General features: G+C 33.1%; 113 protein-coding genes and 2 tRNA genes (2 of these 115 only partly in view). 48 read left to right on the forward strand and 67 right to left on the reverse strand.

Translation table 11 applies throughout. From position 1 onward, the window contains the following. From QYS47_RS08695 to QYS47_RS08725, 7 genes are all read right to left on the reverse strand, one after another. Positions 1 to 1473, reverse strand: partial view of a M1 family aminopeptidase gene (locus tag QYS47_RS08695; protein ID WP_322345553.1) — the start only. Its footprint begins 1698 nt before the window's first position; 1473 of the gene's 3171 nt are visible here — the first part of the coding sequence; the start codon lies at positions 1471 to 1473; its stop codon lies beyond the left edge, outside the window. Positions 1474 to 1485: 12 nt separating this feature from the next. Then, a complete protein-coding gene (locus QYS47_RS08700; RefSeq protein ID WP_322345554.1) occupies positions 1486 to 2349 on the reverse strand; it encodes an ABC transporter ATP-binding protein in 864 nt (287 codons plus the stop codon). 4 nt (positions 2350 to 2353) lie between these two features. Next, the gene (locus QYS47_RS08705; RefSeq protein WP_322345556.1) at positions 2354 to 3490 is read right to left on the reverse strand and encodes an alpha/beta hydrolase; all 1137 of its coding nucleotides are present in this window, start codon (positions 3488 to 3490) and stop codon (positions 2354 to 2356) included. Between the two features lie 5 nt (positions 3491 to 3495). Next, positions 3496 to 4677, reverse strand: coding sequence for a serine hydrolase domain-containing protein (locus tag QYS47_RS08710; RefSeq protein WP_322345558.1), 1182 nt, complete (start codon positions 4675 to 4677; stop codon positions 3496 to 3498). A 17-nt stretch (positions 4678 to 4694) separates the two neighbouring features. Then, on the reverse strand, positions 4695 to 5039 hold the full coding sequence (locus QYS47_RS08715) for a 5-carboxymethyl-2-hydroxymuconate Delta-isomerase (RefSeq protein WP_322345560.1): 345 nt from the start codon (positions 5037 to 5039) through the stop codon (positions 4695 to 4697). Between the two features lie 108 nt (positions 5040 to 5147). Beyond that, positions 5148 to 6110 (reverse strand): NAD(P)-dependent alcohol dehydrogenase, encoded by a 963-nt coding sequence (locus QYS47_RS08720; RefSeq protein WP_322345562.1) that lies wholly within the window; start codon positions 6108 to 6110, stop codon positions 5148 to 5150. Positions 6111 to 6157: 47 nt separating this feature from the next. Next, positions 6158 to 6862, reverse strand: coding sequence for a DUF4386 domain-containing protein (locus tag QYS47_RS08725; protein ID WP_322345563.1), 705 nt, complete (start codon positions 6860 to 6862; stop codon positions 6158 to 6160). Between the two features lie 538 nt (positions 6863 to 7400). Between QYS47_RS08725 and QYS47_RS08730 the strand changes: the two genes are divergently transcribed. The 3 genes from QYS47_RS08730 (at position 7401) to QYS47_RS08740 (ending at position 13349) form a co-directional block, all read left to right on the forward strand. Beyond that, on the forward strand, positions 7401 to 9392 hold the full coding sequence (locus QYS47_RS08730) for a DUF3857 domain-containing protein (protein WP_322345565.1): 1992 nt from the start codon (positions 7401 to 7403) through the stop codon (positions 9390 to 9392). A gap of 100 nt (positions 9393 to 9492) precedes the next feature. Then, positions 9493 to 11484, forward strand: a complete 1992-nt coding sequence (locus tag QYS47_RS08735; protein ID WP_322345566.1) for a hypothetical protein — start codon at positions 9493 to 9495, stop codon at positions 11482 to 11484. A gap of 68 nt (positions 11485 to 11552) precedes the next feature. Next, positions 11553 to 13349, forward strand: coding sequence for a DUF3857 domain-containing protein (locus QYS47_RS08740; protein ID WP_322345567.1), 1797 nt, complete (start codon positions 11553 to 11555; stop codon positions 13347 to 13349). Between the two features lie 45 nt (positions 13350 to 13394). Here QYS47_RS08740 and QYS47_RS08745 read toward each other — a convergent pair whose 3' ends face one another. Continuing rightward, entirely contained in the window at positions 13395 to 14180 is a 786-nt protein-coding gene (locus QYS47_RS08745) for a hypothetical protein (protein WP_322345569.1), read from the reverse strand. A gap of 222 nt (positions 14181 to 14402) precedes the next feature. Between QYS47_RS08745 and QYS47_RS08750 the strand changes: the two genes are divergently transcribed. Next, positions 14403 to 16262 carry a tetratricopeptide repeat-containing sensor histidine kinase gene (locus QYS47_RS08750; RefSeq protein ID WP_322345570.1) on the forward strand — a complete coding sequence of 620 codons (1860 nt, stop codon included), beginning with the start codon at positions 14403 to 14405 and terminating at the stop codon, positions 16260 to 16262. A gap of 13 nt (positions 16263 to 16275) precedes the next feature. On the opposite strand, the gene serA is transcribed toward QYS47_RS08750, so the two are convergent. The 3 genes from serA to QYS47_RS08765 form a co-directional block, all read right to left on the reverse strand. Continuing rightward, positions 16276 to 18162, reverse strand: a complete 1887-nt coding sequence (gene serA / locus QYS47_RS08755) for a phosphoglycerate dehydrogenase (protein WP_322345571.1) — start codon at positions 18160 to 18162, stop codon at positions 16276 to 16278. Positions 18163 to 18282: 120 nt separating this feature from the next. Then, positions 18283 to 19173, reverse strand: coding sequence for a mechanosensitive ion channel family protein (locus tag QYS47_RS08760; RefSeq protein ID WP_322345573.1), 891 nt, complete (start codon positions 19171 to 19173; stop codon positions 18283 to 18285). Between the two features lie 120 nt (positions 19174 to 19293). Then, the gene (locus tag QYS47_RS08765; protein ID WP_322345575.1) at positions 19294 to 20514 is read right to left on the reverse strand and encodes an S-adenosylmethionine:tRNA ribosyltransferase-isomerase; all 1221 of its coding nucleotides are present in this window, start codon (positions 20512 to 20514) and stop codon (positions 19294 to 19296) included. Positions 20515 to 20652: 138 nt separating this feature from the next. On the opposite strand from QYS47_RS08765, the gene QYS47_RS08770 reads away from it, so the two are divergent. After that, the gene (locus QYS47_RS08770) at positions 20653 to 21726 is read left to right on the forward strand and encodes an enolase C-terminal domain-like protein (RefSeq protein WP_322345577.1); all 1074 of its coding nucleotides are present in this window, start codon (positions 20653 to 20655) and stop codon (positions 21724 to 21726) included. 18 nt (positions 21727 to 21744) lie between these two features. Here QYS47_RS08770 and QYS47_RS08775 read toward each other — a convergent pair whose 3' ends face one another. Beyond that, positions 21745 to 22209 carry a DinB family protein gene (locus QYS47_RS08775; protein WP_322345578.1) on the reverse strand — a complete coding sequence of 155 codons (465 nt, stop codon included), beginning with the start codon at positions 22207 to 22209 and terminating at the stop codon, positions 21745 to 21747. 108 nt (positions 22210 to 22317) lie between these two features. On the opposite strand from QYS47_RS08775, the gene QYS47_RS08780 reads away from it, so the two are divergent. Then, entirely contained in the window at positions 22318 to 24342 is a 2025-nt protein-coding gene (locus tag QYS47_RS08780) for an NADPH-dependent 2,4-dienoyl-CoA reductase (RefSeq protein WP_322345579.1), read from the forward strand. A gap of 19 nt (positions 24343 to 24361) precedes the next feature. On the opposite strand, the gene QYS47_RS08785 is transcribed toward QYS47_RS08780, so the two are convergent. The 8 genes from QYS47_RS08785 to QYS47_RS08820 form a co-directional block, all read right to left on the reverse strand. Then, positions 24362 to 24829, reverse strand: a complete 468-nt coding sequence (locus QYS47_RS08785) for a thioredoxin family protein (RefSeq protein WP_302125893.1) — start codon at positions 24827 to 24829, stop codon at positions 24362 to 24364. Positions 24830 to 24849: 20 nt separating this feature from the next. After that, complete coding sequence (locus tag QYS47_RS08790; protein ID WP_302125891.1) at positions 24850 to 25731, reverse strand: metal ABC transporter permease; 882 nt, start codon at positions 25729 to 25731, stop codon at positions 24850 to 24852. Between the two features lie 37 nt (positions 25732 to 25768). Next, positions 25769 to 26317, reverse strand: a complete 549-nt coding sequence (gene azu / locus QYS47_RS08795; RefSeq protein WP_322345580.1) for an azurin — start codon at positions 26315 to 26317, stop codon at positions 25769 to 25771. A gap of 67 nt (positions 26318 to 26384) precedes the next feature. Next, on the reverse strand, positions 26385 to 27677 hold the full coding sequence (locus QYS47_RS08800; RefSeq protein WP_322345582.1) for a metal ABC transporter permease: 1293 nt from the start codon (positions 27675 to 27677) through the stop codon (positions 26385 to 26387). A 1-nt stretch (position 27678) separates the two neighbouring features. After that, on the reverse strand, positions 27679 to 28464 hold the full coding sequence (locus QYS47_RS08805; RefSeq protein WP_308356938.1) for a metal ABC transporter ATP-binding protein: 786 nt from the start codon (positions 28462 to 28464) through the stop codon (positions 27679 to 27681). Then, positions 28464 to 29405, reverse strand: a complete 942-nt coding sequence (locus QYS47_RS08810; protein WP_322345585.1) for a metal ABC transporter solute-binding protein, Zn/Mn family — start codon at positions 29403 to 29405, stop codon at positions 28464 to 28466. Before QYS47_RS08810 ends, QYS47_RS08805 begins: the two co-directional genes overlap by 1 nt. Further along, positions 29386 to 30048, reverse strand: a complete 663-nt coding sequence (locus QYS47_RS08815) for a metal-dependent transcriptional regulator (protein WP_322345587.1) — start codon at positions 30046 to 30048, stop codon at positions 29386 to 29388. The genes QYS47_RS08810 and QYS47_RS08815 overlap by 20 nt, the downstream gene beginning before the upstream one ends. A gap of 130 nt (positions 30049 to 30178) precedes the next feature. Next, a complete protein-coding gene (locus QYS47_RS08820; RefSeq protein WP_322345589.1) occupies positions 30179 to 31309 on the reverse strand; it encodes a glycosyltransferase in 1131 nt (376 codons plus the stop codon). Positions 31310 to 31331: 22 nt separating this feature from the next. Here QYS47_RS08820 and QYS47_RS08825 point away from each other — a divergent pair, with 22 nt between their 5' ends. From QYS47_RS08825 to QYS47_RS08835, 3 genes are all read left to right on the forward strand, one after another. Further along, positions 31332 to 32147, forward strand: a complete 816-nt coding sequence (locus QYS47_RS08825; RefSeq protein ID WP_302125874.1) for a 2,3,4,5-tetrahydropyridine-2,6-dicarboxylate N-succinyltransferase — start codon at positions 31332 to 31334, stop codon at positions 32145 to 32147. A gap of 43 nt (positions 32148 to 32190) precedes the next feature. Next, the gene (locus QYS47_RS08830; protein ID WP_308356934.1) at positions 32191 to 33042 is read left to right on the forward strand and encodes a DUF3108 domain-containing protein; all 852 of its coding nucleotides are present in this window, start codon (positions 32191 to 32193) and stop codon (positions 33040 to 33042) included. Positions 33043 to 33121: 79 nt separating this feature from the next. Continuing rightward, positions 33122 to 33715: a tetratricopeptide repeat protein gene (locus QYS47_RS08835; RefSeq protein WP_322345591.1), complete on the forward strand. Its 594-nt coding sequence runs from the start codon at positions 33122 to 33124 to the stop codon at positions 33713 to 33715. Between the two features lie 176 nt (positions 33716 to 33891). Here the strand turns inward: QYS47_RS08835 and QYS47_RS08840 are convergent, their stop codons facing one another. The 3 genes from QYS47_RS08840 to QYS47_RS08850 all read right to left on the reverse strand — a co-directional run bounded on the left by QYS47_RS08840 (position 33892) and on the right by QYS47_RS08850 (position 34647). After that, positions 33892 to 34149 (reverse strand): GIY-YIG nuclease family protein, encoded by a 258-nt coding sequence (locus QYS47_RS08840; RefSeq protein ID WP_302125869.1) that lies wholly within the window; start codon positions 34147 to 34149, stop codon positions 33892 to 33894. A 122-nt stretch (positions 34150 to 34271) separates the two neighbouring features. After that, positions 34272 to 34529 (reverse strand): GIY-YIG nuclease family protein, encoded by a 258-nt coding sequence (locus QYS47_RS08845; RefSeq protein WP_322345594.1) that lies wholly within the window; start codon positions 34527 to 34529, stop codon positions 34272 to 34274. A gap of 44 nt (positions 34530 to 34573) precedes the next feature. Further along, positions 34574 to 34647: transfer RNA gene (locus tag QYS47_RS08850), tRNA-Met, on the reverse strand. A gap of 277 nt (positions 34648 to 34924) precedes the next feature. On the opposite strand from QYS47_RS08850, the gene QYS47_RS08855 reads away from it, so the two are divergent. From QYS47_RS08855 to QYS47_RS08875, 5 genes are all read left to right on the forward strand, one after another. Further along, positions 34925 to 35314, forward strand: coding sequence for an START-like domain-containing protein (locus tag QYS47_RS08855; protein WP_302100269.1), 390 nt, complete (start codon positions 34925 to 34927; stop codon positions 35312 to 35314). Between the two features lie 79 nt (positions 35315 to 35393). Continuing rightward, positions 35394 to 36074: a molecular chaperone DnaJ gene (locus QYS47_RS08860; protein ID WP_322345596.1), complete on the forward strand. Its 681-nt coding sequence runs from the start codon at positions 35394 to 35396 to the stop codon at positions 36072 to 36074. A 193-nt stretch (positions 36075 to 36267) separates the two neighbouring features. Further along, positions 36268 to 36660: a hypothetical protein gene (locus QYS47_RS08865; protein WP_322345598.1), complete on the forward strand. Its 393-nt coding sequence runs from the start codon at positions 36268 to 36270 to the stop codon at positions 36658 to 36660. A 52-nt stretch (positions 36661 to 36712) separates the two neighbouring features. After that, positions 36713 to 37738: a YheT family hydrolase gene (locus tag QYS47_RS08870; RefSeq protein WP_322345600.1), complete on the forward strand. Its 1026-nt coding sequence runs from the start codon at positions 36713 to 36715 to the stop codon at positions 37736 to 37738. Continuing rightward, on the forward strand, positions 37738 to 38376 hold the full coding sequence (locus QYS47_RS08875) for a hypothetical protein (protein WP_308356928.1): 639 nt from the start codon (positions 37738 to 37740) through the stop codon (positions 38374 to 38376). The genes QYS47_RS08870 and QYS47_RS08875 overlap by 1 nt, the downstream gene beginning before the upstream one ends. Here QYS47_RS08875 and QYS47_RS08880 read toward each other — a convergent pair. Then, positions 38369 to 38791, reverse strand: a complete 423-nt coding sequence (locus QYS47_RS08880) for a nucleoside deaminase (protein ID WP_302100276.1) — start codon at positions 38789 to 38791, stop codon at positions 38369 to 38371. The genes QYS47_RS08875 and QYS47_RS08880 overlap by 8 nt on opposite strands. 80 nt (positions 38792 to 38871) lie before the next feature. On the opposite strand from QYS47_RS08880, the gene QYS47_RS08885 reads away from it, so the two are divergent. The 3 genes from QYS47_RS08885 to hflC are packed head-to-tail and all read left to right on the forward strand — an operon-like array spanning position 38872 to position 42334. Beyond that, positions 38872 to 40341: a M20/M25/M40 family metallo-hydrolase gene (locus QYS47_RS08885; RefSeq protein ID WP_322345603.1), complete on the forward strand. Its 1470-nt coding sequence runs from the start codon at positions 38872 to 38874 to the stop codon at positions 40339 to 40341. 34 nt (positions 40342 to 40375) lie between these two features. Then, entirely contained in the window at positions 40376 to 41365 is a 990-nt protein-coding gene (gene hflK, locus QYS47_RS08890; RefSeq protein WP_308356926.1) for an FtsH protease activity modulator HflK, read from the forward strand. A gap of 27 nt (positions 41366 to 41392) precedes the next feature. Beyond that, positions 41393 to 42334, forward strand: a complete 942-nt coding sequence (gene hflC, locus QYS47_RS08895; RefSeq protein WP_308356925.1) for a protease modulator HflC — start codon at positions 41393 to 41395, stop codon at positions 42332 to 42334. Between the two features lie 111 nt (positions 42335 to 42445). Here the strand turns inward: hflC and QYS47_RS08900 are convergent, their stop codons facing one another. The 6 genes from QYS47_RS08900 to QYS47_RS08925 form a co-directional block, all read right to left on the reverse strand. Then, positions 42446 to 42682: a hypothetical protein gene (locus QYS47_RS08900; protein ID WP_322345605.1), complete on the reverse strand. Its 237-nt coding sequence runs from the start codon at positions 42680 to 42682 to the stop codon at positions 42446 to 42448. A gap of 64 nt (positions 42683 to 42746) precedes the next feature. Further along, a complete protein-coding gene (locus QYS47_RS08905) occupies positions 42747 to 42995 on the reverse strand; it encodes a hypothetical protein (protein ID WP_302100281.1) in 249 nt (82 codons plus the stop codon). Positions 42996 to 43003: 8 nt separating this feature from the next. Continuing rightward, on the reverse strand, positions 43004 to 43444 hold the full coding sequence (locus QYS47_RS08910) for a hypothetical protein (protein ID WP_308356923.1): 441 nt from the start codon (positions 43442 to 43444) through the stop codon (positions 43004 to 43006). Positions 43445 to 43513: 69 nt separating this feature from the next. Continuing rightward, a complete protein-coding gene (locus QYS47_RS08915) occupies positions 43514 to 44224 on the reverse strand; it encodes an SDR family NAD(P)-dependent oxidoreductase (protein WP_322345607.1) in 711 nt (236 codons plus the stop codon). A 166-nt stretch (positions 44225 to 44390) separates the two neighbouring features. Further along, the gene (gene folE / locus QYS47_RS08920) at positions 44391 to 45077 is read right to left on the reverse strand and encodes a GTP cyclohydrolase I FolE (protein ID WP_308356921.1); all 687 of its coding nucleotides are present in this window, start codon (positions 45075 to 45077) and stop codon (positions 44391 to 44393) included. Next, entirely contained in the window at positions 45055 to 45465 is a 411-nt protein-coding gene (locus tag QYS47_RS08925; protein WP_302125853.1) for a 6-pyruvoyl trahydropterin synthase family protein, read from the reverse strand. The genes folE and QYS47_RS08925 overlap by 23 nt, the downstream gene beginning before the upstream one ends. A 217-nt stretch (positions 45466 to 45682) precedes the next feature. Between QYS47_RS08925 and QYS47_RS08930 the strand changes: the two genes are divergently transcribed. Further along, positions 45683 to 47710 carry a penicillin acylase family protein gene (locus tag QYS47_RS08930; RefSeq protein ID WP_322345612.1) on the forward strand — a complete coding sequence of 676 codons (2028 nt, stop codon included), beginning with the start codon at positions 45683 to 45685 and terminating at the stop codon, positions 47708 to 47710. On the opposite strand, the gene QYS47_RS08935 is transcribed toward QYS47_RS08930, so the two are convergent. Beyond that, the gene (locus tag QYS47_RS08935; RefSeq protein ID WP_302125849.1) at positions 47682 to 48218 is read right to left on the reverse strand and encodes a DUF1643 domain-containing protein; all 537 of its coding nucleotides are present in this window, start codon (positions 48216 to 48218) and stop codon (positions 47682 to 47684) included. The two genes, QYS47_RS08930 and QYS47_RS08935, sit on opposite strands and share 29 nt — an antisense overlap. 115 nt (positions 48219 to 48333) lie before the next feature. Here QYS47_RS08935 and QYS47_RS08940 point away from each other — a divergent pair, with 115 nt between their 5' ends. From QYS47_RS08940 to QYS47_RS08965, 6 genes are all read left to right on the forward strand, one after another. After that, the gene (locus QYS47_RS08940; protein WP_322345613.1) at positions 48334 to 48762 is read left to right on the forward strand and encodes a hypothetical protein; all 429 of its coding nucleotides are present in this window, start codon (positions 48334 to 48336) and stop codon (positions 48760 to 48762) included. Then, entirely contained in the window at positions 48759 to 48950 is a 192-nt protein-coding gene (locus QYS47_RS08945) for a helix-turn-helix transcriptional regulator (RefSeq protein ID WP_302125846.1), read from the forward strand. The genes QYS47_RS08940 and QYS47_RS08945 overlap by 4 nt, the downstream gene beginning before the upstream one ends. A gap of 64 nt (positions 48951 to 49014) precedes the next feature. Continuing rightward, the gene (locus tag QYS47_RS08950; RefSeq protein ID WP_322345615.1) at positions 49015 to 49866 is read left to right on the forward strand and encodes a LytR/AlgR family response regulator transcription factor; all 852 of its coding nucleotides are present in this window, start codon (positions 49015 to 49017) and stop codon (positions 49864 to 49866) included. A 116-nt stretch (positions 49867 to 49982) separates the two neighbouring features. Continuing rightward, on the forward strand, positions 49983 to 51245 hold the full coding sequence (locus QYS47_RS08955) for a hypothetical protein (protein ID WP_322345617.1): 1263 nt from the start codon (positions 49983 to 49985) through the stop codon (positions 51243 to 51245). 4 nt (positions 51246 to 51249) lie between these two features. Next, entirely contained in the window at positions 51250 to 51921 is a 672-nt protein-coding gene (locus QYS47_RS08960; protein ID WP_302125839.1) for a hypothetical protein, read from the forward strand. After that, positions 51918 to 53081, forward strand: coding sequence for an aspartyl protease family protein (locus QYS47_RS08965; protein ID WP_322345619.1), 1164 nt, complete (start codon positions 51918 to 51920; stop codon positions 53079 to 53081). The genes QYS47_RS08960 and QYS47_RS08965 overlap by 4 nt, the downstream gene beginning before the upstream one ends. A gap of 144 nt (positions 53082 to 53225) precedes the next feature. Here the strand turns inward: QYS47_RS08965 and QYS47_RS08970 are convergent, their stop codons facing one another. Continuing rightward, positions 53226 to 54107 carry an alpha/beta fold hydrolase gene (locus QYS47_RS08970; protein WP_308356905.1) on the reverse strand — a complete coding sequence of 294 codons (882 nt, stop codon included), beginning with the start codon at positions 54105 to 54107 and terminating at the stop codon, positions 53226 to 53228. Positions 54108 to 54319: 212 nt separating this feature from the next. On the opposite strand from QYS47_RS08970, the gene QYS47_RS08975 reads away from it, so the two are divergent. Next, entirely contained in the window at positions 54320 to 55354 is a 1035-nt protein-coding gene (locus QYS47_RS08975; protein ID WP_302125830.1) for a sensor histidine kinase, read from the forward strand. Continuing rightward, positions 55338 to 56057 carry a LytR/AlgR family response regulator transcription factor gene (locus tag QYS47_RS08980; protein WP_322345622.1) on the forward strand — a complete coding sequence of 240 codons (720 nt, stop codon included), beginning with the start codon at positions 55338 to 55340 and terminating at the stop codon, positions 56055 to 56057. Before QYS47_RS08975 ends, QYS47_RS08980 begins: the two co-directional genes overlap by 17 nt. 38 nt (positions 56058 to 56095) lie before the next feature. Here the strand turns inward: QYS47_RS08980 and QYS47_RS08985 are convergent, their stop codons facing one another. Then, positions 56096 to 58213 carry an amino acid carrier protein gene (locus tag QYS47_RS08985; protein WP_322345623.1) on the reverse strand — a complete coding sequence of 706 codons (2118 nt, stop codon included), beginning with the start codon at positions 58211 to 58213 and terminating at the stop codon, positions 56096 to 56098. 271 nt (positions 58214 to 58484) lie between these two features. Between QYS47_RS08985 and QYS47_RS08990 the strand changes: the two genes are divergently transcribed. The 6 genes from QYS47_RS08990 to QYS47_RS09015 all read left to right on the forward strand — a co-directional run bounded on the left by QYS47_RS08990 (position 58485) and on the right by QYS47_RS09015 (position 66275). Beyond that, positions 58485 to 58859 carry a BlaI/MecI/CopY family transcriptional regulator gene (locus QYS47_RS08990; protein WP_302125823.1) on the forward strand — a complete coding sequence of 125 codons (375 nt, stop codon included), beginning with the start codon at positions 58485 to 58487 and terminating at the stop codon, positions 58857 to 58859. After that, positions 58856 to 60808: an N-acetylmuramoyl-L-alanine amidase gene (locus QYS47_RS08995; RefSeq protein ID WP_322345625.1), complete on the forward strand. Its 1953-nt coding sequence runs from the start codon at positions 58856 to 58858 to the stop codon at positions 60806 to 60808. Before QYS47_RS08990 ends, QYS47_RS08995 begins: the two co-directional genes overlap by 4 nt. A 124-nt stretch (positions 60809 to 60932) precedes the next feature. Then, positions 60933 to 62648 (forward strand): sensor histidine kinase, encoded by a 1716-nt coding sequence (locus QYS47_RS09000; protein WP_308356899.1) that lies wholly within the window; start codon positions 60933 to 60935, stop codon positions 62646 to 62648. Positions 62649 to 62772: 124 nt separating this feature from the next. Continuing rightward, positions 62773 to 63678, forward strand: a complete 906-nt coding sequence (locus QYS47_RS09005; protein WP_308356898.1) for an AAA family ATPase — start codon at positions 62773 to 62775, stop codon at positions 63676 to 63678. Positions 63679 to 63982: 304 nt separating this feature from the next. Continuing rightward, positions 63983 to 65308, forward strand: a complete 1326-nt coding sequence (locus QYS47_RS09010; RefSeq protein WP_322345628.1) for a hypothetical protein — start codon at positions 63983 to 63985, stop codon at positions 65306 to 65308. A gap of 67 nt (positions 65309 to 65375) precedes the next feature. Further along, positions 65376 to 66275, forward strand: coding sequence for a DUF2279 domain-containing protein (locus QYS47_RS09015; protein WP_302125804.1), 900 nt, complete (start codon positions 65376 to 65378; stop codon positions 66273 to 66275). Between the two features lie 79 nt (positions 66276 to 66354). Here the strand turns inward: QYS47_RS09015 and QYS47_RS09020 are convergent, their stop codons facing one another. From QYS47_RS09020 to QYS47_RS09030, 3 genes are all read right to left on the reverse strand, one after another. After that, a complete protein-coding gene (locus tag QYS47_RS09020) occupies positions 66355 to 67458 on the reverse strand; it encodes a hypothetical protein (protein WP_322345629.1) in 1104 nt (367 codons plus the stop codon). Positions 67459 to 67526: 68 nt separating this feature from the next. Beyond that, on the reverse strand, positions 67527 to 67949 hold the full coding sequence (locus QYS47_RS09025; protein ID WP_322345630.1) for a hypothetical protein: 423 nt from the start codon (positions 67947 to 67949) through the stop codon (positions 67527 to 67529). A 6-nt stretch (positions 67950 to 67955) separates the two neighbouring features. Then, entirely contained in the window at positions 67956 to 68759 is an 804-nt protein-coding gene (locus QYS47_RS09030; RefSeq protein WP_302125797.1) for a hypothetical protein, read from the reverse strand. 318 nt (positions 68760 to 69077) lie between these two features. Between QYS47_RS09030 and QYS47_RS09035 the strand changes: the two genes are divergently transcribed. Next, entirely contained in the window at positions 69078 to 69782 is a 705-nt protein-coding gene (locus QYS47_RS09035; protein WP_302125795.1) for a hypothetical protein, read from the forward strand. Positions 69783 to 70143: 361 nt separating this feature from the next. Here the strand turns inward: QYS47_RS09035 and QYS47_RS09040 are convergent, their stop codons facing one another. The 8 genes from QYS47_RS09040 to QYS47_RS09075 form a co-directional block, all read right to left on the reverse strand. Continuing rightward, a complete protein-coding gene (locus QYS47_RS09040; RefSeq protein ID WP_322345632.1) occupies positions 70144 to 71286 on the reverse strand; it encodes a hypothetical protein in 1143 nt (380 codons plus the stop codon). Between the two features lie 157 nt (positions 71287 to 71443). Further along, the gene (locus QYS47_RS09045) at positions 71444 to 72310 is read right to left on the reverse strand and encodes a hypothetical protein (RefSeq protein WP_322345633.1); all 867 of its coding nucleotides are present in this window, start codon (positions 72308 to 72310) and stop codon (positions 71444 to 71446) included. Positions 72311 to 72518: 208 nt separating this feature from the next. Beyond that, on the reverse strand, positions 72519 to 72887 hold the full coding sequence (locus tag QYS47_RS09050; protein WP_302129091.1) for a DUF2200 domain-containing protein: 369 nt from the start codon (positions 72885 to 72887) through the stop codon (positions 72519 to 72521). A 6-nt stretch (positions 72888 to 72893) separates the two neighbouring features. Beyond that, a complete protein-coding gene (locus tag QYS47_RS09055; RefSeq protein WP_322345635.1) occupies positions 72894 to 73658 on the reverse strand; it encodes an acetolactate decarboxylase in 765 nt (254 codons plus the stop codon). 60 nt (positions 73659 to 73718) lie between these two features. Beyond that, positions 73719 to 74117 (reverse strand): group III truncated hemoglobin, encoded by a 399-nt coding sequence (locus QYS47_RS09060; protein ID WP_322345637.1) that lies wholly within the window; start codon positions 74115 to 74117, stop codon positions 73719 to 73721. A gap of 682 nt (positions 74118 to 74799) precedes the next feature. Then, positions 74800 to 74873, reverse strand: a tRNA-Arg gene (locus tag QYS47_RS09065). Between the two features lie 264 nt (positions 74874 to 75137). Further along, on the reverse strand, positions 75138 to 77534 hold the full coding sequence (locus QYS47_RS09070) for an endonuclease MutS2 (protein WP_322345639.1): 2397 nt from the start codon (positions 77532 to 77534) through the stop codon (positions 75138 to 75140). A 22-nt stretch (positions 77535 to 77556) separates the two neighbouring features. Next, positions 77557 to 77901 carry a DUF4296 domain-containing protein gene (locus QYS47_RS09075; protein WP_302125777.1) on the reverse strand — a complete coding sequence of 115 codons (345 nt, stop codon included), beginning with the start codon at positions 77899 to 77901 and terminating at the stop codon, positions 77557 to 77559. Positions 77902 to 78035: 134 nt separating this feature from the next. On the opposite strand from QYS47_RS09075, the gene QYS47_RS09080 reads away from it, so the two are divergent. From QYS47_RS09080 to QYS47_RS09090, 3 genes are read left to right on the forward strand one after another with little or no spacing between them, the layout of a single operon-like run. Further along, positions 78036 to 78914: a DUF58 domain-containing protein gene (locus tag QYS47_RS09080; protein WP_322345640.1), complete on the forward strand. Its 879-nt coding sequence runs from the start codon at positions 78036 to 78038 to the stop codon at positions 78912 to 78914. Next, positions 78911 to 79801 carry a hypothetical protein gene (locus QYS47_RS09085; RefSeq protein ID WP_302125775.1) on the forward strand — a complete coding sequence of 297 codons (891 nt, stop codon included), beginning with the start codon at positions 78911 to 78913 and terminating at the stop codon, positions 79799 to 79801. Before QYS47_RS09080 ends, QYS47_RS09085 begins: the two co-directional genes overlap by 4 nt. Next, a complete protein-coding gene (locus tag QYS47_RS09090; protein ID WP_322345643.1) occupies positions 79791 to 80828 on the forward strand; it encodes a vWA domain-containing protein in 1038 nt (345 codons plus the stop codon). The genes QYS47_RS09085 and QYS47_RS09090 overlap by 11 nt, the downstream gene beginning before the upstream one ends. Positions 80829 to 80921: 93 nt before the next feature. Here QYS47_RS09090 and QYS47_RS09095 read toward each other — a convergent pair whose 3' ends face one another. The 5 genes from QYS47_RS09095 to QYS47_RS09115 all read right to left on the reverse strand — a co-directional run bounded on the left by QYS47_RS09095 (position 80922) and on the right by QYS47_RS09115 (position 85481). Then, a complete protein-coding gene (locus QYS47_RS09095; protein WP_322345645.1) occupies positions 80922 to 82277 on the reverse strand; it encodes an NAD-dependent succinate-semialdehyde dehydrogenase in 1356 nt (451 codons plus the stop codon). A gap of 26 nt (positions 82278 to 82303) precedes the next feature. Further along, complete coding sequence (locus QYS47_RS09100) at positions 82304 to 83059, reverse strand: EI24 domain-containing protein (protein WP_302125773.1); 756 nt, start codon at positions 83057 to 83059, stop codon at positions 82304 to 82306. Next, complete coding sequence (locus QYS47_RS09105; protein WP_322345647.1) at positions 83056 to 83445, reverse strand: rhodanese-like domain-containing protein; 390 nt, start codon at positions 83443 to 83445, stop codon at positions 83056 to 83058. Before QYS47_RS09105 ends, QYS47_RS09100 begins: the two co-directional genes overlap by 4 nt. An 86-nt stretch (positions 83446 to 83531) precedes the next feature. Continuing rightward, entirely contained in the window at positions 83532 to 84839 is a 1308-nt protein-coding gene (murA, locus tag QYS47_RS09110; RefSeq protein ID WP_322345649.1) for a UDP-N-acetylglucosamine 1-carboxyvinyltransferase, read from the reverse strand. Positions 84840 to 84842: 3 nt separating this feature from the next. Beyond that, entirely contained in the window at positions 84843 to 85481 is a 639-nt protein-coding gene (locus QYS47_RS09115) for a DUF4290 domain-containing protein (protein ID WP_308356859.1), read from the reverse strand. A gap of 207 nt (positions 85482 to 85688) precedes the next feature. On the opposite strand from QYS47_RS09115, the gene QYS47_RS09120 reads away from it, so the two are divergent. Together QYS47_RS09120 and QYS47_RS09125 are read left to right on the forward strand one after the other, a co-directional pair. After that, the gene (locus QYS47_RS09120) at positions 85689 to 87551 is read left to right on the forward strand and encodes a M1 family metallopeptidase (protein ID WP_308356858.1); all 1863 of its coding nucleotides are present in this window, start codon (positions 85689 to 85691) and stop codon (positions 87549 to 87551) included. Positions 87552 to 87642: 91 nt separating this feature from the next. Next, the gene (locus tag QYS47_RS09125; protein WP_322345652.1) at positions 87643 to 88734 is read left to right on the forward strand and encodes an MFS transporter; all 1092 of its coding nucleotides are present in this window, start codon (positions 87643 to 87645) and stop codon (positions 88732 to 88734) included. A gap of 79 nt (positions 88735 to 88813) precedes the next feature. Here the strand turns inward: QYS47_RS09125 and paaD are convergent, their stop codons facing one another. The 7 genes from paaD to QYS47_RS09160 form a co-directional block, all read right to left on the reverse strand. After that, positions 88814 to 89299 (reverse strand): 1,2-phenylacetyl-CoA epoxidase subunit PaaD, encoded by a 486-nt coding sequence (gene paaD, locus QYS47_RS09130; protein ID WP_322345654.1) that lies wholly within the window; start codon positions 89297 to 89299, stop codon positions 88814 to 88816. A 28-nt stretch (positions 89300 to 89327) separates the two neighbouring features. Then, positions 89328 to 90083 carry a 1,2-phenylacetyl-CoA epoxidase subunit PaaC gene (gene paaC, locus QYS47_RS09135; RefSeq protein ID WP_322345655.1) on the reverse strand — a complete coding sequence of 252 codons (756 nt, stop codon included), beginning with the start codon at positions 90081 to 90083 and terminating at the stop codon, positions 89328 to 89330. A 3-nt stretch (positions 90084 to 90086) separates the two neighbouring features. Then, positions 90087 to 90728, reverse strand: a complete 642-nt coding sequence (locus tag QYS47_RS09140) for a phenylacetic acid degradation b (RefSeq protein ID WP_322345657.1) — start codon at positions 90726 to 90728, stop codon at positions 90087 to 90089. Between the two features lie 17 nt (positions 90729 to 90745). Beyond that, on the reverse strand, positions 90746 to 91744 hold the full coding sequence (paaA, locus tag QYS47_RS09145; RefSeq protein WP_308356854.1) for a 1,2-phenylacetyl-CoA epoxidase subunit PaaA: 999 nt from the start codon (positions 91742 to 91744) through the stop codon (positions 90746 to 90748). 18 nt (positions 91745 to 91762) lie between these two features. Then, a complete protein-coding gene (locus QYS47_RS09150; RefSeq protein ID WP_322345660.1) occupies positions 91763 to 92350 on the reverse strand; it encodes a TetR/AcrR family transcriptional regulator in 588 nt (195 codons plus the stop codon). A 62-nt stretch (positions 92351 to 92412) separates the two neighbouring features. After that, positions 92413 to 92967 carry a DUF4256 domain-containing protein gene (locus tag QYS47_RS09155; RefSeq protein ID WP_322345662.1) on the reverse strand — a complete coding sequence of 185 codons (555 nt, stop codon included), beginning with the start codon at positions 92965 to 92967 and terminating at the stop codon, positions 92413 to 92415. A 35-nt stretch (positions 92968 to 93002) separates the two neighbouring features. Beyond that, entirely contained in the window at positions 93003 to 94355 is a 1353-nt protein-coding gene (locus QYS47_RS09160; RefSeq protein ID WP_322345664.1) for a sensor histidine kinase, read from the reverse strand. 214 nt (positions 94356 to 94569) lie between these two features. On the opposite strand from QYS47_RS09160, the gene QYS47_RS09165 reads away from it, so the two are divergent. After that, complete coding sequence (locus tag QYS47_RS09165; RefSeq protein WP_322345665.1) at positions 94570 to 95523, forward strand: hypothetical protein; 954 nt, start codon at positions 94570 to 94572, stop codon at positions 95521 to 95523. 1 nt (position 95524) lies between these two features. Further along, the gene (locus QYS47_RS09170; RefSeq protein WP_322345667.1) at positions 95525 to 98074 is read left to right on the forward strand and encodes a CHAT domain-containing protein; all 2550 of its coding nucleotides are present in this window, start codon (positions 95525 to 95527) and stop codon (positions 98072 to 98074) included. A gap of 58 nt (positions 98075 to 98132) precedes the next feature. On the opposite strand, the gene rplI is transcribed toward QYS47_RS09170, so the two are convergent. From rplI to rpsF, 3 genes are read right to left on the reverse strand one after another with little or no spacing between them, the layout of a single operon-like run. Beyond that, positions 98133 to 98576, reverse strand: coding sequence for a 50S ribosomal protein L9 (rplI, locus tag QYS47_RS09175; RefSeq protein ID WP_308356848.1), 444 nt, complete (start codon positions 98574 to 98576; stop codon positions 98133 to 98135). A 25-nt stretch (positions 98577 to 98601) separates the two neighbouring features. Then, positions 98602 to 98859 (reverse strand): 30S ribosomal protein S18, encoded by a 258-nt coding sequence (gene rpsR / locus QYS47_RS09180; RefSeq protein WP_013452439.1) that lies wholly within the window; start codon positions 98857 to 98859, stop codon positions 98602 to 98604. Beyond that, positions 98856 to 99227, reverse strand: coding sequence for a 30S ribosomal protein S6 (rpsF, locus tag QYS47_RS09185; protein ID WP_308356847.1), 372 nt, complete (start codon positions 99225 to 99227; stop codon positions 98856 to 98858). The genes rpsR and rpsF overlap by 4 nt, the downstream gene beginning before the upstream one ends. A 187-nt stretch (positions 99228 to 99414) precedes the next feature. Here rpsF and QYS47_RS09190 point away from each other — a divergent pair, with 187 nt between their 5' ends. The 3 genes from QYS47_RS09190 (at position 99415) to QYS47_RS09200 (ending at position 102087) form a co-directional block, all read left to right on the forward strand. Then, positions 99415 to 99807 carry a hypothetical protein gene (locus QYS47_RS09190; protein WP_322345672.1) on the forward strand — a complete coding sequence of 131 codons (393 nt, stop codon included), beginning with the start codon at positions 99415 to 99417 and terminating at the stop codon, positions 99805 to 99807. Between the two features lie 44 nt (positions 99808 to 99851). Beyond that, entirely contained in the window at positions 99852 to 100154 is a 303-nt protein-coding gene (locus QYS47_RS09195; protein WP_322345674.1) for a hypothetical protein, read from the forward strand. Positions 100155 to 100236: 82 nt separating this feature from the next. Then, positions 100237 to 102087 (forward strand): PAS domain-containing protein, encoded by a 1851-nt coding sequence (locus tag QYS47_RS09200; protein WP_322345675.1) that lies wholly within the window; start codon positions 100237 to 100239, stop codon positions 102085 to 102087. A gap of 6 nt (positions 102088 to 102093) precedes the next feature. Here the strand turns inward: QYS47_RS09200 and QYS47_RS09205 are convergent, their stop codons facing one another. Then, on the reverse strand, positions 102094 to 103233 hold the full coding sequence (locus QYS47_RS09205; protein ID WP_322345677.1) for an acyloxyacyl hydrolase: 1140 nt from the start codon (positions 103231 to 103233) through the stop codon (positions 102094 to 102096). 50 nt (positions 103234 to 103283) lie between these two features. Next, entirely contained in the window at positions 103284 to 104216 is a 933-nt protein-coding gene (locus tag QYS47_RS09210; RefSeq protein WP_322345679.1) for a chromosome segregation protein SMC, read from the reverse strand. Positions 104217 to 104332: 116 nt separating this feature from the next. Here QYS47_RS09210 and QYS47_RS09215 point away from each other — a divergent pair, with 116 nt between their 5' ends. Next, the gene (locus QYS47_RS09215) at positions 104333 to 104917 is read left to right on the forward strand and encodes a methyltransferase domain-containing protein (RefSeq protein ID WP_308356840.1); all 585 of its coding nucleotides are present in this window, start codon (positions 104333 to 104335) and stop codon (positions 104915 to 104917) included. Here QYS47_RS09215 and QYS47_RS09220 read toward each other — a convergent pair. Beyond that, positions 104914 to 105690, reverse strand: a complete 777-nt coding sequence (locus QYS47_RS09220; RefSeq protein ID WP_322345681.1) for an O-methyltransferase — start codon at positions 105688 to 105690, stop codon at positions 104914 to 104916. The genes QYS47_RS09215 and QYS47_RS09220 overlap by 4 nt on opposite strands. 1 nt (position 105691) lies before the next feature. Further along, positions 105692 to 106078 carry a Co2+/Mg2+ efflux protein ApaG gene (apaG, locus tag QYS47_RS09225; protein ID WP_302100440.1) on the reverse strand — a complete coding sequence of 129 codons (387 nt, stop codon included), beginning with the start codon at positions 106076 to 106078 and terminating at the stop codon, positions 105692 to 105694. Between the two features lie 117 nt (positions 106079 to 106195). On the opposite strand from apaG, the gene ung reads away from it, so the two are divergent. Next, positions 106196 to 106858, forward strand: a complete 663-nt coding sequence (gene ung / locus QYS47_RS09230) for a uracil-DNA glycosylase (RefSeq protein WP_322345684.1) — start codon at positions 106196 to 106198, stop codon at positions 106856 to 106858. Positions 106859 to 106860: 2 nt separating this feature from the next. On the opposite strand, the gene QYS47_RS09235 is transcribed toward ung, so the two are convergent. Continuing rightward, positions 106861 to 108300, reverse strand: a complete 1440-nt coding sequence (locus QYS47_RS09235; RefSeq protein ID WP_322345686.1) for a leucine-rich repeat domain-containing protein — start codon at positions 108298 to 108300, stop codon at positions 106861 to 106863. Positions 108301 to 108469: 169 nt separating this feature from the next. On the opposite strand from QYS47_RS09235, the gene gyrB reads away from it, so the two are divergent. Further along, positions 108470 to 110431, forward strand: coding sequence for a DNA topoisomerase (ATP-hydrolyzing) subunit B (gene gyrB / locus QYS47_RS09240; protein ID WP_308356836.1), 1962 nt, complete (start codon positions 108470 to 108472; stop codon positions 110429 to 110431). A gap of 40 nt (positions 110432 to 110471) precedes the next feature. Here gyrB and QYS47_RS09245 read toward each other — a convergent pair whose 3' ends face one another. Beyond that, positions 110472 to 111167, reverse strand: a complete 696-nt coding sequence (locus QYS47_RS09245) for an SIR2 family NAD-dependent protein deacylase (RefSeq protein WP_322345688.1) — start codon at positions 111165 to 111167, stop codon at positions 110472 to 110474. A gap of 77 nt (positions 111168 to 111244) precedes the next feature. Here QYS47_RS09245 and QYS47_RS09250 point away from each other — a divergent pair, with 77 nt between their 5' ends. Next, complete coding sequence (locus QYS47_RS09250) at positions 111245 to 112192, forward strand: OmpA family protein (RefSeq protein ID WP_308356834.1); 948 nt, start codon at positions 111245 to 111247, stop codon at positions 112190 to 112192. Positions 112193 to 112229: 37 nt separating this feature from the next. Here QYS47_RS09250 and QYS47_RS09255 read toward each other — a convergent pair whose 3' ends face one another. Next, complete coding sequence (locus QYS47_RS09255; RefSeq protein WP_322345691.1) at positions 112230 to 113003, reverse strand: SOS response-associated peptidase; 774 nt, start codon at positions 113001 to 113003, stop codon at positions 112230 to 112232. Between the two features lie 86 nt (positions 113004 to 113089). On the opposite strand from QYS47_RS09255, the gene QYS47_RS09260 reads away from it, so the two are divergent. Then, complete coding sequence (locus QYS47_RS09260; RefSeq protein WP_322345693.1) at positions 113090 to 114025, forward strand: mechanosensitive ion channel family protein; 936 nt, start codon at positions 113090 to 113092, stop codon at positions 114023 to 114025. A gap of 102 nt (positions 114026 to 114127) precedes the next feature. Here the strand turns inward: QYS47_RS09260 and paaN are convergent, their stop codons facing one another. After that, a protein-coding gene (gene paaN / locus QYS47_RS09265) for a phenylacetic acid degradation protein PaaN (RefSeq protein ID WP_322345694.1) crosses the window boundary here: on the reverse strand, positions 114128 to 115343 show its 3' portion. The gene runs 452 nt beyond the window's last position; only the last 1216 of its 1668 coding nucleotides appear in the window; the start codon falls outside the window, past its right edge; the stop codon is at positions 114128 to 114130.

The raw sequence follows: 115343 nt of genomic DNA on the forward strand, positions 1-115343 counted from the left end.
ACTCGCCAAAGCGAAAACGCTCACAGTAGAAATCCCTAAACTAATATAGCGGTTATTAATAGTATCATTTATCAATAACAAAAAGGCTGAAAAAAGAATTAACGGAAAAGCATTGAAAATAAAGACCCCTAAATAAGCTTTCCAGTCAAAACTAAAATAGCCATAACTTAATTGAAAAATCAGTCCTTCAATGATGAGAACCATTGTAAAAAAACAAACCAGTATTGTTGCTGAGATAAAATGGCCCTTTAATTTGTTTTTTGAAAAATAGATGCTTTTTTCAATTAAATTGAAATTAGAAGCATGACTTCTCCAATATAAATCATTAACAAAATAGGCTAATATCAAGAGGCCTAATAAATGGAAGTTTGTTGAAATTGCAGTAGCTAGAAGACCAGATGTTGCATATTTTTCAGGTAATCGTACACCCTTATCAATGGCGGTATACATTTCCATCCCTATAAAAAAAATAAGTAATAAGGTGACAGCAACAATGATTACACTCTTAAAAAGATAAATTAAATCTAATTTTGTAAAGGATAAAGCCGATTTAAAATCCATAATACTACCAAAATTCAACTCTGGGCTTGGTATCGAATTTAAACTTAAATTACTATTTACTATCCTGATTTTTGTGCTCTTCTTAGCTTTATTACTTTGTTTTCTTGAAAATGAAAAAAAGCTATAACTGCTCCATAAAAGCAATCCGGATATGAATAGAATAATCCCTCGATTAAATAAGAGCATATTTTTTAATGGAACAATAGATTCATTTTTTTGAGATACAGAAAATGATCTTGCCTCAAAAAAGTAGGCGGATAGTCCAAATGGATCCAATATTGCAGATATTTGCTGTGCTTCAAGCGATTGTGGCATACTCCCTGACATAAAAGGAGAGTTAGAAAATACCAATAATACCATATAAAAGACATAAAGTAATAGCCCACCAGTCACTACTAATAATTTTCTTTGTGTAGTGAATGCTGTAAAGAATAGAAAACTGCAAACAAATAGTGAATTGAGTAAGCCAAATACCAGTAATGGATATAGATAATGCCATAGATTTAAGCCTACCTGAATTTCATCACCCGACCGCAAATTTTGGCCTATGACAAAGCCCATAATTAATAAGACGAAACTTAAAAATGTTTTTAGGTAAAAGAACAAAAATTTACCTTCTAAATAGGTCATTTTTGAAAAAGGCAGTGAGAAAATCACCAAATCAAACTTAGTATCCCATTCTTTGAATAATAGTTGATTAGCATATAGAATGGCAAAAAATATAATCGACAGGCTAAGCATTCCCATCATAAAACCAATTGTGTAAGGAGAATTTAGATAAATACCTTCGCCTACAGTCATGTTGAATTTATTCCCGCAGAAAACTCCTAATATCACAATGACTAAAGCCATTGGATATACAGCCCACCGTTTTGCTATCTGATCTAACTCGTATTGAAATATGGTATTCATATTGTAAATGATTTAGGCAAGCGTTTTAAAATAGACATGCTCCAGAAGAGGCGTTACAGGCTCAAAACCTGTAGGTTCCGTTTCCGAAAAGATGGTGATATACAGCTCACGCTCAATTAATTGCTTACTAATGACTTGATATTTTGATTGATACTTATCCAGATGATCGCTTTTGATGGGCTTTGACCAGATCTTGTTTCTCAGTTCATCAATCAGTTCTTTAGGTTTACCTGTTTTTAATACTTGCCCCTTGTTCATAATGGTCATTTCTGAACATAGATTTTTTACATCTTCAACTAAATGCGTAGACAGAATTACGATAACCTCACTACTGATATCGCTTAATAACATATTGAATCGGTTGCGCTCTTCAGGATCCAGACCAGCAGTAGGTTCATCTACAATAACAATTTTAGGTTTTCCAAGTAAGGCTTGAGCCACACCAAAACGCTGTTTCATTCCGCCTGAAAATGTATGTACTTCTTTATTCCTAAAATCCCATAGATTTACTTTTTCTAATAAAAGTCGAATTTGGGCTTCACGTTCATCCTTGTTCTCGATGCCTTTCAAAATAGCGATATGATGTAACAAATCATATGCGCTTACTTTAGGGTACACTCCAAAATCTTGGGGTAGAAATCCTAATTTTTTTTGGATATAGTCAGGTTTACTTACAATATCTACATCATTAAAATCAATACTGCCAGAGGTTGGCTTTTGGAGTCCAACGATGGTTTTCATCAAAGAAGATTTTCCAGCACCATTTGGGCCAAGTAAACCAAACATTCCATTCTTAATTTCCAAGGAAATATTTTGAATTGCTTGATGACCGTTTTTATAAGTGAGTTCTAGGTTATTAATTTTTAATGTATTCATAGTATTATTCCTTAATTTGGTTGATTGCAATTGCTTTCTTTTTCAATAATATTTCTGAATGGGGATACTTTTTTAATAAAAGATCATATAAGGCAATGGCTTCTTTAAAATGCTTGTGTTTTTCATAAAAGTTTGCAAAATTGTAAACGGCATATTCCATATTACCATTCATCAAGTCATTTAAGAATTCTGTTTTATGTAAGTTATTTATCAGTGTTTCAAAGTGATAGAAATCTTCTGCTCTCATCGCACATCTAATGATTGTAAATTTAGACCATAAAGAAAGCTCTGGAGAAAAGCCATGTCTTCTGGCTCTTTCCACTACATAATGATTGGCATAATCCATACCACCTGCATTTACAAAATTTTGAAGTTTGTTAGTTTCAAATTCTGGGTAGAATTGGAAGTGATTTCGAATTCCATGATAAAGGGTAGGGTAGGCAGTTGATTGATGTTGTTCTATTTCAAGATTTAAGAAAGACCAGTGCAATCCTTTAATATGTTTTTGTGACAGTAATGAGTCTAATTTGATGGCACTATGTTTTACATCATATTCATCTGGACTTACAGAAAAATATAGATTAGTATGTAATGTTGAAACATCGTTTAACTTATCTATGGAATCTATTATTGGGTAACCACTTGCCATGATATGTCCATCAAACAAAGTTGGGGTTGATAGCATGGTATTAAACACCATACTTGCACCATATTCCCAGCCAAAAATTAGGTTTTCATCATTAGTTCTAAAATTTAGATCTATATATTCTGTAAGTTCATTTTCAAGAAACTCAATAAACCTTTCTTTGCCATCTCCTAAATCTTGAAACCGTTTTGGATAGTCCGTATTAATTCCAACAACTATAAAATCTGGAGTTAATTGAAACTGATTGAAAGTTTGACTTAAACTCACAGCATACAAAAAAAACCGTTGACCATCTAACACATAAAGCACTGGGTATTTTTCTTCTGAATTTTTATAATGAGGTGGAAGATAAATTTGTATTTGTCGCTCCTCGTTTAATACCTTTGATTTAATATAGTGATTGGTACCTACAATATTATTGGTGTGATTGTTTTGGGCAATGCCAAAAATACCAGATAAATAGCAAATTATGAATACAACTGTTGCTTTTTTCATTTACGCTAATGTTCAAATTGGTTACTGTACTTTAAAAGAGCGCGGTATATTTCTCTAACTGATTGCATATCGTTTTCGGTCTCAGATGAATTGGCGAAAACGATGATTCCACGTTTGTTTTTCTTCATAAAATAGGCATGAGATATAACTCCAGGATCGTTACCACTGTGTCCTATTTTTTCATCATCAATATTCCAAAACATATTCTTTTTAAAATTATCATTACTAGGGTCTTTTACCATGTTTGCGTAGCTAGAAGCTTTTATAACATTTTGTTCTCCACAATAGCCTTTGATTACAGCAGACAAAAACTTACTAAAATCTTCAATATTTGTCATAAAACCGCCATCACCATAGGTGATAAACTCATAATTTGGGATTGGATAACCATACCAATATAATGTTGACCTATTTTTTAATGGATTGCTTTTTGAATGCCAACCTGAGGCATTCATTTGTAATGGGTTTAAAATATGCTTTTGAAGAAAATCTGTGTAACTAGCACCACTTACAAGTTCAATGATATAGGCGGCTATATTGGCTCCCATATTACTGTACTTATAAGAAGTTCCGGGGGCATTATTAGAGAAATTTTCAGGAGTATACCATATTCCTGCAGTATTGTATTGGTTTTTAATAAAGTTTGATGCAGACATCATTTTATTGTTGTTAAAACGCTTGATGTCTTCCTTTACATTTTGTTGTATATTTTCAGGAAGGTGCTTATAAAATTGTGGAATACTATCATTAAATATATAAATCCTATTATAATCATCACTATCTAAAATACTCGATGTATGATTTGCTAATTGCCTAATTGTAATGGGGTTGGTCTTATACCTTGGATTATATATTTTAAAAGGTAAATACGTATTAATTGCCTCATCTAGCTGTAATAAATCAAGTTCCTGAGCTTTCATTAAAGCAATGCCTAATAACGTCTTAGAAATTGATGCAATAGGCTGTACAGTATTAGTTGTATAAGGTTTTTCTAGTTCTTTGTTTGAATACCCAAATCCTTTTGAATAAACAATACTATCCTTGTTTAAAATAGCCACACCAAAACCTACAAGAGTGCTTTTATTGTAAATCTGCTCCAATTCGCTCGTGATTAATCTGCTTTGGTTTTGTGACACGCCCGAAGAAGATATCAAGAGAAAAATTATTAATGTTAAAAGGGTTTTCATAATTACGAATTTTGTTTTTAAACCATTTTTTTGTTACGATAAGTCGCTTTCTCAAAATCCCTTATGTTTATAGAAATAATAGGTACTTCAGGAAACATTGCTTTAAGCTCTAAAACTATTTGTTTTGAGAGGTTCGCTTTCTGTTCTGTATTTCGGCCTTGCATAATATTGGCAAAGACATGGATGAAGTTATCACTTGTATTTCCAGTCGTATAATATTGGAATGGATTGATTCTTACTTTAATGTCTTCAGGAGTAAAAAATCCAGTTGATTCAGCTGTATCATACACTTTTTGCATGATATTGTCTGGTGTCTCTAATTTAATAATCTGCTCAGAGCAGTCTATTACAAAATGTGGCATGATTAATTATTTTAATTAATGACTTAATCTTGATTTTACAGGGGTAAATGTATAATCCGGATTGTAGAAAAAAATTAAGGTATCTTAAGAAAGCATAAATGTCCCAGATTATTTCTCTTTCTTTTCACCATAATTTTCCTCATCAGGGTCAATGTTAATGATGACATTTCCTTTTTTTCGTCCGGATACTATATATTGAAAAGCAGATTCTATTTCGGTCATTTCAAAGGATCTATCAATCACTATAGATAGTTTCCGCTCTGCATTTATAGCAATGATTTCTTTTAATCTTTCTTTAGTAGAACTGGCAATTCCCATAACATAGCGATATGATGAAAATATATTTGTGATTTTTCGAAGGACAGAACTAAGATTTAATTGAGTGGTAACAAAGGCTCCTCTTTTTGCAACTAACTTTGAGAACTTGTGATAGTCGAGCTTTCCTACACAATCAAAAATAATATCAAATTTATGGTCTAGATTTTTAAAGGTATTAGTATTGTAATCTAATACAATATCTGCCCCTAGAGTATCAACCATTGTCATATTTTTTTTGCTACAGACTGCGGTAACATGAAGTCCTAATCTCTTAGCAATTTGAACAGCATATGACCCAACACTCCCTGATGCTCCATAGATCAAGATGTTTTGACCTCTTGAGGCCTTTGCAGCCTTTAAAAAATGGAGTGCTGACATGCTTCCAGTCGGAATAGCTGCCGCATGCTGAAAACTGACATCCTCAGGAATAATGGCCCATACATCTTTAGGACTAAGCTTTATATATTCTGCATGTGCACCAGAATTTTTATATCCAAATATTCTATCTCCCACTTTGAAGTTTGAAACATTTAGACCAAGTTGCTCTATTACACCCGCAAATTCGGACCCAGTTATTGGCATTCCTGATTGCAGCAGCCCCATTTTAATGCTTGCGACATCTCCTGTAGTAAGGGTAGAGGCTTTTACTTTAACCAAAATTTCGTTGTTTTTTAATAAAGGTATTTTGGTTTCTGAGCTTTTAAATGAGCGAATACCCCTAGTTTTTATATAAAATATTGCGTTCATTTTCATGATCTTATCTTTTTAAGTAAATGAAAAGGTATAGTTATTAAGTTATTTTAGAATGTAGTTTTTTTAGTTCCCTTTGTAATTAGGTAAAGACACAAGCCCAACTCAGCAAACACGGCAAAAATCAAGACTAAAATTTGAGAGTATTCTGAATAGAAAGGAATGGTGAAATTGATAATGCAATTAATAAGATATGCAGATCCGGCAACACCTATCGAATAACCCCAGAATTTTGAAATGATCTGAGATTTAATGATTAGATAGCCCATTCCAAAACAATTAATAGCAAAGAAAACGCCACTAATTAGGTATCCGTATTCAAAGGCTAATAAGTCATGTGCTACTGCAGATGCAATTTGTTGCTGCTGATTAAAATTTGCAATTGTAAAACTGTCCAAATACAGTAAAGGAGAAAATAGATTGAGTAGATTGATACCTAATATTGTGGCTTGAACAAGCCTAAATATCGTTGCAGTGATTGCTATTATTTTATTGACTTTGTATAATAAAAAGAAGAATGTTAAAGCGATTAGAACATCACTAATGACCATAATTAAATCAAGCAGGAAACCTACTCTGAATAGCATTTCATTATGAATAATATTCTGAATAGTTTCTAAAGGATTTTGTATATTAATCAATTCAGCTCTTACTGCCATGCCACTTAATAGTCCGCATATTATGATTATCAAGTATAGCACTCCTGTTATTCTAGCTAATGCTGTTTGCGATAGATTTATTTGATATTCACTCATAATTTGGGTTTTATAATTATTTCCAAAATTAGAGCAATGGATTTATACAAAAATTGACTTTGGTTAAGAAGAGAAAATGTAAGAAAAAAATTGTATGGTTTGGTTGGACTAAATCAAATCTACTGAGACCTATGACACAAAGGAACAGAACAAGACAAAAGAGATGAAAAATGAACGGGGGACATTATCCTTATCCCTTTTTGATATTTTCATGATTAATAACTTTTGCAGGATAATCGATTGACTCCGAAAGACCAAAAAGCACTTTTACTAATACTTATACCGATTTTATATATTCACTGTAATAAATTAACAGTCAGTTGTATATGTTGAAATGCATTAACTCCTTCCAAGTGTACTACTCAAGACTTCAAAGGTCGATAAAACCTCTCAGGGATATTTGAGAGGTTTTTTTGTTTTAATTAGAGCCTGATTTACTACATTATTTATCGATATTATTCTTTAAAACTATTTAGTTTAAACTTTTAAATCCTTAGTTATAATCAATATATTCGAGTTTAATTAAATAATGAATTTCATGCTTAAAAGCTTAGTATTACTACTTTCAATCATTTTCCTTACTAGTTCAGTCTACAGTCAAAAATATCCTTTCCAATTAGGTAAAGTTGATAAAAGTCAGTTTGAAATAGATTCTTGTTCATTTTATCCAGAAGCTAAATCTATGATACTTGCTGAATATGGAGATATTGAATTCTTTTACGAGGAAAGAGAGGGATGGAAATACAAATTAAATGTTCGTGTTAGAAAAAAGATCTTTGACAAAAAAGATAACAATAAAATAGAGAAGATTAATATAAAAATTCTAGACTCAGAAAAGGGCAGGCTTGCGGAACATCTATCAAATATCAAAGGCTACATCTATAATATTGTAAATGATAAGATTGAAAGAGAAAAGCTTAATAAAGAGAATATATCTACAAATAGAATAGATGAAAGTCATGTGGAATATAGTTTTAACTTCCCTAATGTTAGAAAAGGAACGGTAATTGAATATTCTTACACTAAGACTTCTCAACTCATTAACAATTTAGAAACTTGGTATTTTCAAAAAGATATTCCTGTAGCTAGCAGTGTATTTATGTATTCACTCCCTGAGTGGTTTAATTATCAGTCTATTCAATTAGGTAATCGCTTTTTAACTGAATTTAAAACTGAAAATTTTCAAAGGGACTACAGAGTTTCATGGTCTAATTTAGGTAAAGATGGTAAACGAAATAGAGGTAGTACTACTATGAGGTCAAATAATCAGGTTACTTATTTAGTAGCTGAAGATGTACCTCCTTTACCAGATGAGCCATTTATGAATAATAAGGATGATTTACTAAGTAGAATAGAGTTTCAGTTAATGTCCATAAACTTTCCTGATGGACCAGTAGATATCATCAATGGGGACTATGCCAAATTTTCAAACGAATTAATGTCAATCAGTTATTTTGGAAAGAGATTATCGCAGGGAAGGTTTATCAAAGATTTAAAATTTGACGCAGATAATGATAAAGAAAAGGCTTTACAAATATATAAACATTTAAACGGTAGACTTTCATGGAATGGAAAATATTCGTTCGCAAGTAATAAATCAAGCAAAACAATATATGATGAAAAAGAAGGAAGCGTTGGGGATTTGAATTTAAGTTTGATAGCTGCGCTAAAAGAAGTTGGTATTGAATCACATCCAGTAATTTTAAGTACGAGAGGAAATGGAATACCACATCCAATATATCCTTCATTCGATCATTTTAATTATGTAATAGCATATCTAAATGTAGATGGAGAAGATATCTTATGTGATTTATCATCAGATTTACCTTTTGGACAATTACCTATGAGGTGCAGAAATGGAAAAGGGTGGTTGGTGAATAATTCTGATAGTAAATGGATTGATTTAAAGCATAATTCTAATTATGCTCAAATGAACGTGATTAAAGCTGAAATAAGGAAAGATTCAATTATAAAATACATTACAAGAAGAAGTGATGGTTATGCTGCAATAAATAGTTTTAAAGATATAAAAGAATACACAAAAGAAGGTTTAATTGAAAAATTAAAATCAAATTATGAGCATGAAGAAGTCAGTAATATAACGGTATCAGATATTGACTATTCGAATTCTTTTGATTTAAAATATGAGGTTAAGTCTCGGTTAAATAATCTTGATATTATAAATTTAGAAATCCCTACAATTGGTACTATAAAGAATAATCCTTTTATTAAAGAAGAACGATTCTCTACTGTTGATTTTGCATATCAACAAAACTACAGAGTATATGCTACATATCTCATTCCAGAAGAGTATGAGGCTGAATTGCCAAAAAGCGTATTAATAAAAATTCCAGATAATGGAGGTCAGTTTATTTTTCAAGTCAGTCAAAGTAAAAACACAATTAGTATAAGAAGTGATATCATGATTATGAAAACAGAATTTTTACCTCAGGAATACCAACAACTCAAACAATTTTATGAGCTTATTGAGGAAAAGCATAATGAGAGGATCGTTCTAAGGAAATTATAGTATTATAGTTAACAATATTTTTAACCGTTAGATATGTATTTACTAATCTTTTAATATTTAATTTTATCAATTATCTTGCTAACATTAAATATTAATTATTATGCTAAAAAACTTATTACTGATTATTTCAACTGTTTTCCTTACTACAGTAGTTTCTGGTCAAAGATATCCATTCAAAGTAGGGAAAATAGATAAAAGTGAATTTGGTCCCGATTCCTGTTCATTTTATCCCGAAGCAAACTCAATGATCATTTCTGAATACGGAGATTTAGATTTCTTTTATACAGAGCAAGACGGATGGAAATATAAACTTAGGGTTGGGGTTAGGAAGAAAGTATTTGATATTACTGACGCTGATGATGTAGCAAATATAAAAATAAGAGCATATGAACCTGAAAAGGGAATGTCAAAAGAAGAGATAGGCTCAATTAAAGCATATTCCTACAATATTGTTGATGGTAAAATTGAAGAAACTAAATTAAGATCAAAAGAGGTATTTAAGAAACGTCTAAGTGATTATTGGGTTGAATATAGTTTTGCAATTCCAAATGTTAAAAAAGGTACTGTAATCGAATATTATTACGAAAAGGACTCTGATTACATCACAAATTTACATACATGGCATTTTCAAAAAGATATTCCGGTAGCCTACAGTGAATTCAGATATTCATTACCTGAGTGGTTTAATTATCAAGCCAATCAATTGGGGAATCTTGTTTTAGCAGAATTTGAAAATGAGGAGAGGAGAAATGATTATAGAATAAGCTGGAATAATATTGGAAGTGATGGTAAAATAAATAGAGGAAGTGGTACAATGACATCTAATGATAGATTCTCTAGAATGATAGCTAAAAATATTTTACCATTAGAAGATGAGCCCTATATGAATAATCGAAGTGATGTGCCAAGTCGCATAGAATTTCAATTAATCTCTACAAATTTCCCAAACAGTGCTATGGAAATGGTAGCAGGCAATTATCCTACTTTTAATAAAGAAATGCTTCAAAGTTCTTCTCTTGGAAGAACCATCGAGAATGGTCGGTTTATTAAAGATTTTGAGCCTTCAAGTTCAGAAGAGCTTGGAAAAGCAGTTGAAATCTATAATCATTTGAATAAACTTTTAAGTTGGAATGAGGTTTATACTTTTTTAAGTAGTGATGCAGGTAGAAAGGTCTATAATGATGAGGTGGGTAATGTTGCAGGTCTTAACCTAACCCTTATTGCAGCATTAAGAGAACATGGAATCAATGCTTTTCCGGTTATTTTAAGTACAAGAGGAAATGGAACTGTTCATCCAGTTTATCCGTCTTACAATGATTTTAATTATTTAATTGCTCTAGTTCAAATTGGAGAAAAGAGCTTCTTTTGTGATTTAACAAGTGGACTTTCATTTGGGTTACTACCAAGAAGATGCAGAAATGGGAATGGTTGGATGGTTAGTGAAAGTGGGGGGGCTTGGATAAACCTTAAACAAAACTCCACTTACTCTAATTACGCAATGATAAAAACTACAGTAGGGTTTGATTCTATAGTAAGCGAAGTCAGCACTAGGGAAAAAGGTTATGCTGCTATTCAAACAATAAATTCTATAAAAAAAGAATCATTAGAAAAATATCAAAATGAATTTTCTTCAGAATTTGAAAACTATGAATTTTCCAAATTTGGGGTATCAGAATTAGATTATTCACAACCCATAGATTTGAAATTTAATTTATCAAAATCAACCGGTGGGAATGAGGTGATTTATCTTGAGACACCCACTTGGAGTACAATTGAAAAAAATCCTTTTAAACAAGAAAATAGGTTTTCATCTATTGACTTTGCCTATTCCCAAAGCTATACTGTATTTAATACATTAACCATACCTGATGGATACAATGCAGAATTGCCAGAAAGCATACTAGTTCGATTACCCGGAGAGGCAGGTTCATTTGTTTTTCAAGTTAGCCAAAATGGAAACATAATAAACTTTAAAAGTGATGTTAAAATAGACAAAACCTTATTTTCAACTTTAGAATATCAGCATCTTAAACAATTCTATGAACTCATTGAGAAGAAGCATTCAGAACTAATTATTTTGAAAAAGATATGAGAACATTTTTTTTTACGATTTTATTCTGTCTAACAAATTTTATTGGATATTCTAGCAGTTCTATAAAAGTGAACTCAACAGTAATAAATAGTAAAAAGACATTTACTATTCATGCAGATAATAAATCGGTAATTAACTATGAATATTCTGCCATTATTCATAATAAATATGCATCTAGAGCAAAACAAGTTATGATTCCATACGATGATTTTACTGAAGTAGAAGATGCAGAGGTATTAATTCTTTCATTAGATGGTAGCAAAATAGATAAGATTAATCTAAAAGATTTTCAAGATTATGCTATGGGCTCAGGAAGTTTGGCTTCAGATGCCAGAGTGAAATATTATGAGCCTTCTTTGAGTTCATATCCTTATATTATTAAGATAAGTTATGAAGTCACAAAAACCGGCTCTCTTCATTTTCCTGTTTGGCAACCTGTTTTTGAAGAAAATATGGAAGTAAAAAGGGCTTCTTTTACAGTGGTGGATAAATCTAATTATGATTTTCATTATAAAGCTTTCAAGCTAAATGAACCCGAGATTACTATAGAAGGAAATACTAAAACATATGCATGGGAAGTTAAAGATTTAGATGCGATTGAGTTTGAATATTTTAATAACTATTTAGCTGACTATGCACCATTATTACAAACTGCACCTAATTTTTTTCAAATGGATGGATTTAAAGGAAGTATGCATTCATGGAAAGATTTTGGAAAATGGATTTCAATATTAAATGCTGAAAGACAAAGCTTAGAAGGAGTAGACCTATCAGATTTAGATCAAAGAGTTTTAAAGGCTTCATCTCAAATGGAGAAAATTGCCATTGTGTATGACTACCTACAAAATAATAATCGATATGTAAGTATTCAATTAGGAATCGGGGGTTGGCAACCCTTTGAAGCGTCTTTTGTACATGAAAAGAAATATGGAGATTGTAAAGCACTATCGAATTATACTCAAGTTTTGCTTGATAGATATGGTATTAGTAGTTATTACACTCTTATTAAGGCTGGTGCTCATCCTACATCAATAAATGAGGATTTTCCTAATGCACATTTCAATCATGCAATAGTTAGTGTTCCTATGGAATCAGATACTATTTTTCTTGAATGCACTTCTCAAACTAACCCATTTGGCTATATAGGTAAATTTACCAGTGATAGAAATGCTCTTATGATTACTCCAGAAGGAGGAAAATTAATACATACTACTAAATATGAACCAGAGGACAATCTTCAAATTACTAAAGTAGAAGTTGATCTTTCTAATGCAATAACTTCTGTAGATTTTTCTAGGAGCTATACTGGAATTGAAATTGATAATTATGGATTTCATAATTTATATGTGAAAGATAGTAAATCAATTGAAGATTGGATGCGGAGAAATCATGAATGGGGCGGAGCTAAATTAGAGAATATAGAGCTCAAGGAAGTACAGGAAGGAAAGGTACCAAAAGCAGGATATAGTCTTATTATAAGTTCTGATAATGAATATGTGAAAATGGGGGATAGAAAATTTTTAAATCCATCTCGATATTTAGATAATTTTTTACCTCATATAAATGATTTGGAAAGGAATACTCCTATAAAAGTGAGATATGGATTTAGTCAGAATGACACTATTGTGTATAAACTAGGAGAGTATCATCAATTGGAGTCTAAATTTGACGAGTTAGAATTTAGGAATAAGTATGGGAGCTATACTCGAAAACTAACAAAAAATGCTGAAGAAGTGATTTATACAAGGCAATTCATTTTTAATGATGGAGAATATCCTAAAGAAGAATATAAGGAATTTCTAGAATTTATAAATAAAGTAAGAAGAGCCGATAACGAAAAGTTTGTATTATTAAGTAAAACTTGATTAGTGAACTTCAAAGCCTCTCAATTCACAATCGAGAGGTTTTTTTTATTTCTTTAAAAAATCAGGGTAAAAGGGATTGCTTTTTCTGTATTTAAATCCTTGAATTATTGATAGTATGGTAATTATAATAGCACAGGAAATAGCAGTATAGGATATAGCTTGAAAAGCTTCCCATTGTTCAACTGCTATGGCGATTAACGCCCAAACTGCTACCGCGTTAAATTCTCTCATAAATCTTGTATAAAGGAAATAAAGAAACAATATCGTAGTGATTAATATCATAATGATAGTCCAAACTTCTTCACTAAATAATGCATTAAAATTTTCAGTTTTTAAATAGGCTGCAATATTGGTAACAGTTGCCACCGTAATCCAACCTGCATATAAACTAATAGGCCACCAAACAAATCCGATGATTGATTTTGGAGCATCCCATTTTTCCATATCTAACTTTACAATGGCTACCATTAATGAGATTAAAATACCTAGCATGCAAAATACAGAAATTAGAAACTGCTCATTTAACCAAAACCATAACCAAGCTCCAGAAGCTACATTTGCCACAATTAACCATATTCCTTGTTGAGCTAATGTATCATTATATTTATTCCGGAACGCTTGAATTAGGTACCAAAAGGCATTAATTAAAAGACCTGTATAAATAATGCCCCAAATAGAAAAAGCATAACCAGCAGGTGTAAACAAGCTATTAATATTATCACTTAATTTTCCCATTTGGTTGCCATTAATAGCACCTGTACTCACAACATAATTCCAATAAATGATAAGAACAACAGATATTAAATTAAGTATTCCAATTAGTTTTTTCATGCTTAAAAAATTTATGGTTCAACAAATAAGAACTTTATATGTTATTATCGTTTAAATTATTTGTATCCAAAGTTAGAAGGTTAAATCTGTGTAAAATTTATTATTATTTTACTATTTTGTTAATTTAAACAAAGAAATTCAACTTTAGAATGATTACCTATAATGAATATTCGATTTAATCATTTCATAGTATTTAGTATATCGATAATAGGTTTAATAATTATGAGTTTGCCTAAATCGTTTTCTCAAAGTATTTCCGAATTAGAAGATTCAATCTATTTAAATCATTTGGATAGGAAAACTAGAATTAGGCTCTATAATTTATTAGCACGAGAGTATTCGTTTGTTAATCAGGTAAAGTCAATTAATAATGCTGAGAAAGCATTAGTTTTATCTAAGGAAATAGATGATTCTGCAGGTATTGCAAGTGCTTACAGAATATTGGGAAGTATTTATTCACAGAATGATAATCACTTCCAAAGTTTGGAGTTCTTTCTACAAGCCTTAGATATATTTAAGAGTAGAAACGACTCTTTAGGAATTGCAAATGTATATGTTTCATTAGGGCATTATTACAAAAGACTTAAAAGAATAGAGGAGCAAATTGACTACCATGAAAAGTCTCTCATTATATTTAGAAGTCTTGGAAATAAGAGCAGAATTGGAGTAGCTACCCATAATTTGGCGGAATCTTATTTATTAGGTGGTGAGTTTGAAAAAAGTCGAGAATTGGTCAAAGAGTCAATTCAAATTAATTCTGATCTTAATAAATTATCAGTTTTATCCTCATGTTACAATATTTTAGGGAAATTAGAATATAAGATCGGAAATAAAGATTCTGCTATTATAAACTTTGAAAAAGTACTAGAGATATCTAAAAAACTAGGTGATAAGTCCCAAAAATTAGCTACAGTAGATGCACTTATAAACCTTTCAGATATCTATTATGAGTTAAATCAAAACCAACTGATGCTTGATTACCTAAAACAAGCAATCGATTATAGTAATTTAACATTATTAGATGATGAGCTTTCAGTTATTTACTTAAAACTCATAAAGTATTATGTAAATTTAGAACAATTCGATTCATTACAATTTTATTTATCTGAATTTCAAAGTATCAATACAAAAAGAAAAGATCTCCAACTGAATAATCAATTTGAATTAATAAAATCTGTTGAGGATTCTTATTATCTGCAAAAAGTGAATGATAAGCTCGAAAAATCAAATTTAATTCAAGCAACTCGGCTCCAGTTAGCCTATTTTGGAATCATTTCTGTACTGATTATTATTATCATATTGGTTTGGTCCCTTTATATTAATATTAAAAAGAATAAAAAGTTGGCGAGACAGCAAATGATAATCCAGACTCAAAAGAATCATTTGGAGAAGCTAAATAACACTAAGAATAAGTTCTTTAGTATTGTAGCTCATGATCTTAAAAGCCCACTCAATTCATTAAAATCATTCACAGATATTTTATCTGATCATTTTGACAGCTTTTCTAAAGAGGATATCAAAAATTTTAGCAATGAGATTAAGACCTCAGTAGGTAATGCCATTAAAATGGCTGATAATCTGATTAATTGGGCAAGAATACAAATGGAGGACGTTAGTGTAGATAAAATTACATTGAATGTAGCTGAAAGTGTTCAACCTATATATGCTCTTTATAGAAACATAGCTTCTAAAAAGGATATTGATTTAAAATTAGAAATAGGAGAAAACTTGAAAATTTGTGTGGATCAAAATCAATTAGAATTTGTGATCCGGAATTTGCTAAATAACGCTATTAAATTTACCAAAAGGGGTGGAGTTATTAAGTTATCTGCTCAGGAATTAAATGATAAAGTAGAAATTATAGTAGAAGATAATGGTGTTGGAATGCCAGATCAAATAAAAGAAAATGTATTCAAATTAGAATCAAAACATAGTATTCGAGGTACCGAAGGTGAAACAGGTACAGGTTTAGGGCTAATGTTATGCCAAGAATTTGTGAATCTAAATGAAGGAGAATTATTAATTGATTCTGAGGAAAATAAAGGAACCACTATAAAGATAAGATTTGATAAAGCTTTATAGTGGTTCTATAATATTAATAAAGTACTCTAAACTTAATGGTGTTATCAATTGCTCTTAGCTCTTTAATTAAATCATCGGAATAAGCCTTTTCAATATCAGTAATAACATAACCAATCTTTTCATTTGTCTTTAAGTATTGCCCAGCAATATTAATCTCATGTTTGGCAAATAATTGATTGATCTTAGCGATGATACCAGGGACATTTTTATGAATATGTATTAATCTGTGCGCATTTTGTAACCTAGGTAAGGTTAAATTCGGAAAATTTACACTATTAGTGGTTGTTCCCGTATTGATATACTCCATGATTCTATTCGGTACAAAGTTGCCTATATTTTCCTGAGCCTCTTCTGTGCTTCCTCCGATATGTGGAGTTAAAATTGTGTTAGGTAGTCCTTTTAGTTCAGATTCAAATGGATCCTTATTACTCTTTGGTTCTTCAGGAAATACATCTACTGCACAACCTTTTATTTTGCCTGATTCTACATTGGTTTTCAATGCTTGAATATCTACTACATGGCCTCTACTTAGATTAATGAATATTACTCCCTCTTTCATTAATTCAAATTCCTTCTCACCAATAATATTTTTGTTTTCAGGCCTGCCATCTACATGTAAACTGATGATATCAGACGTTTCTAGTAATTCTCGAAGACTCCCCATCTTATTTGCATTCCCTAATGCTAGTTTTTCTTCTAAATCATAATAGCAAACATCTAACCCAATGCTTTCAGCAACTACAGAAAGCTGTGCTCCAATATTTCCATATCCAATGATACCCAATTTCTTTCCTCTAATCTCTTTACTACCTATTGCCGATTTATCCCATTTTCCTTGGTGCATTAATACTGACTTATCAAAAATATTACGAGTAAGCATAATAATTTGACCGATGGCAAGCTCAACAACAGATCGTGTATTGCTAAATGGAGCATTAAATACAGCAATACCTTTTTCCTGAGCAGTTTCCAAATCAATTTGATTAGTACCAATGCAGAATGCTCCAATCGCCATTAATCTGTTGGCATTTTCCAACACTTTTGCGGTTACTTGAGTTTTCGATCGGATACCTAAAATAGAAACCCCTTTTATCTTTTCAGCTAATTCATCTTCATCTAATCCCGCAGGATATTCTTCAACAGTGAATCCTTCTTTCTCCAATAACTCAACGCCTTTATGATGAACGTTTTCAAGTAAAAGGACTTTAATTCGATTTTTAGGATATGAGAAAGCAGAATTAATCTTATTTTCAAAAAGTATTTCTTCTAAGGAAGGAGCGATATGATCAGCTTTCTCCATCACTTTTTCACGGCTGACATTTTCAGTAAATGCATAAAATTTATTGGCTAATCCTGCTGCTTTTATTTCGTAATCATTATGACCGTCACCAATTACATAAATATCACCATCAAGGTCTAGTTTTCTGATGATTTCTGCTTTACCGCCATCTCGTGATAAAGGATTTTCTTCATTAAAGCCATTTACCTTTCCCTGATCATCAAAAAGTAAATCGTTCGCAAAAATATGAGATTCTCTGATTCCTAATTCAGTAACAATAGGAGTAATGTATTCTTTAAATCCACTGGATATGACATAAACAGATTTAGCATATTTTTTAAAAAAGTCTTTATTTCTTTCAAATGACTTTGAGACTTGCTTCTTTAATAAATCTATTAAAGGAGATAAATGAGCTTCATGAGCTTCTAATAATAATAATCTTTCTTTCAACGAGTCTCTAAATGAAATTTCACCATTCATTCCTAAATCAGTTAGCTCTTTTATCCTTTTTTCAGCAGCTTCTTTTTGAGGTAAGCCTTGAAGAGAAATAGTAGCCAATAGATCCATTGCTTCTACTCTAGTGAGGGTACTATCAAAATCTATGATGAAATATTTATCCATTGTATTTTAATTTTCTATTTTTCTGAGACTCAAAATTCGCAATATAATGTTGTATTTATATGCATCTATTTTATCTCATAATAATGTTATTTTAACTCAAACCGGTGAGTTTGATTGATATTATTTTATAGGTATTTTTTCTAAACCAGATCGAATATGTAAATCTCTTTGAGGAAAAGGGATTTCGATATTGTGTTCTCCAAATTTCTTGAATATTGCGTAATATAATCTGCTTTTTAATACACTTGGTCTTTGGATGTAATCAGAAGTCCATACTACCAGATTGAAGTCTAAAGAGCTATCCCCATAACCTGTAAACCACAAATCAGGTCCGGGATTATTAAGTACACCTACATCTTCTTTAGCAACTTCTAAAACCAATTTCTTAACAAATTCAGGGTCCTCATTATAAGATACACCGATTGGAAATTTAAAACGAACTCTTCTGTCGTTGTGACTCCAATTTATGACTTGGCTATTAATGAATTCTGAATTCGGAACAATAACCGAAATATTATCATTTGTAATCACTGTGGTGGACCGCATGGATATAGATTGCACATCGCCATTAATATCTCCCACCTCAATTCTGTCTCCAACTTTAATTGGTCTTTCAAATAATATGATGATTCCGGAAATAAAATTGTTGGTCACATTTTGCAAACCAAAACCAATACCAACCCCTAAGGCACCGGCTAGAAGACCTAAGGTACTTAGATCAAAGCCAGCAGATTGGAAAATAGTAATAAATCCAATTACGATGACTAAATATCGAAATATAGTACCTATTGAGTTTGTTACGCCAATATCTTTTATGTAGCGATTTAAAACTTTATTTACCAGTAGTTTACTTAATCTTTTAGAAATAAAAACTAGTAATACACTCGATATTATGATAAAAAGTAAGGTAAGTAAGGTGAAATCTGATCCTTTAATATCAAATATTACGATATTTAATAAGTCTGTAAATTTTCCCCAGAATTCTTTAAAGCCCATTTCAAATGCTTCCATAAATTATAATGATAAAACTATTGATATGAAAGTAATGGAAATGAGATATAATAGGAAAAATATTAAGGCTTTATTTAAATATAAATAAAAGTAAGTTCTATTACGGCTGTTTAATGCTTTCTAGGGTACCAACAATGAAGAGTCACCATAAGAAAGAAAACGATAATCATGATCTAAAGCAGCATCGTATACTTTTTTCCAATCATCCCCAATAAAAGCGGAAATTAATAGGATCAGAGTTGATTCCGGTTGATGAAAATTAGTAATTAATCCGTTTACCACTTGAAATTCGTAGCCAGGGAAGATAAATATTTCAGTATCTCCATGAATACTTTCAATATTTTCCTTTTCCATATGATTTAAGATAGCCCGGAAACTTTCCTTTCTAGATGGAAGATGATCAAAACCAATCTCGTAAGGATAAAGCTTTTTGATATTAAACTCTTTTTTTGATTCTTTTATTAATTGAATACCATACCAATAGGCACTTTCTAATGTTCTAATTGAGGTAGTACCTACTGCAATGATTTGATCTTCAGTACTCGCTAAAAATTCAATGGTTGACTTTTCCATTTGAATTTGCTCACAATGCATATCATGCTCAATCACATTATCTGTTTTAATGGGCTGAAAAGTTCCAGCTCCTACGTGAAGTGTAAGCTCATGAATATTATGTGATTTTTTTATTTGAGAGAGTATCTCATCAGTAAAATGTAAGCCTGCTGTAGGAGCAGCTACAGCACCTTCATTTTTTGAATAAACCGTTTGATATCTGGGCTTATCTTCCTCAGTAGCGGTTCTATTTAAATAGGGTGGAAGAGGGGTACTACCCATCATTTCAACAATTTCAACAAATGGAATATTATCATTATCCCATTCAAATTGTATGTAGTTTTCTTCATGATTATAATAAGAAGCAGAAACCTTAACTTTTCCATATTTTGTTTCGAAAAAGCGCTCTAATTGATCTTTTTCTTTCCATCTTTTTCTGTTTCCAATCATACAATACCATACACACTTTCCCTTTACGAGCATAGCTTGGGCAACTTCAGGAGTGGGCTCCACGGGTGATAACAGAAAGATTTCAACATTTGCCCCGCTTTGCTTTTTAAAATGAATGCGAGCAGGGATTACTTTCGTGTTGTTAAATATCAAACTACTTTTTTTAGGTAGTAATTCTGTAATGTTATAAAAATGTTGATGAGTTATTTTCCCATTTAGATAATGTAGTAGTTGAGAATGATCTCTTTTCTCCAGAGGAAACTTAGCGATTCTATCATCTGGTAAATCATATTTGAACTTTGATAAATCAATTTGTGAAGCCTTCTCTAATAAACTCATTTCTAATTATTATGCTGTATAACTGAATACTATAATGCTTGTCTTAAAACAGGAAGGCAAAGATAATAGTCAATTATTTCAAAATCATTTTATTTAGCAAACAAAAGCTTTATAAATTAGCAGAAATCAATTCTCCAAATGAAAATCACAAGCGCATCTATTCAGCATCATACTTTACAATTTAAGTTTGAGGCAGGTACTTCGAGAGGGAAACTTCAAGAGAAAGATACATGGTATTTAAAATTATATACTTCATCTGGGTTGGTCGGAGTAGGGGAAGCAGGACCACTGAAGGGTTTAAGTATAGAAAAGCTGGATGAAATGGAACCTGAGCTAGAAAGAGTTTCTAATGCTTTAATTGGACAAGATATTCCCACTAGCATAGAAGGAGTATTCGAGCTTGCAAAATCCATGTCTACTGAAAGTTTTCCTTCCATTCAGTTTGCCATAGAATCAGCTTTGTTGGACGCCATGAATGGTGGAAATAAGATGATTTTTAACACTGATTTCTTTAAAGGGACAGAAAGAATTCCCATAAATGGCTTGATCTGGATGGGATCAGAAGATTTCATGCAAAAACAAATTGAAGAAAAATTGAAAGCTGGTTTTAATTGCATTAAAATGAAGATTGGAGCCATTGATTTTGAAACAGAATATTCGTTACTACAATCTATTAGGAACCAATATTCAAAAGATGAAATCACCCTTAGAGTAGATGCTAATGGAGCTTTTAGTGATTCCGAAGCATTAGATAAGTTAAAGGAATTAGCTAAACTGGATTTACATTCTATTGAGCAACCTATAAAAGCAGGTCAACATTTGGAAATGACTAAATTATGCAGAGAAACTCCATTACCAATTGCCTTAGATGAAGAATTAATTGGCATAAATACTATAAAAGATAAAACGAGATTATTAGCCCAAATACAACCACAATACATCATCTTAAAACCTAGCTTGATAGGAGGTATTCAATCCACTTTAGAATGGATTGAAATAGCTGAATCTTTAAATATTGGTTGGTGGATGACCAGCATGCTTGAATCTAATATTGGATTGAATGCAATCTGTCAATTGGCATCTTATTTAAAAGTGAAGATGCCTCAGGGTTTGGGTACAGGTCAGTTGTATCATAATAATATTAACTCACCCATTACTATTGAAAAGGGAGAGACTTTCTATGACCGCTCTAAAGAATGGGGAAAGCTTTAAAACAAACAGTTTTTAGACTTATTTTCTAATAAGACACTGCTTCATGGTTTTAATAATACCTAAATGCATGCTTTCGTGTATATTGTTAAATTGTAAAGCATCATTAAAACTTTCTAATACAACCCCAAAGCTCGTTTCATATGCCTGATAATCATTGAATTTCACTTCTTTAATATCTTCAATTAATTGCTTATTGGCATTTTCTGCTATGATTTTAATAGCTTCTAGTTCAGCTAATGGATTTTCAATGGTTTGAGGAAAGCTGCCTTTTTTATATTGTTTTAGAAAATCTGTGGGTACCGTAAAATCCAAGCCAGACATACCATATATTAATACATTTTGTGTAGCTACTACATGGCCAAAATTCCATAGTATATTATTATTAAATCCTTCTGGAATTTTGACTAAAAGTTCGGCCTCAATATTTGCTAGGGCTTTGTCAAAATTATTTCTAATGGCTTTATGATTATCTATTACTTGCATTTTGTTCAAATTTGGGAGTGAAAATAGGGATAAAATCACGATATTTTGAGTGATTTCAAAAAGAATATATAAATTGCTATTTATTAGGCATGCATACTAAATAGACTTATGGCACACTCAACTTATCCTAACTTATTTGAACCACTAGACTTAGGTTTTACCCAATTGAAAAACAGAGTATTAATGGGATCCATGCATACAGGCTTGGAAGAAGCTAAGGACGGCTTTGATAAAATGGCTGCTTTTTATGCAGAAAGAGCAAAAGGTGGTGCAGGTTTGATAGTTACGGGGGGTGTTGCGCCAAATTGGCAAGGATGGTTAAAACCTTTTTCTATTCGAATGACTAAGAAGAGTCATGCTAAAAAGCATAAGGTCATTACGGATGCGGTTCATGCTGAAGGAGGTAAAATTTGTATGCAAATTCTTCATGCGGGAAGATACGGTTATCATCCCTTTAGTTTAGCACCTTCAAGAATCAAGGCTCCAATCAATCCTTTTAAGCCTTTTAAAATGTCTTCAAGAAGGATTAAAGCTACTATTAAGGATTATGCTAAATCAGCACACTTAGCTAAAGAAGCAGGATATGATGGAGTGGAAATCATGGGCTCAGAAGGCTATTTGATCAATCAATTTATCGTTAAGCATACTAATAAAAGAAATGATGAGTGGGGTGGTAGCTATGAAAATAGAATAAAATTCCCAATTGAGATTGTAAAGGCGGTAAGGGAAGCAGTAGGCTCTGATTTCATCCTTATTTTTAGACTTTCTATGCTGGACTTAATTCCTAATGGTAGCACCTGGGAAGAAATTGTTATGCTAGGAAAAGAATTAGAAAAAGCAGGTGTCAACATCATCAATACAGGTATTGGATGGCATGAAGCCCGAGTTCCAACTATTGTAACCAGTGTCCCTAGAGCAGCTTTTACTTGGGTAACAGAACGAATGAAAAAGGAAGTTGATATTCCTTTAATTACTACCAACAGAATTAATATGCCCCAAACGGCTGAGGAAATATTATCTAATGGACAAGCAGATATGGTTTCTATGGCTAGACCTTTCTTAGCAGACCCTGAAATTATCAATAAATCTGAACAGGGTAGGGAAGATGAGATCAATACTTGTATTGCTTGTAATCAAGCATGTTTGGACCATGTTTTTAAGAATATAACAAGTAGCTGTTTAGTAAACCCAAAGGCTTGTCATGAAACGGAACTTGTGGCTCAACCTTTACAGGAAGTTAAGAATTTAGCCGTAGTGGGAGCGGGACCTGCAGGATTAGCTTTTAGTACTGAAGCTGCAAAAAGAGGGCATAAAGTCACTTTATTTGATGCTTCTTCAGAGATTGGGGGTCAGTTTAATATGGCAAAACAAATTCCAGGAAAAGAAGAATTTTATGAAACACTTAGGTATTTTAAAAAGCAAATAGAGCTTACAAAGGTCGAATTAAAATTAAATACTAAAGTTTCAGCGGCAGATCTAAAGGATTATGATGAAGTAGTGATTGCTACTGGAGTTAGTCCAAGAGATCCGAAAATACCAGGTCAAGAAAATGAAAAAGTACTTTCTTACATTGAAGTATTAAAGGAGCACAAACCAGTAGGTGAAAAAGTCGCTATAATTGGTGCTGGAGGTATTGGTTTTGATGTTGCAGAATACTTAACTCATAATGAAGAAGAAAATAGGGATGATCTCCAAGCCTTCTTCAAGGAATGGGGAGTAGATATGGATTTTGAAACTAGAGGAGGGATAGAAGGGAAACCATTAGAAGTTGAGGCTCCTAGAAAAATTACAATGTTACAACGCTCAGAAGGTAAGATGGGTGCGAAATTGGGGAAAACTACTGGATGGGTTCACAGAAATTCTTTAAGAAACAGACAGGTTCAAATGATTACCAATGTGCAGTATGATAAGATCGATGATAAAGGCTTGTATATTACAAAGGATGGAAAACAAGAACTTATTGAAGTAGATAATATAATACTGTGTGCGGGGCAACTTCCGGATAAAAGTTTATTTAATTCTGTAGTAGAATCGGGTCAAAAAGCACACTTGATCGGAGGAGCTTTTGAAGCAGCTGAATTAGATGCTAAAAAAGCTATAAAACAGGCTACGAAACTAGCATTAGAGATATAATGCGAAAATTAGCCTGTAATTATTTCCAGGCTAATATTTTTTCTAAAGTGTCTTTAAATTTCTTAGCATTCTGATAGCCAGGAACAGGCTGGATAGTTTGAAAATCTTCTTTGATATATACGATTGTTGGATAACCTGTAACTCCCATTGATCTTGCGATCATTTGTTGAGTAGTGGTGTCTCCGTTCATAATAATTAGATCTCGATTTTCAGCATTTAATTTTACTGCATAAAACTTCTCATTAACAATATCCACTACTTCAGGATCAGTAAAGGTTTCTTTATCCATTTTTTTACACCATCCACACCAGTTAGTGTAAACATCAACAAAGATTTTTCTAGGCTCTTTTTGGTTTAGCTTATAAGCTTCAGTAATGCTTAACCATTCAATTTCTTTATTCTTATTTGTTCTTTTCTCTGGCTCAGATTGAAAAGCAAATAAACCTATAACTGATGTCAATAGAATTGCTAAAAAAGTATTTTTCATAAAATTGTATTTAAGCAAAGTTAAACTTGAATCGACTCAAAGTTTGTAACTTTTGTGACTTTCTTACTTTGAATCCTTATATAAACAAAAACTATCCCAAAAATAATTCCACAAACTGTAGCCATCGATCCTGCAATTGAAGCATTTAGCGCAACAGCCAGGTAATATCCGAAAAAAGCACTTAAAAAACCAATAAGACAGGTTAACCAAATCATAGTTTTCAACCTTTTACTGATCAGATAAGCAGTAGCAGCAGGAGCAATTAAAAAGGCAACTACAAGTATAGCACCCACTGATTCAAAAGAAGCTACCGTAGTGAAAGATACAAAAGCCATCAATAAATAATTCCAAAGCGTTGCGGATATCCCTAATGCCACAGCATATTCAGGATCAAATGAGGTGATTTTTAACTGTTTATAGCCTATTGTTACAAATAGAATGACAAATAATAGTACAGTCCCAATTAAATAAATAGCTTCTGGTCCTATGTCTCGACCAGAAGCTAATATAATAGTATCAAGCGGAACATAGGCAATTTCACCATATAAAACACATTCCTGATCTAAATCAACTTGGCCTGTAAAGGCTGAAATTAAAATTACGCCAATTGCAAATAACCATGTGAAAGTGACCCCAATAGAAGCATCCGTTTGCAGCTTTCCTTTTTTATGTAGGAATTCTATCAAAATAGTTGTAAGGACACCCAGAGTCCCAGCTCCCAGAAGCATGGTAACTGAGTCTCTACTTCCAGACCATAAAAAAGCCAATACAATACCTGGTAAAATTGCATGAGAAATAGCATCACCTACCATGGCCATTTTTCTTAATATAAGAAAGCAACCTAGTATTCCGCAAGCTATGGCTACTAATGTACCTGTTAATATGATATAAAAATCAGACATTTATTCAGTTTATAATGGCTATTTGTAGTCCTATAATTTATTCAACTATAAACTTACCCTGCATAATCATGGCATGCCCTGGGAAGGAACAGATAAAATCATAAGTTCCTTTTTCCGGAGCCTCAAAGGTGATAGTAGCTTCTTCACCACCGCCTAACATTTTTGTATTGGCAATTACTTGATCGGCTAAGCTTTCAGGAATGTAATCATTATCTTTAGCAGAAGATGCTTTTTGGCTAAATTGCATGATGCTGGCTTCAGGTTTTAATAAAACCCAATTATGCCCCATTTGATCTTTAGGTAATTGCCCCACATGCTTAAGTGTTAACTCTACTGTTGAACCTGCTTTAACGGTCATTTCATCCAAATTGTATTGCATTTGGTCATCAGCTTCGATTACAATTTTAATGATCTCTTCTTCCTCAGTCACTTCAGTCTTTTCTTTCTTTTCAGCTTCTTTCTGCATGATTTCTTTTGAAGTCATTTGGTTTTCATCTGATGAAGCTTGTTCTGTCTCTTGGTTTCCGCCACATGAAAGAAATAAAGAGACTGTTAAAATGCTAAGTGTAATTTTTAAGTAATTCATATTTTTAATTATTATTATTTATGTATAATTAAATCGATAGATCGAATTTAATGTTTTAAAACCAACCTTAATTGTATGGTATTTTCGAATTATGAGGGTCAACCTCAGGATACCCTAATTTTTCTTCTAATCTTTTTTCTAATTCTGGTGTAATTAGATGTTCTATGGTGTCTGCATCTTCATGTACATGATCAGGTGCAATTCTCAAATATTCAGTTAAATATAATTCCCATAGCCTGTGAAGCTTTACAAGTCTGGCAGCCTTTCTTTGGCCGTAATCAGATAGATAGTAACCTTTTGAGGTTTTGTTTAAATAGCCTTGTCTTTTTAAGCGAGCCAGAATTCTTTTCATTAATTTGATTGCGTAATATCTTTTCTCTCTTAACTTTTCAATTGATTTTGGTTCGCCAAAAGATTCTTCCTTTTCCGCAATTTGATGAAATGCTTTTAAAATATTTTCATCTTGAATTTGCCTTCTGTTTTTAGTCTGCTGCCAAAGTCTGGAGATGTAGCCTTTTTTAGGAGCAAACATTATTGATATTATAGCACTAATGGACAATACCATTACTACCCATGGGCCAGTTGGCATATTAGGGGCTATGTAGCTAATAAAAGCACCAGATACTCCTGAAAAGCCTCCAATAATGGCGGCTAATATCATGATTAAGGAAAGGCTCCCTGACCAATATTTGGCTGCAGCTGTAGGAGTAATCAGTAATGCTGCCATTAATACCACTCCAACTGCTTGAATTCCTGTCACTACGGCCAGTACGGTTAAAGAGCTTAATAAAAACTCAATCCATTTTACTGGTAGACCGATTGATTTTGCAAAATCTTTATCATAGGTAATTAGTTTTAATTCTTTATAAAAAAGTATAATCATTAAAATTAGTACAAGGCTAATGGCAGAGAAAATAATAACATCTTGAGCCAACATGCTAGCAGCTTTACCAAATAGAAATGAGTCTAATCCGGTTTGAGCGGCATTCCCGCTCTGCTGAATATAAGTGAGCAGCATAATCCCAACACCAAAAAAAACGGATAATATTAAACCTATAGCAGTATCCTCTTTGATTTTTGATTTTTTAGTAATGTAATCAACTGCTAATATCGATAACCATCCGGTGAAAAATGCTCCACTTATAAGTAATAAATAGTTTTTTGTGCCACTTAAAATAAAAGCTAAACAAACGCCAGGTAAAATAGAATGGGCAATGGCGTCACCAATCAAAGCTTTTTTTCTGAAAAAAGTAAATACTCCAACAATGGCAGCCGCAGCGCCCAATATGATGGTTCCTAATGATACGTAGATTACGTTAGCATCATTAAATTCAAAAAAGCTTATTGCGTTCTCCCACATATTATTCTCTGTTTGGAAATCTGTGTTTTTGTATCAAATCACTGATTTCAGTGAGTAGGGTTAATTTTCCACCATAGGTCTCTTGTAGTAATTCGGGAGTAAATGCTTCGTTAATCTTCCCTGAAGCCACCAACCTCATGTTTAATAAGATAATCCAATCAAAGTATTTAGCAACGGATTGAAGGTCATGATGAACTACAATAACAGTTTTGTTTTGAGCAGACATTTCACCTAGCAATTCAATGATAGCTTTTTCTGTTGCAGCATCTACACCCGCAAAAGGCTCATCCATAAAATATATATCAGCTTGCTGAGCCAGTGCTCTTGCAAGAAATACTCTTTGCTGCTGTCCGCCTGATAACTGAGATATTTGACGATCTTTAAATCCATCCATCCCTACTTTTCTCAAGCTATCCATCACAATTTCTTTATCTGCTTTTTTGGGTCTGTTGAATAAGCCTAGTTGCCCATATCTTCCCATCATTACAACCTCATAAACAGAAGTTGGGAAATCCCAGTCTACGCTTTCCCTTTGAGGTACATAGCTAATCTTGTGGCGCATTTCCTCCAAAGGCTTACCATTTATTTGGATGTAGCCACTATTGAGCGGTAGTAAACCCATAATGGCTTTTAATAAGGTAGATTTACCCGCTCCATTAGGTCCAATGATCCCTATGAGTTGACCTTCAGGTAAACTTAGGTCTACATCCCACAAAACAGGCTTTCGCTCATATGCCACTGAAAGATCATGTATTTCAATTATTGGATTATCAACTTGTCTGATCATTATTTGCTTTCTTTTGAGATTCTGGATAATCCTTCAACTATTTTTTCAACATTGGAATGAACCATTCCTAAATAAGTGCCTTCAAATGTTCCTTCTTCTCCCATAGCATCAGAGTATAAACTGCCGCCAATCACTACATCATGTCCTTTACTTTTGCAGCCTTCCAGCACTGCTTTTATAGCTTTTTCAGAAACAGAGGTTTCTGTAAATATGGCTGGGATTTCATTTTCGGTTATGAACTCTACTAAATTACTAACATCTCTAAGGCCAAATTCAGATAAAGTTGATATACCCTGAAGGCCACGCACCTCAATGTTATAAGCGCGCCCAAAATAAGCGAATGCATCATGAGCGGTTACTAATACTCTTTTACTATCGGGTATATCTTTAAGTTTTTGAGAAACAGCTTCATTTAAACTGTCCAAAGAGTGAATATATTGATCAGTATTTTTCTGGTAATAATTTTGATTGCTACTGTCATATTGGATCAATTTTTTACTCAAGAGGGTAGAGGCCTTTTTCCATAAATTAACATCAAACCATATGTGCGGATCGTATGCTCCTTGGAACTCAGTATTGTTAATAAATGATTCTTTATTTAACAACTCAGCCATGGCAATTACAGTTTTTCTATTTTTTAACTTTTCTAAGATTTCACCCATTTTGCCTTCAAGGAAAAGTCCGTTATAAATGATGATGTCAGCGGCTTGCAATTTTTTTAAATCACCTTGTGTAGCTTTATATAAATGAGGGTCTACACCGGGTCCCATTAAAGCTTCTATTTTTGCTTTGTCACCTATTATATTTTTGGCTGCATCCTTAATCATTCCGGTTGTACAAACAATGTAAGTTTGCTCATTTTTCTCGCTAGGCTGACTGCATGAAAAGGCTAAAAATATAAATGAAATTATGAGTGAATATTTAGTGAGTGACCAATACATTTTCTGCAACTTCTTTACTGATGAATAATTTATTTTTTCCGTCAACTAGAATTTCCATTGAGCCATCGAACTCAACTTTTTCAGTGACTTTAGTTTTCGCTCCTAAGTAAATCCCTATACGATCAAGATGTTGTAAAAACATTGAATTTGTATCTTTCACGGCTACTACAATTCCATCACCAGAGAGCTCAACTTCTGCAAGAGGTACTTGAGGTTTTTCTTTGAATAATCCATTTTCGTCTGGAATAGGATCTCCGTGTGGATCGAACTTTGGATGACCCAAAAATTCATCTAATCTTTGGATGAGTAGGGGGGATTTTATGTGCTCTAATTGCTCTGCAATTTCATGGACTTGGTCCCAATTGAACTTCAATTTTTCCACTAAAAATACTTCCCAAAGTCTATGTTTTCTTATGACTTGTAAAGCTGCAGTTTTACCTTTTTCTGATATTTTCACTCCCTGATATTTTCGGTAGACTACCATTTCTTTTTCTGACAGTCTTCTCAACATGTCAGAAACGGAGGCAGCTTTTGTTTCCATTTCTTCAGCAATCGCATTAGTGGTTACATCTTGCTCACCAGCATTAGAAAGGTGGTATACAGCTTTTAGGTAGTTCTCTTCAGCAAAACTTAATTTCTTCATTTATTAGCTATAATTTCATGCAAGGTAAAATAAAATTAGGGTAATCTAAAAATATTTTATATAAATTTATAACATTCGTTTTTAAAGGAATTAAAGGTGATTTTAACAGTGTTTAGATTTGTCTAAAAAATTATTTAGTTATTATTTTTTCAATGAAGTTCACTAATTTCTTTTCTTCAATTATCCATTCTATTTCTTTTCCTGGAGCTTGTACGTAAAAGCTTTTCTTATCTAATTGATCCTTTAGCTCATTTTTAGTTGGTGAGTTAAAATCAATAGAAACTGAAGCAGGGTATTGAGATAGGAAATTAGCCCAATTTGCATTCTTAGGTATAATCATAGGTATTCCTAATGCTATGCAATCATATATCTTTGTCGGGAATCTATCCTTTAAATTTGGGTTTAGTTGGTAGGGAAGCAGGGCCATATCCGCTTTCTTGCTTACTTCAATTATATCTTGTTGAGGTATTGGTTTATTTTCTATTCTGTCATTTATGAAGCTTAGGTTTTTAATTGAATTTTGAATCTTTTCAAGATATTGATTGTCAGCAGAATATCCAATAATATCTAAAGTGACATTGTAACTGTTTTTATTGAGGTATTTACAATACTCTATGCCTTCTAATGTACCATATTCTCTACCAAGTGTACCTGAAATTACTAAATTAATAGGATGGTTTGGAATGATATGTATTGGCTTGTATTCAGTTTTAACAGGTAATATGCTTTTGTTTAAAACTGTGATATAGTTTTGATTGTCAATAAATTCTAATTGCTTTTCATATACCTCTTCTGCCAATAGATAGCCGCTAGTGAAGTATTTACTAAGATTTTCTATAGTTGATAAATAGGTACTAATTAGCCGTTTTTTTATTGCAGAGTATAGAGTACTATATTTCACATTTAATTGATAATTCTCTTGTACATCATATATAATTTTAGTGCCAAATAATATTTTGATAATCATCATAACTGGCAGTAATTCAGGTGTGTTAACGATTATGAGTTTAGGTTTTAATTCAATGTATTTTTTCAGGACTTTTATAGGAGCAAAAAGTCTTGAAATTGAATTTCTTTTGAATTTAAAAAGTGGATGAAGTGAAATATTTTTCTCTTTGGCTTTCATTTTTGAATCAAAGCCTATGATATTTACTTCATATTTATTTGTTTGCGCAAGTGATTTTCCAATCTTATGGTAAGAGCGAACATCATCAGCCGGTTTTAAAACTGAAACAATAAGTATTTTTATTTTATCATCCACAGATTAAAGATATAAACAGAAAATGGAATTTAAAGAATTTATAGAAAAGGCATGGGACAACAGGGAGTTGTTAAAAGATAAGGACACACAAATTGCAGTTAAGACAATAGTAGAAGAATTAGACCATGGAAAAATCAGAGTTGCTGAACCTGATGGCAATGGTAATTGGACAGTAAATGAGTGGGTTAAAAAAGCAGTTATCTTATACTTCCCTCTTCAAAAAATGCAATCTATAAATGTTGGGCCTTTCGAATTCCATGATAAAATAAAACTTAAAAAAGGCTATGAAAAATTAGGCGTAAGGGTAGTGCCACATGCTATTGCTCGTTATGGTTCTTTTGTAAATGAAGGGGTTGTGATGATGCCATCTTATGTAAATATTGGAGCGTATGTTGATAGCGGAACAATGGTAGATACTTGGGCAACTGTTGGAAGTTGTGCTCAAATTGGTAAAAACGTTCACCTTAGTGGTGGTGTAGGAATAGGTGGGGTTTTGGAACCTGTTCAAGCAGCTCCTGTTATAGTAGAAGACAATGCTTTTATCGGTTCAAGATGTATAATTGTTGAAGGGGTTAGAATTGGAAAAGAAGCAGTGCTTGGAGCTAATGTTACCTTAACTGCTAGCTCAAAAATCATTGACGTTACCGGAGATAAACCAGTTGAATATACTGGATATGTTCCAGAGAGATCCGTGGTAATTCCTGGCTCTTTTACTAAGAAATTTCCAGCTGGAGAATACCAAGTTCCTTGTGCTTTAATAATTGGACAAAGAAAAGAAAGCACTGATAAGAAGACCTCTTTGAATGCGGCATTAAGAGAAAATAATGTAGCTGTTTAATCGTTAGTTTTACATTTGGCATTTTATTTGAGTAGGTGTTTATATGAAGAAGTTGATTTTATTTTGCTTTGTAAACTTTATAGTGTTTTCTGTTTTCAGTCAAAAAGGATATGAAGACCTATTTACAGAAATTCCAACAGAGGATTTTCCAGTTATAAAGGATATTCCTTTTGAGCCTGGAGAGGAAATTGAATATAAAATCTATTATAGTTTTTTTACTGTAGGTAAGGGCCAACTTAAAGTTCATAAAAACCCATATAAAATAAATAATAGAGCGGCATACAAAGTTGATGTTAGAGCCAAAACTACAGGTATGGTAGATTGGGTAGCGAAGATTGATGATCATTGGGGAGGTTACATAGATACCGCTTCATTAGTACCACACATGGCTTATCGAAATATAAAAGAAGGTAAGTATAGAAAAAATGAAGTGGTAAAATATGACCATAATTCTCAGATGTTAGAAATTAAAAGTATGGGTAGGAAAGATTCAGCTTTTAAAGAGCCTGAGTATTATCAATTTCCTCCTCAAATAAGAGATTTAATCAGTGGTTTCGCCTACTTTAGAGCTGTCAATTTTGATACATTAATGCCTAATGATACCATTACCATCCCTGCTTTTTTTGAGGATACTTTTTACAACTTAGAGATTGTTTATTTAGGAGATGAAACCATTGAATTACCCATTGGGAAAGTTAGAGCACATAAAGTAACTCCTGTAATGCCAGAGACTAAAATATTCGATGGGGAGAACTCAATATTAGGTTGGTTTTCTGCAGATAAAAATAAGATACCTTTAAAAATTAATGCTGAGCTTTATGTGGGTTCAGGAGGTCTAGAAATCACATCCTTTAGGAAAATAAAATATCCTATAAATTTCGATATGAGCAATTGACATTATAACTAATTGCTCATTTCTTAGATATTCCATTCATTTCAATTAATTTCGCAGTTTTAAAATTTTAAATCATATAATGAAGAATTTATCTTTCATATTATTATTCCTTTTAATTTTTACTTCTTGTAAAGATCAAGATGCTCTAGAAAAAGCAAATTCGTTTTATAATTCAGGAGAATATAAGAAAGCGATTAAGTTTTATAATGAGCATTTAGAAATGAAGCCTTCGCATGAAATTGCTACTTATAATAGAGGGCGAGCATACGAGGAATTAGGTGAGTTCCAGAAAGCGATATTGGATTATAAAAAAGTTATCGATATAAATCCTAGAAATGAAAATGCCTACTTGAGTTTGGGGAAGGATTATTACCGACAAAAAGATTTTGAGAATGCTGCTTTTCAGTTTGAAAAAGCATATAAACTCAATACTAACTCATCTCAAGCGGCAACATTACTTGCCAGAGCCTATCATAAGTCTGGAAAGGTAGAAAATGCAATGGAGTATTATGATATTGCTATTAACAATGATAACAAAAATGCCGAAGCGTATTTATATAGAGGGGCTTTGAAGATTCATTTAAATCAGTCTGGTGGATGTAATGATATTCAAATGGCAAAAAATATAGGGTATGATGGCGCAGAGGATTTATATAATAAGTATTGTAATTAAGTCAGTCTTAAAATAAAATTAATAAAAAAGGGTAGTGATGTCACTACCTTTTTTTTGACACATCAACCAAAAAAGCAACCGAAGTTGCCTTAAAATAGTAGCGAGGAGCAGATTTGAACTGCCGTCCGCTAGCTAGCGGATAGGAATCCTGCGCTCATTTTAATCAACTATAGCGATTAGATTTTATGTTTTTCTTTTACTAGGTTCCAAATAAACTCTCTTCCTTTAGCGGATTTAAGTTGTTTCTCTCTTTTCAAAGCATCACTTTTAGATAAAAATTGTTCAGTATATAGAATATCCCAGGGTCTGTACTTTTTAGTGTAGCCTTTGTTGGAATAGATATTATGGCTATCTATTCTATTTTTAAGATCAGAGGTATAGCCGATGTAAATTTTTTTATGGTTAGGGCTATATAGGACATATACATCAAACATGATTCAATATAACAAAAAAGGCAACCGAAGTTGCCTTAAAATAGTAGCGAGGAGCAGATTTGAACTGCCGTCCGCTAGCTAGCGGATAGGAATCCTGCGCTCATTTTAATCAACTACAGCGATTAGACTTTGTGTTTTTCTTTTACTAGGTTCCAAATAAACTCTCTTCCTTTAGCGGATTTAAGTTGTTTCTCTCTTTTCAAAGCATCACTTTTAGATAAAAATTGTTCAGTATATAGAATATCCCAGGGTCTGTACTTTTTAGTGTAGCCTTTGTTGGAATAGATATTATGGCTATCTATTCTACTTTTAAGATCAGAGGTATACCCGATGTAAATTTTTTTATGGTTAGGGCTATATAGGACATATACATCAAACATGATTCAATATAACAAAAAAGGCAACCGAAGTTGCCTTAAAATAGTAGCGAGGAGCAGATTTGAACTGCCGACCTCAGGGTTATGAATCCTGCGCTCTAACCAACTGAGCTACCTCGCCAAATATTTTCATTAAATTAATCTCACTTTCTTAGAAGCGAAGTAGATTTGAACTGCCGTCCGCTAGCTAGCGGATATGAATCCTGCGCTCTAACCAACTTAGCTACCTCTCCAATTAAATTTAATACCTGTTTAAATCCTTTTGATTTATCCCTTGTCCGAAATGGAGTGCAAACATAATGAATTATGATTTCAAAATCCAAAAAAAAATTGAAAAAGAATTTATTGTGATATATCATTTTTAATCATAACTTATCAACATCAAAAACTTAAGGAACATGGCTTTGAAAAAATTTACAGGTGATTTCGAAATAAACGCATCTAAGAAGATGCTATACCCCTATATAAGTTCAGCAAGTGGGCTAGCGCAATGGTTTGCAGATGATGTAAATATTAATGAGGATAAAGAGTATAACTTTATATATGATGAAGAAGATCACCGTGCGATAATGGTGGGGCATCGTTTAAATCAGTATGTAAAATTTGAGTTTCCTGATGAAGGGGAGGAAGATGATCCTGCTTATATAGAAATACATTTAGATGAAAATGAATTGACACAATCAATGTATATGAAAGTGGTTGATTATTCGGATTTTGAAGATGATGAGGAGCAATATGACGTATGGGAAGGACTTATCAATAATTTAAAAGAAATAGTTGGGGGTTAATTTTTAGGGTCTAGAATGAATCTTTCTTAATTTTGGACGTTATAAAATCATTCAATAACCTAGTTTCATAATTTTTATAATGAGGTATCTTTTTATATTCATTTTTACACTCTCCTTGTTTTTAAAGGTCAATTTAGTTTATTCTCAAAATCAGTCAGAATCCCTTAATTTTTATTACGAAAATGCTCAAAAAGCAATGAATAGTGGTGATTATGAAGAAGCCAATATTCAGTTCCGTAAAATTTTAAAATTAGGTGTTAAGCTTCCCTCAGAAATGCCCTACCTTTTTGCCAAAACTTTATATGAAGTAGGACAATACCAAAATAGCCAAAGTTTCTTAGAGAAATATTTTGAGATAATGGGTAAAGCAGGAACCTATTATGAAAATGCTGAGCAACTAAAAGAACTTTTGAAGTTGCAATTAAATAAAAGTCTAAGTTGTCAGTATTGTGATTTAAGTGGGTACAGGCTTGAAGAGTGTTCAACATGTAATCGAGAAAAACAACTACTTAAAAAGTGTGATTATTGTGCAGCAAAAGGAAAAGTAGGTTGTACAGCTTGCAGTGGCGATGGTGTTTTGATTCAATTAGGTGCTATGGGGAATCGTAGTTATAAAACGTGTTACCAATGCAAAGGAAAGGGAATAAATATTTGTCCAGTTTGTGAAGGGGAAAAAGAACTTTACACGTATTGTCCAAATTGCTTAGGGAGCGGGCATACCAGTACGAGCATCTTGTGTAACCACACTGAAGTAAATTAAAAATTATACAGTTTAAATTTTTCAAATCAGGCCTATAAGATGCTTTTTATTTGGATCTTGCTAGACTATATGTGAAATTCAATTTTAATTTGCACTTATTGAATAATAATAGGTTTAAATGTTTCTATTTTAATAAATTATTTACTTTATTGGTGAATTATTTGAACTCAAACTTATTCAAAATTTATTCACTATGTCCTATTGCAAAGTAATTGACTATAAAGATGTCAAAATAGTATACACTGATATTGAAAATTGTGATGGAGCAGATGCTATACCTGCATTTGATTCAGTTCAGAAGTTAGTTGCTCAGTTTCCAGAAAAATCAGTTTTATCTTGCGTAAATGCTACTAATGCAAGGTTCAATAAAGATTTACTATCTAAAATTAAGGAAACTGTAAAGAAAAATAATCCAAAAGTAAAAGTAACGGTTGTTTGTGGTTTAAGTAAGTTGTCTACTTTAATTTTAAATTCAATTATAACAGCAACTGGAAGAAAAATGAAATTATTTGATTCTGTAGAGGACGGTAAAGAATGGCTTTATCAATATGAAATGAAAAGCAGAAATCATGCTGAATCGGCCTAATTATAAGATTCAAAATTATTTATAACCTGATTGAAAACAATCAGGTTTTTTTATGTTTAGTAATATCAGAGAAAACAGTTTATTATCTTCATGTTTTGATAATAATATAAGAATGCCCATAATTCAAAATAATAAATATAAGCCCCCATTTTACCTGTTCAATCAGCATGTAGAAACTATTGTTCCCAGTGCTTTACGAAAAGTTAAAGGAGTAAATTATAGGCGGGAACGAATTGAAACCCGTGATGATGACTTTTTGGATATTGACTGGATTCAAAACGACAATTCCAGATTAATAATAGCCTCACATGGGCTAGAAGGGAGTTCTGATAGGCCTTATATTTTAGGAATTGCTAAACTATTTAGTCAAAATAATTGGGATGTATTAGCCTGGAATTGTAGAAGCTGTAGTGGAGAAATGAATAAAAAGGAATTTCTTTATCATCATGGCTTTACGCAAGATGTAGAAGAAGTGGTTCAAAAGGCCAGATTTCATAATTATAAAGAAATTGTTTTGATTGGCTTTAGTATGGGAGGAAGTCTGACCTTAAAATATGTAGGTGAAAATTCTAATAATCTTTATCCAGAGATAAAGGCTGCGATGGCGGTGAGTGTTCCATGCAATTTGTCGAGCAGCTCAAAAATGCTTGCTCTGAAAAAGAATAAGTTCTATCAAAACCGCTTCATGCGAAAACTAGATTTGAAACTGAGAGCTAAGAATGAACAGTTTCCAGGCCTTTTAGAAATTAAACCCTGGAAAGATTTTAATAGCTTTCATGAATTTGATACACATTATAGTGCAAAAATATTCGGCTTTAAGGATGCCCAAGATTTTTATGATAACGTTCAATGCTATCCATATTTAAAGGATATTAATATTCCAACTTTAATCTTAAATGCACTAAATGATCCTATGCTAACAGGAGATTGCTATCCTAAAAATATAGCAGAACAAAATCAAAATATTTCTCTGGAGTTGACAAAATATGGTGGTCATGTTGGTTTTCTACAGAAGAAATCGCCATACACTTATGCAGAAGAACGAGCATTTGAATTTTTCAATAAAAAGGTAAGCTAATGAATGAACTAGTTTTTCAAAGATTAGAGAATTTTTTAAATGATTTTCATTATGAAAAACTGAACGGATTTGATTTATTTCAACAAGAATCAAAAGGTATTAAAAAGTGTGTTATTGTAAACTGCACTCCTTATAATGATGGTTTTATGTTGGAACTACAATTGGGTATTATTATTAAACAGATAGAGCAGTATATTTTATCTTTTAATAATCAATCATCTGAGAAGCTAACTTTAACTTATTGGGAAAGTCTTTATAATGTCGGTGAATTAGGTACAAAAAGGCACTTTATACAAAATTTCGTAGAGTTAGATAAAGTGCTGCATGAGCTAGAAAATGCTTTAATTAAAAGTGGATTTTCATGGCTTGATAACTATTCTAATCTCAATCAAATATCAAATTATTTAAAAGATATTATTTTTAGAAGTATACAAAAGCCTATTAACTTTCTTAAAATTTGCCAAAGAAGCTATTTGTTGAGATTGATGCTAAAGGAAAAACTCTGCGATTCTGATTTTTATGAATACTATGAAAATATGCAATCAAGAAGATTGCCTGATCATCAATTGGAAGAATTTTTAAGTTTTAAGAACTATATCGACAATAATTATAATTCCATTTCAGAGGACATTAATTAGAATCAAATAATTTTTGACATTCTTCTTCAAGAACTCCTCCTGAAATAATAGGGGCATACCAAGCTTCAGCAGCAACCGCTTTAGATCGTATATTAATTTGCTTTCCATAATTCGCAGCAGTTGGAATATCACATCCGTAAATCACTTCACCAATTCCAGCCCAAATTATCGCTGACATACACATAGGGCAAGGCTCCACAGTAGTAATTAAGGTTAATTCTTCTGCTCTGTCATAATCTAATTGTTTCATTTTTTGAATAGCATTGATTTCTGCATGCGCAACTGCTCCATCGTGAATAGTAGTATTATAAGCACTCACGTGCTGTCCTTCAGGATCAACTATAATAGCTCCATATGGAGTTTTACTTTCTTTAGCGAGATCAATTGCCATTTTCATCCAAAATTCAATATCCATAGTATTTGTTTCTGTTGTATGACTTTAATTACAGTATTCTAATAAGTTTTGCTTAAATTCAATTTTCAAAATATTAACATATGAAAAACCTAAAAATAACAGCAAATCTTTTACTTATTAACTTAGTGCTTATTGCATTTACATCCTGCCAGAAGAATCAAAAAGAGGAGGAAAATGTTTTGGCTTCTATTAACAATGAAGTTAAGCAAAATAGTAAAGCATATTCTAATCTTCAGACTATTACTTCTGAAATTGGTCATAGATTGACGGGTTCAGAAAATGGTAAAGAAGCAGAGCAATATACCTATGATCTATTGAAATCATATGGATATGATCAAGTTGAATTCCATGAATTTGAAGTGGAAGCTTGGGCCAGAGATACTGTTCATCTTGAAATAAATGATGAGGAAATTGAAGAGGTGGTATCATTAGGTCATTCACCGGTTTCAGCTGATTCAGAATTTGAATTGATTGATGTCAATAATGGTTTAAGAGCTGATTTTGACAGTTTGAAGGATGAAGTGAAAGGCAAAATTGCTTTAGTGTACATTGGGATTTTAGATGGAAGCCCTGAAGGATTGAAAAATATTCATAGATCAGAAAAAACAGCTTTAGCTATTGAGTATGGAGCAGAAGGAATTATTATTATAAATCAAGTTCCTGGTGGTGTTTTATTAACAGGGACAGCGTCTGTTACAGGGAGTTTAATTGATATTCCTGCTGTTTGTATTAGTTATGAAAAGGGGATGGAGTTGAAAAAACAACTTGCAGAAGGTGAAGAGTTGGTTGCTCATATTCAAATGAGCAATAAAAGTGAGGTAATTAAATCTAGAAATGTAATTGCTACTTTACCTGCGAAAGATAAATCAGATGAAGATATTATAATTGGGGGTCATTTAGACAGTTGGGATTTATCAACGGGAGCAATTGACAACGGAATTGGTATTGCTGCAATTTTAGATATAGCGCGTACCTACAAAGCTTTAAACCTTGAGCCGAAAAGAAATATAAAATTCGTAATGTTCATGGGGGAAGAGCAAGGGCTATTAGGTTCAAAACAAATGGTTAAAATGCTAAATGAAAACGATGGTTTAGAGAATGTAGCATACATGATGAACATTGATATGAGTGGAAATCCTAAAGGTTATAATGCATCTGGTAGAGATCAGATGGTGTCTATTTATGATAAAATAGGAAAGGATATTAAAGCAGTTGATTCAACCTATGAAAATGAAAATACAAGCAAAGCTGGGCTTCATTCTGATCATCAGTCATTTATGATGGAAGGTGTTCCAGTTGTTGGTTTAGTAGGCAATCTAGAAAGAAAAGTATACAGCTATTATCATTCCAATGGAGATGACTTTTCATTGGTAAATAAGGAACATCTTGAGAACACCGTACGTTTCTCAGCTATGTTCTTATGGGAATTAGCAAATTTAGATGAAATCCCGGCTAAGAAATTAAACTTTGAGCAAACGAAGCAATTCTTAATCGATCAAGGTTTAAAAGAAGAGTTAGAATTAGGTAATGAATGGAAGTGGGGAGAATAATAAATTAATAAACAATTAACCAATATATAAAATTATGGCAGAATTTGAATTTGATGGGGACAAAGCAAAAGAGTCCTTTCAAAAAATAATCAAAAATATACGACTGATAATTGTAGCACTTGTAGTAGTAGTAGCAATATTTAGTACGTTTTTTCAGGTAGGTGCTGAAGAAGTAGGAGTTGTAACCAGATTAGGTGCATATAATAGAACACTTGAACCTGGTTTAAATTTTAAAATTCCCTTTGTGGAATCAGTTACAAAGGTTCCAGTTGAGCGTCAACAAAAACAAGAATTTGGTTTCAGAACTACTAGTGCAGGTATTCAATCTACCTTTACGAAAAGAGGAGCTGAAGGTGAATCATTAATGTTAACAGGAGATTTAAATTTAGCAGACGTAGAGTGGGTAGTACAATACAGAATTGACAATCCTTACAATTATCTTTTTAAAGTAAGAGACCCAGAAAATACGCTGAGAGATATTTCTGAATCAGGAATGAGGCAAATTGTAGGAGATAGAACGGTGAATGAAGTACTTACAGTAGGTAGGGCCGAGATTGCTGGTAAATTGAAGGTTCTCATTCAGGAACTATCAAATGAATATGAATTAGGGGTTAGAATTGAGCAAGTAGTATTGCAAGACGTTACTCCACCGGAACCAGTTCGAGCAGCCTTCAATGCTGTAAACGAAGCACAGCAAGAAAAAGAGACTCTTATTAACCAAGCAAAATCTGAATACAATAAAGTAATTCCGAAGGCTAGAGGTCAAGCTGAAGAAACCATTCAAAAGGCAGAAGGTTATGCTACCGAAAGGGTGAATAATTCTAAAGGGGAAGTAGCTAGATTTAATGAGCTGTACAAAGAGTATGTAAAAGCTCCTGGAGTTACTAAAACTCGTATTTATTTAGAAACTATGCAGGAAGTGGTTCCTAAATTAGGCGATAAAATTATTACTGATGAAGAGGGCAGTAATGTGTTACCATTATTAAATATGGCAACTCAATCAAGTAAAAAGGTAAATCAGTAATCATTATAAAATATTAATAGAATTATTATGAAAAAGTCATTAGTAAGCATATTAGTAATTGTAGTGGTTGCTTTAATCGTAATCGCTCAAGGATCATATATAGTTAGAGAATCTGAGCAAGTAATTATTACTCAGTTTGGTAAGCCAGTAGGCGATGCCGTGAAAGATGCAGGAATTCATTTTAAAATTCCTTTTATTCAAACTGCGAACTTTTTTGAAAAGCGTTATTTAGAATGGGATGGTGATCCTAATCAAGTTCCTACAAAAGATAAGAAGTTTATTTTTGTAGATACTTATGCCAGATGGCAAATTACAGATCCATTACAATTCTATAAGCGTTTAACCAACGAAAGAGGTGCTCAATCAAGGTTAGATGATATTTTGGATGGTGAAACTAGAGATTTTATCGCAAATAATTATTTAGAAGAAGCGGTGAGAACCAGTAATAGAACCCCTATTTCAAGTGGGGCGATTAGTGAAATTGTTGAAGATAGCTTAGTTCAAATAAATGTTGGTCGTGATAGTATACAAGAATACATTCAAAAATCTGCAAATCTTCAAACCAAAGATCTGGGGATTGAGATTTTAGACTTCCGTTTTAAAAGAATAAACTATGTGGAAGAAGTAAGAACCCAAGTTTATGAAAGAATGAAAAGTGAGCGATTTAGGATTGCTGATAAGTTTAGATCAGAAGGGCAGGGAGAAGCTTCAAGAATTAATGGTGAGAAAGAAAGAGAGCTGAAAAGCATTCAATCGGAGGCATTTAGAGTAGCTGAAGAAATTAAAGGTAAGGCAGATGCCGAGGCTGCTGCTATTTATTCCAATGCATATAATAAGAATGGATCTTCAAGGGAACTATATTCTTTTATGAAATCAATGGAGACCTTCAGAAAAACTTTTAATGATGAAACAACTGTGATATTATCAACTGATAGTGATTTGTATAAGTATTTAAAATCTATGCAGTAAGAAAATAATGCAATCAAATTAAACAAAAAAAGCAGCTTAAAAAGCTGCTTTTTTTGTTTGTGTAAATATCATTTAACATTTGTTAAATCATTTATAATAAGTTTTACTTAATCATTCGTTCGAAAGCTCGAAATTAAAACTATTTATTTGTTGCTCTAATTTCATGACATAATCAACAGATTGTTCTATCATAGTGTGTTGAGCTTGTATTTGTTCTTTCAAGAAAGATATTTCATTATTAAGATTATCGATTTTTGCTTCATAATCTTTTTTTAATCTTTCTTTCTCTTCTTTTGCTCTTTGAAGTTGTACTTTGTAAAAATAAAATGATTCTGGAACTCTACTCATACATAAGTAATTAACCGTTTATCAAAAATGTTTTAAAAATTGAATAATTTATTCAATCAGTTAATTAATGTATGCTTTGAAAATCTCCTTTATCAATCCTTTTTCTTAAGTTTTTTACCTCTTTACTTAATTTATCTGCGTATTCAACTGCATTTTTAAGCATATCTTGTTGAGCCATTAATTGTTCTTTCAAATAAGCAACTTCTTTCTTAAGACCACCTACTTGACTTTCATAATTATTTTTTAATAGCTTGATTTCGGCTTTTGCATTTTCTAATTCTGCTTTAAGCTGAATCATTGTATTATCTGCCATTATTAGTTTTAATTATCTATTGCATCTTGAATATCCTTCTTATATTGAATATCCATCTCATTAAATTTAAGATTAGGATTTTCTTCTTTTATTTTTTCTCTACCTATCTTAACACTTTGCTGAAATACTTTATTATCAGGTAATATTTTTCTATGTATTTTTAAGCCTTTGTGCCACATATCCTCTTTCCACTCAGTAAAATACCATTCCATAGAAGGTTGATGAAATACGGTTAACTTTCTCTTATCAAATATTAATTTCTTGATATTTTTAGATTCTACTAAGTTGCCTATTTCATTAAAAATATTTTTAAATTCTTCTATAGGTATGTAAGTACTCTTTGCTTCTACAACAGCTATTGCTTTACCTTCTACAAAAGAAATTTTAGCATGTTCACCTTCATGATGTGTTACTAAATTGTCGTTCATAGCTTCTACTTCGTTGCTCATAATGTTAAAAATTGTTTTTTTCTAAAAATTAAAATACTAACAATAAACTATGTTAAAGGTTTAAGAAAGTTAGATATTTCTAATTCTTTCCATCCCTCCATCAACTCCAATTATTTGACCTGTAATCCAGCTATTTTCACTATCAAGTAAGAATTCAGCTGCATTGCTTATGTCTTCAGCTTTACCGTATCTTCCAATTGGGTGTCTTTTGTCGGAGGCTTCTTTCTTTTCGTCAGTAGATAATAGATTTTTAGCTAATGGAGTATCTGTTAAGCTTGGAGCCACTAAATTCACTCGTATTTTTTTGCTAGCTAGTTCAGCTGCCAAACTTAATCCGAATCCTTGTAAAGCCCCTTTAGCTGCAGCAATGGAAGCATGAAATGATAATCCCGTATTAGCAGCTACTGTACTAAATAGCACAATGCTTGATCCTTTTGCATTTTTTAAAGATTTAAGAGATTTCTGAATGACTAAGGCAGCTCCCACTGTATTTAATCTGAAATCATTTAGATAATCGTTTTCTTTAATGCTTTGAAATGGTTTTAAGTTAATACTTCCTGGACAATAAGCTAAACCATGTAAAGTATCAGGAAGCTCATTGAGTTCATCCTTTATGTCTAATACATCAAGCTCAATAAATTGAAAATCACCAGATAAATCTGGTTTAGTTCTAGAAGCTAGTATAAGATTTGCTCCCTTATCTTGAAGTTTTTTAGCTAAACTCAGGCCTATACCCGAACTAGCCCCAACTATTAATATATTTTTATCTTCAAATGACATATTTTAGTGTTTAATATTTGCTTATAAACATTAAACACTTGTGAATGTTTAGGAAGATTTGATTGATTTATTAAATGAAACTATAACTATTATAAATTATTCAATGGAAATAAAAAAGCCAACTATATTATAGCTGGCTTAATATTGAAATGTTTATATAAATATATTAGTGATTAGGAGAATTTATGTAATCCAAAAATTCTCTTCTTGTTGCTTCGTCATTAAATTTACCTCCAAAATATGAAGTACCTGTTCTACTATTAGTATCACCAACACCACGTGAAGAAACACACATATGATTAGCATCCATAACAACTGCTACGTTTTCCGTTTCTAGAACTTCTTTTAATTCTTCAGCGATTTGTACTGTTAGTCTTTCTTGTACCTGAGGTCTTTTTGAGAAATACTGAACAATTCTATTGATTTTAGAAAGACCAATTACTTTTCCACTGGAAATATAAGCCACATGAGCTTTTCCGTAAATTGGAACAAAATGATGCTCGCAATGAGAGTAGAAAGTTATATCCTTCTCTACTAACATTTGGCTGTATTTATATTTGTTATCAAAAAGCTTTGGCTTTGGCTTATTAAGTGGATTTAAACCACTAAAAACTTCCTTTACATACATTTTAGCCACACGCTGTGGAGTTCCCTTCAAACTATCATCACTCAAATCCATTCCAAGAATATGCATAATCTCTTTAAAATGTTTAGCAATCATCTCCATTTTAAGCTCATCATCCATTTCAAATGCATCAGCGCGTAAGGGAGTTTCAAAATTTGATGCTACATGATCATCTCCAAATTCATCAATATTTTCCAAATCTTTTTTATTCTGCGGGGTATTCAACATAATTTCTTTCAGTTTCGTATAGTTTAACTTTTAATTCTTTGTTAGGGTCTATTTTTTCCCTCAATAAATTAAAAATTACAACAGCAATGTTTTCAGCTGTAGGATTTAAATTTTGGAATTCTGTGGTATCTAAATTTAGATTTTTGTGGTCAAACCTATCCAAAATTGTTTCCTTTATTAAGTCACTAAGCACTTTCATATCCATTACGTATCCAGTTTCTGGATCAACCTCACCAGTTACTCTAACGATTAATTCATAGTTATGACCATGAAAATTAGGATTGTTACACTTACCGAATATTTTTTGATTTTTCTCCTCTGACCAATTAGGATTATTCAATCTGTGTGCAGCGTTAAAATGCTCTTTTCTGAAAACTGTTACTTTCATTTAAATATATTTATTGAAGGTCAAATATACGGCAATAACTACAAAAGAGTTATAAGTGTTTAATAGAAAACTCATATAAGTTAAACAGAGTGGTACTGATAATACATGTGGATACATTAAAATATTGATATTCAGTGCATTAATAAATTATACTTTTTTATAAATATTTGCTTATAGATAATTTCTATATTTAGGGTTTAAACTTCATGCATTATATATGAAATATCTATATTTCACGGTTTTTCTTTTACTATCCATTTCATCTTTTGCGCAGATCAATCCTGATAACATTGACATTGTCCGTGATAAATGGGGCGTTGCCCATATCTACGCTGAAACGGATGCAGAAGTGGCCTATGGTTTAGCCTGGGCCCATTCCGAAGATGATTTTGAAACTATTCAATCAACCTTACTAGCAGGCAAGCTAATGGCTGGCAGGCAATTCGGAAAAGATGGAGCTGGAATAGATTTCTTTACGCAATTTATTGGCGCGCCTGAATTGGTAAAAGATAAAAAGAATGAGCTTTCGTCAGAATTTTTAGCACTGTTGAATGGCTATGTACAAGGAATAAATTCTTATGCCGTTTATCATCAGGATGAAATTTTGCACAGAAAACTGTTTCCTATAGCTGAAGATGATATGTTAACTGCTTTTGTCCTCTCTCTATCAGCCATGAGTGGGGCTGATAAAGTGATAGGTGATTTGGTAGCCAATAAGAAGTTTAATAATCCCTACGTGGGAATAGGATCTAATGCGATTGCTTTATCGCAAAATAAAACGAGTACTGGAGAAAGTTTTTTAGCTGTAAATTCACATCAACCTTTTGAAGGACCAGCCAGTTGGTATGAAGTGCATTTAAATAGTGAAGAAGGTTGGAATATGTTGGGTTCCTTGTTTCCAGGCAGTCCTACGATATTTCATGGAGTAAATGAGAACTTGGGATGGGCACATACTGTCAATCATCCCGATAAAATGGATGTTTATCAACTCAGAATGCATCCGGAAAAGAAAGATCATTATTATTTTGATGGAGATCTAATACAGTTAGAGAAGAAAAAAGCTAAACTGAAGGTTAAATTGTTAGGACTTCCGATTCCGCTGTCCAAAACCTACTATGAAAGTGTTTATGGTCCGACACTAAGAAATAAGCATGGCTATTTTGCATTGGTATTTGCAGCCAATCAAGATTTAAAAGCCATTCAACAGTGGTATGAGATGACAAAAGCAAGTAATCTGGATGACTTTAAAAAATCTCTATCTGGAATTCATTTACCAGATTTTAATATTGTTTACGCTGATAAAGACCACAATATTTTTTATGTATGCAATGCTAAACTACCTAAAAGAAATTCAAATTTTATGTGGAATAAAGTATTGCCTGGCGATACTTCTGCTACTATCTGGAATAAATTTCATGATTTTAGTGAATTGCCACAGTACACTAATCCCGTTTCAGGTTATTTATTTAACATGAATAATACACCCTTTAATGCTACTGGAAAAATTGATAATCTTGATTCATTGAAATATCCTAGAGAGATGGGCTATTCTCTGTCTGATAATAATAGAAGCGTTCGATTTCAAAATCTAATGAGACAAGAGGAGAAGTTGAGCTATAATGATTTCAAAAGAATCAAATTTGATATTCAGTATCCTAAAGAATTTCAATTTGAGGAAGATGTAAATATTATTTTTGCACTGAACCCAAAGGAGCATCCGGAAATCGAAGACTATTTGACGATCCTACAGAAATGGGATCGTAAAGCAGAGAAGAAAAGCATAGGGGCCGGCTTGATGAAAGTTTTGATCAATAATGCAAAAGGAAAAGATATTGACGAGAAACTAGCAGTTGAAATCGTTGAAAAATCTAAATCACAGTTATTAGAAGAATTTGGTACCATAGAAGTTCCTCTAGAAAAACTGCAAGTGCATAAACGCGGTGAAGTAGAGATGCCCATTGACGGCTTACCAGATGTGATTGCTCCTATGTACTCGAAGAAATTGGGAGATGGATTAAAAGAGAAAACCTATGTTGGAGAGTCTTATATTTTATTGGCTCGTTTTGGCGAGGGTTTACCAAAATTAGAATCCATTATGCCTTATGGAGCTTCTTCTAAGCCTGAAAGCCCTCATTATACTGATCAAATGGAAATGTTTGTCAATAAGGAATTAAAGCCAATGACCTTAGATAAAGAGGAGATTTATGAAAATGCCGCTAGGATTTATCATCCTCAGGTTGAATAACATTTTCCATATAATGTTCCATATCGAAGTCGGTTAGAACTGTATTTTTTATTAAATATAATGGATGCCGAGGATGTCCTGCTTTTAGAGGATCGCCTGCTGACAACCATTTACAATCGTAAAATTGGCTCATGTTGAAGATATCCGATAGGCAGTGCTTTAAGAAATCTCTGGAATCAATTAAGTTACCCCAGGCAGCCCAAATCGTTAGCTCATCATTTTCTAAATGAGATTCGATGATCTCTAAATTTGTTTCGTGATACTTTTTGATGATTCGTTGGTGCAATAACTTTGGATCAGCACTTCTTTGCGGGTACAGATTTAACATCAACCAGCTATCAAATTGGTTGTGCTTAGCAATTCTTTCCACGGATGAAACTGTTCCGTCATATTCCTCTGGTTTCGCATGACTAGGATTCACGCCAATGCATAGCAGTGTATTTTTTCCTTTTTTCCCTAAAGAATAACGGTATTCTCCGCTTTTGTCGGTCTCATAAATCCACTTCATAATGAAATATAGTTAAAATTTTAAAAATTAATGTAAATAAAACTTGACATTTATATTTTAATAATAGTTATTTGTGTAAATAAAACTTTACAAAAAGACAATAAGTAATTACAATATGACAACTAAACAATACATTATGGAAGCAAGTAACTGGCATGAACAGAAAAAGAAAAATTTAAAAGCCTTAGCAATTTGGACATTTGCCTGGGTTTCAACTTTGGCTCTAGTGACATTTGGCCCTAAATTCTTATGGGAAGGGAATCAAGTGTTTACCTATTTAGCATTCTTTCTAAATTTAGGATTTGGAGTAGGAATGATTTTCGCGAATAGAAATCACATTAATGGTCTAGATGAATTAGATAAGAAAATTACTTTTGATGCTATGGCAATAGCATTAGGAGTTGGGGTGATTGGTGGCTTAAGTTTTTCAGTTATGGATATCACCAATATGATTGGGTTTGATGCTGAGATTTCATTTTTAGTAATTTTAATCTCGATAACCTATTTAATTGCAACGCTAGTAGGAAAATATAGATATAAATGAAAAATCGAGTTAAAGTATTAAGAGCGGAGCACAATATCACTCAGGCTGATTTAGCTAATGCGGTACAAGTATCAAGGCAAACCATTAATGCAATTGAAAAGGAGAAATTTGATCCCAGCTTAGATTTGGCATTTAAACTTTCAAAGTATTTTTCAAAAGCTATTGAAGAGATTTTTCAATATGAATAGGAGAGAAGATCATAGAAATTCATGACCTATAAAAGAAATTTGAAGTCAACTATTATTTTTACCTATGCTTTCAATCTTAAAAAGACCGCATCCTTTTATTTTCAATTCCGGGAGTATTCTCATTCCTGGAATTTTTACTTTCATTCTAATTAGTCTTTTCAGACCTCTAGGTTTCAATAGTCTGCCTACCACTTATGTTTTGGCTTTTGCATTGGGCCTCGGCTTAATTGCTTCAACTATGGTTTGGCTGACAGTTAAAACTTTTAAACTGCTGTTTCCTAAATTAATGGATGAAGATTTATGGACTTTAGGCAAGGAAATTATGCTGATTTTTACAGTGCTTCTGGTAATAGTGTTCACTATTTTTATCATTTTTTTAAGCATTGATGTTTTGGATAATGACCCAGTTTCCCTTTTTAGAATGGTATTTGTAAAAACATTATTGTTTAGCATATTTCCCATACTAATTATGGTGCTTTTTGAACAGTATAATTATCAACGAAATCAACTCAAGGTAGCTAATGAGCTAAGTCAAAAAGTGAAGCTAGAACAAAAGCACACAGAAAATATGCATTCAATTGTGGCTGAAAATGGCCAGCCTGTATTGCACTTGAAAAGTGATGAAATCCTTTGGGCACAGTCAGATGGAAATTACCTTGAGCTATTTTATCTAGAGTCAGGAGAAAAAGTTACAAAAGAGTTGATTCGAAACAGATTAAAGAATTTGGTAGATCAACTTCCCGATGAAACATTTTTTCATTGTCATAAGAGTTATATGATTAATCTTAATCACATTCAGAAAGTGCAGGGCAATGCCCGAAACTTTGAAGTAGTGCTTAGATATGGGAATATTCGGATACCTGTAGCCAGATCAAAATCTTTTGAATTAAAGGAAAAAATCAATCGATCTATATAGGTGCTTCCTTTTTATACCTAATCGTTCCCATTAATACCAAACGGTACTCAGATCAGCTCAAATACCGATTGGGCTCTTCATATTTGCTTCATCATTCATAAACACAAAAGTAAAAAATGAAGCAGGGTCTATTAGCATTTATTATTTTATTCAATTCTGAATTACTCCATGCGCAGGTATATATGGAGGAGAAAAGCAAACATAGATTTGCCCAAACCTATGTAGGGTTCAATACACAGATAGTACCAACACAAGGTCAATTTGTATCAGGCGGTTTGAGTAGTAAATTTCCAACACTTATTTCTCCTAGATTTAATATAGGGGGTTTACATTTTTGGGGAAAGTGGGACTTCAATGTTAATCTTCCGCTCGCACACTTAGGTGATAAAAAAGTTTCAGAAGAAACAGAATACCTTTTCTTGCCAGGAGCAGATTTAAGTGCTCGATACTACCCATGGAGAATGGAATTTGGCAAATTGAGACCTTATGCTGGAGTTTCAGTGAATCAGATGGTTTTCAAATTAGAGCACGAAGAGCTCGGGAGCAGAGATGATTTATTTTTCACTGCATCGCCCTTAGCAGGTATTTCCTATGCTTATAAAGGATGGCAATTTAATGCGGAACTTATGTGGGTGCCCACGAACAAAAAAGAGTTCTATACGAGCCGAAATCAAAGAGAAATATTTCATTTACCACAAAATTATTTTTCAGTTGGGATTGTAAAGTTTTTCGATACTACACTAAAGGAAGAGAAAGGCTACAAAAACGGATCTACCAAGAAAAAGGAAGATGAATTGAGAAGTAAAGGGAAATTAAACAGCTTTTCAATAGGTGTTGCACCAAGTGGAGCATATTTCTTGCGAGCACCGCAATTCTCTCAAGGTGAGCAGCAGTCCTTACCACGGCACAAAGGTGAATTCAATTGGGATTTTGGGCTGGGCTACTTATTTCATGACACAGGGCTTCACATCGGTTTTAGTTATAGGGATTACAGCTCAAACTCGAACAGCTATGGATTAGAACATGTAATTCGAAGAAAGTCTGTGGCATTCGAAGCCTTTAAATTCTTTTGGGATTACAATGGATTTGTACCATTTATCGGACCAAGCATTAGCTATGAGAGATGGGGTGCAGCGGAATTTGAGAATGATGTAATGACAAATGAAGTGGCCCGAACTAGAATGATTTCGCCAGGGATAATTTTTGGTTGGGACATAGTTCCATCTCCACTCGAGACTTGGGTATTACGCACAAACCTTCGATATTATCCCTTACAAAAAGTCAAAGACCCCTCCAGACAACTGTCCAGAATGGATCAATTTGAATTTAATATCATTCAATTAGTCATCTATCCAAATCGAATCATCAATCTGCGCTAATATTATGAAGAATATAATTCAAATCATCCTGATCATTCATATTTTCTCAGGTGCAATTGCCTTGATAAGCGGTGCAATAGCTATCGCTACACAGAAAGGAAAAGTAAAACATAAGAAATCAGGGAAGATATATGCTATGGCAATGCTCATCGTATTTGTAACAGGAATAAGCATTGCAAGCTATCAATTTAATAGATTTCTGTTCTTAATTGCCTTTCTTAGCTATTACAGTGTGTTTTCAGGAGTAAGAATTCTAGAATTGAAAAAATTGCATCAAGGTCAAAATCCACAATGGTACGATTGGTTTGCAGGTATTATTAATTTTATTGCCAATTTAGCCTTTGTTGCCATTGCGATTCACTATGCTTTGAAACCTGAAACTAATGTTGCTGGGGTGCTATTGTCTGCAGGTTTTGGTTTAGGAGGAATGTATCTAAGCTATGTGAATATGAAGCCTTTTGTAAAAAGACCTACACATGTGGCACATTGGTATACTTATCATCTAGGGAATATGATGGGAGCCTATATTGCTACTTTTACTGCATTTTTATCCACTATGGTCACTCGTTTTGAGTTAATGAATCCTTTTATCGCATTTGCTTTACCATCACTTATCGGGATTCCTCTATTAGTATATTGGACACATAAAACGGAAGTTAAATTTAAAATGAAATGAAATATCTATTTTCTATTATAATCATCTTAGTTGCCAGCTCTTTCTTAGGCTGCAGTTATTTGAAAAATGTACAGCTTTTGAGTGGCGGTGAATTAAGACGCCAGAAATTTGTACAAGCCATTCCTTTCGAAATGAAAAAGGATATTATTGTGGTGAAAGCTAAAGTAAATGGCGACAGTATTGAAAGAGAATTTATATTTGACACGGGCGCTTTCAATAGTAAAATTGAAAAGGAATTGGCTGAATCTCTTCAACTTAAAACCATTACCACTAAATCAAATTCTACTGCAGCTGGAGTCACGAGAGAAATTGAAGTCACTAGAATCGATTCTATCATTTTCGGAGAAACTGCCTTTTATAATGTAGGAGCTGGAAAAGTAGCGTATGATGAAGAGTCTGCAAGTCCGTGCATTGCTCCTCATGGAATCATTGGAGCCAATATCTTAAAATTGGCCCATTGGAAAATAGATTATGAAAAGCATTTGATTTTCTTTTCAGATCAAGCATTTGCTGTAGAAACGGCTTCTCATGCCATTCCTTTTGATCATCCATTACTTTCAGGTACGCCTAGTATCAGCTTGAAAATAGGAGGAAGAGAAGCCAAGAATGTGCTATTTGATGTCGGTTATAATGGTGGATTAGTTTTGCCGATAGGCTTAGCTGAAGCATTTGAAGGAGAGGAAAAGTTATTTTTTGACCGATCTACAACAGGTATTTATGGATCCAAGACTGATACCCTCATAGAAAAGCAGCTGGAAATAGAAATTGATGGATTTAAAACTACCATCCCAGTTAATTTTTCAGCAAATGGAAAGGCACTATTGGGCAATGAGTTCTTGAAACACTTCGATGTAGTCATCAACTATGAAAAAGATATCATTGAATTAGTTCAAAGGAAGGAAGTAGAAATTTTGCCTAATCGTAAATTTATTCCCGGTATAACTAATAAGAATCAATGGGTAGTAAATAGAACAACAGAAGAATTGCCACTTTCTTTAGGGGATAGCCTGATTAGTATCAATGGAAAAACACCCGCGGATCTATTAGAGAATTATTGCGACTATGTCATGAATATTAGCTCTTTAATAGATTCAGATAGTCTTCATATAGTAAAAACAAGTGGGGAAAAGCTGGCTATAGTTAATGAATTGATTTTATAATTATGACTCTTGTTTAGTGGCTAATATCTCGTTTTATTATTGAATTAAATTTTAACGATTGATTGCAGATTTCTGCTTTAGGATATTGGTTTTGAATCTAAATAAAAAGTGAAAAGGGTACGGTTTATTCGTACCCTTCTATACTTATTTCATAGCTAAAAATGAATCTACCTGTCCGTAGAACCACTCAGGTTCATCATAGAAAATAAAGTGATAGGCTTTATCGGCTACTGCTACTTTCACGTTCTTGATATCTTTGCATTGAGCTTCATAGTTTTGTTCGACTATAGCTTTTGTGCTTCCATATTGCTCATAAGCAGCCCAAGCTCCTAATACTAATACATTCGCTTTTACATTATTCATTTCAGGTCTTATATCGGTAGTATACATTTCGCCATAAGCTTGTCCAGTAACACTTCTGTTACTATTAATACCCATTTCAACTACTTGTTCCCTTTTGTCTGGAGTCGCAATCATTCCAGCGATAATCATTTTTTGTTGTTGGGCATATGCTTCTTCTGTAACATTTTGCATACTAGCTTTCATTTGATTTACAAATCCTTGTGCCGTTTCAGGAGTAATGTTTGGCATCTGAATAGCAGGGAAGTAAGGAATTCCATCAACTGAAATTACTTTTTCAAATAATTCTGGAGCTGTTGCTGAGGCCCATAAGGAAAGAAAACCACCCATGCTATGCCCCATCAAAATGGAGTTCTTTAATTTATTTTCTTTAGTGTAGGATATAATTTCGTCTCTTACAGCTTTTAAGTAATGATCACTTTCTACATTTTCTTTGTTTCCAAATCCCTTTAAGGTGACCAGGTGAATTTCATAATTTGATTTGTAGCGGTTAACAACATCTGACCATACATCAGCAGAGCAAGACATGCCGTGTATCAAAATCATAGGTTGTCCTTTTCCTATAACTTTAGTGCTGATAATGTTTTCACTTTTTAAAATGTGAGCCGAAAATAGTAATCCAGCAATTAATAATATGATTCGTGATTTTTTGATTAGATTTTTCATTTGTTTTTGTTTTTGATTTCTCAAATGAAGAAAGAATCATCCATATCCAGAAAATGTATTGACAAAGTGTAATTATAAAATGATAAACTGCCGAATGAGAATATCTTATTGATAAAATGTCTGTTTTATCTGCCTTATTACCTTTCGTCAATAGTTTTATGTAATTCGTCAATTATAGTTGTTACAAAAACATTGCTTTCTATCTTTAAGAAATGATTTGGAAAAGAATAACAGAATATAAAATACATCACGTAATTGGTTGGTCGCTTTACTTTGCATTAGCCAGTTCAGCTTATTATCAATTCTACACTAATAAAGTCGATTTATACTTAGTAACTTCTGTCTATGTGTTATCACACGCAGCAATGTATTATGTTTCCCAGTATGTAATTGCTGTCAGGACCTTAAAAAAAGGGAGGTCAGGCTTATTTTTTATATTCTACTTTTTACTTGCCGTTTTATTGTCATTCCTAATGTTTGGAGCGATTAATTTAATATTAGGAAAGGATATGCCAAGGTATTTTGGAGACCAATTCATGAACATATTTCCTGTTTTTTTGATTTCAAATCTATTCATGGGTGGAGTATTGATTGGTATTAAATCTATTATAGATAAATCAAGAAATCAGAAGTTAGAACAGGCGCGACACCAGGAGAACCTGATGACGGAATTGAGTTATCTGAAAGCGCAGGTTAATCCTCATTTTTTATTTAACACTATAAATAGTGTTTATGTCTTAATTAAGATTGATCCAGATAAGGCGGCAGAAATGCTGATAAAATTATCGGATTTACTTCGATCGCAGTTATATGATTTCAGTAAAAATAAAATTACAATAGAAGAAGAAATTCAGTATTTAGAAAATTATATAGCTCTAGAGAAGTTAAGGAAAGCCCATAGAGTAGAAGTTGAATTTAGTAAGGAGGGAGAATTATATGATTTCTCAATGCCTCCTTTACTTTTAATTCCATTTTTAGAGAATTGCTTTAAGCATTTATCTTCTAATCAGGATTCTACCAATATTGTTAAGATTAATCTGAGAAAGCAAGGATCAAATTTATTGGCTGAATTCATAAATACTTATGATGATGAATTAGATGATAATAGGGCAGGAGGAATTGGTTTGAGTAATGTAAAAAGAAGACTGGCTTTACTTTTTCCAAATAAATATGAATTAAGCATTAAGAAGAATAACGACTTTTTTGAAGTCAGCCTTAAACTGAACTTAGATGAAAATGAGCACTAAAATGAATGTTTTAATTGTTGAGGACGAACATTTGGCAGCGGAAGGATTAAAATCATATGTTTCTGAAATCAATTTTTTAAACCTGATTGGCTATTGTGAAAATGCATTGGAAGCAAATAAATTTCTGGCCGAAAAATCTATCGACCTAATGTTTTTAGACATTCAGATGCCAAAATTGACAGGCATTGATTTTCTGAAATCTCTTTCAAAACCGCCTATGGTGATATTCACTACTGCTTATCCTAATTATGCATTACAAGGTTACGAGCTTGATGTGATTGATTATTTGGTTAAACCTTATCCATTTGATCGTTTCTTAAAAGCTGTAAATAAAGCAAAAGACAGATTTGATTTATCTTATCATGGTGTGAGCTCAGATGATTCTTCTCAAAATGAATATTTCTTTGTCAAGACTGAGCATAAACTTGAAAAAGTGATTTTTAATGAAATTAATTATGTTCAAGCTATGGAGAATTATGTGGTAATTCACAGTCATAAACAAAGTATTATCACATTAATGACTATGAAAGCTATGGAAGAGATTGTAGAGGATAAACCGTTCTTAAGAATCCATAAAAGTTACTTGATTAATAAAGATAAGGTGGAGGCTATAGAAGGTAATTCAATTCATATTGGAGGCAAAACGCTTCCTATTTCACGCCAAAAGAAAAGCCAAGTCTTGGATCAAATAATAAAATCATGATCTGGAACCTGGCTTTAAATATTAAATTATAAAAATATTTACTCAGCTACATCTTCTTGTAATTCTTCAACAGGTTTCCCTAAGTTTCCTTCTTTTAGCTTTTTCATATAAGTAGCTAAATCAGTTCTAACTTCTTTAGATAAGATGTATAAACCAATCATATTAGGAACTGACATGGCAAGTATCATCATATCTGAGAAGTCTAATACTGCACCTAAACTTACTGAAGCACCCACTACTACAAATACTAAGAATACTATTTTATAAGCTAATTCAGATCTGTTGGTTTTTCCAAAAAGATAAGTCCAGCCTCTCATTCCATAATATGACCATGAAATCATGGTGGAAAATGCAAATAAGAAAACGGCTATTGCTAATACATATGGGAACCATGAAATAACAGAACCAAAAGCTTGAGCAGTTAATTTTACGCCTGTAACTCCTGGTACTTCATGCATGCCTGTGAAAATAAGCACTAGTGCTGTTAATGTACAAACTACAACGGTATCAATAAAAGGCTCCATTAACCCTACAAATCCTTCTGATGGTGGATTGTGAGTTTTAGTAGCACTGTGAGCGATGGCTGCAGAACCTACACCCGCCTCATTTGAGAAAGCCGCTCTTTGGAAACCAATTATTAAAACACCTATAAATCCTCCTTTTAGTGCGCTAGAATTTAAGGCTCCATTGTATATAGCTGAAAGTGCAGGTCCCAAGTTTTCAATATTGATTCCAATAATAGTTAAGGCTGCAAGCACATAAATGATTGCCATAATAGGTACAACCTTACCCGTAACTTTGGCAATACTTTCAATACCACCAATGATAACGATTCCCACTAGAACCGCTAAACCTATCCCAAACCAGAATCCCCAGCCTTCTAACACTGCAAACTGTGAAGCCATAATTTGGAAGGATTGATTTGACTGGAACATATTTCCAGCACCAAATGAAGCCCCTACACATAATACTGCGAAAACCCCAGCTAATACTTTTCCTAATCCTTTGATGTTACGTTTCTCTAATCCATACCGCAGGTAATTCATGGGGCCACCAAAAATTTTACCATCGGCCTTAATTTCTCTGTATTTCACTCCTAATGTACATTCTACGAATTTTGATGACATTCCAAGTAATCCTGCCAATATCATCCAGAAAGTAGCTCCCGCACCACCAATTGAAATGGCAACGGCTACACCTGCAATGTTTCCTAAACCTACAGTTGCAGATACTGCTGTAGCTAAAGCCTGAAAGTGGGTTACTTTACCAGGCGCATTAGGGTCGCTGTACTTTCCTCTTGCTAAATCAATTGAGTGCTTGAAACCTCTTACGTTGATGAATCCCATCCTTACTGTAAAGAAAGCAGCTCCTGCTATTAGCCAAACTACAATAAATGGGATACTATTTTTTCTAATGTCACCATTAGGGTGTAATAGTGGACGTTCTTCTTCAAAAGTGATGCTAGCAAAATATTGAGCACCCTGTTCAATCAAATGTTTTGTATTATTAGGACTGAAAATAACATTGCCCTCTTCTTCATTAAAATCAATAACACCGCTTTCTGGTGCTTTCACTACATCTGCATCTTCATTATCTATGGAAACAATTGCTATTTCATCTCCTTTATTTACTTTTTCACCATCCTGAACCAGCTTCTTTTTAAGTATGAATATCTTATCTGTTTTAGCAGTCCATTCTGGTGTTTTGATCATTTCTTTATCAGTATACACAATTGGATCATAAAGACCCACTGCTTCAAAAGGATCCCAAAAGAGCACTTTACTCATAAATTGAACCACTGGCTCAAATACAGAATTGAAATTCTCAGTTATAGATTCAGCAGGAATGGTAATGTTCTTGGTGATGCTTACATCATTGGCATCAGTAATTTTTACATTATACTCAAAACCTTCTATAAGTCCTGAAGCCTCATTAGCAGTTAATGGTGTGTTTTTGTTAGACCATTTAAACTGATAGGGTGGAGTTCCGCCAAAGGGTGACAATTTTATTCCTCCATCATTTATCGATTTGGAAGGATTAATTAATTCTATCTCAACCCCTAAAGAGTCATTTTGTGAATTAATCGAAGCATATGAAATAAAATTGAAAAAAGTAAGAAAGATAATTATCGAAACTAATCGTAATGATTTCTTCATATATATCTGCTGATTGATTAAAATTTGTTTTGAGATCAACTATTTTACTAAATCAATAGATTGTGTAGCGATCTGTTTGACTTAAGGTTACAAAATCAACTGAATAAGTACGTTTTTGTTCAAAATTCAATGATTTTGGATGAAATCGCCCCCTTAAAATTAATAATCTAACATTTCATAATTATCAAATTAGGATAGTAATTACTATATATATAGTAATAAAATTACAAAAATAGTTGTATTACTAATAAAATAGTAATAACCTTGTGCTATGAAAGAATTAACAAAGGCAGAAGAGCAATTGATGCAGCATCTTTGGAAGCTTCAAAAAGCTTATCTTAAAGATATTGTAGAACACTATGAGGAGCCTAAACCAGCATATACTACCATAAGTACTGTGGTTAATGTATTGGTGAAGAAGAAATTTGTTGGTTTTGATTTACACGGGAAATCTAAACACTATTATCCCTTAATATCAAAAGAAGAATATTCTAACCAATCCGTCAAGAGTTTAATTGGGAATTTTTTTAATAATTCCTACAAGCAATTTGCTTCGTTTTTTACTTCTAGGAAAGAATTATCGCTAGACGAGCTAAAAGAGATTCGATCAATGATAGATCAGGAAATTGAAAAGAAAAAATCATGATTACTACCTTATTATTTCTGTTAAAAGTAATGGTGATTCAAGCCATATTGTATATTCTATATACAGTAAAATTCCATAAAAGCGGAAATCATTCGGCTAATAGATTTTATTTAATCGTAGCGTTAGTGATTAGCTTTGTAATTCCTCTTTTATCTTTTCCTGCTATATCTCAATACTCAAATGAGACGGTTCATGAGATTACAAATTGGTATGAAATGACAGATCAAACGCTTAGTGAATCCATATCGGTATTAGTCCCTGTTAAAACATCCAATACTATCAATTATTATAAAGCTATAGGGATTGGTTTATTCATTGTTATTACTACATTCTTTTTACTTAAAGTATTGCTTAGTCATTTTCAATTATTGAAAATTACAAGAGAAGCTAAAGCAATTACTATTAATAATCAAAATGTTTTTATTGCTGATATTGATATACCCTTTAGCTATTTTAATAAGATTTTTATACCAGAAAGATTAATAAAAGCCCCGCAATTTGATGTCATTCTTAATCATGAATTAGCTCACGTTAAGTATTGGCATTCATTGGATAGGATATTCTTAGAATTTCTTACCGCTATCTTCTGGTTCAATCCATTTCACTATTTATATAGAAGAAAACTAATCGAAATCCATGAGTTCCAGGCGGATGAGAAAACCATAGCCAGAGACTATGATGTGGTGAAGTATCAAGAAACCCTTTATTCGGAACTCCATTCAAATTTTTCAATAGCAAGTGTTAATCACTTCAATTTCAACACTATAAAAAACCGCATAAAAATGATGAATCAACCTAAAAAACAATCAAAATGGCAATATTTAATATTACTGCCAGTTATCGCCTTATTAGCCTTTTCATTTGCCAATAAAGAAAACTCGCCTAATTTCTTAATTGATCCCGAATTGGATGAATTATTTGAAAGCGTTATAGACTTAAGTGATGTTTATACTCCAAGTATTCAGCCAGTAAAAAATTCAGAGTTGGTTAGATTAACTTCCACATTTGGTAAACGAATGCATCCAATTTTAAAAGTGATGCGAATGCACGAAGGGGTTGATTTTGCTACAGATATCGGTAACCAAGTAATGGCTACTGCTAACGGAACCGTGATTAAAGTTGATCATATTATAAATGGATTTGGTAAACATATAGTCATTGATCATAACGGTCTATATCAAACTAAATATGCTCAGCTTTCTGAATTTAAGGTAATTGAAGGTCAAAAAGTAAATAGGGGAGACATTATTGCTTTAACTGGAAATTCAGGAGCATCAACTGGACCACATTTGCACTATGAAGTGAGAGACTCACAGGGAGAAGCCTTAGATCCTTTACTTTATATCAAAGACTATAATTATAAAGAAGAGGTACCTGATGGAAAGTCTAACAAGATGAATCTGGGAAATTCAGAAGGTAAAATTCGAGTTTTAATTGATCCGGGACATGGGGGCAATGATAAGGGGATGAAATCTTTTGATAAGACAGAAAGTCAAGTAACCCTAAAAGTTGCACAGTTAGTTTATGAGAATTTTAAAGATTCTGAAAAAGTTAGAATTGAGTTAACTCGCTCAATTGATAATAATGTTACCTTAGAAGAAAGAGTATCTAATACTAATAATGCTGATTTATTTATTTCTTTACATGTTGAAACTCATGAGTATGAAGATGAAGATAGATTAATAGCCATTTACAATGATTCAAATGAATTTACAGCTCAGTCCAAATATTTTTCAGAATTGTTATCTAATGAATTCAAAGAAATAGACAAAACTGTAAGAATGGGATACTCAACTGGATTCTATGTTTTGAAAAATACAAAATGTCCATCGGTAATGTTGAGTATGGGCTACTTCTCTAACCCTGATTCCGAAAAGTATTTAAATTCTGAAGAGGGTATAAATGAAATTGCAACAAAATTGTCAGAGGCGATTCTTGCATCTATCTAATGTTCATTTGACTTATATTCTTTTAATAGAATAAAATTTTTAATTAATCGATAAAAAACATGAATTCATAGAAGTAGTCTCCGAAAATTATCTCATATTTAACTAATAACAAGCTACTTAAGTAATGCAGCTAAAAGCTATAGTTAAATATAAGCAAGACTTAAAAATACTTTTTGTCGCACTGGGCTACTTCTTTTTTGCTCGCCTTGGCTATTTTTTAGTATTTGAAGACATTTACATTTTACCCACCTGGCCACCTTCAGGTTTGGCATTAGCATTCCTTATAATATTGGGAAGAAAAGCCTGGCCAGGTATTACAATAGGAGCATTATTAGCTAATATACTTGCCTATTGGAATACGGGTGACCTTGAATCTAATTCCGTAATATTATTATCCTCATTAATTGCAGCAGGTCATACTTTGGAAGCTTTATTAGGTAACTTTTTGATTACAAAATGGATTGAGAAGGATCAATTATTCAGAAAATCAGTCAACATCTTTAGGTTTTTAGGAATAGGGGTGGTTATAGCGCTTATCAGCGCAGCTATTGGCACAGGGGCACTTTACTATCAGGACTTATTTCCTGAAGGTGAATTTTTAAGTCGGTTTGTATCCTGGTGGGTAGGGAATCTAGTGGGCATATTATTATTTACTCCTTTTATATTATCGTTTAGAGAGCCCTTTCTTAAAAATTTAAAGCGAGCGCATTTAATAGAAGTTATATTTTTTAGCCTTGGCATAGCAGTCGTTTTTATGTTGCTAAATAATGAAGAATTACGCTATCCGGTGCAGCAATCCATTCCTTTTTTAGTTTTACCCATGCTCCTTTGGATGGCTTTTAGATTCCACTTGGCAGTTGCTATGACGGGCACTATTGTAATCGCCTTAATTTCTGTTTACATGACCACTAAAGGGATCGGCCCCTTTGTAATGGAAACACCTTCAAATGCCATGTTGATTCTTCAAACGTTCTTAGGCGTAATTAGCGTTTCCACAATAATTCTGTCTGCTACTCAAAGAGAAAGAAATGAAGCTCAAGCAGAGTTGAAATCTTTAAATGTGAACTTGGAAGAGATCGTGCAAAAAAGAACAGAAGAGCTGCAAAAAGAAAATACAACTCGTAAAAAAGCAGAAGAGGAATTACAAAACTCTAATACCGAATTGAGAAAGATTAATGCAGAACTGGATAATTTCGTTTATAGAGTCTCACATGATTTAAGAGCTCCCATTGCGAGCATGTTGGGGCTGCTTAATCTGGCAAAGACAGATGAAAGTCCTGAAATGAAAAGCGTCTATCTTTCGAAAATAGAGGAAAGTGCTAATCTTCAGGATACTTTTATAACTGAAATTTTGGATCAGTCAAGAAATGCGCGCTTAGAAATCAAAAATGAACCGATTGATTTTGAAAAGATTATAAACGAATCTTTCGATCAATTGAAATATTCAAATTCTGATGAAGAGGTTGAGAAAACGCTCGATATTAAATTGGATGATACCTTTTATTCTGATCCTTGGCGATTAAAGGTGATTTTGAATAATGTTATATCAAATTCTATACGCTATCGAAATGGAAGATCTCCTAAAATAGATATAGAAATCAAATCAAATAAAAAGACGGCAGTGATCAATGTGCAAGATAATGGAAGAGGCATTTCTGAAGAGCATATTCACAAAGTATTTGATATGTTCTATCGAGCGACAGATGATAATGCGGGCTCTGGTTTAGGATTGTACATTGTAAAAGAAACAGTCGCTAAACTGAATGGTGAAATTGATATTGAATCTAAACCAGCTAAGGGAACTAAAATAAGCTTTAAAATCCCGAATATGAAATCTTAGCTTATTTTAATTTAAGCCAAGCAATCAAGCTTATTACTTATCAAACATTTGCAACTCCAAACAATAAAGCCCAATTTTGATTTTTAAATCTGAACTTATATTTGATTAAGAAGATTAATAAATCATGGCAGAAACTTCACATTGGACTGGATCAGAACAATATTTATGCGACCCGGCATTAGCACAAGCTTTTCATATGGCACGAACTTTAGGAATGCCACTTTTAATAGAAGGAGAACCTGGAACGGGTAAAACCGAATTACCAATACATTATGCAAAGGATAGAGGATTAGACTTAGAAGTGTATCCGGTAGGTTCTAAAAGTAATGTGGAGCAGTTTGTAGCTCGTTTTGATCATGTTAAATATTTACGTGATTCTCAGATAGAGATATTAAATGCTCAAAGAGAGGAGAAAGGATTAGATAGTAAACTAACTACTGGTGATCGTAATCCTGAATCATTGGCTGATTATGTAGTGAAAGGACCAGCGGCTATCGCTTATAGCAAACCCAATTCAGTATTATTGATTGATGAAATTGATAAAGCCCCTCGTGAGTTCCCTAATGACTTATTGTATGCTTTAAGTCATCGGAAGTTTATTATGCCTGAATCGGGCGAGGTGATAGAAGTTTCTGAAGAAGATATGCCAGCTATTGTGATTACTTCCAATCGTGAACAGGAATTACCCACTGCTTTCAAGGGAAGATGTATTTATCATTATATCGATTTTCCGGATCAAGATACTATGGCGAAAATCATTGATAAACATCATCCTAATTTGGACGATAAAGTAGTGAAAGTGGCAATTGATGTATTTTACCATTTAAGAAGATTAGGATTGGAAAGAGCTCCTACAACTAGAGAGATATTAAACTGGTTAAAATACATGGGGGATATTGCACCTAAAGAAGCGGTAAAGAAAATAGAAGGCCTTGAAGGTATAGGAGCATTGATCAAAACACAAGATGATATGATTCGAGTGAACAGAATGATTGGTGCTGATGATAATTTTGGATCTAGTTTAAATTGAATATTTCAAGTTTAAAACTCGATAATTACTGAATCCTCATTTAAAACGAGGACTAGCTAAATGGCTTAATCAAAGTGACTATCCCCTAGGGGGGATAATAGGGGGATGCACAAAAATACTATTGCTAATTTATCTAAAACCTTTTTATAAAGATTTAAAACAAAATGGTGATAAGTTTTAATTTTTTACTCAATTTAATAGAAGTGACTATCCCCTCGAGGGGATTATAGGGGTGTTTTAAAGGGAAGCCGAATTAGTATTTGCCATAAACAATTAGTAAAATATATATTTAGAAACAAAAAATATGTTTAGCTCATTACCTGAACATTTCAGATCATACGGACTAAAAGCAGATGTTAGAACTTTGCTTTTACTCAGGAAAGCTATGCAAAGAGATTTGGTGAAAACCTTAGGGGATGTTCATAATGTACTGAAGGGAATCATAGTAAAAGAGCCTACAGATATTGGTCCTTTTACGAAAGCCTATTATGCTTATTTCTTACATATTCCCATCAAGCCAGGTGAAACCCTGGAAGATGCAATCAAAAGATCTGAAACTTTTCAAAAATGGAAGACTAAATTTGTAGAAGAAGCAGATCGAGAGTATGATGATGAAGAGCTAACCAATCTATTTTTGGATGAGGTGCATTTAACTTCTTATGATATTAAAGAAGTGATTTCAGGTAAAGAGATTTGGGATAAGGATAATCCGGATTTAGAAGATAAGGATCCTCAAGCAGAAGAAGGTGAAATTCCAGAGCGCCAATTAGATAAAATGGCAGACTATTCGGAGCTCTCTTTAGAGGAGCTTCTGGAGCGCATGGAGAAAGTTCGTGAACAGCAGAAGACTCGTCATGGTGGAGGTAGCCATTGGATTGGTACCGGTGGTATATCTCCTTACGGACATGGAGGAGCTGCAAAGAATGGAATCCGTGTGGGTGGACAAGGAGGAGGGAAGATGGCCCGAAAGGTAATGGGAGATAAACATTATTTTCCTATTGATAAGGATGCTACCTTGAATGATAATAATGTGGATGCAGCTCTTGCTTCTATAAAAGGGGTGATTCAGGAAAGTAATACTGAAAAGCTGGATGTACCTCAAACCATAAAGTCGGGTATTAAAAGAGGAGGGCTTTTTATACCTGAATTATCGAGTGAAAAGAATGAAGAGCTGAAGGTAATTGTATTGATTGATAATGGAGGCTATTCTATGGCGCCTTACGTTCGTTCGGTGCAGAATTTGTTTCGGAAGATGAAGACACGCTTTGCACATGATCTTGAAGTCTATTACTTCCATAATACCATTTATGATAGAGTGTATGTTGATGAACGTAGAACCAAAGCGATCAGCATGGAAAAACTTTTAAGTCACAGTAAGGATTACAGAGTATTCATTATGGGAGATGCTGCTATGGCACCCTATGAAATCACCCAGGGCAGCGTGGATAGTTTAAAAGCCATTCCAAAGAAATTTAAAAAGACTGTATGGCTCAACCCTGAGCCAATTAAATATTGGCCGCATACTTATACCATTCAGCTCATAAAGCAATTGATTCCAATGTTTCCTCTAACACCAGCTGGAATTGAAAGAGCGGTAAGAAGCATGAATAATAAAAGTACGGAAGGCTAAGTTTTTAGCTATAGATTTCAATCCTTTTTAAGAGTTGGTGTGTCTGTCAGTTAGACATCGACCTTTTATGAGAAAACTATTTATAGTACTAGCATTAGGGCTTATTCTAGCTCATCCTATTTACGCCCAGAAGGATACGACTACATTTAACAAAAAGCGATTTCGGATATCCGTAGGCTTAACCGCTACCGCTTATACAGCAGGCGTTTTATACCTTTCAGAAGTATGGTATAGGGACCATGAGAGAGTTCCTTTGCATTGGTATAATGATAATGCGGGCTGGCAGCAAATGGACAAGGCTGCACATGCTTACATTGCGTATCATCAAAGCCGAGCAGGCTATGAAATGCTCAAATGGAGTGGTGTGAATCAAAATACTGCTATATTTTTAGGAGGAAGTTTAGGATTTATCTTTCAATTGCCGATTGAAATATTTGACGGGATTTATGAAGGCTATGGCTTCTCTTGGGGAGATGTATATGCCAATACTGCGGGTTCATTGTTATTTATGCTGCAACAAAAGTTTGCGGATGAACAAATCATTAAAATGAAGTTTTCCTATTATCCCACCCCATATTCCAAGGTGAACCCCAGAATATTAGGTGAAAATGCACTAGAGAGCTTGTTTACCGATTATAATGCGCAAACCTATTGGTTGAGTATAGGCCTCAATAAATTGATCCCGGATGAAATAATACCTAATTGGTTAAATATAGCAGTAGGCTATAGTGGAGGGGGAATGCTGTCAGATTTTGAAAACCCTAGATGGATAGGAGGGAAAAGGATAGCCGAATATGCTCGGTATAGACAATTCTTGCTTTCCCCTGATATTGATTATACTCAATTCAAAACCAATAGTAAGTTTTTGAACGGACTGTTCGAAGCCCTAAACCTCACCAAATTCCCAGCTCCCGCAATTGAATACAATACGGAATACGGCTGGGTGCTCCATTTTATTTATTTATAAAAGATTAAAGCTTTAATTATATAGATGCTTGTATTTTGTTGGTTTAGGTTTGACTTATGTAATGATTCGATAGCTGAAGTTATGGACTTCCTTTTTTAAATTCGATTCTTGTTGAAAAGCGAGCTCTATCATCATACCTATAGTTTAAATCAAGGGTTAAACTAACTTCATTCAAATTTTGTATTGATAGATATTCCTCCCAACCGCTGTCAGATTTAATTATTAAATAAGATCCGTTCTTAGCCAATTCCCAAGTTCCTTCCTCAGTGTTGTTGAAATCATTTTCCTGCTTATCTCTGATAAATTTTACAGAATTATTTGATATGTAGTGTCCATTTTTCTTGAATTGAATTGAGAAATTGACACTTAAAATTGATTCAAAAATCAGTGTATCTACACTGTTGATAAATCTTGAAAAAGACCAATTACCTACTAATAGGTTTTCTCTTTTTTTTAAATACTCCTTTGATGGAAGACCAGTGTCTACCAAAGAGACAATAAGCTCTTCAGGAAAACTTGACCATTCTTGCAATGAAACTTCGGCTGTCAGAATTTCATTAGATTTAGATCTTAGGTAGAAGAAATATTCGCTTAAAGCTTCTCTATCTACTATGTAAAGACCATAGTAATTTCCGCTATTAACCAATCGCCATTCTCCATAATTTGCATAACCGTATTTTTCTCCCTGATAATTTAAAGTTAAAGTGCTTGAGTCGGAAAAATGCAGTTTCAAGGATGAAAGCGTACTATATTCGGATTCTATTTGCCATTCATTATCTGAAAAATCGCTAGGATTCAATTTTAACTCTTCGGAAATAAAAGGTTTTAGTATAATATAGGTTTGCTTATCTTCATTATGCCTTAAAATAACACTGTCTTTATTGAATGATTCTATTTTAACTTTTTCACCTTTAAGCTTAAAAATTCCTTTCTTTTTAATCCTTGCTTTATTTGGCTTTTCTTTGAAATTATGAAATTTCACAGTTTTACCAGAGAACTCGACAATTCCTGTTCCCGTAGAAAAGGATTCAATTGTTTCAACAGAATCTTCAGAACTGTCAATCGAAATAACCTCCTCCATAGAACGAATATATGCTACTTTCCAAGTACCTGATAACTCCTGTCCGTAGGTATGGAATGTAGTCAAAACTAAAGCAAGTAATAATGGTATAATTCTCCTCATCCTAATTGGCCCTAACGGTTGGCTATGAGCAGTAGCGTGCCGCAGGGCGCTATTGCTTATAGGTTTTGTTAGCTGATGTATTTATATTTTATCACAACTATCGTTGCAATAAGTATTACTATTACCGAACCAAAAAACAAGAGTTTCGATAATGAAAAAAAACTTCTGAAGAATCGATATTTACCCTTCTTGTATTTATCTGTGGGCATTTCGTAATCTTTAATTACATGGTTGCTTGTTACCCCGCTTTTGTCATTGTAAATTCCACGAAATTTTCTCTCTTGCTGCAAATAATAACTATCCAGAAGCCAAAAAAATAAAACTTGAAACGCAGCAATGTAAATCAAAATTAATTTTGGGTTCGAAGCATAAATTGCCAACAAACCAGCAGCCAGCGTAATTGTTATAGCCTTTAGTTGAATTGAATTTGTGCTCAACCTATTAATAACATTTTGGATAAATTCTAGATGTTGTTTTTCTTCGTCTGTCATTTAATATTATTTTGTAAAAACCAATTCTTTAGATTTTTGATAGTATAAAAGGTCTAATGGGAATTCTTCGTTATTATATTCAGAAACCCATTTTCTGATATCTTCTGTGTTCAGTGTTGTCAAATGGTCTAAATCAAGTGGATATTGAATAGATTCATTTAGCATTACACCACCTTTTGCAAATGTTCTTGTTTGCCTTCTGGTTTTACGATATTCTGAAAGTCTTTTATGCCTTAGAATTTTACTTGTTTCAATTTCAGAATAAATCCATGGTGACAAAGTTGAAGACTTAACACCTTCTTTAAAAGAAATGGATTCAGGCGTATTAAGAAATAATAGACATTCTGTCTTGTCCATCATCTTGTTTAATGCAGTTGACAGCATCATATGGACATTACTCGTAGTAAAATTTCTTTTATTGTAGTCATAATAACCGTCATCCCTTTTGCAGAAAGTTTTGTCTAATTCTTTTAATAGGTCATTTGAATACCCCCAAATACAAGAATCTATAAATGTTTTTATTCCAAGCTTGTCATGTAAATACCCGGAGAGTGCTATTGCCTCTTTTTCATTTTTATGCGAATGAGAAAGGAAAATATCAGCTTCAACGTTAGGAAACCAATTTGATTGCATTTTACCACCATCAATATTACCATTTGCAAGAATTAATTCTTCGAGTTTCTGCTCAACTTTATTCGAGAACTGTTTGAAAAGTTCCTTCCCTTTATCTAAATAATATTTTTCTTGCGGTTCGGTAAAGTATCTTTTGAACTCTAAATTAAATCCTGTGTACATATTTTTATATTTCATCTAACAACTGAATATAGTTACCCCCTGGTGACTATATTAATATATCGTCACCTAGAGGTGATGATATATCTATTATGTCAGTCATCACAATTCAAAAAATAATTTTGAGGATTAGGTTTTGGTTGTAAATGAACTGATTCCATAAATGTAATGAATATCCTGCAAGAAAGAAAATACTAGTTTATTAAGGAGGTAGGGAAGGATAAGCTCAAATAGTGATTCTCACACTCTTTAAATATTTATTCTAAAAGTTCTTGTTCTATACTTTTGTACACTATATATTGAGGCTTTAATTTTTATCAACCAAAACTTAAGATTATGTCCAAAGAGAACTTTGAATCCCTAAAAGGGAGCATTGCGGCTATGGAAGCGGCAGAAACAAAAATTCCTAACATGCCTGTTGATGTTTATTTGCAGGAAGCCTCCGATTTACAAGAATGGAGTAAAGCGGATCAAAAGCAATTAATAAAGGTGGGGGTTCCCAAAGCTTATTTTACTGAAATGGAGGCTCGAATTGGAGCATTGCGCTATGCTCAATCCATCTGGAATAAAGATCAATACACCAAAGAAGAAGCTCAGCAGGAGTGGGACGAAATGAGCCCAAAAGCGATAGACTTAAAAAATGAAATTGAGCATGCCTTCCGTTTTGCTTTCCGTAAAAGACAAGATTTACTTACCAAAGTGCAAGGAGTGGAGCAAGGTACTTCCAATGCCGACCTGGTGCAGGATTTAAGTGACTTAGCGGCCTTGGGCTTAGCCAATTTGCCGCTCTTAAAAGCCATTAATTTTGAGGAAGACAAATTACATCTGGCGGCTAGTCAGGCATCTGAAATGAGCATTTTATTAGCTAAAGCTAATGGCGAACGTAAAGAGGATAGTAATCCCAAAATCACTCGTGATAAAGCCTATAGCTATTTGAAGCAAGCAGTAGATGAAATCTATGAAGCCGGTAAATATGTCTTCTGGAAAGATGAAGCGAGAAGGCAAGGATATTTAAGCCGCTATCTTAATAAAGCCTCCTAATTTAGAAGCCTTCCTGAACATCAGGAAGGCTTTTTTATGGCTCAGGATGCTTAGAAAATGACTCAGGACTAGTCATATTCACTCAGGAAGACTAAAAATTCACTCAGGAAAGGGTAATAGCCAGTCAGGAGAGGAGTATAATGACTCAGGAGGGGGTATAAATCACTCAGGAAGGGTCAGTAATGACTCAGGAAGGGGATAAAGTTACTCAGGACGCTAGAATTTCAGTCAGGAAGGGGTATAAGTGCCGCAGGAAAGGATATAAGTCACGTAGGAAGCCTATTTTATGAACAGGCTTAGTCTTTATCTTAAAAAAACGTAATGCCACCACCATGCAAAGCATGGCGGGAACGGTTTTTTTTTAATCTACTCCTACGAATTCGTAACTAGATCTTCTAAACACATTGTTTATGGTGTCGATATAAACATACTCTTTAGAATATGTTTTTTCACCATCAAAAGTTAACATTTCATGATATTCAAAATCTTCTGTATACAGTTGTAATTTCCTATAGTCAATGTATTGTAAGCTATTGGGTTTATTTTTTTGAATGGCTATAAGCGTATCAGTAACGCTTGAATAAATTAGCAGCTGATTTTGTTCATTAAATTCGTTAATAACCCCACCTCTGTACATTATTGGTAAATTCTCTGATTTAATTAGGTTGAAGTTGAAGTCTAATAGATATAGATTATCAATTTTAGATGATAAACTCTTGAAAATCAAAATCATATATTTATTATCAATGTTTTTGTATTCAAGTAATTCGGTAGGGTGAACCGTAGAAAGTTCAGTGTTTAAATTACGATTAATATTGTATATTGAATGGTTAGTAATAAAACTATTCGATTTTTCATCAAATAGAAACATGTAGCGTCCATCTTTATTTACATTATCCTTGAATATTAAATTATTAGAGGAATCTAAAACGAAAAACGTATTCCAATCCCGGTCACTTTCGATAACTGAAATGTTCTTTTTTTTGTCATAATATTTTAATGTATACCAAGGAGCAAACTGGAAATTATATTCTACTCTTTTGAGTTCAGTTTTGTTATTTATACCTAATAAAGGCTGAAAAGTTCTGTGAATAATTAAAGTGTCAGATATGTAAAAAGAAACTCCTGTCTCAGTGTTATATGTTTGATAGTGCTTTAGTGTAATTGTTTTATCGCTGATTACAGTATCATCATAATTAATTATTTTAGAAGAGTCTATAATAGAATTTAAGGAGAATGTATACTTTATTTTATTATCTGTTTCTTTCTGGCCTTTAAATGGTTCTGCAAAATGTTTAGGAGCCTTTTCTACAAAAAGTGTATCAAAAAGTGTGTCTAAGGGGAGTTTTTTCGATTCTGAGATGATTTTATTTAACTCTTCATTATCTCTGTTGGAGCTGCTTACATTTTTGATTGCCTCTGTCTTATTGCTATCTTCTCTTTTTGAAGGTTCGCATCCAAAAATGCCGCATAATAGTAGAGATAAAATTATTCTAAATTTCATTATCAAAGCCTGATTTAATTCTCCATAACGCTCAACTAAAATGAGTATGCGTCCCAGTCGCTAGAAGCACTGAAGCTTCTATTTCGCATTGTCCTTTCAGATGGCTCATTTCGCATATTCATTTTAGTGTTTGTTAGAATTTTTAGTTAGTCAATTGCTACAGACCGTATTCTTGTTTAACCTTTTCAATTGTTGCATCATCTGCAAGTTCACCTCCTGACTGAGAGCCAAAAATCTGGTAACCATGTTTTTTCTTATAAACTCGGTCAATAAGCATTTTTAGAGGTGTTGCTGGAAGTTCTCCGTTTGATACTCCCTTTTGAACTACTGGTAAATATTTTTCCTGATGTTCCAGATCAGAATGTTGGATTACTGCCCACATTGAGTGTTGATATTGATCTCCTACGAAGGAATTACCAATGTACTTTCCATGAACCTTATAAAGAGAATCAATAATCTTAATGTTCTCTGCATCAATAAGTTGTTGTTTATCCATATCAGACATTCTGAATTCCTGATCTTTTTCCTCCAAATAAGCCATTAGCTTCACCAGTTCAATGTTGAAATTATTATCACTTGCGTATTCGGTTGGATCAATTTTTACATCTTCCTTATTAGACAATACCTTGGCAAATTTTTTCAGTAACGAATCATATTCTGATTCGGATAAATAGCCAGCTACACTTTCTGAAGAACTATATATCATTGGGAAAATTTCTGCTGTGGATTCTAGGTCCTCTTGTTGAGCAAGATACCATTGATTAAGCACGATTTCTTTCGGCTCCTTTAGTTTAATAAATGCAGTCGCCAAGTTTAAATGGTCAGCATAAACCATTTTGCCACTATCATTTTTTATTTGTTCATAAGTGTTTTTTAAAATGGTAGTGCCCTTTCGATATTCCTGATTTGATACCTCAATTCTTTGATCTGGAAAATAATCAAACTCAGTTAGGATGTCCTTTTGGTTTTGACTGTAGCAGCTTAGGTTAAATCCGGTAATGAAAAGGATAAATAAGTACTTCATAGGATTATATTAATTCTAACAACTGAATATAGTTACCCCCTGGTGACTATATTAATATATCGTCACCTAGAGGTGATTATATATCTATTATGTCAGTCATTACAATTCAAAAAATAATTCTGAGGACTAGGTTTTGGTTGTAAATGAACTGATGCGATAAATGTAAATAAAATCTTTAAAGAAAGAAAATGATAGTTCCTAAGATGATTTATTGAGAACTCCTTAATATCTTCTCCATCTTTTTCCCTTTCGCTAGTTCATCCACCAATTTATCCAAATAGCGTACTTGTTTGGTCAGAGGTGTTTCAATTTCTTCTATTCTATGTCCGCAGATAACCCCTGTAATCAATTCAGCATGAGGATTCAATTTTGCTTTTTCGAAGAATGTTTGAAAAGTTACCTTATCCTCAATAAGATTATTCAAGTCATTTTCATTGAAGCCAGTAAGCCATTCTATGACCTCTAAAAGTTCTTTTTTTGTTCTCCCTTTCTTTTCATTTTTTGAGATATAATGAGGGTATACAGAGGAGAAGGTGATCTTAGCTATTTTGGCATCATGTTCGGGGGTAGTTGCAATAATTCCTTAATTTTTAGCTAAATAGAGTTTCATTTTAACAATTTCTATAGCATCTAAGTGTCCCATTTTGCTTTCATCCTTTGTTATTAAGTGCATGTGCAAAAAGGAATCATGATGAGTAAATATCCCTTTATGATGTTTGGAGAAAAACCCGATTATTTCAGCATCAACCTCTTCAATAGTATAATTTACCTGGCCCACATGTGCTTCTTTAGGAGAAGATACTTTTGAACCTTCTGGTAGATTTTGGATATGAATTTTTGCACTTTTCACTTTTCCGATAAGCTTAAATATAAAAGGCTTGTCGTAATCGTCAATATGTTGGATTATAAATCTTTCAATATCCGAAATTGATTTCACTTCATCAGGGAGATCAAACGCTTGCCACTCCGTAACATTGCCATATACAAAGAAAGGTGCAGAAACATCATAGTTCTTTTCTACAGTCATGCTAGAATCAGAAAGTACTTTAGAAGCATAACTTATTCCGTTATTAATTAGCAGCTCACCTTTTAACTCACTTAGAGGTCCAAGTCCATAGAGTCCTGTTTTATTTGCTATAGTGTCTAGGTAAATATTTCCATCTAATTCACCTTTCCACATCACATTTTTCATGGCTCCCACTACTTCAATTTCAGGTCTGATGTCCGAGTGTTTACCACTTTCTTGATTATGACTTGTATTGCAAGCGGTCATGGAGAGTATGATCAGCCCAAGCCCAATTGTTAATATGTTTAAGTTCATAAGCTTATTAAAATAAAAATCACTCATACCAATAGAATTTTAAGAATTAAGTTAGAACTTGTAGAATCTCATTTTTCATTGAATTTCCTATTTGAATTCCTTTGGCCTACTATTCCAAACGGTCATAAACTGACCAGTAGCCATCCTTCTTGCAGCAAATTTAGCTTTATTGGCTTTTTCTCCTTCAAATAATTCATCTAAAGTTTCAAACCATAATTGAAGCCATTTATGAAAATGCAATTGTTGGATGGAATGATTAGAATGCTGATCGACCTTGATATGTTTGAGAGTTGGGTTGCCTTTAAATTTCTGAACTCTAAAAAGGTTTGATTCCCAAAAATCAGTCAGTTTTTCTAAATGAATAGGCCACTCGTCATTAGCAATATGTTTATTAAATATCGGACCCAGTAACTCATCTTCCCTCACTTTTGAGTAGAATTTTGTAACTAAGCTCTTGATATCACTTCTGGATTCTACATCTGACATATTTAACTTTTGTTTTACCATCAGCTAACTTCCAAAGTTATAAATACTTCTAATTGATACATTATGGTTTTAAAAGATTAAATAGATTATTATTTATTGTAGAGTAGTATTAAGGACTTTTCAGAATTGTTTATGTACTTTAACTTAAAGAGGATTTAAAAATTAAGAATAAAAAAAGCCATCCGAAAATGGAATGGCTTAAGTGATCCTACTAGGTTCGCAGGACCTTCCCGACTTTGCAAGTCGGGATGCACTATCCAGCTGAGCTGACAGGGTAATGTTTTTACCATAAAAAAGGCCATCCGAAAATGGAATGGCTTAAGTGATCCTACTAGGTTCGCAGGACCTTCCCGACTTTGCAAGTCGGGATGCACTATCCAGCTGAGCTGACAGGGTAATGTTTTTACCATAAAAAAAGCCATCCGAAAATCGAATGGCTTAATTGATCCTACTAGGTTCGCAGGACCTTCCCGACTTTGCAAGTCGGGATACATTATCCAGCTGAGCTGACAGGGTAATGTTTTTACCATAAAAAAGTCCATCCGAAAACGAGTAGCTTAATTGATCCTACTAGGTTCGCGGGACCTTCCCGACTTTGCAAGTCGGGATGTACTATCCAGCTGAGCTTATGGGGTAAAATTTTGAACATGAAAAAAGCCATCCGAAAATCGAATGGCTTAAGTGATCCGTCCAGGATTCGAACCTGGGACCTACTGCTTAGAAGGCAGTTGCTCTATCCAGCTGAGCTAACGGACCATTAAATTATCTCTTTATTTTTTTTACAGGTTTGAGATTCGAACCTGAGGACCTTCCCGATCTATTAAGTCGGGATGCTCAATTTTAATTGAGCTTAAGGACCGTATTTATATATTGGTTTGGGAAAATTCACCGCTTTTCCCTTAAGCGAGTGCAAAGAAACGTATTTCTATTTTTTTATGCAAAGCTTTTTAAAGGATTTCTTTCAAAAAAATTCACTCTTTTTTCTTAGGTGCTGTGTTTGAATAACTTATTGTTTTCAATTTAATTTAAACTTACTAGGGTAATACCATCTCCGCCTCTTTCTTCGTGTTCATTTTTCATGGATTTAACATAATTGTACTGTCTTAAATAATCTCGAATGAACCTTCGTAATATTCCATCTCCGCGACCGTGTAGTATACTTACTTCATTAAAACCTAACACTAAGGCATCATCAATAAAGCGGTCAACCGCTTGAATCGCTTCTTCAGCCCTCATACCTCTGACATCAATTTGATGATTAAAATTAGTGCTACGTTCAATCATACCTGTGGAAGTGCCTGAAAAGGATTTTTTCTTTTCCTTCTTCATCGCTGTTTTTGACATTCGCTCTAATCTATTGAGTTTAATTTTAGATTTTAATTCACCCAACATGATTTCGGCTTCTTTTTGATGGATAGAAAGCACTTCACCGATTGTATCTTGTCCTTTAATTCTGACATAATCACCTATCTTAATCTCACCATCAGATGCCTTAAATTCAGGCTGTTTTGTTTTATTTACTTTCTCTTCCTCTTTTATAGAAACTTTCTTGTCAAATTCACTGATTTTTTGCCTGGCTTTCTTAGTGCGTTCCTTATCCGCTTGAGATTCTTTAATTTCCCGAATAGCTTGTTCAACTCGTTTATTAGCTTCTTTTATAATTGATTTAGCCTCTTGCTTGGCTTCAATAATAATTTGCTTTTTCTGAGTTTTGAGAAATTCATTTAACTCTTCATAATCATGAGCACTTTTTTCAAGATGCCCTTCTTTCTTTTGAATTTCTTTGATTTTTGCTTCTAATTCACGCTTTTCTTTTCCTAATTGATTTAAAAGCTTATCATAATTCACTCTCTCAGTACCAATTTTATCTTTGGCTTTATTTAATATAGCAGGAGGAATCCCCATTTTTTCAGCTACTTCAATGGCAAATGAACTACCTGGCTTACCTATTTCCAATTCATATAAAGGTTCTAGATTACGTTCATCAAATTTCATAGCACCATTGATCACATTCTGGTTTTTTACCGCGAAATTTTTAATGTTATCATAGTGCGTAGTAATGACTCCAAAAGCTTTTTGCTTATATAATTCTTCTAAAATAGATTCCGCTATAGCACCTCCAAAACGGGGTTCAGTACCTGTACCAAATTCATCAATTAGAAATAAGGTTTGCTTATTAGAATTGATTAGGAAGTTCTTCATATTTTGAAGATGAGAACTGTAGGTACTTAAATCATTTTCGATACTTTGCTGATCTCCTATGTCAATAAAAAGATTAGAGAAAACGCCACATTTGCTATCCGGATGAACGGGGATTAATAAGCCGCACTGCAACATATATTGTAAGAGGCCTACAGTTTTTAAAGCAACAGATTTACCACCTGCATTTGGTCCTGAAATGATTAGAATTCTTTTATCACCTTTTAATTCAACGGATAAAGGGACTACTTTTTTACCATTTTCGGCTAAACTTAGCTTTAATAAGGGATGCTGGGCATTTCTATATTCAATCAATCTTGACTTGAACAATTGTGGTAAAACGGCCTCAATTTTTTGAGCAAACCTTGCTTTAGCTCTTATAAAATCAACTATTCCTAAAAAACGATAGGCTTTATCCAGATTTTCTAATTCAGGTTTAACAAGTGCCGTTAGCTGAGTTAGGATTTTGACTATTTCTCTTCTTTCAGCATATTGCAGTTCTCTAACCTCATTATTGAGTTCTAAGGCCTCAGTAGGTTCTATATATACAGTTTGTCCAGTACCGGATTGATCGTGTATAAAACCTTTCACTCTACGTTTGTATTCCGCTAAAACAGGAATTACAATTCTACCATCTCTTACTGTAATTGATGCATCTTCAGGGGTATATTTATTAGCAGCTGCTTGTTTGTATATTTTTTCAACCTGTCTTCTTAATTGAGCCTGTGCTTTAAAAATATCACCTCTGATTTGTTGTAGGGCAGGGCTGGCATTATTCCTTAAGCCACCTCTGTCATCAATCTTGGCATCAATGGCTTTGTAAAGATCAGGTTCTAAATTAACCGCTTTTCTTAGTCCAAAAAGGTTAGGGTAATCTTCTTCCCATTCATCAAAAAAAGAGATACAATCTAAAATGGTTTTCAAGCTAAGCTTAAGGTCAAAAAATTCTTCTTCGTTAAAGAATCCACCATTTACCTTAGCTCTTTTTATAAAATGGCTAACATCTATATAATTGCTAGATGGAAAATATTCACCCGATTGAAAGATTTTTAAGAATTCATCAGTTTGAAGTAGGAGAGGTTCCAGCTTTTCAAACTTTCGAATAAAGCCCATTTTTTCAACTATGGCTTTTCCCAAATTGCTACTGCATTCTGCAGCAATCAAATCTCTTATTTTATCAAATCCTATTCTCTGCTCAAAATCGAGGGGTAATATCATATGAAAAATTTGGGCTATTTATTTATTTTTTTGCGTTTTGTATTTGCTCTCGAAGACTTACGGTGTCAATTACAATGTCATAAACCTTTTCTAGTTTTTGAGGATATTCTAAATAGTATTTAAAACTTTCCTTGTAAACGGAATCATTAGTACCATGATCTTCGAATATTTTTAACTCATAATGCCTTAAAACTGTTTCTGCTGAATCAGGTCCTACATTAATATTATTGGCTTTGTATTCTGCGTAGTAGATGTCTGAAAGAATTAAAGCCATTTTTTCTTCAGATAATATACCTTTTGGCCTTTCTTCTTTTCCACTACAGGAAACAATTGCTAATATTGTGAGGATATAGATGAGATTTTTCATTTTTATAGTATTATTACAATTTGCTTTATCAAATTCGTTGCCAAATGTAATTTTGGAAACTGATGCTAACAATTATCGTTATCTTTTTCGTTTGATAAACTGAATGGCAAAATTAATAAATAAAAAGACCTATTATGAGGGAGCTATTTAAAAAGCTTCGTAAATATGAAATAAAAATCCGAAAAGCTGTGAATAATCAGATGCAGGGTGATTTTCATTCTGTATTTAAGGGCTCTGGATTAGAATTTGATGATGTACGCCCATATCAGTATGGTGATGATGTAAGAACTATCGACTGGAATGTGTCTGCAAAAGGACATGGAACCTTTGTAAAGACATTTAAAGAAGATAAAGAGCAGAATGTATATTTTTTGATAGATGTGAGTGCTTCTCAAGAAATAGGATTAGAAGGGAGGCAAAAGGCTGATATTGCGAAAGAGATAGCAGGAGTATTGTGTATCTCTGCCTTAAAAGAAGGCAGCCAGGTAGGTATGGTGGGTTATTCTGATCAACGAGAACTTTATATAAAACCAGGTAAAGGACAAAAGCATGGGTATTATGCCATTTCAAAATTGTTCAAACTTCAACCTAAATCTCTAAAAACTAGTCTGGATAAAGGTTTGTCCTATTTGCTTGGTTTAGTAAAAAGAAGAAGTGTTATCTTTTTAATTAGTGATTTTGTGGATGAAGGATACGAGCATCATTTAAAGGCATTGGCTAGAAAGCATGATTTAGTTGTAATTCACATAAAAGATAAATTAGAAACTGATCTGCCTATGTTGGGCATCGTACCCATCAAAGATAAAGAAACTGGCAAGACTAGATGGGTGAATACTTCAAGTGCTGAATTCAAAAAGCAATTTCAAAAGAAAAATAAAGATCATTCGGCTGAGTTGAAGGATATTTGTAAAAGAAATCAGGCCGATTATATCTTAATTGATACTCAAGAAGATTATACTTCACAATTAATTAAATTATTTAAAATCAGAAATTTAAGCAAGAAAAAAGCATGAGGAAATACGGGTTGAGCTTATTTTTTAGTCTTGCGATTTTCACCAATTTAATCGGACAACAAATAGAGCCGGAAGGGGAGTTTCTACAAGATAGTTTAGCTATAGGTGAACCAATTCAATACAGTTTGAGCGTTAGTTATCCGGCAGATTTTCAGTTACTAATGCCGGACTCTTTATACAGTTATGCTCCTTTTGAATATGTGGCCAAAGAGTATTTTCCCACTCAAAGTGATAGTATTAAAAGCTTTGATAGTGTAGTTTATACGCTCACGTCTTTTGAAATTGATAAAATACAGAGATTAAAGCTTCCAGTTTTTATCGTTCAGGATGGAGATAGTACACCAGTATACACATCAGTTGACTCAATTTACCTTGCTGAGCAGATCGATGTAGTGACAGATAGCTTGCAAATGCAAACCGAAACTACAATAGTAAAGCTGGATAAAGATTTTAATTATCCTTATTTTATTGCTTTTCTTATTGTCCTGGGGATCATTGTATTATTGATTTTGGTTTTCTTTGGTAAGAAAATTAGAAAAAGATGGCTGATCTGGAGATTAAATAAAAGACATAAGAAATTTAAAGAGGATTTTGATTCAAAAATTTCTAAAGTTGAAAATTCAAATGCATCAGAAATTGAGAAATTATTATTCAAGTGGAAGAGACATGTGGAATTTATATCAAAGCATCCGTATGCTAAGTTAACGAGTAAGGAAATTTTTGAAATGCAGCAGGATGAGAATCTCTATGAGAATTTAAAGTTAATCGATAAATCAATTTATAGTTCTAAAGGGAAATCAGATGCTACTGAGGCATTTAAATTTTTAATAAACTACGCTGATATCATTTTAGAAAACAGAATTAAATCAATTCAGGATGGAAAGTAATAGTTGGTTGAGTTTAGATTGGTTTTCTCCAGAGAGATTAAAGGCTTTTGAATATGAGTTTCCAATTGCTTTTTATGCAATGATCGCTTTGCCGTTAGTCTATTTACTAGTGGAATGGCTAAAGGCTAGATTTAGTCCGAAAGTTCCTGTTGCATTTAGAGGTGAGGGGATAGGATTTCAATTTTCATCTATTCTAAGGTTTATTCCATTTATCTTACTTCTTTTTTCAGCTTTATTAATGCTGTTGGCTCTGGCTCGTCCTCAACAAACCAATGAAAGAGTGGAGCAATGGACAGAAGGTATTGATATTATGTTGGTGATGGATATTTCAGAATCTATGAAAATCCAAGACTTTACACCCAACCGACTTGAAGCAGCTAAACAAGTAGCAAATGACTTTATTGATGGGAGGTTTCAAGATAGGATAGGTTTAACCATTTTTAGTGGAGAGGCTTATTCATTATCCCCGTTAACCACTGATTATAAAATGCTAAAAAATCAGATTTTAGACATCAATTTCAAAATGATGGAAGCATCTGGAACTGCAATTGGAAGTGCTTTAGCAGTTGGAACCAACAGAATGCGTGAGTCTGATTCCAAATCGAAGGTTTTAATACTGTTAAGTGATGGGGATAATAATGCTGGGAATATTGACCCAGAAACAGCTGCTAAATTGGCCAATGCATATGGTATTAAGATTTATACAATTGCTATTGGGAAAGAAGGTAAAGTGCCTTATGGGAAAGATTTCTTTGGTAGAACGCGCTACATTGAAAACTCAATGGATGTAACTGGATTGAAGAATATCGCTGAAATAGGAGAAGGAAAGTTTTATCGAGCAACGGATAATAAAGCTTTGGAAGAAGTTTTCAATATTATCGATCAATATGAGAAAGCTGAGATTAAAGAAACCCGATATAAAGACACTAAAGATTATTATGATGTCTATCTAAAATGGGCTATTGTATTTTTCCTCCTTTGGATGTTTACTAAATCCACATACATTTCAAATATTCTGGTAGATTAATTTCGCAGGCTTTAAAAAAAGTAAAAGCCCGTGTCAAATGTGCAGAATCCACGGGCTTTAATCTATATTAATTACTATGCTTCAATAATAACTTCAATCAATCCAAATGGTTTTTTGATTTATGAATTCTTTTATCCCAGCTTCTGATAATTCTCTGCCATAGCCACTCATTTTCACACCTCCGAAAGGAACTGCAGGGTGAGAAGCCATTAATTTATTAATGTAAACAGCTCCGCTATCTATTTTTCTAACTAGCTTTTTAGCTTTTTCAATATCCTTAGTCCATAGCGATCCGCCAAGTCCAAACCTAGAATCATTTGCTAATTTAACTGCATCATTTTCATCTTTAGCAATTAAGATTACAGCTACTGGTCCAAAAAGTTCTTCTTCATAAGCAGGCATGCCTGCTTTCACATTGGTTAATATGGTAGGTTCAAAGAATGCTTTATCTCGTTTTCCACCTATTAAAATTTTAGCTCCTTTTTCTACAGATTTTTGAACTTGCTCTTCTAGCTCTTTTGCTAAATCTTCTCGAGCCATGGGTCCATAATCAATATCCTCATCCTCTGGATTACCAATCTTAAGTTTTTCTAATTCTTCTTGAAAAATTTTTAAGAATTTATCCGCTATACTTTCCTCCAAGATAAATCGCTTTGCCGCTATACAACTCTGACCATTATTAATCATCCTTGCTTTTGCTCCGGTTTTGGCAGCATTTTCAATGTCAGCATCTTTTAAAACTATGAAAGGATCACTTCCTCCTAGTTCTAAAACTGTCTTCTTAAGATTTTTCCCTGCTCTTTCAGCCACTTTACTTCCTGCCAACTCACTACCTGTTAAAGTAGCGGCTTTCACTCTGTCATCATCTAAAACCATATTAACTTTTGAGGATGAAATCATTAGAGTCTGAAAGCAGCCTTTTGGGAAGCCGGCATCTTCAAATACTTCCTGAATGGCTAATGCACATTGTGGTACATTTGAAGCATGCTTAAGCAAACCTACATTTCCTGCCATAAGATTAGGCGCTGCAAATCGGAACACCTGCCAAAATGGGAAATTCCATGGCATCACTGCTAAAACAATCCCGATTGGATCGTGGGCAACGTAAGCTTGTCCATTTGGAACCTCAAGCGCTTGGTCTGCAAGAAAATCTTCTGCATTATTGGCATAATATTCACAAGCTAAAGCACATTTTTCAATTTCAGAAATGGCTTCCTTTTTAGCTTTACCCATTTCAGAGGTCATTAATTGGGCATATTTTTCTTTTCTGTCACGCAGTAATACTGCGGTTTTCAGCATCAATTCTTTTTTATGAGTAAAGTTTTCTTCTTTCCAAAACTTATAAGCTTTTTGACTTCTGCTTATTTTTTCTTTAATCTGTTGCTCAGAATCTTCTTCAAATGTTTTTAATGTTTCGTTATTGAATGGGTTCTTGCTTTCAATAGACATAAAATATTTTCCTTTAGGTTAAAAAATTATTGTATGCATTTATTTGAATGAATCCCAGCAGCTATTAGTGCAAAGGATGGAGCAAATAAAACACCTACAATAGGTATTAGTATAAACAGATTTAAAGCCAAACCGTTACCTAAAACCAGTCCTTTATGCTTAAAAATTTTAATTAGACTTTCTTTCACTGATAATTGAAAATATTCATTTCTGTAATCGAGCATTGAAGCTCCAAAGAAATAACTTTCCACCAAAAAAATTGCGATAGCTATAAAAGGTGATAAAAATGGAATTGAAATGCTTAAAAGTATCAGAATAAGGTATAAAACGATATTTATACCGAAAAGTATCATGGCCATCAGCATCCCTCTTCCAATTTCAGATACTAAACGAACAAGGTTTATTGATTTTTTTTGCTGGTTAAGAATATTTTGAGTTCTTTCCGATAGAATGGCAAGTACGGGAGCAAATATGACGAGAATTACATATTTGTAAATATTGATATATAAGGAAATCAGCAATAAACGGATGAATATTGCAATAAGAATTGAGATAAAACTAACCCATTCTTTCCAATCAGGTGGAAAATTAAAGCTTTGATAAATAATGTCAATGAGCTTGCCTGTGTATATCCAGGCAATTACGCCAACGAATATAAAGGCAAATAAATTGAAGAATGCAGACCCAAAAATAAAGCCTTTCAACTTATGCTTACGCACAAACTGAAAGGCTTCATAATAGGCTAATGTAGATTGACTAAATTCCGTGAAGAATCTTTTCATTTTTTAACGGGTAAATTAGCTGCTTGCCATGCTAACATACCTCCAGTAACATTCACTACATTTTTAAATCCTGCAGCTCTCATTTGATCAGATGCTCTTGCACTTCTTCCACCTGATCTACAAATCACATAATAGGTTTTGTTTTTATCAAGCCCTTCAATTGAAGAAGTAAAATAGTCTGTTTTTAAGAAGTCGATATTTTGACTTCCTTCGATATTCCCTTCTGCATATTCTTCAGGAGTACGAACATCTAATACTACTTTATCATCATCATTATTAAACTCTACTTTATTAAGTTCAGATACAGTCATATTCTCCTGAGCTGTTCCCTGTGAACAAGACACCATAAATAGGAGAGAAGCGAATGCGTATATTAAATTTTTCATTATTTATAATTTATTACAATTTACAAAGATATGCTATGCAAAGAAATAGTATGTATCATAAGTTACTTCAAGTATTCAATGATAATTTATTCTACCCTTTCAATCTTAGCACCTAATGCATTTAATCTTTCATCAATATTCTGATAGCCTCTATCAATTTGTTCCACATTGTGTATAGTGCTTTCACCATCAGCTGATAATGCAGCAATTAAAAGGGATACTCCAGCTCTGATATCAGGCGAAGTCATAGATATACCTCTTAAATTGATTTGTCTATCTAAACCTATAACTGTAGCTCTATGTGGATCACACAAAATGATTTGCGCCCCCATATCAATAAGCTTATCAGTAAAAAATAATCTACTTTCAAACATTTTCTGATGCACAAGAACTGTTCCTTTTGCTTGAGTTGCTACCACCAAAACAATACTTAATAAGTCAGGAGTAAAACCTGGCCAGATCGCATCAGCTATGGTCATAATTGAACCATCAATGAAGGTTTCTATTTCATAGTGCTGCTGAGCAGGAATGTATATATCATCACCTCTGAATTCCATTTGAATCCCTAATCTTTTGAAAGTATCAGGTATAATACCAAGATGCTCAATTCCCGCATTTTTGATCGTAATTTCAGATTGAGTCATAGCAGCTAAGCCAATGAAACTTCCGATTTCAATCATATCAGGAAGCATAGTGTGCTCAGTACCTTTTAAACTTCCAACTCCTTCAATATGAAGAAGATTAGACCCTATACCTTGAATTTTAGCCCCCATTCTTTCCAGCATTTTACATAGTTGCTGGATATAAGGTTCACATGCAGCATTATATATGGTGGTTTTACCTTTTGCCATAGAGGCTGCCATAATAATATTAGCAGTTCCCGTTACCGAAGCTTCATCCAAATGAATGTAAGTCCCTTCAAGATGAGAAGCGTCAATGTGGTAATAATTTTTTTCAGACTCAAATAAAAACTTAGCTCCAAGCTTTTGGAAACCAATAAAGTGTGTATCTAATCTTCTTCTACCAATTTTATCGCCTCCAGGCTTAGGAATCATTGCTTTTCCAAATCTAGCTAAAAGAGGACCTAATAGCATAATAGAACCTCTTAAGGATGCAGCCTTTTTTGTGTATTCAGCTGTTCCGAAAAAGTCAAGGTTTACGTTCTTAGCCGTAAACTCATAGCTTTCTTCACCAATTTTATTGATTTCAACTCCTAAATCATTCAGCAAGTCAATGAGTTTATTGACATCTACTATATTAGGTACCTTATGAATAGTGACCGTTTCAGGTGTTAACAGTACTGCGCAAAGAATCTGTAAAGCTTCATTTTTTGCACCTTGTGGATGAATTTCACCGGAAAGTTTTTGACCTCCAGTAATTTTAAATGATGCCATTGATTAATTTCTTCTTCTTTTTTGGTTACTTCCTTTACTTGTTCTTTTTCCTTTGTTGTTATTTCTTGGTCTGTTGTCTTTATAGATAGTATCAAAACCATTAGTAGCCTTAACATGCTCAATATCTACAGTAAGTTTACCACCTGATAATTGCTTTATATTATCTACAATAGCTTCTTCAGTAACATTATCTCTATTCCAAGTAGTATAGAAAGTTTTCATCAATCTACCGATATAATAAACGGCAGCTTGTTTTTCTTCAGGATCTTCAATGCTGATTGCTTTCTCAACTAACAATTCAATATTACGTCCATAATGTTTAAACTTTACTTCATCAGTAGCATATTTAACTGCTTGTGGTTTTTTCCCTAACACTTCCTTTTCAGGCATTGGATAAGGGCTATCTACATCTAAATTGAAATCTGACATGATATATAAATCATCCCAGTATTTCTGCATGTTTTCATTATTATGATCTTTTGGCCCACTACTTAGTTGTTTAATCAAATCAACAACAGTATAAGCCATTTTATTACGAGTCTCCTTGTCTTCAACTGTTCTTAAATGCTTGACCAACATTTGGACATTTCGTCCATATTCTTTTAATTTCATTTCAGGTCTTTGGGTGTTATACTCTAACATAGTCTTTGCTTATTATTCACAAAGTTAGAAAATTAGAAATAAAATATGCGCATTACAATTTTATATCGGGAAAATAAGCTTTTAGCTAAAAAAATTATGGTTAAACTTCAATTCATCAGTTAAAATCTAAAGCTTATAAAAAATACATTTGCATATTGATAAGAAATAACCATTTTTGAGATTGTAAAAAATCAAAATATAATCATTATGAAATTAAAATTCTTAGGATTAGTAATGGCTATGTTGCTTACTTCATTATTTGCTTTTGGACAAACAAGTGAAAGATGGCAACAGGCTATCAATTATGAGATGGAAATTGATATGGATGTAGAATCACATCAATTTGATGGGAAGCAAAAAGCTACCTATACCAATAATTCTCCTGATCAATTAAATAAAGTATTTTATCATTTATATTTCAATGCATTCCAGCCTAACAGCATGATGGATGTTCGTTCAAGAACAATCAAAGATCCAGATAGAAGAGTAATGGATAGAATTAGTAAGTTAAGTGAAGATGAGATTGGATATCAAAAAATCAAAAGCTTAAAGCAAGATGGCAAAGATGTGAAGTATGAAGTAGTAGGAACCATTCTTGAAGTGGATTTAAATGAACCTATCGAGCCAGGTGAAACAGTTGAATTTGATATGGAGTTTGAAGGTCAGGTTCCAGTTCAAATCAGAAGATCAGGTAGAGATAATGCTGAAGGCGTAAGCTATTCTATGGCGCAATGGTATCCCAGAATGTCTGAATATGACTATCAGGGATGGCATTCTAATCCTTATATAGGAAGAGAATTTCATGGTATTTGGGGTGATTTTGATGTGAAAATCACTATTGATGAAGATTATGTTTTAGGTGGAACTGGTTATATTCAAAACCCAGAAGAAGTAGGTCATGGTTACCAAAAAAATGGAACTGAAGGAGGTAAAGGAAAGAAAGGGAAATTAACATGGCACTTCAAAGCACCTAAAGTAATTGATTTTATGTGGGCTGCTGATCCTGATTTTAAACATACTAAAGCTCAGGTTCCTAACGGTCCTGAATTACATTTCTTATATCAAGAGAATGACAAGACTAAAGAAAACTGGGAAAAGTTACCTGAGTATACTGTTAAGGCTTTTGAATATATGAATAAAACATTTGGTAAATATCCGTATGATCAGTTCTCTGTTATCCAAGGGGGTGATGGTGGTATGGAATACCCAATGTCTACTTTAATCACAGGTGAAAGAAGTTTAGGAAGTCTTGTTGGTGTAACGGTTCATGAGATGTTCCACAGTTGGTACCAAGGAGTTTTAGCAACTAACGAGTCATTATATGAATGGATGGATGAAGGATTTACTTCATTTGGTTCTGCGGAAACTATGAATGTGATCATGGAGCAGGGACAAGAAAATCCTCAAGCTGGAAATTATAGAGGTTATTTAGCTTTAGCTGAAAGTGGAATTGAAGAACCAATGAGTACGCATGCTGATCATTATATGACAAACTTTGCCTATGGTAGAGCTGCCTATTCTAAAGGGGCTACATTCTTAGGTCAGTTAAGATATATAATAGGAGAGGAGACCTTTTATCCTGCTATGAGAACTTATTTTAATACTTGGAAATTCAAGCATCCTAATGATAATGATTTCATCAGAATCATGGAAAAAGCTTCAGGTTTAGAATTAGATTGGTATAAGGAATACTGGGTTTATTCAACTAAGCAAATTGATTATGGCATTGAGTCAGTAATGGAAAAAGAGGGTAAATCTTTTGTTACTTTAAAGAAAGTAGGGAATATGCCAATGCCTTTAGAGGTTTCAGTTTCTTATAATGATGGAAGTAGTGAAGTAATTTATATTCCATTAAGAATTATGAGAGGTGAGAAATCATTTGGAGATGATGTTAATGTAAATATCAAAGCTGATTGGCCATGGGTTTATCCAACTTATACATTTGAATTAAACAAGCCTGCTTCTGAAATCAAATCAATGGTAATTGATGAGAATGAAGGTATGGCAGATGTTGACAGATCAAATAATGTTTTTGATGCTGAGAAGCACTTGAAGGCTACTTTTGAGTAGTAATTAAGCATATTTTAAATAAAAAGTCTTTACATGAAATCCGTATATGATCTGCATTTCGTAGATTGGATAAAATGTAAAGACTTTTTTTATGGAAAAACAAACTACATCATCTATCCAATGGAAGCAAATGATATCTCTTTTAGGTCTTTATGCTTCCGTTATTATAGGTTGGATAGCCTATCACAGATATCAGCCTGCTTTATTAGATACATTTAATATGAATGATTTTGAACCTATTTTAATATGGGGACAAGCTATTATTCTAATATTAACCCCACCATTAGCAGGTTATTTAGGAGATAAATACAGACATAAATTAGGCAATAGGTTGAGGATTGTAACATTAGGTGTAAGTTTCGCAGCTATGATTTTTATGACCGTAGCTTTTACCTTAATTGTAAATCCACCAAGATCATTTGTTTTATATGCTTTGCCTGTTTTAGTGATCTTATGGTTATTTGCCATGAGCTTATTTACAAGCCCAGCAATTTCTACTATTGAAATGTTTACACCTACTACAAAGTTACCCATTACGGTTGCTGCTTTAACGATTACCTCTGATTTACTATATTCACTTGAACCTGTTATTGTCGATATAATTGATTTCTTAGGTGGAGCAGCCACTTTTGCAGTGGGAGGTATCATTGTATCCATTTCGGGTTATCTACTGAGGAAATATTCTTTAGAAATAACAGATAAAGGAGAAGAAAAAAGGCCAGATGAGCTTAAACCTAAGACTCAAATGTGGAAAGTGATTTTACTAGGTGTAGGGATGGGCTTATTTTCTGGTTTTATAATTGAAGTTTTTCCAAATTATTTAGATAAGCTTGAATCAGTAGTAGGAATTAGTGGTCAGTGGATTTCAAGTTTAGTATTAGTATTAACAGCCATATTTTCAGTCATCATTAGTAGAAAGATTACAGACCATAATATTGTAAAGCTATTAGCGATAGGTTTAGTATTCGCAGGTTTAAGCACTATCGGAATATTTACTATATCTGATAATCAATTAATATTGGCAGTGCTTATAATATTTGCACTATTTTATGCTATGGTTAATGTAACAGCTTTGCCCTTGGCATTGCAAAATACTAGTGTTAAAGAAAAAGTTTTTGGAGTAGGAGTATTCTTTTGTGGTTTTGAGATTCCAAATAGTGTAATAGATGTTTTACTTATTTAGTGGTTTATTAATGTTAAGAAATAAGAAAGCCTGCTAGTAATAGCAGGCTTTCTTATTTCTTAAACTTATATAATGGTTATTATATGGGTTTGAAACTTTCAAATGCTTCTCCACAATTGTTACAATGATGTAGAGATCGACATAAAGTTGGGCCAAAAGGTGATTTTAAAGTAGTATTAGTACTATCACAATTAGGACACTCAGCATGTTCGATAATATCTAAATCCTCAATTACATTATTGTGTACTGGAGGTGGCGCTAAACCAAACTTTTTAAGAGCTCTTTTGCCTTCATCCGAAATCATATCCGAACTCCAAGTAGTATCCAAATTAAGATTAACCGTATGATTTGTGATATCGTGCTTATTTAATACCTCAATCACATCGTTTTTCATATAATCCATAGCAGGACATCCAATAAAAGTGGGAGTCATATTTACGGTTACATGATCTCCATCAATCTTTATTCCTGTAATTACGCCTAAATCAACTAATGAAATAACAGGGATTTCTGGATCCTTCACCTCTTTCAGTAACTCTAATATTTTATCCTCAGTTATAGTCATCACAAGTTTTTTTAATTTTCTATTTTAATTACCAATCAGCAGTTGGGTCAACTCTGAATACTTCACTCATTTCCTCAACTAATGGTTGAAGATGCTCAGTATGCTTTCCATATCTACCACCATACACAGCTTCAATTGAATTCCAATCTGGTAATTTCAAACCTGCTTCCTCCAAAACAATGGCAATATTTTCTTTCCACTGCTTCTCAATTTCAGCTTCTCCAGGGTAAACACCTGCTTCTACTATTTCTTTTTCAAATTTAGAAGGTTCAAACATTCCTAAAGCATAAGGTAAGGCCTTTTCTAAGCTTTTTTGAAGTCTATCATGAGCTTCTTCATTTGCAGTAGCTAATTGCTTAATCCAAGTATTGGCATGCATCACATGATATTTAATTTCACCTTTTAATTTTCTAGCTACTTTTGCGACTTCTTCAATAGGACACTCAGCTAACATGCTAAACCTAATATAATCCGCATGATCAAATAAGAAATGACGGATTAAGCTGAAATCATATTCACCAATTGGCAATTCTACAAATTGACTATTATGAAATTGTTCTGCATTTCTTGTGAATGCTACAGTATCAGGATCTTGCTCTCCTAGTTGATGAAGAAGTTGATAAAACGCTAAGCTTTGCCCTACTTTATCTTGTGCCATAGAAGAAAAAGCAATGTCTTCTTCTAATAATGGGCCAACTCCCGTCCACTCGGAATTTCTATGACCTAAAATCAATAGATCATCCGCAATTTTATATAACAAATCTTTTAGTGCTTCTTCAGTCATGGCTTATGCGTTTTGTTCTGCTTTAAATTTTTTAATCTTCTCAGTGGCTCTGTAATCCATTGCATCTCTGTATTTCTTCTCAGGAAGAGTCTCCCAAATATCAGTGAATTCTTCACCCTCAATCTTCAAGAAGTCTTCTTCTTTTGCTACCCAAATATTAAGGATGGCTTTCTCTTCCTGAAATTTGCTTTTCGCATTAAATAAAGCTTCTTCGAAAGAGGTAGCTTCCAATTCACCCACATGCACGTGTTGCTTTCCTCTTTTCTTCAAATGAAAAACTTGATAAGCTTCATTTTTACCTTTTTCAGCCCCCTCCATAATTTCTTCATGAATGAAATCATAAATATCTTCATCATTTTCGGTGATGGGAGAGACCTGGATATTGTCTGTTTTGATTACCCAAACGCCTGAACAGCTCATCCCTCTTCGGCTGAACTGTTCTTTAGCAAATAAAAATGCCATATCAATAGTTGGGGCATGAACAATACCCTCATGTTGATAAGGTTTATTTTCTTTAGGCTGAACAAATACCTCAAAAGTTACAAATTGATCCTTGTTTTCCTTTGAAGGAAAAGTAGTACCAAACTCTGCTGGGATATTCAACCTATTTATTCTAGGGTCAAGCGAGTTTAAAAAATCTGACATAGTAATTTTTTTAAAAATTAAGCTAATGGAGCAACGTATTCTTCACCTTTTGTTTTAGCAGTTAAGGCTCTTCTTACCCAAGCACCTCTTTCTTCAGCTGTTCTTCTTACTGCTAAACGCTCTTTGTTACAAGGTCCATCACCATTAATAACTCTTTTAAATTCTTCCCAATCTGGTTCAGTGAATTCCCATTCACCTGTTTCCTCATTTTTCTTTAAGTTCTCATCAGGAATAGTTAATCCTAATTCCCAGATTTTAGGTACATACATGTCTAAAAACTGCTGACGACACTCATCATTAGTAGCCATCTTTACTTTCCATTTCGTTAAAATTTGAGTGTGCGTTGACATTTTATCAGAAGGACCAAAGAAGTGCATCATTGGTGCCCACCATCTATTTACCGCTTCTTGCATCATTTGTCTTTGCTTAGGAGTACCTGTAGCAAGGTGAATTACACAATGATGTCCATACTTTAAATGGAAAGATTCTTCAGCACAGATTCTATCTAAAGCTCTGCAATATGGTCCATAACTACCTCTAGCATTCGCTAATTGGTTAACAATTGCACCAGCATCTACTAACCATGAAATAAAACATGAATCTGCCCATGTGAAAGTAGGGTAGTTGAAAATGTTAGAGTATTTTGATTTACCTGTGATAAGGTCTTCAATCATTTGCTCACGGCTTTTTCCTAAGGTTTCAGCAGCACCGTATAATAATTGCGCGTGACCTACCTCATCTTGTACTTTCGCCATTAAAGCTAATTTTCTTTTGAAACCAGGTGCTCTTGTAATCCAAGTTCCTTCAGGAAGAGCCCCAATAATTTCAGAGTGAGCGTGTTGCTCAATCATTCTTATTAATTGCTTTCTGTATAGCTTTGGCATCCAATCATTAGGTTCAATTTTCTCACCTCTTGCTATTCGAGCTTCAAATTCAGCTAATTTTTGTGGGTCTTCATCTTTCAGTAACTCATTGTTTACTGATGAAGGTTCAAATACTTGTCCGCCTCCGTACATAATTATTGTGTTTTAAGTTTAAGATCTAATTTTTAATCCATTAATGAATACATCGGTTACATTCTCAGCAATTTCTTCTGGGCTTAATTGCCCTTCAGGTTTATACCAAGATGGCATCCAATTTATCGATGATAGTAATGCTAAAACAGTGAATTTCGCATCCATCTTTTTGAATACCCCTTCTTTATATCCGTCAATTAATATTTGGATAAATTTATTTTCATAAGAATTTCTCATATCGAGAAATTCTTTTAAGTATTTATCACTCAAATGTCTCCATTCCGAAAAGAACACTGCACTTGCAGCACTATCTTTAGTTAATACTTTCACATGGGACGCTACTGCGTTTTTAAGTCTGATATCAGCACTTAAATCTGCAGATTCTACTTTTTCTAAAGAGTTGAAAAAATCGTTTGCCATTTGAAAACAAATAGTCTGTAAAATCTCTTCCTTCGATTTAATATGAGAGTACAAACTAGCAGCTTCAATACCTATGTAACTGGCTAAGTCACGCATGCTTGTGGCGGCATAACCTTGTTTTTGAAAAAGTGAAGTAGCTTTATCAATTATTTGCTGCTTTCTATTTCCTTTTATTTTTGTAATCATTTGGTCAAAGATAATAAACTAACGTTCGTTAGGGAAATAAAGTTCAAAGAAATTTTAAATTATTATATAGAGATTTCAACAGAACCTCTTAAACCTCTGGCGCTGTAATATGAATCTGCTCCATTATGATAAATAAAAACATGCTTGTATCTAAAATCGGCAAATAGTGCACCTCCTAATTTACGGATTTCTTCGGGAGTTTCAATCCAACTAGAGGTTTTGGTATCAAAGTTCTCTATAGATTGAAGGTATTTGTAATCCTTTTCATTTAATATTTTTATTCCCAGTTCGTTAGAGATATCTTCTGCGCTATTTTTGGGTGGATTCTTTTTTCTATTTATTAAAGCTTCATGATCATAACACAAGCTTCTTCTACCTGAGGGGCTTTCCTTACTAAAATCAAGATACAATATTCTGCCATCAGGAAATTTTAAGAGGTCTGGTTCACCACCAGTTTTTTCCATCTTATAAATGGTATTCAAAATGGATTCGTTTGCATTAAGAAAGTCTGAAATAGTACTCCAATTCATTTCTTTATGCCTATGCATATTTTGATGAAAGCGAGTTTTTAATGTGCTTTTAAACTGCTCTTTTTCGGCTTCAGTTATTTGATTCAATGTTCAATAATTATGAATGTAATAAACAGATAATTTTATGCGTAATCTTTACTTATTGTGAAATTAAAGCAGCTGCCTTTTCCTAATTGTGACTCAACCCATATATTTCCATTGTGCATCTCCACAATCTTTTTACAATTTGCAAGGCCTAATCCAGTCCCTGGGAATTTGTCTTTATGTAATCTATGGAATATTGAGAATATTTTCTCTTGGTGTTTTTCATCTATACCAATTCCGTTGTCACAAATTTTAAACTTCCAGTTTTTTGCGTCCTCCTCAACAGAGATATTGACTTCAACTTTGGTATTGATATCTTTAAATTTTATAGCATTTGAAATCAAATTCTGCATTAATTGCTTAAACTCAATTTCGTATCCAATGATTTCAGGTAGATTATCCACATGCTTGATAATAGCATTATTCTCCTTAATCAAAATATTTAAATCTTTCTTTAATTCTTCTATTATATCCTTAACATGAAAAGATGAGGTTTTCTTTTCTGACCCTATCTGAGCATATTCTAATAAGGAATCTAATAAGGTAGCCATTCTTACTGATGAGGTTTTAATATGTGATAAGAATTCCTGTGCCTGATCGGGTAAAGTGTCAGAGTATTTAGATATCGTTAGATGAGCAAAAGATTGCATAGATCTCAATGGTTCCTTTAAATCATGTGCGATGGTATGTGCAAATTTATTCAGCTCTTCATTTTTATCTCTAAGTGTTATTTGTGTAGTTTTTAATTGTTGGTTATCTGATTTAACTTGTTCATTTAAATTTTTTAATTGTTGGATTATCTTCTCAAGTTTTCTGAAAATAAGATCAATACAAACTACAATGGTAACTCCCAAAAAGATTGGATTTGAGGCTAAGCTCAACCAAGCAGCTGAACTTTCAATGTTGCCTATGTCTATACTTATATAATTTAATTCGAGGTTCAATCCAATTAGAAGTATGATAATTGTGTCTGCTGCTAACAAATAATATGCACAACGTGCAGAGTGAATTAGGCTGGATACAATTACCAAAACGAAGATGTAAATTATGCCTGGGCCTTCAATTTTTAAGGCAAAAAAAGTATACCAGGTAACTATAAATATGCTGAAAATGAATATTAGCTTTCTTGTATTAATGCTTAATTTTCTTAAAAAGCCGATAGCAACTAAAATAATGAATAGACCTACACATACATAAATTAGGTTTTTTATTTCAGGTAATTCAATTGAATAGATAAAGCCTGGAATAATAGATATTGGAGATAAAATTAAAAGAAAAAGCAGTATATAGTAGAATAATAGATTTCTATAATTAGATAAATCTACACCCTCATTCTGATGAGCAGAAATGGATTTCGCGAGCTTTATTTTTAAATTATTCCAAATATTCATTTACAATCAAACATGAGTAATCAAGGTTAACTATCTGATTACTAGTTTTTAATATAGCTATTAAGTTATATTAAGTAATAAAAGACAATAGTTTTTTATGTTTAACAGTCATTTTATTATTGTAAGGTTTGATTGAAATAATTATAGATTTTTTTCATGAATCTTATTTACAATTTAAGTAATTTGATTTTTAATAATTCACTAACAATGAACAATGATTAAGGAATGTAAGGTTATTTTGCTAATTCTATTTTTATTTCAGGCATTCTTAGGTCAAAGTCAAGGTTGTAGTGATGCAGGTTTTTGTACAATGGGGGCTATGAAACCTAGTCAAGATTTTAAAAATAATGTTCCTATTAAATTAAGATCAATCTCATTAGGTTTATATGAAGGACAAAGTAATACATCGGCAAATATTCGGGCAGTAATACTTGATTTTGGAATCATGATTGGTGACCGTTATGATTTACAAATAAAGGCACCTTATATGTATGTAAATGGTAATTTTGGTTCTACTCAAGGGATTGGCGATATTTCACTTAGTCTGACAAGAAATATTATTTCTAAACCCCAGTATAATATATTGGCTACAGTTGGTACTAAAATTCCAACCAATAATGCGACTAAGACTGTTGCTGAAAGATCAATGGTATTGCCTATGTATTACCAAACCTCTTTAGGAACTTATGATTTTGTAGCAGGTGCCTCTTTTTTAAATCGCAAATGGCTTTTTTCGTTCGGTTATCAACAGCCGCTTATCCATAAAAATGAAAATAATTTTATTGCTTCAGAAGAACTGTGGGGATGGTATGAAGGCGGAATGGATTATGTTATAAGACATGATGAAGGTCTATCTTTAAAAAGAGGCGCAGATATCATGATGAGATTTGAAAGGAATTTTAGGATGTCGCGCTTGAATTTTAACCTTGGATTACTACCCATTTACAGAATCACACATGATAAAGCTTTGAATGAGCAAGATGAGTATCAAATAATTGATGGAACTACCGGCTTGGCTTTATCTGGTTTAGTTGGTATCAGCTATAAGTTTAACGTATTATCAGGGTTAGATTTGATTTACGGTAAAAGTATTGTGCAGAGAGAGCAAAATCCTGATGGCTTAACAAGGCAATATGTCCTAAACCTTAATTACACCTATAATTTTTGAAATGAAAAAGCTGTTAGCAATACTCTTATTGATTATGATTTCATTTAGTAGTAATGCTCAGCGCTTATCTAATTTTTATATTGAGGTAATTCGGGAAAGCCGTGTAAAGAATATTGATTCGCTTATTACTAATATATCAAAGGATTCTATTTCAATTGAAACTGAATTATTATTGGCTGAATTGTTTTTTTTGAAAGGATTAAATGATAAATCTCAAGCATTTCACGACCAATTCTTTTCTAAAAATAAAATGATAGTGAAGCACTCAGAACCTGAAGTGTATGCCAGGTGGCTGAAGAACTATGGATTAATTCTATGGAATCAGGGAAAGAACCAGCAGGCAATAGAATATTTTCAACAATCTTTAAATACTTATAAAGGTATTAAAGGTATAGGCAAAGTTAATATTGCTGATTTATTAAATAATATGGGGTTAGTTTATGTAGATGATGATCCTGAGAAAGCAATTAATTATTACCACCAAGCTTTAATAATTTATGAGGAGAATATAACAGAGAATATTGATAAAATCATTCAAATATCGGTTAATATAAGTTTGGCAGAATCTAGGTTGGGAAATAGTATTAAGGCTTTAAAAGTTCTGAATTCAGCTTTAAGTGACTGGTCTGAAATACATGAAAAAGGGTTGCCAACTGAAGCCTTTATAAATTTAAATATCGGTAATATTTATCTAGCAGATCAACAATTTGTACTAGCGGGAGACTATTTAAATGAGGCGAAAGAGATTTACATCTCAAATTATGGGAGTAGAAATTCTGAATTAGCAAATGTATATTCAGCATTAGCCTCCTTAGGATTACAAAATCAGGATTATGAAAATGCAATTTTTAATATTCAAAAAGGATTGGAAGCGAATAGTTTTAGTTTTTCATCAAAGAACTATAAGTTAAATCCTGAAAAGAACGATGCCATAAGGATGAATGTACAATTATCCTTATTAACTCAAAAAGCTAATATATTAGAATCTTATTATTATGGTTTTTCATTAAATAATGATCATCTGATTATTGCTTTGAATACAATTGAGTTAGCTAATCAATTAATTGAGAACCTAAGAGTTAGTACACAAAATAAAAAGGATCAAATTCAATTGAGTAATGATGCCGCAGGCGTGTATGAATTAGGTCAGAGAATAACTTTACAACTTCATGAAGTAAGCCTTTTTGGTAATGAATATTTGAAGAAAGCTTTTCAATTTTCAGAGCAGTCAAAATCGTCATTGTTGAGGTTATCTGTAATAGAATCGGAAGCCAAAAGCTTTTCTGGTATTCCAGACGCCATGATTCAAAAAGAGGCTGATCTTACAGCTGATATGGCTTATTTAAGTACTCAAATATCACTGGAAACCAATATATCTGAATTAGATCAATTGAAGGGGAAATATTTTAATCTAAATCAGGAATATGAGAGCTTTATTAGTGAATTAGAAGTAAATTATCCTAGATATTTTCAACTAAAACATAAAAATAAGAAGAATAGCGTAGAGCAGATTCAAAGTTCTATGCCTGAAAATACTGCTATTATTGAATATTCTAACTTGAATAGTACTGATCAAACGATTCAATACATTCTCACTTCAAATTCAATTACTTTTAATAGGGTTTATAATAATGATGAGCTTTTAAAGTATTTAAGAGCCTATAGAAATACTTTAAATTATAATCTTAAATCTAGTTTCTGTAAGATTTCTCATATATTATATGATCACTTATTTCCCTCAAAACTGGATAAAAATTTAAATAAGCTTATAGTTATTCCTGATGGAGAATTATCAACTATTCCATTTGAAGCATTAATCTCGAAAAAATCAAAAAGTGATGATTATTACGCTCAAGAGTATTTAATAAATAAGTATGAGCTAGAATATTCATATACAGCAGCATTGTATATGAACAAAATAAGTGATTCATATTCTGATAATGCATTGTTAATTTCTCCGGTTGAGTTTGGTGGTCAAATAGCAAATTTACCAGGTACTGAGGCAGAAAGTCAATATTTTACGCAATGGTGTGATCAAAAATCAATACCAGTTAATTCATTGTTACGTAATAATGCTACTAAAGAAAATTTCAAATCTGCGGACTTAAATGATTATAGATATATTCATTTGGCTACTCATGGCACAGTAGATTTGGAAACACCGGATTTGTCAGGAGTATATTTTAAGCCAACTGAGTTGAAGTCAGAACAGAACATATTATATGTGGGTGAAATTTACGGATTAGACATTAATGCAGAACTGGTTGTACTATCAGCTTGTGAAACCGGATTAGGACAAATAAATAGGGGAGAAGGGGTGATGGGCTTGGGGCAAGCTTTTGCTTATTCAGGTGCTAGTAACTTAATTCTTTCATTATGGAAAGTGGCGGATAAATCTACTTCTCTATTAATGCAAAATTTCTATCAGGAAGATTTAAAGCAATCAAAGCCTTCATTTTCAAAATCATTACAGTTAGCAAAAATAAATATGATTAATTCAGATTATAGTGCTCCGTACTATTGGGCTCCTTTTGTTCTATGGAAAAAGTGAAGACACAAAAAAAGCCTTTTGAGTAAACAAAAGGCTTTCAATTGTTATTTTAATTAGCTTACTCTGATTCTACTACTAAAGAGATTTCTTTCTTTACTTCTTTGTGTAAATCGATATTAGCTGAATACTCACCTAATTGCTTGATATCTCCTGAAATTGCAATTTTCTTTCTATCGATATCAAAACCTTTTTCTTTCAAAGCATCAGCAATTTGTAGCGTAGTAACGGCTCCAAATATCTTACCGCTTTCACCAGCTTTTGTTTTGATATTCAATGTTAAGTCGCCAATTTTTTGAGCTATCTCTTCAGCATCTTTTTTCAATTTTGCTGCTTTGTGAGCTGCTTGACGAATGTTCTCAGCAATTTTCTTTTGATTTGAATTATTAGCAATAATTGCATAACCCTGAGGGATTAAGTAATTTCTGCCATATCCGGGCTTTACAGTTACTGTATCATTTTTATAGCCCAATCCATTTATATCTTGTGTTAAGATTACTTCCATTTTCTGATAAATTTTTTTGGGTTAATTATTTTAATGAATCAGTAACATAAGGTAAAAGGGCAATATGTCTTGCTCTTTTTACAGCTTGTGCCACTTTCTTTTGATATTTAGCACTAGTACCCGTGATTCTGCTTGGTAATAATTTACCTTGCTCATTCACAAACTTCAATAAGAAGTTAGGATCTTTATAATCAATATATTTGATACCGTATCTTTTGAAACGGCAATATTTCTTCTGATTATCTTGCTTTTTCTGGTTTATTGGCTCGTTATGAAGTGTCATTTCGCTACCTCCTCTTTTTGTTCTTTAGACTTGTTAAATGCGCCTTTTCTGCGTCTTTCTCCGTATTCTATAGCATGCTTATCTAAAGCTACTGTTAAGAATCTCATGATTTTTTCGTCTCTTCTATACTCCAACTCCAGTGCAGCAACAACTTCAGGTGTAGCCTTAAATTCAATTAGGTTGTAGAAACCAGTACTTTTATGCTGAATAGGGTAAGCTAATTTTTTTAAGCCCCATTGTTCAACATTAATGATTTCTGCCTTTTTGTCTTCTAAGACTTTTCTGAACTTGTCGACAGCATCCTTCATCTGAGCATCAGATAAAACGGGAGTAAGTATGAATACCGTCTCGTAATTTTTCAATTGCATTTTGTATTTGTTTATTTTGAAGCGCAAAAATAGTGATAAACTTTAAATGGCACAAATATTAACATAAAGTTTATTTATTATTTTGTTAGTGCATTGCAACCTTTATGGTCATCCAGCTGTCATGTAATGAGAGATGATTCGAATGAAATATATATTATTATTTGTCAGCTTGACTATGTTTTCTTGTATGGACTTAGAAAATATGGATCAAAGTCTTTGTGTACCAGTTGTTTGTGGGGAAATTCAAAATAATAAAGCGAACTTTGCTTTGTATAATGACACTGACATAGATTTTGATTCCTTTTATTATGATATCGGTGGTTATAACGATTCCATAGATTTCTTTCCTTTGGATCAATATACTTGCTGGGTGAATACAGATACTCTAAATATATCCTATTTTGTTGCAAAAGGGAAGATAAATAATCAAGATTATACTTCAGACACCTTATGGATGCAAGAAAATGCCAGAGCATATACTAGCGGTACCTTTGTTTTAGAGATTTACAAAGTTGAATCATCTAACAAACTAGAATTTCAATTTGAAGATGATTATCAAGGAGAATGTAAAGACTTGTAACTTTTGTTAATAACATTTTCTTATGTATTCCAGTTTTTTATGGTATGATAAGAAAACTGATTATTCTATTCATTCTTTTATTGATCATTATTATAGCAACAGTTCCTAATCAAAAAGCCTATTTTGATAGAGTTGCTCATGATTATGGAAGTATCCATAATAATTCTTCCATCACTTCTGAAATGATTAAAGAAATGGGTCATTTTAAATATCAAAACTGGTTTCTTTACAGTGAATTTGAATATCAATTTGGTAATATTTCGGTTTCGTATTTTGGTTTCTTAAACATAATTATCTTTAAGAATTCTAAGACAGTTGCTTCAAAAAAGCCCACATTTACAGTATAATGACCGTATATGTTACATCGTCTTTTTACAGCAAGTATATTTTCCATAGTTTTATGTTTTAAAACTATCTTTTAAAGAAAATATGAACATTTTTTCCCGATTGCAGCATATTGGTGTTGATGAAGCATATACTGAGTATGTAAACAGTAAAATAAAATTGAGTAATGTGGTTGCTCTTTTCAATTTACTATTAGTAGCAATTCCATTTTCTTTTATTTCTTTTATTCATGTTCCAAATTTAGCCTTTATACCATTATTAGGAATAGTTGCTGTTGCATTAACTTGGGTATTAAATTATAGTAAAGCTATTTATCTTGCCAGGATTATTTCTGCTATCTCCCCTTTATTTTTAACAGCCCTTTTCACAATTTATCTGGTAGATGAAGGAGAAAATATACCTTTGGTTTTGGCTCTTTTTATGTTAGTCTTTTCACTTGTTCCGTTTTTAGTTTTTGATATTAGGGAAAAGTCATATTTGATCTTTTCAGCAAGTTTTAACTTTTTAGTTTTTGTAACAATTGAAAGTTCATTGGCCTTCTTCACTGAAGGTTTTGATGATTCATTCATTACGGAAGGTTTTTTATATTCTATAAATTTTACAGTCTCCATCTTATTAGCTTTTCTTATTGTATTTATGATGGCTTACATCAATTATCGAGCAGAATTGAAGAGTCAGCAACTGATTGAAGATAATGAAAAGCAAACAAAAGAGCTTCATGATTCTGAAAATGAATTAAAACAGAATTTAGAAGAAGTTAGAAAGTCACAAGAAGAGGAAAAGAATAGAGCTTGGGTTACGGAAGGATTAGGAAGGATAAATAATTTAACACGTCAACACGATGATCCTGAGGTATTATCTAAGGAGGTGATAAGTGAGATTGTTAAATACAGTGGTGCGAATCAAGGTGCATTATATTTAGTTGAAAAGGAAGAGGAAGATTCAGAACCTTATCTTGAAATGAAATCGGCTTTTGCATTTGGTAGAAGAAAGAAAATAAAAGATAAGGTAAAAGTAGGGGAAGGATTGATTGGGCAATGCTATTTGGAGAAGGATATGATTTTTCTTACAGAAGTTCCAGATGATTTTGTGAGAATAAAAAGTGGTCTTGGAGATGCCCCTCCAAAAAATATCGTCATTATGCCCATGATGACTAATGAGAAAATAGAGGGGATTTTAGAAATTGCTTCATTTGAAATTTTGGAAGATTATAAAGTTGACTACTTGAAGAAGCTAGGGGAAAGCTTGGCTACTTCTTTTAGCTTAAATAAAATTAATGCAAATACTAAACGTCTTTTAGAGCTTTCACAAGAACAAGAGGAGCAGATGAGATCTCAAGCTGAGGAACTTCATCAAAATATGGAGGAATTACAAGCAACTCAGGAAGAGATGGAAAGAAAAAATAAAGAAACTGAGGAGCAGAATCAGCAATTACAGCAACAAGAAGAAGAACTGAGACAAAATATGGAAGAATTGAGTGCTCAGTCCGATGAGATGGAGAAGCAAATGCATGAGATGGAGAAAATGCAAGCTGAAATGCAAGCTCGAGAGCAGATACTAAATGAATCTACTATTGTTTCAGAAGCTGATTTATTTGGTACTATTACTTATGTGAATCAAAAGCTTATTGATACTGCCAAATACAGCAGAGAAGAAATGATCGGGAAACCGCATAGTATATTTAGACATCCTGATATGCCATCAGAAGTCTATAAACTATTATGGGATACAATTAAGTCAGGTAATGTATTCAGAGGGATCGTAAAGAATAAAGCAAAGGATGGTTCAGTTTATTGGGTAGATGCGGTTATCTCTCCAGTACTTGATGCTGAAGGTAAGCCCAAAAAATACGTAGGGGTTCGATATGTGATTGAACAAGAAGAAATAGCTCAAAAACTATTTGATGAACAACTCAAAAAATTAGGATTGAAATAACAACATCTACTTAAAACTGTAAACATATCCCAAGCTTGCTTCTGAAAAGTCAGCTTGTCCGAAATTCGCATTAATATGAGCCGAGAAGTACACATTATGTTTCGGTTTTTTTGCAGTGTTTATTAAATATAATTTCAGTCCCATTCTACTAGGGAATATTTTCTTTAGCGTGTATTTAATACTTTCAGTATTTTCAAATTCCTTTGAGAAATGATAGTAAAAAGGTTTTGAGAGGTTAATTCCTCCTTCAATTGAAAGCCCAATATGGTAAATCAAATATTCGACTCCCATCATAAAAAAATGATTGTTAGGATGAACATTTAAAGCTTGTAACTCTGGGCTATTTTTAATTGAATCCGCATAATGCTGATAGTGTCTAGTACCAAAACCTGCGTACCATCTGAAATGTTCTTTGAAAGTGAAACCGACTCCAATGCTTTGACTAAAGACTAATTTTTTTTCCCCACCAACCGGTTTCGTGGTACCTCCAAATTCATGTATCCCAATTCCGCTTCTTGATTTTATAAATGCTGATCTGCTTCTGTCTGTTTTTTGCTTGCCTGGCATTGAGGTTTTTAATTCGGATGGAATAATAGTAATGGAAAGAATAGCTGAATTTAGTCCATAATTGGGCAGTTGTGTATGTCCGTTAGAAGAATGGCGGTAACCAAAGCCAATTCTCAAATCATTTTCCTCAAATAATTTAAATGACCGATAATACATCCAATTAAAAGCCCAATTAAAGTGGCTTCCAATAGATTGATTTCTTTCATCTTGCCTGTAAGTCTTAGTGAAGTAGGATGTACCAATGCCCCATTGAAACATACCCTTTTTCATTCTTAATCCTAGCACAGGCATCAAATTGAATTCATTTCCATATACCTGTGGATTACCAAGACGGTAGACTCCTGCTTGCAGACCCAATAATGGTTTGTTATAATACCGATTTGTTGGTGTATTCGATTCTGCACTTTTGTAATAAGTTACAGCTCCACCGACTTTCATACCAAATGAAGGTGCTTTAAGATAATTAGGAACTATCGATCCAACCATAAGTTCTGGAACAATAAAATGTTTGTCTTCTTGGGCAAAAGAACTAAAACAGATCGTTAGTGCTATTATTAGAGTTAAGGATTTAAATCTCATTGAAAAATGGAAACAAAAAGCAGAAGTGGATGACTAGATTAAAACAAGTTTTAATTCACTACGAATTTTTCTTTACCAATTAAATAATCATCAGCGTATAACTCAACTTGATAAGCTCCTTCTTCATATTCTTCGCCTCTGTCATAAATAAATGAAAGCTCCTGCTGAGTATTATCAAATAAAATTTCCTGCTTAGCCGTATAAAACATTTCCTTTCCGTCAATCATGAACGAGCCAGATCCGGTAGCTACATCAAACAAAGCATTTCCAATAGGATTGATAACTCTTAAGATAATATCTTTTCCTTCCGGCTGCGCTACATTATTCTCCGCCAGATTAAATTTTATTCTAAGCTTCTCAATATGACGAGGTTTATACTCCAAATCTGCTCGTTCTTTACCTCTGCTATTGATGGCTATAACCTTAATATTTTCAGCTTTTAATCGAGAAGCAAGCTCAACTTTATCTTGTAATTCCTCTCTGTTGTTTTTAAGTCTGGAGATGCTATCATTTAAAACATTCTTTTCAGTCTTTAAATCAGTATTCTCGGAAAGTAGTTGCTCATTAATAGCTTCAAGCTTTTTTATTTTCTCGTCTTGAAGATTTAATAATTCTTCATAACCACTAACCTTGTCTCTATATCTTTGAATTTGGTTAGCTGCCCAGTTATTGGATTGCTTTAATTCTTCTTTTTCAGCTTCAAGATTTTTTCTGATTAATTGTAATTCAGAAATATCACCACCTAATGTTTCAATTTCAGCAATTTTCTGATCTAATTGACTGCTGATACTATCAAGATCAGAATAGGTTCTTTCCAGATTCTCTCTTAATTCTTCATTTTCTTTTTCTGAATCAAGATAAAACTTTACACCCACAACAACTGCTATTAACACGACCAATGCGATGATAATGATGTTTCTGTTCGAGCTTTTATTCTGATTTACAATCTCATTGTAATCTGACTTTTTTTGTTCTTCTGACATCTTAGATAGAAGTTTTTAATAAGTTTGCTGATGAATTTTACTAAATATACTACAAATAGTATATTTTCTTCGTTAAATACAAACTGCAAATTTAAACAAATATTATAGTTTACCGAATGGAGTTAAATGAATCTTATTGGACATCGAGATACCAGAATGATCAGACAGGCTGGGACATTGGATATGCATCCCCTGCGATAACGAATTTTATGAATCAGATTGAGAATAAAGATTCAAAAATTTTGATTCCGGGTTGTGGAAATGCATATGAAGCAAAATACTTGTGGGAAAATGGATTTAAAAATGTGTATTTACTTGATTTTTCGCCTATTCCATTAAAAAAGTTTGCGGAAGAAAATCCTGAATTCCCGAAAGAGCAGCTTTTAAATTTTAACTTTTTCAACCTTACTAAATCTTTTGATATTATTATTGAACAGACATTTTTTTGTGCATTGAATCCAGAATTAAGACCTCAATATGTTCAAAAAATGAAAGCGCTTTTAAGGCCGAATGGTATTTTATTTGGATTGCTATTTAATATTCCGTTGTTTGATGATCGTCCACCTTTTGGTGGTGAGAAAAGTGAATATGAAAAACTTTTCGAAAAGGAATTTCAAATTGAAATTATGGAGAAGTGTAAAAACTCAATTCCTGAAAGAGCAGGAAATGAACTTTTTTTTAAAGTGAGTCTAAGGAGCTAAAATTTTAAAATGTAATGCTGTTGGTTTAATTCAGGGTTGAAGAAGAGTAGTCCTGCATCAAATAAATCAATAGATGCTGATACCTTGTTATGTATCTTCAACTCATTCCATGCTTTATTCATTCCAGAAGACCAATGTATATCATCTAATATATATATAGAAGCAGCATGTAATTTAGGAGCAATTAGGTCAAAATACCGTATAGTAGCTTCATAAGTATGATTGGCATCAGCATAAACTAAGTCAATTTCAGTTAGATTATTTAACAATTCAGGAAGTGTATTGTCTATATTACCTTCATGAAAATTGATGTTTTCAAAGTTTTGATTCACATATTTTGCTATTTTTAAAGCATTTTGATCAGCTTCAAAACTATCTACTATAGACTGATTATTAGCAGAAGCCAAATAAGAAGTATTAATGCCCAGACTTGTACCAAGTTCAATGATCTGCTGAAAATCATAAAATTGAATAAGTTGGAATAAAAACTGTGAAAATTTAGAGCTGCTTAAACTATGCTTTGCAATTGAACTAATTCTACGCTTTGAGCTATTTTGAACTTTTGATCCCGCTCCTAAATCAAATATTTCTATTTCCTGAGAATTATTTAATAGTTCCTGTCTTTTAACTTCAATTGATGACCAATCAAGGTGTTTTTGTTTTGATTTGATCAGTTTTAAATAAAAATTATAGAAGAAAGGTGAATGTAAAGAGTGTTCGTCAGTTTGTAAATGAAAATACTTGATGTATTCTTTGAATAGAAAGAAATTCAATTTAATTCAATTTATAAGGTGCTATCATTACAAATTCAGGAATTCTTACTTCGATTAGTTGCCCATCAAGCATTCTTTCCATTTGATAATAGCCATGCATTTTACCGAATGGTGATTTTAAATTGCATCCGGAAACGTAGGTGTGTTTTTGACCAGGTTCTAGTATAGGTTGTTGTCCAATTACGCCTTCTCCTTCAACTTCCTTAATAGCATTTGCAGCATCATGGATATACCATTGTCTTCTTAGTAATTGTACTGTCTGATCCCCTTTATTTTCAATTATTACCTTGTATGTGAATACATAATGGAACTGCACCGGACTGCTATATTCTGGCTGGAATTCTGTTTCCACACTAACATGTATGCCTTTTGTGATTGACTGAACCATATTGTAAATATAATTAAATCAACGAATCTAATGTATTAATAGTTTAAGGATTTATTACATATTAATAAAACTGTTGCCTTTTTACATCTTTTTTTAAATTTGAAAAAATTTAAATCCATGAACGTAAAACTAGAAGAAAGTTGGAAGAAAAGATTATTGGAGGAATTTGAAAAACCTTATTTTCATCAATTGGTAGAATTTGTAAAAGCTGAATATGCTAATAATACTATCTATCCACCAGCGAAAGAAATCTTTAAAGCATTTGATAGTTGTTCATTCGATGATATAAAAGTAGTTATAATAGGTCAAGACCCTTATCATGGACCTGGTCAGGCAAATGGATTATGTTTCTCGGTTCGTCCTGGAGTACCTATGCCACCATCATTAGTCAATATTTTTAAGGAACGAAAATCTGATTTGGGAAAGGCAATGCCTCCAAATGGTGATTTAACCAATTGGGCAGAGCAAGGCGTTTTGCTTTTAAATGCTACTTTAACAGTTGCTGCAAAATCTCCAGGTTCACATCAGAAAAAAGGCTGGGAAGAATTTACAGATGCAGTAATACAAAAGCTTTCAGATGAAAAAGAAAATATAGTGTTCATATTGTGGGGTGCTTATGCTCAGAAAAAAGGAGCTGTTATCGACCGAGAGAAGCACTTTGTGATTGAATCCCCGCATCCTTCTCCATTTGCTGCCCACAGAGGTTTTTTTGGTTCAAAACCATTCAGCAAAGCTAATGAATATCTAAAATCACAAAATCTTTCTACTATCGATTGGTGATTTTATTCAAGGTCGATGCTGACTTTTACACCTTTTTTTTGAAGTGATTCTAATGTGTTTTTAATATCATTAGCCTCAGCTTTGTCAGTGGCTAAAAAGGTTATGCCCTTCATCCATAAATATTTCAAATTTTCAAGTTGTAATATTTCTTTAGGTAATTTTTCAATTTCATTATTCGAAACATCTAAATCTTCTAGTTTTCGATAATTTAGAACGAATTCAGGAAAACCTTGAAAGTAATTATTCTGAATATGGAAATCAGTAATATGTTCCAAATTTCCAATAGATTGAGGTAAGTAAGAGACTCGATTATGGTGAATGTAGAATTCCTTTAAAGATCTTAATTTCCCAACACTTTCAGGGATGCTATAAAATTTATTGTGTGCAATATATAGCCTTTCTAATTTAGTTAATTCACCTAATTGAGATGGAAGCTTTTCAATTTCATTATAGTATAAATCCAATTCTATTAAATTATTAAGGTTGAAAATGAAAGGAGGGATGCTGTCTAATTCATTTTTGTAAAATGATAATATTTCCAGATTAGTTAAAGTACCTAAAGCAAGATCAATATTTTCACTTACTATATCATTTTCAGCTAGCTGAAGGTCCGTTAGGTCTTTAAAATAGCCAATTTCCTGATCAACAGATTGAAGGTTGTTAAAAGATAATATCAGATGCCCTAAGCTGTGAACCGTATCTTTTGCTAAATTTTTAATAGAAATTGAGTTCTTAGACAGATTTAAATGGTCTAATTTTTTAAACTTTTCAAAATTGAATTTTGTATCAGGGGCAAAGTCATTTTGGACTAAATCAACTTCTATTAAATTTTTTAATTTATAAAAATGAGGTGCAGGAGAGTAGGGACTGTCGCGAAATACAAATTTCTCAATATTATCATTCTTAGCAAATTTGAGTTTTACACCAGGTGCATGATTGTATACTCTTATTGTTTTTAGACTGTCTAAACCAAAAACTTTCCAGTTTAGCATCCATGGGATTTTCCTAATATTGGTCCCTACAAGTTCAATTTCTTTTAGGTTTTTACATTTTATAATTCTTAATAAAGGAAGTTTAGTATTGGATTTTCCAGATATTGAAAGCTGCGTTATAGAATCGTATTGATTCGTTTCGTTAAGCTCTTTAAGAGAAGTAAATTCTTTATTGGGTGAATGGGTTGAGTATGAAAATTTAGGGATAGACCTTATTATTTTTAAAGCAGAGTCATAAGGGATATATTTATCGGACTCTAGATAGCTACTATCTACCAAAACTCTTTTTACCGCTCCATTTTCAACCGAAAATGAGTAACCTTTACTCAGTATTAAGCTGTAGTGTCTATAGTCAAGTGAATCTTGTTTAGAATAAAACTTATGCTGGCTTAAAGTATTGAAAGTCAATATTAACTGAGCGGATATAAGTAGAAGGATAATTCTATACATAGGAAATTTCAGTCAATTAAAAACTAAATATATAGTTAATTTATTGTTTTGGCAATATAAATTTTAAATTATGTTAGAGAACATTATCATTAAAATGCTGAAAAAACACTTAATAAAGCTATCAAAATCCATTAAATTAACCTATTTTTGACCTTTTGGTAAAAACACTATGAGTACAGAAAAAGATAATAAGAACAAAGATTATTCAGCGGGTAATATTACCGTTTTAGAGGGACTAGAAGCAGTAAGAAAGAGACCAGCCATGTACATTGGTGATGTAGGGATTAAAGGACTTCATCATATGATCTGGGAGGTTGTTGATAATTCTATTGATGAAGCAATGGCAGGGCATTGTTCTCAGATTATTGTGGAAATCAATACCGATAATTCAATTGACGTAGTTGATGATGGTAGAGGTATCCCAGTGGACATGCACGAGAAAGAAGGGAAATCGGCTCTAGAAGTAGTTATGACTGTACTACACGCTGGTGGTAAATTTGACAAAGATACTTACAAAGTTTCTGGTGGTCTTCACGGTGTTGGGGTTTCCTGTGTGAATGCTCTATCTTCTCATTTAAAAGCTACTGTATACAGTAGAGATGGAAAGATATACCAACAAGAATATCAAAAAGGGGTTCCAGATTATCCCGTAAAACCCGTTGGTGAAACCGACATTACAGGTACTAGAATCCATTTTAAGCCAGATACGGATATATTCACAGAATCAGTTTATAAATATGATACCATAGCCACTCGTTTAAGAGAGTTAGCGTATTTGAATGCGGGTATCAAAATTAAATTAATCGATAATCGAGAAAAAGACGAAGAAGGTAACATTAAAGAAGAGGATTTCTTCTCTGAAGGTGGACTTTTGGAATTTGTTGATTATTTGGACGCTGGTAGAGAAAAGCTGATTCCTCAACCTGTTTACATGGAAGGTGAGAAAAATGGTGTACCTGTTCAGGTTGCCATGAACTATAATACATCCTATACTGAGAATGTAGTTTCATATGTAAACAACATTAATACTCATGAAGGAGGTACTCACGTTTCAGGTTTTAGAAGAGCTTTAACCAGAACGTTAAAGTCTTATGCTGATAAGTCTGGATTATTAGATAAGCAAAAAATAGAAATTGCAGGGGATGATTTTAGAGAAGGTTTAACTGCAATTATCTCCGTTAAAGTAGCAGAACCACAATTCGAAGGGCAAACAAAAACCAAATTAGGTAATTCAGATGTAATGGGTGCCGTAGAAACCTGCGTTGCCGAAACATTACAATATTTCTTAGAGGAGAACCCTAAGGAAGCTAAAATGATAGTTCAAAAAGTTATTTTGGCAGCTCAAGCCCGACATGCCGCTCGTAAAGCGCGTGAAATGGTGCAGCGTAAAAATGTGATGTCAGGTACTGGTTTACCGGGTAAATTAGCTGATTGTTCTGAAAAGGATCCGAGCATGTGTGAGATTTATTTAGTTGAGGGTGATTCAGCTGGTGGATCTGCTAAGCAGGGGCGTGATCGTAATTTTCAAGCAATACTACCATTGAAAGGTAAAATCTTAAATGTAGAAAAAGCACAAGAGCATAAAATCTACGATAATGATGAGATTAAAAATATCTTAACTGCGCTAGGCGTACGTTTTGGAACAGAAGATGATGAAAAAGCTTTAAATCTTGAGAAACTAAGATATCACAAAATTGTAATTATGACGGATGCTGATATCGATGGATCACACATCAGAACGTTAATCTTAACGCTTTTCTTCCGTTATATGAGAGAATTGATTGAGAAAGGCTATATCTATATCGCGCAACCTCCTTTATATTTGATTAAAAGAGGTAAAACAGAACGATACGTTTTTACAGAAGATGAAAGAGTAGAAGCAGTTAAAGAAATATCTCCTGATGGAACTGAAGGTGCAGTACACTTACAACGTTACAAAGGTTTGGGTGAAATGAATCCTGAGCAGTTATGGAATACCACTATGGATCCTACACAACGAAAAATGAAACAAGTTTCCATTGAATCAGCAGCTGAAGCAGATCATTTGTTTAGTATGTTGATGGGGGATGAGGTTCCACCTAGAAGAGATTTTATTGAGAAAAATGCAAAATATGCGAAAGTTGATGTTTAAACAATTCGCCTAATTTAATATTAAAGCCTGAACCAGCAGTTCAGGCTTTTTTGTTTACTAATTCTTTATACAATTCTCTCATCCCCTCAACCGCTCCTTTTGCAATAGCAGTTATTTGATTGTTGCCATAATAATCGGGTGTGCTCGGGTCTACCACATAAATGGGTACATGAGGTCCTACTTGGTGGATCAAGCCTGCGGCAGGATAAACTTTTAGCGAAGTACCGACAACTAAGAAAATATCAGCTTCTGATGCAATTTGAGCTGCTGGCTCAATCAGAGGCACCATTTCACCAAACCAAACAATATGAGGTCTTAATTGCGAACCTTTTTCACATTGATCTCCTTCTTTTAATTCCCAATTGTCAAGCTCATAAATTAAAGTTTCATCGGCCGTACTTCTTGCTTTTTTGATTTCACCATGTAAGTGTAACACATTGCTTGAACCTCCTCTTTCGTGCAGATCATCAATATTCTGAGTGATGATTTCTACATTAAAATGATCTTCTAAATCAGCTAGAATTTTGTGCGCTTCATTAGCTTGCGATTCAAAAATTGCCTTTCTTCTTTGATTGTAAAAGTCTAAAACCAAAGCTCGATCTTTAGCCCAGCCTTGTGGGGAGGCCACTTCAGTAACATCATGTCCTTCCCATAATCCATCTTCTCCTCTAAAAGTTGGAATCCCACTTTCAGCACTTATTCCCGCTCCGGTTAAGACGACTAATTTCTTTTTCATAAATTTAAATTTAGTATCAATACAATCAATATTTCATTAGTTTCGTTACAGACTTCAATATAATTAAATCTAAAAAAATGATAGTAAGAACAATATTTATTGCCTTAGTAATTTTTAGTAGTGCTGCATGTGTAACCCAGAAGAAATATGACCAGCTTTTGGCTGAGAAAGTTAAACTGGATGCTGATAAAATGGAGTTGGAAGATGAGTTGAAAATGAAAAAGAATACAATTGAATCATTAGAAGCTCAACTGGCAGAAGAAAAAGAGTCTTTAGAGAAATCCAAAGAAGCGTATCAAGCATCCCAGAGCAGCCTAGATTCCTTACAGCAACAATATGAAACGCTAAACGACTATTATGATAAATTAATGAGCAGTAGTGGAAAGCTTAATAAAGATTTAGCCAATAAAGAAAAGCAATTATTACAAATGGAAGCTGATTTAGAAATTTCAAAAGAAAGAAATGATGAATTAGCGGCTAACTTAGCTGAGCGTGAGGAAAGAGTTGCTGAATTAGAAAAAATATTGGCGGATAAGGAAGCAGCAGTAAATGCACTAAAGCAAAAGGTAAGTGAGGCTTTACTTAATTTTAAGGAAAACGACCTGACAGTAGAAGTCAAAAACGGTAAAGTATATGTTTCTTTAGCGGAGCAATTATTATTTAACTCCGGGAGTACAGTAGTAGATACAAAAGGAGTAGAGGCCTTAAAGAAATTGGCTCAGGTATTAAAAGAAAACCAAGATGTTAATATAGTAGTAGAAGGCCACACTGATGATGTTCCAATTTCGGGAAACAATAGATATTTAAAAGATAACTGGGATTTAAGTGTGTTGAGAGCTACTTCAATAGTAAGAATATTAACGCAAAATGGAGCTTCACCCGAAAGAGTTACTGCTGCTGGTAAAGGCGAATTTTCACCTAAATCTACAAATGATACTGCAGAAGGAAGAAGAGAAAATAGAAGGACTGAAATCATCCTCACACCTAAACTGGATGAGCTATTCCAAATATTGGAATCAAATTAAGATTTTAAAAGCCAAGTTTTTTCAAGCTTGGCTTTTTTTAAAATAAGCCCAGTTGCTCACCGTATTCCTGAGGCTCAATTATATCATGAGTTTGTGGTCTGTTTTTCTTCCCTCTGACAGCCTTTACAGGCCAAGCTTGCATGAATTTTTCATCATAAGGTTTAATTAAAGCTTCCACTTGCTCTTTGCTCACTTTATCTTGAATAGAATTCAACCATTCTTCTTCTAGTTCTTTAGGTAGAATCAAAGGCATCCGAGGCTCTTTCAATTTTGGGCTGTTGTGAATTTCAGCCATCATGGAATTCGCCTGAGTAGTCACAATACTAATGGTTTGCTTTTTCAGTCCGTTTTCAGGATTAACCCATTCTTCGTAAATCCCAGCTAAACTCATAGGTTGATTATCTTTCAAGCTGATGTAATGAGGGACCTGTTCTTTTTTTCTATGTTGGTGTTCAAAGAAACCATCTACCATCACTATGCATCTTTTGTCTGCTGCAGCTTTTCTAAAAGCCGGTTTCTCAAACATGCTTTCACTTCTGGCATTAATCGTTTTGTTATGCATCTGGTGGGCTTGATCATTATCTTTCACCCATGATGGAATCAATCCCCATTCCATCAATTGAAATTCATCTGGTTTTTCTAATGTAATTACAGCTAGCTTAGGGTGGTCGAACCCTGTAGTATGGAAAACCGGTTTTATGGGGTTTCCTTTTTCATCAAAATAACTTTCAATAGCCTCTAGGTCCTTATCAGGATGGCGTTCAGCGTATTTTTTCTTTTTCTGAGTTAAATAAGCAACATCGTAACACATAGATTAATAATAGAAAATTATTTTGATTTTTCTTTTATGATGAAGGGCTTATCTTAGCATTTATACTATTAGCAAACCAAATTTTTATGCAAGAGGGAAAACTTAATTCAGTAGGAAAGGAAATTAAAGAACCATTAGAAGTAATCGCAAATAAATTTACAGTATGGTTTGATACTTTCGTGGATATGATTCCTAATATGTTGCTTTCCGTGATTCTTTTCATCCTTTTTGTGGTTGTATCGAAATTAAGTAGAAAGGTATTTATTAAGATATTCCAGAAATCTTCTGACAATAAAGCTTTAGAAAATCTATTCGCTACTATCATTTACTATTCGATGATGGGGATAGGGATTTTCATCATTCTAGATATTCTTAATTTAGATAAAGCTGTGACCTCCCTCTTAGCTGGGGTGGGAGTAGTAGGTTTAGCCCTTGGGTTTGCTTTTCAAGATATAGCAGCCAATTTCGTTTCAGGTGTGATTTTAGCATTTAGGAAGCCTTTTTTAGTGGGTGATATTATTAAGGTTGGAGGTTATATGGGAGAAGTGACTAGAACTAACTTGAGAGTATCCGTTATTGAGACTTTTCAAGGTCAAGAAGTGTATATTCCTAATAAAGATGTGTTATCTAACCCTATCGAAAATTTTTCTGTTTTAGGAACTAGAAGAATTGATTTAGCTGTAGGAGTTTCCTATGGTGATGATTTAAAGACAGTAAAGTCATTAGTTTTAGAAACTCTTAATAATCTTGATTATGTAGTTAGAAAAGAGGATATGATTTTCACCTACACGGGTTATGGGGATAGCTCTATTAATTTTGATATTAAGTTCTGGATTAAATATCCAACAGAACCGAGCTTTTTGGAAATGAGGTCAAATGCAATAATTGCTATAAAAGAAGCATTCGATCAAAATGATATTACCATTCCATTCCCAATCAGAACTTTGGATTTTGGAATAAAAGGAGGAGAAAAACTTTCCGAAATGAACATTGGTCCTAATAATAGCCTGGGTTCTAAATAATAATGGTCTAGTTGGTAACTTATTTTAGGACTAAACAACACCTCAAATAAAAAAGCCTGGATTTTAAAGAAACCAGGCTTTTCACTTTTAAATAAAATCTCTTTACGATTCAGCTGGCTCTCTAAATCCTACCCATGTAAATCTTTTTATTACATATTCTGGGTTGGTTAATGAAGCATTTCCAGAAGGATTACCTCCCGTTACGTGGAAATCAGAGAATCCTGCATTTTGATTCACATGTATAGCACCAGTTAAGTTAAAGCTAACTGAAGTTGCTGCCATACCCATTTTATCCATGATTAAATTCTTCGTATTTTCATCTGTTGTATAAGCAGCACATGAAATTGCACCATGATTTGCAGCCAATGATGAAGCTAATTCTACAGATTGATTAGTATCTTTAGTTTTAATCAATAATACAACTGGCCCGAATAGCTCTTGAGTGAATTTATCTTCATCTTTGGCATCCATTTCAATAATAATAGGAGTTGCAGTTCTAGCTTTTTCAAACATTGGGTTTTCAATTGATCTGCTTTCAAGCCAAACTTTTCCGCCCATTTTCTTTGCTTCTTCAGTATGTCCTACCGTTTTAGGGTTTTGAATAGCTCCTAGAACAAATGGCCCAGCTTTAGGATTGTCAACCAATCCGTTGATGTTATCAACAAGCTTTTGAGCAAATTCATCGAAACTTACATTTCCATCGGGTGTATCAATTCCTCCTTCCGGGATGAAGAAATTCTGAGGGCAAGTACACATTTGACCAGAATATAAACAAACAGAGAAAGCTAAGTTTTGAGCTACTTTATCAATGTTTTTTGCAGAGTCTATGATTACTGAGTTAACTCCAGTTTTTTCAGTGAATACAATTTTATTATCTAAACCTTCCAAATAGCTACCAAATGCAGAGCTACCTGTATAATCGATTAGCTTAATTTCTTTGTGTTCAGCTAAATCTTTAGTGATCATCTTATCATAAGTATCAGGAGCTAGCTGGCAAACATTAGGGTCAATTCCATTTTCCTTTAATACTTTTTGAATTTCGGATACTACAATAGCCATTGGTAAAATTGCACCCGGATGTGGTTTTACAATACAAGGATTACCAGTCATTAGTGAAGCGTAAAGACCGGGAACTGAATTCCAAGTAGGGAAGGTGCTACAACCAATTACTAAGCTGATACCTTTTGGCATTGGTTTCCAGCTTTTATTGAGTTGCACATTGAATTTACCCATTGGCTTATCCCAGAATTTACTTTCAGGGAATCTTTTTAGTTCGTCATAACCAAAAGCTATAGCTTCCATAGCTCTATCCGCTGCA

The organism is Marivirga arenosa, from assembly GCF_030503875.2.
In the GTDB taxonomy this organism is placed as follows: Bacteria; Bacteroidota; Bacteroidia; order Cytophagales; family Cyclobacteriaceae; genus Marivirga; species Marivirga arenosa.

What these genes read in the sequence shown, in the direction of transcription:
- QYS47_RS08700 (WP_322345554.1), bottom strand. Translation starts at nt 2,349, where the DNA reads ATGAATACATTAAAAATTAATAACCTAGAACTCACTTATAAAAACGGT.
- QYS47_RS08705 (WP_322345556.1), bottom strand. Translation starts at nt 3,490, where the DNA reads ATGAAAAAAGCAACAGTTGTATTCATAATTTGCTATTTATCTGGTATT.
- QYS47_RS08710 (WP_322345558.1), bottom strand. Translation starts at nt 4,677, where the DNA reads ATGAAAACCCTTTTAACATTAATAATTTTTCTCTTGATATCTTCTTCG.
- QYS47_RS08715 (WP_322345560.1), bottom strand. Translation starts at nt 5,039, where the DNA reads ATGCCACATTTTGTAATAGACTGCTCTGAGCAGATTATTAAATTAGAG.
- QYS47_RS08720 (WP_322345562.1), bottom strand. Translation starts at nt 6,110, where the DNA reads ATGAAAATGAACGCAATATTTTATATAAAAACTAGGGGTATTCGCTCA.
- QYS47_RS08725 (WP_322345563.1), bottom strand. Translation starts at nt 6,862, where the DNA reads ATGAGTGAATATCAAATAAATCTATCGCAAACAGCATTAGCTAGAATA.
- QYS47_RS08730 (WP_322345565.1), top strand. Translation starts at nt 7,401, where the DNA reads ATGCTTAAAAGCTTAGTATTACTACTTTCAATCATTTTCCTTACTAGT.
- QYS47_RS08735 (WP_322345566.1), top strand. Translation starts at nt 9,493, where the DNA reads ATGCTAAAAAACTTATTACTGATTATTTCAACTGTTTTCCTTACTACA.
- QYS47_RS08745 (WP_322345569.1), bottom strand. Translation starts at nt 14,180, where the DNA reads ATGAAAAAACTAATTGGAATACTTAATTTAATATCTGTTGTTCTTATC.
- QYS47_RS08750 (WP_322345570.1), top strand. Translation starts at nt 14,403, where the DNA reads ATGAGTTTGCCTAAATCGTTTTCTCAAAGTATTTCCGAATTAGAAGAT.
- serA (WP_322345571.1), bottom strand. Translation starts at nt 18,162, where the DNA reads ATGGATAAATATTTCATCATAGATTTTGATAGTACCCTCACTAGAGTA.
- QYS47_RS08760 (WP_322345573.1), bottom strand. Translation starts at nt 19,173, where the DNA reads ATGGAAGCATTTGAAATGGGCTTTAAAGAATTCTGGGGAAAATTTACA.
- QYS47_RS08765 (WP_322345575.1), bottom strand. Translation starts at nt 20,514, where the DNA reads ATGAGTTTATTAGAGAAGGCTTCACAAATTGATTTATCAAAGTTCAAA.
- QYS47_RS08770 (WP_322345577.1), top strand. Translation starts at nt 20,653, where the DNA reads ATGAAAATCACAAGCGCATCTATTCAGCATCATACTTTACAATTTAAG.
- QYS47_RS08775 (WP_322345578.1), bottom strand. Translation starts at nt 22,209, where the DNA reads ATGCAAGTAATAGATAATCATAAAGCCATTAGAAATAATTTTGACAAA.
- QYS47_RS08780 (WP_322345579.1), top strand. Translation starts at nt 22,318, where the DNA reads ATGGCACACTCAACTTATCCTAACTTATTTGAACCACTAGACTTAGGT.
- QYS47_RS08785 (WP_302125893.1), bottom strand. Translation starts at nt 24,829, where the DNA reads ATGAAAAATACTTTTTTAGCAATTCTATTGACATCAGTTATAGGTTTA.
- QYS47_RS08790 (WP_302125891.1), bottom strand. Translation starts at nt 25,731, where the DNA reads ATGTCTGATTTTTATATCATATTAACAGGTACATTAGTAGCCATAGCT.
- azu (WP_322345580.1), bottom strand. Translation starts at nt 26,317, where the DNA reads ATGAATTACTTAAAAATTACACTTAGCATTTTAACAGTCTCTTTATTT.
- QYS47_RS08800 (WP_322345582.1), bottom strand. Translation starts at nt 27,677, where the DNA reads ATGTGGGAGAACGCAATAAGCTTTTTTGAATTTAATGATGCTAACGTA.
- QYS47_RS08805 (WP_308356938.1), bottom strand. Translation starts at nt 28,464, where the DNA reads ATGATCAGACAAGTTGATAATCCAATAATTGAAATACATGATCTTTCA.
- QYS47_RS08810 (WP_322345585.1), bottom strand. Translation starts at nt 29,405, where the DNA reads ATGTATTGGTCACTCACTAAATATTCACTCATAATTTCATTTATATTT.
- QYS47_RS08815 (WP_322345587.1), bottom strand. Translation starts at nt 30,048, where the DNA reads ATGAAGAAATTAAGTTTTGCTGAAGAGAACTACCTAAAAGCTGTATAC.
- QYS47_RS08825 (WP_302125874.1), top strand. Translation starts at nt 31,332, where the DNA reads ATGGAATTTAAAGAATTTATAGAAAAGGCATGGGACAACAGGGAGTTG.
- QYS47_RS08830 (WP_308356934.1), top strand. Translation starts at nt 32,191, where the DNA reads ATGAAGAAGTTGATTTTATTTTGCTTTGTAAACTTTATAGTGTTTTCT.
- QYS47_RS08835 (WP_322345591.1), top strand. Translation starts at nt 33,122, where the DNA reads ATGAAGAATTTATCTTTCATATTATTATTCCTTTTAATTTTTACTTCT.
- QYS47_RS08840 (WP_302125869.1), bottom strand. Translation starts at nt 34,149, where the DNA reads ATGTTTGATGTATATGTCCTATATAGCCCTAACCATAAAAAAATTTAC.
- QYS47_RS08845 (WP_322345594.1), bottom strand. Translation starts at nt 34,529, where the DNA reads ATGTTTGATGTATATGTCCTATATAGCCCTAACCATAAAAAAATTTAC.
- QYS47_RS08855 (WP_302100269.1), top strand. Translation starts at nt 34,925, where the DNA reads ATGGCTTTGAAAAAATTTACAGGTGATTTCGAAATAAACGCATCTAAG.
- QYS47_RS08860 (WP_322345596.1), top strand. Translation starts at nt 35,394, where the DNA reads ATGAGGTATCTTTTTATATTCATTTTTACACTCTCCTTGTTTTTAAAG.
- QYS47_RS08865 (WP_322345598.1), top strand. Translation starts at nt 36,268, where the DNA reads ATGTCCTATTGCAAAGTAATTGACTATAAAGATGTCAAAATAGTATAC.
- QYS47_RS08870 (WP_322345600.1), top strand. Translation starts at nt 36,713, where the DNA reads ATGTTTAGTAATATCAGAGAAAACAGTTTATTATCTTCATGTTTTGAT.
- QYS47_RS08875 (WP_308356928.1), top strand. Translation starts at nt 37,738, where the DNA reads ATGAATGAACTAGTTTTTCAAAGATTAGAGAATTTTTTAAATGATTTT.
- QYS47_RS08880 (WP_302100276.1), bottom strand. Translation starts at nt 38,791, where the DNA reads ATGGATATTGAATTTTGGATGAAAATGGCAATTGATCTCGCTAAAGAA.
- QYS47_RS08885 (WP_322345603.1), top strand. Translation starts at nt 38,872, where the DNA reads ATGAAAAACCTAAAAATAACAGCAAATCTTTTACTTATTAACTTAGTG.
- hflK (WP_308356926.1), top strand. Translation starts at nt 40,376, where the DNA reads ATGGCAGAATTTGAATTTGATGGGGACAAAGCAAAAGAGTCCTTTCAA.
- hflC (WP_308356925.1), top strand. Translation starts at nt 41,393, where the DNA reads ATGAAAAAGTCATTAGTAAGCATATTAGTAATTGTAGTGGTTGCTTTA.
- QYS47_RS08900 (WP_322345605.1), bottom strand. Translation starts at nt 42,682, where the DNA reads ATGAGTAGAGTTCCAGAATCATTTTATTTTTACAAAGTACAACTTCAA.
- QYS47_RS08905 (WP_302100281.1), bottom strand. Translation starts at nt 42,995, where the DNA reads ATGGCAGATAATACAATGATTCAGCTTAAAGCAGAATTAGAAAATGCA.
- QYS47_RS08910 (WP_308356923.1), bottom strand. Translation starts at nt 43,444, where the DNA reads ATGAGCAACGAAGTAGAAGCTATGAACGACAATTTAGTAACACATCAT.
- QYS47_RS08915 (WP_322345607.1), bottom strand. Translation starts at nt 44,224, where the DNA reads ATGTCATTTGAAGATAAAAATATATTAATAGTTGGGGCTAGTTCGGGT.
- folE (WP_308356921.1), bottom strand. Translation starts at nt 45,077, where the DNA reads ATGTTGAATACCCCGCAGAATAAAAAAGATTTGGAAAATATTGATGAA.
- QYS47_RS08925 (WP_302125853.1), bottom strand. Translation starts at nt 45,465, where the DNA reads ATGAAAGTAACAGTTTTCAGAAAAGAGCATTTTAACGCTGCACACAGA.
- QYS47_RS08930 (WP_322345612.1), top strand. Translation starts at nt 45,683, where the DNA reads ATGAAATATCTATATTTCACGGTTTTTCTTTTACTATCCATTTCATCT.
- QYS47_RS08935 (WP_302125849.1), bottom strand. Translation starts at nt 48,218, where the DNA reads ATGAAGTGGATTTATGAGACCGACAAAAGCGGAGAATACCGTTATTCT.
- QYS47_RS08940 (WP_322345613.1), top strand. Translation starts at nt 48,334, where the DNA reads ATGACAACTAAACAATACATTATGGAAGCAAGTAACTGGCATGAACAG.
- QYS47_RS08945 (WP_302125846.1), top strand. Translation starts at nt 48,759, where the DNA reads ATGAAAAATCGAGTTAAAGTATTAAGAGCGGAGCACAATATCACTCAG.
- QYS47_RS08950 (WP_322345615.1), top strand. Translation starts at nt 49,015, where the DNA reads ATGCTTTCAATCTTAAAAAGACCGCATCCTTTTATTTTCAATTCCGGG.
- QYS47_RS08955 (WP_322345617.1), top strand. Translation starts at nt 49,983, where the DNA reads ATGAAGCAGGGTCTATTAGCATTTATTATTTTATTCAATTCTGAATTA.
- QYS47_RS08960 (WP_302125839.1), top strand. Translation starts at nt 51,250, where the DNA reads ATGAAGAATATAATTCAAATCATCCTGATCATTCATATTTTCTCAGGT.
- QYS47_RS08965 (WP_322345619.1), top strand. Translation starts at nt 51,918, where the DNA reads ATGAAATATCTATTTTCTATTATAATCATCTTAGTTGCCAGCTCTTTC.
- QYS47_RS08970 (WP_308356905.1), bottom strand. Translation starts at nt 54,107, where the DNA reads ATGAAAAATCTAATCAAAAAATCACGAATCATATTATTAATTGCTGGA.
- QYS47_RS08975 (WP_302125830.1), top strand. Translation starts at nt 54,320, where the DNA reads ATGATTTGGAAAAGAATAACAGAATATAAAATACATCACGTAATTGGT.
- QYS47_RS08980 (WP_322345622.1), top strand. Translation starts at nt 55,338, where the DNA reads ATGAAAATGAGCACTAAAATGAATGTTTTAATTGTTGAGGACGAACAT.
- QYS47_RS08985 (WP_322345623.1), bottom strand. Translation starts at nt 58,213, where the DNA reads ATGAAGAAATCATTACGATTAGTTTCGATAATTATCTTTCTTACTTTT.
- QYS47_RS08990 (WP_302125823.1), top strand. Translation starts at nt 58,485, where the DNA reads ATGAAAGAATTAACAAAGGCAGAAGAGCAATTGATGCAGCATCTTTGG.
- QYS47_RS08995 (WP_322345625.1), top strand. Translation starts at nt 58,856, where the DNA reads ATGATTACTACCTTATTATTTCTGTTAAAAGTAATGGTGATTCAAGCC.
- QYS47_RS09000 (WP_308356899.1), top strand. Translation starts at nt 60,933, where the DNA reads ATGCAGCTAAAAGCTATAGTTAAATATAAGCAAGACTTAAAAATACTT.
- QYS47_RS09005 (WP_308356898.1), top strand. Translation starts at nt 62,773, where the DNA reads ATGGCAGAAACTTCACATTGGACTGGATCAGAACAATATTTATGCGAC.
- QYS47_RS09010 (WP_322345628.1), top strand. Translation starts at nt 63,983, where the DNA reads ATGTTTAGCTCATTACCTGAACATTTCAGATCATACGGACTAAAAGCA.
- QYS47_RS09015 (WP_302125804.1), top strand. Translation starts at nt 65,376, where the DNA reads ATGAGAAAACTATTTATAGTACTAGCATTAGGGCTTATTCTAGCTCAT.
- QYS47_RS09020 (WP_322345629.1), bottom strand. Translation starts at nt 67,458, where the DNA reads ATGAGGAGAATTATACCATTATTACTTGCTTTAGTTTTGACTACATTC.
- QYS47_RS09025 (WP_322345630.1), bottom strand. Translation starts at nt 67,949, where the DNA reads ATGACAGACGAAGAAAAACAACATCTAGAATTTATCCAAAATGTTATT.
- QYS47_RS09030 (WP_302125797.1), bottom strand. Translation starts at nt 68,759, where the DNA reads ATGAAATATAAAAATATGTACACAGGATTTAATTTAGAGTTCAAAAGA.
- QYS47_RS09035 (WP_302125795.1), top strand. Translation starts at nt 69,078, where the DNA reads ATGTCCAAAGAGAACTTTGAATCCCTAAAAGGGAGCATTGCGGCTATG.
- QYS47_RS09040 (WP_322345632.1), bottom strand. Translation starts at nt 71,286, where the DNA reads ATGAAATTTAGAATAATTTTATCTCTACTATTATGCGGCATTTTTGGA.
- QYS47_RS09045 (WP_322345633.1), bottom strand. Translation starts at nt 72,310, where the DNA reads ATGAAGTACTTATTTATCCTTTTCATTACCGGATTTAACCTAAGCTGC.
- QYS47_RS09055 (WP_322345635.1), bottom strand. Translation starts at nt 73,658, where the DNA reads ATGAGTGATTTTTATTTTAATAAGCTTATGAACTTAAACATATTAACA.
- QYS47_RS09060 (WP_322345637.1), bottom strand. Translation starts at nt 74,117, where the DNA reads ATGTCAGATGTAGAATCCAGAAGTGATATCAAGAGCTTAGTTACAAAA.
- QYS47_RS09070 (WP_322345639.1), bottom strand. Translation starts at nt 77,534, where the DNA reads ATGATATTACCCCTCGATTTTGAGCAGAGAATAGGATTTGATAAAATA.
- QYS47_RS09075 (WP_302125777.1), bottom strand. Translation starts at nt 77,901, where the DNA reads ATGAAAAATCTCATCTATATCCTCACAATATTAGCAATTGTTTCCTGT.
- QYS47_RS09080 (WP_322345640.1), top strand. Translation starts at nt 78,036, where the DNA reads ATGAGGGAGCTATTTAAAAAGCTTCGTAAATATGAAATAAAAATCCGA.
- QYS47_RS09085 (WP_302125775.1), top strand. Translation starts at nt 78,911, where the DNA reads ATGAGGAAATACGGGTTGAGCTTATTTTTTAGTCTTGCGATTTTCACC.
- QYS47_RS09090 (WP_322345643.1), top strand. Translation starts at nt 79,791, where the DNA reads ATGGAAAGTAATAGTTGGTTGAGTTTAGATTGGTTTTCTCCAGAGAGA.
- QYS47_RS09095 (WP_322345645.1), bottom strand. Translation starts at nt 82,277, where the DNA reads ATGTCTATTGAAAGCAAGAACCCATTCAATAACGAAACATTAAAAACA.
- QYS47_RS09100 (WP_302125773.1), bottom strand. Translation starts at nt 83,059, where the DNA reads ATGAAAAGATTCTTCACGGAATTTAGTCAATCTACATTAGCCTATTAT.
- QYS47_RS09105 (WP_322345647.1), bottom strand. Translation starts at nt 83,445, where the DNA reads ATGAAAAATTTAATATACGCATTCGCTTCTCTCCTATTTATGGTGTCT.
- murA (WP_322345649.1), bottom strand. Translation starts at nt 84,839, where the DNA reads ATGGCATCATTTAAAATTACTGGAGGTCAAAAACTTTCCGGTGAAATT.
- QYS47_RS09115 (WP_308356859.1), bottom strand. Translation starts at nt 85,481, where the DNA reads ATGTTAGAGTATAACACCCAAAGACCTGAAATGAAATTAAAAGAATAT.
- QYS47_RS09120 (WP_308356858.1), top strand. Translation starts at nt 85,689, where the DNA reads ATGAAATTAAAATTCTTAGGATTAGTAATGGCTATGTTGCTTACTTCA.
- QYS47_RS09125 (WP_322345652.1), top strand. Translation starts at nt 87,643, where the DNA reads ATGGAAAAACAAACTACATCATCTATCCAATGGAAGCAAATGATATCT.
- paaD (WP_322345654.1), bottom strand. Translation starts at nt 89,299, where the DNA reads ATGACTATAACTGAGGATAAAATATTAGAGTTACTGAAAGAGGTGAAG.
- paaC (WP_322345655.1), bottom strand. Translation starts at nt 90,083, where the DNA reads ATGACTGAAGAAGCACTAAAAGATTTGTTATATAAAATTGCGGATGAT.
- QYS47_RS09140 (WP_322345657.1), bottom strand. Translation starts at nt 90,728, where the DNA reads ATGTCAGATTTTTTAAACTCGCTTGACCCTAGAATAAATAGGTTGAAT.
- paaA (WP_308356854.1), bottom strand. Translation starts at nt 91,744, where the DNA reads ATGTACGGAGGCGGACAAGTATTTGAACCTTCATCAGTAAACAATGAG.
- QYS47_RS09150 (WP_322345660.1), bottom strand. Translation starts at nt 92,350, where the DNA reads ATGATTACAAAAATAAAAGGAAATAGAAAGCAGCAAATAATTGATAAA.
- QYS47_RS09160 (WP_322345664.1), bottom strand. Translation starts at nt 94,355, where the DNA reads ATGAATATTTGGAATAATTTAAAAATAAAGCTCGCGAAATCCATTTCT.
- QYS47_RS09165 (WP_322345665.1), top strand. Translation starts at nt 94,570, where the DNA reads ATGATTAAGGAATGTAAGGTTATTTTGCTAATTCTATTTTTATTTCAG.
- QYS47_RS09170 (WP_322345667.1), top strand. Translation starts at nt 95,525, where the DNA reads ATGAAAAAGCTGTTAGCAATACTCTTATTGATTATGATTTCATTTAGT.
- rplI (WP_308356848.1), bottom strand. Translation starts at nt 98,576, where the DNA reads ATGGAAGTAATCTTAACACAAGATATAAATGGATTGGGCTATAAAAAT.
- rpsR (WP_013452439.1), bottom strand. Translation starts at nt 98,859, where the DNA reads ATGACACTTCATAACGAGCCAATAAACCAGAAAAAGCAAGATAATCAG.
- rpsF (WP_308356847.1), bottom strand. Translation starts at nt 99,227, where the DNA reads ATGCAATTGAAAAATTACGAGACGGTATTCATACTTACTCCCGTTTTA.
- QYS47_RS09190 (WP_322345672.1), top strand. Translation starts at nt 99,415, where the DNA reads ATGGACTTAGAAAATATGGATCAAAGTCTTTGTGTACCAGTTGTTTGT.
- QYS47_RS09195 (WP_322345674.1), top strand. Translation starts at nt 99,852, where the DNA reads ATGATAAGAAAACTGATTATTCTATTCATTCTTTTATTGATCATTATT.
- QYS47_RS09200 (WP_322345675.1), top strand. Translation starts at nt 100,237, where the DNA reads ATGAACATTTTTTCCCGATTGCAGCATATTGGTGTTGATGAAGCATAT.
- QYS47_RS09205 (WP_322345677.1), bottom strand. Translation starts at nt 103,233, where the DNA reads ATGAGATTTAAATCCTTAACTCTAATAATAGCACTAACGATCTGTTTT.
- QYS47_RS09210 (WP_322345679.1), bottom strand. Translation starts at nt 104,216, where the DNA reads ATGTCAGAAGAACAAAAAAAGTCAGATTACAATGAGATTGTAAATCAG.
- QYS47_RS09215 (WP_308356840.1), top strand. Translation starts at nt 104,333, where the DNA reads ATGGAGTTAAATGAATCTTATTGGACATCGAGATACCAGAATGATCAG.
- apaG (WP_302100440.1), bottom strand. Translation starts at nt 106,078, where the DNA reads ATGGTTCAGTCAATCACAAAAGGCATACATGTTAGTGTGGAAACAGAA.
- ung (WP_322345684.1), top strand. Translation starts at nt 106,196, where the DNA reads ATGAACGTAAAACTAGAAGAAAGTTGGAAGAAAAGATTATTGGAGGAA.
- QYS47_RS09235 (WP_322345686.1), bottom strand. Translation starts at nt 108,300, where the DNA reads ATGTATAGAATTATCCTTCTACTTATATCCGCTCAGTTAATATTGACT.
- gyrB (WP_308356836.1), top strand. Translation starts at nt 108,470, where the DNA reads ATGAGTACAGAAAAAGATAATAAGAACAAAGATTATTCAGCGGGTAAT.
- QYS47_RS09245 (WP_322345688.1), bottom strand. Translation starts at nt 111,167, where the DNA reads ATGAAAAAGAAATTAGTCGTCTTAACCGGAGCGGGAATAAGTGCTGAA.
- QYS47_RS09250 (WP_308356834.1), top strand. Translation starts at nt 111,245, where the DNA reads ATGATAGTAAGAACAATATTTATTGCCTTAGTAATTTTTAGTAGTGCT.
- QYS47_RS09255 (WP_322345691.1), bottom strand. Translation starts at nt 113,003, where the DNA reads ATGTGTTACGATGTTGCTTATTTAACTCAGAAAAAGAAAAAATACGCT.
- QYS47_RS09260 (WP_322345693.1), top strand. Translation starts at nt 113,090, where the DNA reads ATGCAAGAGGGAAAACTTAATTCAGTAGGAAAGGAAATTAAAGAACCA.